General features: G+C 73.1%; 95 protein-coding genes and 3 pseudogenes (2 of these 98 cut by a window edge). 58 read left to right on the top strand and 40 right to left on the bottom strand.

What is annotated here, in order from left to right; all coding sequences use genetic code 11:
• Positions 1-498, top strand: partial view of a hypothetical protein gene (locus tag ACFCLZ_RS26610; RefSeq protein ID WP_380279958.1) — the 3' portion only. The gene continues 429 nt to the left of window position 1, outside the view; only the last 498 of its 927 coding nucleotides appear in the window; its start codon lies beyond the left edge, outside the window; the stop codon is at positions 496-498.
• Positions 499-534: 36 nt separating this feature from the next.
• Positions 535-1,749, top strand: coding sequence for a tetratricopeptide repeat protein (locus tag ACFCLZ_RS26615; RefSeq protein WP_380279959.1), 1,215 nt, complete (start codon positions 535-537; stop codon positions 1,747-1,749).
• Between the two features lie 511 nt (positions 1,750-2,260).
• Here the strand turns inward: ACFCLZ_RS26615 and ACFCLZ_RS26620 are convergent.
• Entirely contained in the window at positions 2,261-3,475 is a 1,215-nt protein-coding gene (locus ACFCLZ_RS26620) for a mechanosensitive ion channel family protein (RefSeq protein WP_380279961.1), read from the bottom strand.
• Between the two features lie 424 nt (positions 3,476-3,899).
• Between ACFCLZ_RS26620 and ACFCLZ_RS26625 the strand changes: the two are divergent.
• A pseudogene (locus tag ACFCLZ_RS26625) lies at positions 3,900-4,403 on the top strand (HNH endonuclease); the annotation flags it as partial.
• A 255-nt stretch (positions 4,404-4,658) separates the two neighbouring features.
• Here ACFCLZ_RS26625 and ACFCLZ_RS26630 read toward each other — a convergent pair.
• Complete coding sequence (locus ACFCLZ_RS26630; protein ID WP_380279963.1) at positions 4,659-8,759, bottom strand: beta-N-acetylglucosaminidase domain-containing protein; 4,101 nt, start codon at positions 8,757-8,759, stop codon at positions 4,659-4,661.
• Between the two features lie 312 nt (positions 8,760-9,071).
• On the opposite strand from ACFCLZ_RS26630, the gene malQ reads away from it, so the two are divergent.
• Both malQ and ACFCLZ_RS26640 read left to right on the top strand, forming a co-directional pair.
• A complete protein-coding gene (malQ, locus tag ACFCLZ_RS26635; protein WP_380286292.1) occupies positions 9,072-11,228 on the top strand; it encodes a 4-alpha-glucanotransferase in 2,157 nt (718 codons plus the stop codon).
• A gap of 9 nt (positions 11,229-11,237) precedes the next feature.
• Positions 11,238-11,471, top strand: a complete 234-nt coding sequence (locus ACFCLZ_RS26640) for a hypothetical protein (protein ID WP_376088270.1) — start codon at positions 11,238-11,240, stop codon at positions 11,469-11,471.
• A gap of 121 nt (positions 11,472-11,592) precedes the next feature.
• Here the strand turns inward: ACFCLZ_RS26640 and pepN are convergent, their stop codons facing one another.
• The gene (gene pepN / locus ACFCLZ_RS26645; protein WP_380279965.1) at positions 11,593-14,172 is read right to left on the bottom strand and encodes an aminopeptidase N; all 2,580 of its coding nucleotides are present in this window, start codon (positions 14,170-14,172) and stop codon (positions 11,593-11,595) included.
• Positions 14,173-14,330: 158 nt separating this feature from the next.
• Positions 14,331-16,181, bottom strand: a complete 1,851-nt coding sequence (locus ACFCLZ_RS26650; RefSeq protein ID WP_380279967.1) for a PQQ-binding-like beta-propeller repeat protein — start codon at positions 16,179-16,181, stop codon at positions 14,331-14,333.
• A gap of 359 nt (positions 16,182-16,540) precedes the next feature.
• Between ACFCLZ_RS26650 and ACFCLZ_RS26655 the strand changes: the two genes are divergently transcribed.
• The 3 genes from ACFCLZ_RS26655 to ACFCLZ_RS26665 all read left to right on the top strand — a co-directional run bounded on the left by ACFCLZ_RS26655 (position 16,541) and on the right by ACFCLZ_RS26665 (position 21,541).
• Positions 16,541-17,725, top strand: a complete 1,185-nt coding sequence (locus ACFCLZ_RS26655) for an ROK family protein (RefSeq protein ID WP_380279969.1) — start codon at positions 16,541-16,543, stop codon at positions 17,723-17,725.
• Between the two features lie 239 nt (positions 17,726-17,964).
• The gene (dxs, locus tag ACFCLZ_RS26660; RefSeq protein ID WP_380279971.1) at positions 17,965-19,866 is read left to right on the top strand and encodes a 1-deoxy-D-xylulose-5-phosphate synthase; all 1,902 of its coding nucleotides are present in this window, start codon (positions 17,965-17,967) and stop codon (positions 19,864-19,866) included.
• A 133-nt stretch (positions 19,867-19,999) separates the two neighbouring features.
• Positions 20,000-21,541 carry an ArnT family glycosyltransferase gene (locus ACFCLZ_RS26665; protein WP_380279972.1) on the top strand — a complete coding sequence of 514 codons (1,542 nt, stop codon included), beginning with the start codon at positions 20,000-20,002 and terminating at the stop codon, positions 21,539-21,541.
• A 70-nt stretch (positions 21,542-21,611) separates the two neighbouring features.
• On the opposite strand, the gene ACFCLZ_RS26670 is transcribed toward ACFCLZ_RS26665, so the two are convergent.
• From ACFCLZ_RS26670 to ACFCLZ_RS26690, 5 genes are all read right to left on the bottom strand, one after another.
• A complete protein-coding gene (locus ACFCLZ_RS26670) occupies positions 21,612-23,756 on the bottom strand; it encodes a 3-hydroxyacyl-CoA dehydrogenase NAD-binding domain-containing protein (protein WP_380279973.1) in 2,145 nt (714 codons plus the stop codon).
• Between the two features lie 2 nt (positions 23,757-23,758).
• Entirely contained in the window at positions 23,759-24,976 is a 1,218-nt protein-coding gene (locus tag ACFCLZ_RS26675; protein ID WP_380279975.1) for a thiolase family protein, read from the bottom strand.
• A 410-nt stretch (positions 24,977-25,386) separates the two neighbouring features.
• Positions 25,387-26,646: an HRDC domain-containing protein gene (locus ACFCLZ_RS26680; protein WP_380279977.1), complete on the bottom strand. Its 1,260-nt coding sequence runs from the start codon at positions 26,644-26,646 to the stop codon at positions 25,387-25,389.
• 165 nt (positions 26,647-26,811) lie between these two features.
• Complete coding sequence (locus ACFCLZ_RS26685; RefSeq protein WP_355369198.1) at positions 26,812-27,528, bottom strand: response regulator transcription factor; 717 nt, start codon at positions 27,526-27,528, stop codon at positions 26,812-26,814.
• A 317-nt stretch (positions 27,529-27,845) separates the two neighbouring features.
• Positions 27,846-28,508 (bottom strand): DUF3000 domain-containing protein, encoded by a 663-nt coding sequence (locus tag ACFCLZ_RS26690; RefSeq protein WP_380279979.1) that lies wholly within the window; start codon positions 28,506-28,508, stop codon positions 27,846-27,848.
• A gap of 247 nt (positions 28,509-28,755) precedes the next feature.
• Here ACFCLZ_RS26690 and hemE point away from each other — a divergent pair, with 247 nt between their 5' ends.
• Positions 28,756-29,769, top strand: coding sequence for a uroporphyrinogen decarboxylase (gene hemE, locus ACFCLZ_RS26695; protein ID WP_380286293.1), 1,014 nt, complete (start codon positions 28,756-28,758; stop codon positions 29,767-29,769).
• Between the two features lie 45 nt (positions 29,770-29,814).
• Here hemE and ACFCLZ_RS26700 read toward each other — a convergent pair whose 3' ends face one another.
• Positions 29,815-30,888, bottom strand: a complete 1,074-nt coding sequence (locus ACFCLZ_RS26700; RefSeq protein WP_380279981.1) for a DUF4349 domain-containing protein — start codon at positions 30,886-30,888, stop codon at positions 29,815-29,817.
• A 137-nt stretch (positions 30,889-31,025) separates the two neighbouring features.
• A complete protein-coding gene (locus ACFCLZ_RS26705; protein ID WP_380279983.1) occupies positions 31,026-31,466 on the bottom strand; it encodes a DUF523 domain-containing protein in 441 nt (146 codons plus the stop codon).
• 54 nt (positions 31,467-31,520) lie between these two features.
• On the opposite strand from ACFCLZ_RS26705, the gene ACFCLZ_RS26710 reads away from it, so the two are divergent.
• From ACFCLZ_RS26710 to hemQ, 3 genes are read left to right on the top strand one after another with little or no spacing between them, the layout of a single operon-like run.
• On the top strand, positions 31,521-32,108 hold the full coding sequence (locus tag ACFCLZ_RS26710; protein WP_380279984.1) for a Uma2 family endonuclease: 588 nt from the start codon (positions 31,521-31,523) through the stop codon (positions 32,106-32,108).
• 34 nt (positions 32,109-32,142) lie between these two features.
• Positions 32,143-33,579, top strand: a complete 1,437-nt coding sequence (hemG, locus tag ACFCLZ_RS26715; protein WP_380279985.1) for a protoporphyrinogen oxidase — start codon at positions 32,143-32,145, stop codon at positions 33,577-33,579.
• Positions 33,576-34,301, top strand: coding sequence for a hydrogen peroxide-dependent heme synthase (gene hemQ, locus ACFCLZ_RS26720; protein ID WP_380279987.1), 726 nt, complete (start codon positions 33,576-33,578; stop codon positions 34,299-34,301). Before hemG ends, hemQ begins: the two co-directional genes overlap by 4 nt.
• 54 nt (positions 34,302-34,355) lie before the next feature.
• On the opposite strand, the gene ACFCLZ_RS26725 is transcribed toward hemQ, so the two are convergent.
• The 3 genes and pseudogenes from ACFCLZ_RS26725 to ACFCLZ_RS26735 form a co-directional block, all read right to left on the bottom strand.
• Positions 34,356-35,132, bottom strand: a complete 777-nt coding sequence (locus ACFCLZ_RS26725) for a TIGR04222 domain-containing membrane protein (protein WP_380279989.1) — start codon at positions 35,130-35,132, stop codon at positions 34,356-34,358.
• A 96-nt stretch (positions 35,133-35,228) separates the two neighbouring features.
• A complete protein-coding gene (locus ACFCLZ_RS26730; RefSeq protein WP_380279991.1) occupies positions 35,229-36,311 on the bottom strand; it encodes a TIGR04222 domain-containing membrane protein in 1,083 nt (360 codons plus the stop codon).
• 63 nt (positions 36,312-36,374) lie between these two features.
• A pseudogene (locus ACFCLZ_RS26735) lies at positions 36,375-37,717 on the bottom strand (DUF692 domain-containing protein).
• 268 nt (positions 37,718-37,985) lie between these two features.
• Here ACFCLZ_RS26735 and ACFCLZ_RS26740 point away from each other — a divergent pair.
• The 8 genes from ACFCLZ_RS26740 (at position 37,986) to ACFCLZ_RS26775 (ending at position 45,580) form a co-directional block, all read left to right on the top strand.
• On the top strand, positions 37,986-38,909 hold the full coding sequence (locus ACFCLZ_RS26740; RefSeq protein WP_380279993.1) for a GNAT family N-acetyltransferase: 924 nt from the start codon (positions 37,986-37,988) through the stop codon (positions 38,907-38,909).
• Positions 38,910-39,082: 173 nt separating this feature from the next.
• Complete coding sequence (locus tag ACFCLZ_RS26745; RefSeq protein WP_380279995.1) at positions 39,083-39,829, top strand: hypothetical protein; 747 nt, start codon at positions 39,083-39,085, stop codon at positions 39,827-39,829.
• A 132-nt stretch (positions 39,830-39,961) separates the two neighbouring features.
• Positions 39,962-40,981 carry an MBL fold metallo-hydrolase gene (locus ACFCLZ_RS26750; protein WP_380279996.1) on the top strand — a complete coding sequence of 340 codons (1,020 nt, stop codon included), beginning with the start codon at positions 39,962-39,964 and terminating at the stop codon, positions 40,979-40,981.
• An 86-nt stretch (positions 40,982-41,067) separates the two neighbouring features.
• Positions 41,068-42,933, top strand: a complete 1,866-nt coding sequence (locus ACFCLZ_RS26755; RefSeq protein WP_380279998.1) for an ATP-binding protein — start codon at positions 41,068-41,070, stop codon at positions 42,931-42,933.
• 11 nt (positions 42,934-42,944) lie between these two features.
• Entirely contained in the window at positions 42,945-43,397 is a 453-nt protein-coding gene (locus ACFCLZ_RS26760; protein ID WP_380280000.1) for a roadblock/LC7 domain-containing protein, read from the top strand.
• Positions 43,394-43,756, top strand: coding sequence for a DUF742 domain-containing protein (locus ACFCLZ_RS26765; RefSeq protein ID WP_380280002.1), 363 nt, complete (start codon positions 43,394-43,396; stop codon positions 43,754-43,756). The genes ACFCLZ_RS26760 and ACFCLZ_RS26765 overlap by 4 nt, the downstream gene beginning before the upstream one ends.
• A gap of 61 nt (positions 43,757-43,817) precedes the next feature.
• The gene (locus ACFCLZ_RS26770) at positions 43,818-44,366 is read left to right on the top strand and encodes an ATP/GTP-binding protein (RefSeq protein ID WP_380286294.1); all 549 of its coding nucleotides are present in this window, start codon (positions 43,818-43,820) and stop codon (positions 44,364-44,366) included.
• Complete coding sequence (locus ACFCLZ_RS26775; RefSeq protein ID WP_380280003.1) at positions 44,363-45,580, top strand: cytochrome P450; 1,218 nt, start codon at positions 44,363-44,365, stop codon at positions 45,578-45,580. Before ACFCLZ_RS26770 ends, ACFCLZ_RS26775 begins: the two co-directional genes overlap by 4 nt.
• 51 nt (positions 45,581-45,631) lie before the next feature.
• Here ACFCLZ_RS26775 and msrB read toward each other — a convergent pair whose 3' ends face one another.
• From msrB to ACFCLZ_RS26795, 4 genes are all read right to left on the bottom strand, one after another.
• A complete protein-coding gene (msrB, locus tag ACFCLZ_RS26780; RefSeq protein WP_380280004.1) occupies positions 45,632-46,036 on the bottom strand; it encodes a peptide-methionine (R)-S-oxide reductase MsrB in 405 nt (134 codons plus the stop codon).
• Positions 46,037-46,078: 42 nt separating this feature from the next.
• Positions 46,079-47,482 carry a UDP-N-acetylmuramate--L-alanine ligase gene (murC, locus tag ACFCLZ_RS26785; protein WP_380286295.1) on the bottom strand — a complete coding sequence of 468 codons (1,404 nt, stop codon included), beginning with the start codon at positions 47,480-47,482 and terminating at the stop codon, positions 46,079-46,081.
• 123 nt (positions 47,483-47,605) lie between these two features.
• The gene (locus ACFCLZ_RS26790) at positions 47,606-48,067 is read right to left on the bottom strand and encodes an indole-3-glycerol phosphate synthase (protein ID WP_380280006.1); all 462 of its coding nucleotides are present in this window, start codon (positions 48,065-48,067) and stop codon (positions 47,606-47,608) included.
• A 141-nt stretch (positions 48,068-48,208) separates the two neighbouring features.
• Positions 48,209-48,976 carry a pyrimidine reductase family protein gene (locus tag ACFCLZ_RS26795; RefSeq protein WP_380280007.1) on the bottom strand — a complete coding sequence of 256 codons (768 nt, stop codon included), beginning with the start codon at positions 48,974-48,976 and terminating at the stop codon, positions 48,209-48,211.
• A gap of 100 nt (positions 48,977-49,076) precedes the next feature.
• Here ACFCLZ_RS26795 and zapE point away from each other — a divergent pair, with 100 nt between their 5' ends.
• The 4 genes from zapE (at position 49,077) to ACFCLZ_RS26815 (ending at position 54,574) form a co-directional block, all read left to right on the top strand.
• Positions 49,077-50,162: a cell division protein ZapE gene (gene zapE, locus ACFCLZ_RS26800; protein ID WP_380280009.1), complete on the top strand. Its 1,086-nt coding sequence runs from the start codon at positions 49,077-49,079 to the stop codon at positions 50,160-50,162.
• Positions 50,163-50,423: 261 nt separating this feature from the next.
• On the top strand, positions 50,424-52,523 hold the full coding sequence (uvrB, locus tag ACFCLZ_RS26805; RefSeq protein WP_380280011.1) for an excinuclease ABC subunit UvrB: 2,100 nt from the start codon (positions 50,424-50,426) through the stop codon (positions 52,521-52,523).
• Positions 52,524-52,784: 261 nt separating this feature from the next.
• Complete coding sequence (locus ACFCLZ_RS26810; RefSeq protein WP_380280013.1) at positions 52,785-53,366, top strand: TerD family protein; 582 nt, start codon at positions 52,785-52,787, stop codon at positions 53,364-53,366.
• A 224-nt stretch (positions 53,367-53,590) separates the two neighbouring features.
• Positions 53,591-54,574 carry a TerC family protein gene (locus ACFCLZ_RS26815; protein WP_380280015.1) on the top strand — a complete coding sequence of 328 codons (984 nt, stop codon included), beginning with the start codon at positions 53,591-53,593 and terminating at the stop codon, positions 54,572-54,574.
• Between the two features lie 74 nt (positions 54,575-54,648).
• Here ACFCLZ_RS26815 and ACFCLZ_RS26820 read toward each other — a convergent pair whose 3' ends face one another.
• On the bottom strand, positions 54,649-55,302 hold the full coding sequence (locus tag ACFCLZ_RS26820; RefSeq protein ID WP_380280017.1) for an MBL fold metallo-hydrolase: 654 nt from the start codon (positions 55,300-55,302) through the stop codon (positions 54,649-54,651).
• 57 nt (positions 55,303-55,359) lie between these two features.
• Positions 55,360-56,136, bottom strand: a complete 777-nt coding sequence (locus ACFCLZ_RS26825) for a maleylpyruvate isomerase family mycothiol-dependent enzyme (protein ID WP_380280019.1) — start codon at positions 56,134-56,136, stop codon at positions 55,360-55,362.
• 279 nt (positions 56,137-56,415) lie between these two features.
• Between ACFCLZ_RS26825 and uvrA the strand changes: the two genes are divergently transcribed.
• The 11 genes from uvrA (at position 56,416) to ACFCLZ_RS26880 (ending at position 69,532) form a co-directional block, all read left to right on the top strand.
• Positions 56,416-59,394 carry an excinuclease ABC subunit UvrA gene (gene uvrA, locus ACFCLZ_RS26830; RefSeq protein ID WP_380280021.1) on the top strand — a complete coding sequence of 993 codons (2,979 nt, stop codon included), beginning with the start codon at positions 56,416-56,418 and terminating at the stop codon, positions 59,392-59,394.
• 116 nt (positions 59,395-59,510) lie between these two features.
• Positions 59,511-59,945: a Rieske (2Fe-2S) protein gene (locus ACFCLZ_RS26835; RefSeq protein WP_380280023.1), complete on the top strand. Its 435-nt coding sequence runs from the start codon at positions 59,511-59,513 to the stop codon at positions 59,943-59,945.
• Between the two features lie 51 nt (positions 59,946-59,996).
• A complete protein-coding gene (gene uvrC, locus ACFCLZ_RS26840; RefSeq protein ID WP_380280025.1) occupies positions 59,997-62,045 on the top strand; it encodes an excinuclease ABC subunit UvrC in 2,049 nt (682 codons plus the stop codon).
• 118 nt (positions 62,046-62,163) lie between these two features.
• Positions 62,164-63,075, top strand: coding sequence for an RNase adapter RapZ (gene rapZ / locus ACFCLZ_RS26845; RefSeq protein ID WP_344324851.1), 912 nt, complete (start codon positions 62,164-62,166; stop codon positions 63,073-63,075).
• 63 nt (positions 63,076-63,138) lie between these two features.
• On the top strand, positions 63,139-64,287 hold the full coding sequence (yvcK, locus tag ACFCLZ_RS26850) for a uridine diphosphate-N-acetylglucosamine-binding protein YvcK (RefSeq protein ID WP_380280027.1): 1,149 nt from the start codon (positions 63,139-63,141) through the stop codon (positions 64,285-64,287).
• On the top strand, positions 64,278-65,258 hold the full coding sequence (gene whiA / locus ACFCLZ_RS26855; RefSeq protein WP_148642545.1) for a DNA-binding protein WhiA: 981 nt from the start codon (positions 64,278-64,280) through the stop codon (positions 65,256-65,258). Before yvcK ends, whiA begins: the two co-directional genes overlap by 10 nt.
• A 305-nt stretch (positions 65,259-65,563) precedes the next feature.
• Positions 65,564-66,568, top strand: coding sequence for a type I glyceraldehyde-3-phosphate dehydrogenase (gene gap / locus ACFCLZ_RS26860; protein ID WP_380280029.1), 1,005 nt, complete (start codon positions 65,564-65,566; stop codon positions 66,566-66,568).
• Positions 66,569-66,719: 151 nt separating this feature from the next.
• Entirely contained in the window at positions 66,720-67,922 is a 1,203-nt protein-coding gene (locus ACFCLZ_RS26865) for a phosphoglycerate kinase (protein WP_380280031.1), read from the top strand.
• A gap of 7 nt (positions 67,923-67,929) precedes the next feature.
• Positions 67,930-68,715 (top strand): triose-phosphate isomerase, encoded by a 786-nt coding sequence (tpiA, locus tag ACFCLZ_RS26870; protein WP_380280033.1) that lies wholly within the window; start codon positions 67,930-67,932, stop codon positions 68,713-68,715.
• An 87-nt stretch (positions 68,716-68,802) separates the two neighbouring features.
• Complete coding sequence (secG, locus tag ACFCLZ_RS26875; protein ID WP_380280035.1) at positions 68,803-69,039, top strand: preprotein translocase subunit SecG; 237 nt, start codon at positions 68,803-68,805, stop codon at positions 69,037-69,039.
• Between the two features lie 157 nt (positions 69,040-69,196).
• On the top strand, positions 69,197-69,532 hold the full coding sequence (locus tag ACFCLZ_RS26880) for an RNA polymerase-binding protein RbpA (protein WP_207811681.1): 336 nt from the start codon (positions 69,197-69,199) through the stop codon (positions 69,530-69,532).
• Positions 69,533-69,593: 61 nt separating this feature from the next.
• Here ACFCLZ_RS26880 and pgl read toward each other — a convergent pair whose 3' ends face one another.
• The 5 genes from pgl to tkt all read right to left on the bottom strand — a co-directional run bounded on the left by pgl (position 69,594) and on the right by tkt (position 76,427).
• The gene (gene pgl / locus ACFCLZ_RS26885) at positions 69,594-70,382 is read right to left on the bottom strand and encodes a 6-phosphogluconolactonase (RefSeq protein WP_380280037.1); all 789 of its coding nucleotides are present in this window, start codon (positions 70,380-70,382) and stop codon (positions 69,594-69,596) included.
• Positions 70,379-71,476, bottom strand: a complete 1,098-nt coding sequence (opcA, locus tag ACFCLZ_RS26890; RefSeq protein WP_380280039.1) for a glucose-6-phosphate dehydrogenase assembly protein OpcA — start codon at positions 71,474-71,476, stop codon at positions 70,379-70,381. Before opcA ends, pgl begins: the two co-directional genes overlap by 4 nt.
• Positions 71,473-73,029: a glucose-6-phosphate dehydrogenase gene (zwf, locus tag ACFCLZ_RS26895; RefSeq protein ID WP_380286296.1), complete on the bottom strand. Its 1,557-nt coding sequence runs from the start codon at positions 73,027-73,029 to the stop codon at positions 71,473-71,475. The genes opcA and zwf overlap by 4 nt, the downstream gene beginning before the upstream one ends.
• Before the next feature lie 58 nt (positions 73,030-73,087).
• Complete coding sequence (tal, locus tag ACFCLZ_RS26900) at positions 73,088-74,242, bottom strand: transaldolase (protein ID WP_380280040.1); 1,155 nt, start codon at positions 74,240-74,242, stop codon at positions 73,088-73,090.
• 88 nt (positions 74,243-74,330) lie between these two features.
• On the bottom strand, positions 74,331-76,427 hold the full coding sequence (tkt, locus tag ACFCLZ_RS26905) for a transketolase (protein WP_380280042.1): 2,097 nt from the start codon (positions 76,425-76,427) through the stop codon (positions 74,331-74,333).
• A gap of 499 nt (positions 76,428-76,926) precedes the next feature.
• Between tkt and ACFCLZ_RS26910 the strand changes: the two genes are divergently transcribed.
• Positions 76,927-77,868: a heme o synthase gene (locus tag ACFCLZ_RS26910; RefSeq protein ID WP_380280044.1), complete on the top strand. Its 942-nt coding sequence runs from the start codon at positions 76,927-76,929 to the stop codon at positions 77,866-77,868.
• A gap of 63 nt (positions 77,869-77,931) precedes the next feature.
• Here ACFCLZ_RS26910 and ACFCLZ_RS26915 read toward each other — a convergent pair whose 3' ends face one another.
• Entirely contained in the window at positions 77,932-78,573 is a 642-nt protein-coding gene (locus tag ACFCLZ_RS26915; protein WP_380280046.1) for a DUF2461 domain-containing protein, read from the bottom strand.
• A gap of 72 nt (positions 78,574-78,645) precedes the next feature.
• On the opposite strand from ACFCLZ_RS26915, the gene ACFCLZ_RS26920 reads away from it, so the two are divergent.
• A complete protein-coding gene (locus tag ACFCLZ_RS26920; protein WP_380280048.1) occupies positions 78,646-78,984 on the top strand; it encodes a hypothetical protein in 339 nt (112 codons plus the stop codon).
• 73 nt (positions 78,985-79,057) lie between these two features.
• Here ACFCLZ_RS26920 and ACFCLZ_RS26925 read toward each other — a convergent pair whose 3' ends face one another.
• Positions 79,058-80,044, bottom strand: coding sequence for a heme A synthase (locus ACFCLZ_RS26925; protein ID WP_380280050.1), 987 nt, complete (start codon positions 80,042-80,044; stop codon positions 79,058-79,060).
• Between the two features lie 245 nt (positions 80,045-80,289).
• Between ACFCLZ_RS26925 and ACFCLZ_RS26930 the strand changes: the two genes are divergently transcribed.
• Both ACFCLZ_RS26930 and ACFCLZ_RS26935 read left to right on the top strand, forming a co-directional pair.
• Entirely contained in the window at positions 80,290-81,660 is a 1,371-nt protein-coding gene (locus ACFCLZ_RS26930) for a choice-of-anchor A family protein (protein ID WP_380280052.1), read from the top strand.
• 322 nt (positions 81,661-81,982) lie between these two features.
• Complete coding sequence (locus tag ACFCLZ_RS26935; RefSeq protein ID WP_380280054.1) at positions 81,983-82,702, top strand: LAETG motif-containing sortase-dependent surface protein; 720 nt, start codon at positions 81,983-81,985, stop codon at positions 82,700-82,702.
• A 79-nt stretch (positions 82,703-82,781) separates the two neighbouring features.
• On the opposite strand, the gene ACFCLZ_RS26940 is transcribed toward ACFCLZ_RS26935, so the two are convergent.
• Together ACFCLZ_RS26940 and ACFCLZ_RS26945 are read right to left on the bottom strand one after the other, a co-directional pair.
• Positions 82,782-83,561, bottom strand: a complete 780-nt coding sequence (locus ACFCLZ_RS26940) for an ABC transporter permease (RefSeq protein WP_380280056.1) — start codon at positions 83,559-83,561, stop codon at positions 82,782-82,784.
• Positions 83,558-84,484, bottom strand: a complete 927-nt coding sequence (locus ACFCLZ_RS26945; RefSeq protein WP_380280058.1) for an ABC transporter ATP-binding protein — start codon at positions 84,482-84,484, stop codon at positions 83,558-83,560. Before ACFCLZ_RS26945 ends, ACFCLZ_RS26940 begins: the two co-directional genes overlap by 4 nt.
• A 164-nt stretch (positions 84,485-84,648) precedes the next feature.
• Between ACFCLZ_RS26945 and ACFCLZ_RS26950 the strand changes: the two genes are divergently transcribed.
• Genes ACFCLZ_RS26950 through ACFCLZ_RS26985 form a run of 8 tightly spaced genes read left to right on the top strand, consistent with a single transcriptional unit; the run spans position 84,649 to position 91,471 of the window.
• Positions 84,649-85,494: a helix-turn-helix transcriptional regulator gene (locus tag ACFCLZ_RS26950; RefSeq protein ID WP_380280060.1), complete on the top strand. Its 846-nt coding sequence runs from the start codon at positions 84,649-84,651 to the stop codon at positions 85,492-85,494.
• A 9-nt stretch (positions 85,495-85,503) separates the two neighbouring features.
• Positions 85,504-86,919 carry a Fe-S cluster assembly protein SufB gene (gene sufB / locus ACFCLZ_RS26955; RefSeq protein WP_380280062.1) on the top strand — a complete coding sequence of 472 codons (1,416 nt, stop codon included), beginning with the start codon at positions 85,504-85,506 and terminating at the stop codon, positions 86,917-86,919.
• Between the two features lie 59 nt (positions 86,920-86,978).
• The gene (gene sufD, locus ACFCLZ_RS26960; protein WP_380280064.1) at positions 86,979-88,235 is read left to right on the top strand and encodes a Fe-S cluster assembly protein SufD; all 1,257 of its coding nucleotides are present in this window, start codon (positions 86,979-86,981) and stop codon (positions 88,233-88,235) included.
• Positions 88,236-88,240: 5 nt separating this feature from the next.
• On the top strand, positions 88,241-88,558 hold the full coding sequence (locus ACFCLZ_RS26965; protein WP_030308000.1) for a non-heme iron oxygenase ferredoxin subunit: 318 nt from the start codon (positions 88,241-88,243) through the stop codon (positions 88,556-88,558).
• 6 nt (positions 88,559-88,564) lie between these two features.
• Positions 88,565-89,329: a Fe-S cluster assembly ATPase SufC gene (sufC, locus tag ACFCLZ_RS26970; protein WP_350567565.1), complete on the top strand. Its 765-nt coding sequence runs from the start codon at positions 88,565-88,567 to the stop codon at positions 89,327-89,329.
• Between the two features lie 23 nt (positions 89,330-89,352).
• On the top strand, positions 89,353-90,600 hold the full coding sequence (locus tag ACFCLZ_RS26975) for a cysteine desulfurase (RefSeq protein WP_380286297.1): 1,248 nt from the start codon (positions 89,353-89,355) through the stop codon (positions 90,598-90,600).
• A gap of 19 nt (positions 90,601-90,619) precedes the next feature.
• Positions 90,620-91,072: a Fe-S cluster assembly sulfur transfer protein SufU gene (sufU, locus tag ACFCLZ_RS26980; protein ID WP_380280066.1), complete on the top strand. Its 453-nt coding sequence runs from the start codon at positions 90,620-90,622 to the stop codon at positions 91,070-91,072.
• 24 nt (positions 91,073-91,096) lie between these two features.
• The gene (locus ACFCLZ_RS26985) at positions 91,097-91,471 is read left to right on the top strand and encodes a metal-sulfur cluster assembly factor (RefSeq protein WP_380280068.1); all 375 of its coding nucleotides are present in this window, start codon (positions 91,097-91,099) and stop codon (positions 91,469-91,471) included.
• Between the two features lie 71 nt (positions 91,472-91,542).
• Here ACFCLZ_RS26985 and ACFCLZ_RS26990 read toward each other — a convergent pair whose 3' ends face one another.
• On the bottom strand, positions 91,543-92,649 hold the full coding sequence (locus ACFCLZ_RS26990) for a serine hydrolase domain-containing protein (protein ID WP_380280070.1): 1,107 nt from the start codon (positions 92,647-92,649) through the stop codon (positions 91,543-91,545).
• A gap of 39 nt (positions 92,650-92,688) precedes the next feature.
• A complete protein-coding gene (locus tag ACFCLZ_RS26995) occupies positions 92,689-93,534 on the bottom strand; it encodes a hypothetical protein (protein WP_380280072.1) in 846 nt (281 codons plus the stop codon).
• Between the two features lie 232 nt (positions 93,535-93,766).
• Here ACFCLZ_RS26995 and ACFCLZ_RS27000 point away from each other — a divergent pair, with 232 nt between their 5' ends.
• Complete coding sequence (locus ACFCLZ_RS27000) at positions 93,767-94,252, top strand: hypothetical protein (protein ID WP_380280073.1); 486 nt, start codon at positions 93,767-93,769, stop codon at positions 94,250-94,252.
• 97 nt (positions 94,253-94,349) lie between these two features.
• Here the strand turns inward: ACFCLZ_RS27000 and ACFCLZ_RS27005 are convergent, their stop codons facing one another.
• The gene (locus tag ACFCLZ_RS27005) at positions 94,350-94,781 is read right to left on the bottom strand and encodes an NUDIX domain-containing protein (RefSeq protein ID WP_380280075.1); all 432 of its coding nucleotides are present in this window, start codon (positions 94,779-94,781) and stop codon (positions 94,350-94,352) included.
• A 225-nt stretch (positions 94,782-95,006) separates the two neighbouring features.
• On the opposite strand from ACFCLZ_RS27005, the gene ACFCLZ_RS27010 reads away from it, so the two are divergent.
• The 3 genes and pseudogenes from ACFCLZ_RS27010 to ACFCLZ_RS27020 all read left to right on the top strand — a co-directional run bounded on the left by ACFCLZ_RS27010 (position 95,007) and on the right by ACFCLZ_RS27020 (position 96,878).
• Positions 95,007-96,314, top strand: a complete 1,308-nt coding sequence (locus ACFCLZ_RS27010) for a DUF1254 domain-containing protein (RefSeq protein ID WP_380280076.1) — start codon at positions 95,007-95,009, stop codon at positions 96,312-96,314.
• Positions 96,315-96,381: 67 nt separating this feature from the next.
• Positions 96,382-96,605, top strand: a pseudogene (locus ACFCLZ_RS27015) (transposase); the annotation flags it as partial.
• A 36-nt stretch (positions 96,606-96,641) separates the two neighbouring features.
• Positions 96,642-96,878: a hypothetical protein gene (locus ACFCLZ_RS27020; RefSeq protein ID WP_380286428.1), complete on the top strand. Its 237-nt coding sequence runs from the start codon at positions 96,642-96,644 to the stop codon at positions 96,876-96,878.
• Between the two features lie 58 nt (positions 96,879-96,936).
• Here ACFCLZ_RS27020 and ACFCLZ_RS27025 read toward each other — a convergent pair whose 3' ends face one another.
• Complete coding sequence (locus ACFCLZ_RS27025; RefSeq protein WP_380280077.1) at positions 96,937-98,268, bottom strand: MFS transporter; 1,332 nt, start codon at positions 98,266-98,268, stop codon at positions 96,937-96,939.
• Between the two features lie 332 nt (positions 98,269-98,600).
• On the opposite strand from ACFCLZ_RS27025, the gene ACFCLZ_RS27030 reads away from it, so the two are divergent.
• Positions 98,601-100,223 (top strand): hypothetical protein, encoded by a 1,623-nt coding sequence (locus ACFCLZ_RS27030; RefSeq protein ID WP_380280079.1) that lies wholly within the window; start codon positions 98,601-98,603, stop codon positions 100,221-100,223.
• 15 nt (positions 100,224-100,238) lie between these two features.
• Here the strand turns inward: ACFCLZ_RS27030 and ACFCLZ_RS27035 are convergent, their stop codons facing one another.
• On the bottom strand, positions 100,239-100,685 hold the full coding sequence (locus tag ACFCLZ_RS27035; protein ID WP_380280081.1) for a VOC family protein: 447 nt from the start codon (positions 100,683-100,685) through the stop codon (positions 100,239-100,241).
• Positions 100,686-100,874: 189 nt separating this feature from the next.
• Between ACFCLZ_RS27035 and ACFCLZ_RS27040 the strand changes: the two genes are divergently transcribed.
• Complete coding sequence (locus ACFCLZ_RS27040) at positions 100,875-102,248, top strand: hypothetical protein (protein ID WP_380280082.1); 1,374 nt, start codon at positions 100,875-100,877, stop codon at positions 102,246-102,248.
• Between the two features lie 254 nt (positions 102,249-102,502).
• Positions 102,503-103,984, top strand: a complete 1,482-nt coding sequence (locus ACFCLZ_RS27045; protein WP_380280084.1) for an alkaline phosphatase PhoX — start codon at positions 102,503-102,505, stop codon at positions 103,982-103,984.
• Between the two features lie 57 nt (positions 103,985-104,041).
• On the opposite strand, the gene ACFCLZ_RS27050 is transcribed toward ACFCLZ_RS27045, so the two are convergent.
• Positions 104,042-105,643: a PucR family transcriptional regulator gene (locus ACFCLZ_RS27050; RefSeq protein WP_380280086.1), complete on the bottom strand. Its 1,602-nt coding sequence runs from the start codon at positions 105,641-105,643 to the stop codon at positions 104,042-104,044.
• Between the two features lie 189 nt (positions 105,644-105,832).
• Here ACFCLZ_RS27050 and pruA point away from each other — a divergent pair, with 189 nt between their 5' ends.
• The gene (pruA, locus tag ACFCLZ_RS27055) at positions 105,833-107,461 is read left to right on the top strand and encodes an L-glutamate gamma-semialdehyde dehydrogenase (protein WP_380280087.1); all 1,629 of its coding nucleotides are present in this window, start codon (positions 105,833-105,835) and stop codon (positions 107,459-107,461) included.
• Positions 107,462-107,591: 130 nt separating this feature from the next.
• Positions 107,592-108,521, top strand: coding sequence for a proline dehydrogenase family protein (locus ACFCLZ_RS27060; protein ID WP_380280089.1), 930 nt, complete (start codon positions 107,592-107,594; stop codon positions 108,519-108,521).
• Between the two features lie 67 nt (positions 108,522-108,588).
• Here the strand turns inward: ACFCLZ_RS27060 and ACFCLZ_RS27065 are convergent, their stop codons facing one another.
• Together ACFCLZ_RS27065 and ACFCLZ_RS27070 are read right to left on the bottom strand one after the other, a co-directional pair.
• Positions 108,589-109,182, bottom strand: a complete 594-nt coding sequence (locus tag ACFCLZ_RS27065) for a Uma2 family endonuclease (RefSeq protein WP_380280091.1) — start codon at positions 109,180-109,182, stop codon at positions 108,589-108,591.
• Positions 109,183-109,455: 273 nt separating this feature from the next.
• Positions 109,456-109,686, bottom strand: coding sequence for a hypothetical protein (locus ACFCLZ_RS27070; RefSeq protein WP_380280093.1), 231 nt, complete (start codon positions 109,684-109,686; stop codon positions 109,456-109,458).
• Positions 109,687-109,870: 184 nt separating this feature from the next.
• On the opposite strand from ACFCLZ_RS27070, the gene ACFCLZ_RS27075 reads away from it, so the two are divergent.
• Positions 109,871-110,566 carry an RraA family protein gene (locus ACFCLZ_RS27075; RefSeq protein ID WP_380280095.1) on the top strand — a complete coding sequence of 232 codons (696 nt, stop codon included), beginning with the start codon at positions 109,871-109,873 and terminating at the stop codon, positions 110,564-110,566.
• A gap of 52 nt (positions 110,567-110,618) precedes the next feature.
• Here ACFCLZ_RS27075 and ACFCLZ_RS27080 read toward each other — a convergent pair whose 3' ends face one another.
• Both ACFCLZ_RS27080 and ACFCLZ_RS27085 read right to left on the bottom strand, forming a co-directional pair.
• Complete coding sequence (locus tag ACFCLZ_RS27080) at positions 110,619-111,875, bottom strand: TerD family protein (protein WP_380286298.1); 1,257 nt, start codon at positions 111,873-111,875, stop codon at positions 110,619-110,621.
• 151 nt (positions 111,876-112,026) lie between these two features.
• On the bottom strand, positions 112,027-113,349 hold the full coding sequence (locus ACFCLZ_RS27085; protein WP_380280097.1) for a hypothetical protein: 1,323 nt from the start codon (positions 113,347-113,349) through the stop codon (positions 112,027-112,029).
• Between the two features lie 621 nt (positions 113,350-113,970).
• Between ACFCLZ_RS27085 and ACFCLZ_RS27090 the strand changes: the two genes are divergently transcribed.
• Positions 113,971-114,369 (top strand): SsgA family sporulation/cell division regulator, encoded by a 399-nt coding sequence (locus ACFCLZ_RS27090; RefSeq protein WP_380280098.1) that lies wholly within the window; start codon positions 113,971-113,973, stop codon positions 114,367-114,369.
• 37 nt (positions 114,370-114,406) lie between these two features.
• On the opposite strand, the gene ACFCLZ_RS27095 is transcribed toward ACFCLZ_RS27090, so the two are convergent.
• On the bottom strand, positions 114,407-115,343 hold the 3' portion of the coding sequence (locus ACFCLZ_RS27095) for a GAF domain-containing protein (RefSeq protein ID WP_380280100.1). It continues 551 nt past the right edge of the window; the window shows 937 of its 1,488 coding nt (coding positions 552-1,488); the start codon falls outside the window, past its right edge — the gene reads right to left on this strand; the stop codon is at positions 114,407-114,409.

Consider the following 115,343-nt stretch of genomic DNA (forward strand, 5'->3'; position numbering starts at 1 on the left):
AGCTCCAGCGACCCGGCGCTCCCGTACGTCATCGTGTTCTCCGAGAAGGCGCGGCACCACATCCCGCCGAACACCGTCAGCGAGCAGCCGTCCTCCCTCTTCCTGGCAGAGAACCTGCTGCACGAGGGGACGCACCAGTCGATCAGCTTCCACATCCTCCAGAACCAGGTCTTCGCCGACGGATACTCGTCCCAGACCTCGCCCAAGATCGAAATCGCGTGGCGCGCCGCGCAGGGAGTGGCCCGCAACCAGTTCTGGGAGATTGACCGGGCCTTCCACGCGACCTGCGTCTACAACCAACTGTTGCGGTTCCGCCAGACCGAACTGAATCGCGACGATCTGACGTCCGACGAGCGCGCGAGCTTCCGATCCGCCTACAACGAGGGTCTGCCGGCCGTCCGCTACCTCATGCGCGAACTCGAACTCCTGCGTCAGCACTTCTCCCCCCACGGGGCGGAGCTGCTGGTGGACCTGCGTCACCAGACCGACCAGCTGTAGTACCGGCTGAGCAGAACTGAACGAGGGAAGGGTCACGTGCTCCAGCACCTCATCACACAGGACGACAACCTGCGGATGGTCCCCACCGATCGGAACGAGCTGACCAGCGCGGTCGGGCACCTCCACGAGGAACTGCGCGCCCTGCCCGAGGAGACCGACCCCGGTCGTACTCGGGTCCTCACCAGGTGGATCGGCATCGGCCAGATGTGCCTGGGCAACCACGAGGACGCCCGCGCGTTCCTCCGGCAGTCGCTCGACCTGGCCGAAGCCGGCGGCAACACCCGGGCGGTCGTCGCCACCGGGCTCAACCTCGGGGACGCGCACCGCTACGCCGGTGACGTACAGACCGCGGACGCGTTCTACCTCAGCGCGTTGAACACCGCGCGAAGCCGGCACCCGGAACTCGTCGACTTCGTACTCCAGCACACCGGCAAGCACCTGATGGAACGTGGTGACCTCGCGGAGGCCCGGGCTCTTCTGCAAGAGGCCCTCAGGCTGCGGACCGCCAAGGGGAGCGCCGAGTTGGTCGAGTCCACACAGGCCGCACTCGACCGGGTCGAACTGCTGTTGAGCGAGGTACCGAGCGAGTGGAGCTGTAGGTGGACCGGATGGTTCCAGGCCTGCACCACGGTCCGTGCGCCGGCCCGGTGGGCAGGGGACTTCCCTGTTCTCCGGGACGCTGTGCGCGAGCTCACCGCACACCAACGTGTAAGCCCGCGCCACCTGCGTGATCAGTCATTTCCCGTCGAGCTGATCGCCGCCATGGCGGAGGAGGCCGAGAAGGCCGTAGCCGCTGACGGATACCTCCACAACGGCAAGTGGAACGCGGCCGTCGGCGACGCCGCGAATCGGTTCGCCGCACAGGTGGATCTCGCCGCAGTCGTAGCACGGTCCACCGGCCTGGAGGTCGAGCAGCCGCACACCGGCGCTTACATCGGCTACGAGGAAGGGCAGTTCCTCGACTTCCACCTCGACGAGTCCGGCTTCGGTGAGGCCAACCTGATTCTCTGCCTCAAGCACGCTCGCGTCACCGGTGCGCCCACGGTGAGCACCACGGTGTTCATCAACGCCAACGGCTATCTCGAATGCGATCTCGGCGAGGGTGACTGTGTCGTGTTCGACGGCGCGCTCACGCCGCACGGCCGGACGCCGCTCAGTGCCGGAGAGAGCGTCACCCTCATCAGCTTCGGCTTCCGCGCACGTGATCGGGCTCTTGGCACGCTCACGAACCTCCCGTCGGTGCCCCGGTAGGGAGGCCGTCCACCTCCTGGAGTCGGCGATCCCGATGATCGCCAAGGCGCCGTCTCGGCGCAACGTGGCCCGTGCCCGGTCAGCCCGCTCCGAACTCCCCCTGACCACGAAGGATCCGAAAGCCCAGCGCCTCGACCAGTTGCTCGCCAGACTGTCCGTATGACCCATCCACCGCGCGCGTCGCCCTCGTCTCCGGCGGAAACCGCGGGCTCGGCCTCGCCATCGCCACATCCTTGTGAACGCCGTCTCCCCGGGCAGGACGAACACCCGCATGGCCTACGGCGAGACCGACCGCACCCCCGAGGAAGCCGCAGACACCACCGGTCTGGCTCGCCACCCTCCCTGACGGCGGCCCCACAGGCGGCCTCTTCTACGAGCGCAAGCCTCTCGATTGGTGAGCTGTGCCCGGCTCGACAGCCAAGCAGGTCCGCCCGGTGGAGTGCGGGCAACAGCGGCTGCGTCACCAACCGGGCGCTCGGCCGGAACCCCCGGCCGAGCGCCCGCACAGGTCTCAGGGCGCCTTGGTGGTGTCGTCGGCCGGGCGGACCGGAGCCGGTATCGGCGTGGCGGCCTTGTAGCCCGCCGAGGAGGGGTCGGACAGGGCGGACGGCGGGGCCGGGTCGGTGCCCGGGGCGGGGATCGCGGCGGCCGTGGTCAGCACCATGGCGGCGGCGGTCCCGGTGGCGGTGCCCGCGACGGGGGCCGGGACCTCCTCCTTGACCTTGATCCCGGCCTCGTCGAGCACCCGCTTGACCCGCTGCCGCAGCGCCCGTGCCACGCTCAGCGACTTGCCGGGGGCGGTGCGCGCCTCGATCCGCAGCACCACCGAGTCCGCCGCCACCGACTCCACGCCGAGGATCTTGAACGGCGCCCAGACCAGCTCGTCGTACGGCGCCTCCTTGGCCATCGCCTCGGCGGTCTCCCCGATCAGCGCCTCGACCCGCTCCAGGTCCTCCTTGTAGCCGACCTGGACGTCCACCGAGGCGGTCGACCAGCCCTGGCTCATGTTGGCGATCCGCTTCACCTCGCCGTTGCGGATGTACCAGATCTCGCCGCCCGCGCCGCGCAGCTTGGTCACCCGCAGGCCGACCTCCAGCACCGTGCCGCTGGCCACCCCGGTGTCGATCTCGTCGCCGACGCCGTACTGGTCCTCCATGATCATGAAGACCCCGGAGAGGAAGTCGGTGACCAGGTTGCGGGCGCCGAAACCGATCGCCACACCGGCCACACCGGCGCTCGCCAGCAGCGGCGCCAGGTTCATCCCGAGCGCCGACAGCACCATCAGCGCCGCCGTGCCCAGGATCGTGAACGACGCGACGCTGCGCAGCACCGAGCCGATCGCCTCCGCGCGCTGCTGGCGCCGCTCGGGGTTGACCACCCCGGTGTTGGCCAGCAGCCCGCCCAGGCGGCTCGGCTCCTCCTCGCTCTCGCCCGGGCGGATCATCCGGGTGATCAGCTGGGTGATCACCTTGCGCACCATCGCCCGCAGCACCAGTGCCAGCACGATGATGAAGACGATCCGTATCCCGCTCGCCAGCCAGTCCTGCCAGTGCGAGTCGAACCAGCCGGCGGCCTGCCGCGTGGTGTCGGAGACCTCCTGCGCGCTCGTCGGGATTCTCAGGTCGGGCAACTCCGGGGCCGTGGGAGTCGGGGACGGGGCGGGCGTCGAGGCCGGCGTCGCGACGGACGCGTCGGCGAGGAGGCCGGCGGCACCGGACCGGAACACGTGCGGGACCTTCCTGCTGGGGTCGTGGCACGGCCCGCCGACGCGAGGCACGCCGCCCCTGGCCTGCGGACCGTCCGCACTACCCTAACCGCCGCCCGCCACGCATCCTGACACGCCGATCGGCCGTCCGGGGGGCGCGCGGATCCGTGTGAACGCCCTGTCCACACCCCCGAGCGCCGTTTCCGCACTGCTCCGACCGGCGCAGCGGTACCCCGCCGGGGCACCGGAGTGCAACCCGCTCCTCCTCCGGGCATACCGGGTATGACAGAAGCCACACCCGGAGTTCACGTCAGGTCCGTTACACAGGAGTGGTGGCGCCGCACGAAGGCGTAAGGCGACACTGGGGGAGATCACGCACCCGTTGCGCGATCCAACCGCTCGTCCCGGCGCGAGCCACGCGCCGCAGGCGTCCAAGGAGGCATCCGTGCCGCATGTCCTGGTCCTCAACGCGTCGTACGAGCCACTCGGCGTCGTATCGATGCGCCGCGCGCTCATCCTCGTCCTCAACCACAAGGCGGTCAGCCTGGAGGATTCGGGTGTCACTCTGCACAGCGCCACCAGCGCCCTTCCGGCGCCGTCCGTCGTCCGTCTGACCCGCTTCGTCCGGGTCCCGTTCTGCGGGCCCGTCCCGCTCACCCGCCGGGCGCTGTTCGCCCGCGACCACGGCCGTTGCGTCTACTGCGGGGCCGCCGCCACCAGCGTCGACCACGTCATCCCGCGCAGCCGGGGAGGCCAGCACCGGTGGGACAACGTGGTGGCGGCCTGCCGCCGCTGCAACCACACCAAGGCCGACCGCCACCTCACCGAACTCGGCTGGCGCATGAAGCGACCACCGGCGCCGCCGTCCGGACTGGCCTGGCGGATCATCGGCACCGGCATCAAGGATCCGCGCTGGCGGCCCTACCTGGAGCCGTACGGCGGCGGTGACCAGCTACGCGCCCCGCAGTGGGGCGAGTACGAGCACCACGACCGTACCGACGCCGCCCACCCGGTGCCGCTCGGCCGGGCGCACTCCGCCCACTCCGCCCACCCCGCCCCCGCCCGCCGCGGCGAGCAGCCAGAGCCGCTCTCCGCCTGACCTCCGTACCACAAGGGCTTGCCCGTCATATCTCCCGGTACGCCTCATGGGCCGCCGCGCACCCCGTAGTCGGGGAGCGCGGCGGCCCGCCGTCCGGGGCTTGCGTCAGGGCTTCTCCTGCGAGCGCACCGGGGTGCCGCCCGGGTTCGGCGTCGGGCCGGTCGGGGTGCCCGAGGGCGTCGGTACGGCCGGAGGCGTGCTCGGCCCCGGGCCGGCGGCCTGGCCGCCCGACTGCTGGCCACCGCCCGGAGTCCCGCCCGGAGTCCCGCCCGGCGTCCCGGCCGGGGTCCCGCCGGGCGTCGTCGCCGGGGGCTGCGCCGGCGGCGCGGCCGTGCCGGCCGCCGGGGCGGCGGCGTACAGCTCGATGCCCCAGAGCGAGTAGCCGTACTTGGTGGCCCGGGCCACGCCCTGCATCCGCAGGAACCGCGCGTTCGGCGCGTCGAACCGCACCATCTCGTTGCCGCCCGCGCCGTTCTCCACCGTCGCGACGGTGGTCCAGGAACGGCCGTCCGCCGAGGCCTGGAGCTTGTACGACGCGGCGTACGCGGCCTGCCAGTGCAGCACCGCCGAGCCCAGCCGGGTGGCCTCCGGCAGCTCCAGCTGCACCCAGGCGTCGTCGGCCGGCGGCGAGGACCAGCGGCTCTTCGGGTCCTGGTCGGCCACCGCCGAGGCCGGGAAGCCCGCCGTCTCGTCGGCCGAGGAGGTGGCCTGCGCGGTGATCGCCAGGTCCGGCCCGGCGGTCGGCGGCACCACGTGCACCTGGAGCACCTGGCGCACGGTGGTCTGCCCGGCCACGAACACCACCGGCACCTGGTACGTCCCGGACGGCGTCTCCGGCCCGGCGGTGACCAGCAGCGGCACCCCGACCTTCCCGCCGCGCGGCACGCTCACCCCGGTCACCGGCGCCACGGTCAGCCCCTTGGCGACCGCCGGCACCTCGGTGCGCAGCTCCCCGGTGACGCCCTCCGGCCGCCCGGCCTCGACGAGCGCCCGGGCCTGCGCCGGCGCGGCCTCCCCGATCACCGCGTCCACCGAGGGGTCGGCCAGGCTCAGCCGGGCCGCCGGGGCGTCCGCGTACCAGGGGATCACCTGGTTGACCACGGGCGGCTCCCCGCCCGGCTTCCAGGCCAGCCGGAACGCGTCGGCGGGCAGGCCGCCGGCCGACAGCTCGTTCCAGCCCGGCTGTACGGTGCCGATCTCCGTCCAGGAGCCGTCCGGGTGCCGTACCGAGGCGGTGGCCGAGGCCCGTACACCCGGATCGGTGAGGACGGTGAGGCGGTCCAGCGGCCGGGCGGCGCCCAGCTCGACGGTGAGCGGCTCGTCCGAGGCGGTCGGCGCGGTGGCGGCCCGGTAGGCGGTGTCCGGGTTGCCGTCCAGCACCGCGGTGGCCGATGAGCCGGGCAGCGCGGCCGGGCCGCCGGAGACGCTGGCCGGCAGCTCGTCCGGCGCGGTCACCGAGAACTCGCGCACCGCGACCGCGGTCTTCTGCGCGGCGGTGGCCCGCAGCCGGACCGCCCGGACGACCGTCCCGGCGGGCAGCGGCGCGGAGACCGACTTCTGGTTCTTCACCGGGGCCAGCTTCTTCCAGCCGCCCTCGCCGGTGGAATACTCCAGCACGCCCTCGCGGATGTAGTCGTCCAGCGCGCTCTGGCCGTCCGGACCGCTGCCCCAGGAGCCCATCAGCACGGTCACGCTGCCGACCGGGCGCCCGCCGCCGAGGTCCAGGCCGACCGAGTCGCCCGCCTGCGGCGGCGCCGAGCTCCAGTAGAAGGTGTCGGCGACGCCGTCCGCCATCAGCGCCGGCAGGTGGTCGTGCGCGGTGCCCATCGTGGTGGTCGGCGTGATGCCGCCGCCCTGCACGCCGGCCCAGGTGTCGGCGGCCCGCAGCGCCCGCTCCAGGAACGGGCCGAGCACGCCCGCGCCGACCGTCGCCGGGCTCTGGCCGAGCTGCTCGCGCAGCTTGTTCAGCTCCACCCGGGCCTTCCAGGCGGCCCCGCCGTCCCCGCCGCGCTGCGCCAGCAGCATGTCCAGGGCGGCCTGCCCGCCGAGTCCGTAGTCGCGCAGCGGTGCCAGCCAGGGTGCCGCCTCGGCGGCCAGCTCGGCGGTCGCCGGAGCGGCGGCCAGGGCCTGCTGGGCGCCCGCCATCGCCGTGAACGCCGCCCGCAGCGGGGCGGCCGCCTCGATCAGCTTCGCCAGGTCGGGCGCGGTGCCCGAGGTCGGCTCGGCGGTCGCCCAGAACCGGTCCAGCAGCGGCAGCAGATAGCCGGACTCCTGCTTGGTCAGCGGCGAGGAGACGCTGTTGCCGGCCAGCGCGGTGACCGCCGGCAGCGTCTCCCCGGTGGGCGTCGCCGTCGCGCCGGTCGGGCCGGCCAGCGAGCGCAGCGCCGCCTGCCAGGAGTCCTCCGGCTTGTAGTCGCGCGGGTTCCAGGCGAAGTCCCCGGCCGTGGCGAGCGCGATCCGGGAGGCGACCGGCTGCTGCATCGCGCCGGTCAGCATGACGGCCGAACGCGTGGCCACCTCGCTGTCGCGGCCGGTGTAGGCGCCCAGGAAGAGCCGGTCCGGGGTGGCGTCGTTGACCGGGTAGTTGTCCATGGTGACCAGCGGGTGCCGGTACAGGTCCGCGGTGTCGCCGAGCTGAGAGCCGGTGATCCGCTCCGGGATCACCCCGACCCCGCTCCAGGCCACCTGCACGGCCGGCGGCAGCGCGGCGGCCAGCGCCGTCCGGTACGGGGTGGCGCCCTGCTGGTGGTACTCGGTGGGGACGACCGACAGCGGCGCCAGGCCCGGGTTCTTCGCGACCAGCCGGTCCTGCACCTTGGCGGCCAGCTCGGCCTGCGCCTTGGCGGCGGCGGCCGGGCCGGTGCCGTACTTGGCCCGGTCGTCGGAGCAGTGCCACTCGTCGTAGGAGACGTCCAGGAACTGCAGCTGGAACGCGGTGAAGCCGAGCCCGCGCAGGCCGTCGAGCTTGGCGACCAGGGCGTCCGCGTCCTTGCCCGAGCTGTAGCAGAAGGACTGGCCGGGGTCGATCGCGTAGCCGAGCGTGACGTGGTTGCGCCCGGCGCGGGCGGCCAGCGCGCGCAGGTCGTCGGCCTTCGCCTGCGGGTAGGCGTCCCGCCAGCGGGCCGTGCGGTACGGGTCGTCGCCCGGGGCGTAGAGGTAGAGGTTCTGCTTGGAGCGGCCGAGGAAGTCCAGCTGGTCCAGCCGCTGCTGCTGGGTCCACGGGGTGCCGTAGAACGCCTCGGCGGTGCCGCGCACCGGGGCGCCGGCCGGCCAGTCGCGCAGGGTGATCCCGGGCAGGCCGAGGCCCGCCGCGCCCGGCGCCTGGCCCTGCTCGGCCGGGACGGCGGCCAGCAGCTGGCGCAGCGACTGCGCCGCGTAGAAGGTGCCGGCCGCGTCGGCGCCGGCCAGCACGACCGCGCCGTAGCTGCCGCCGCCGGCCACCGGCAGCTGACCGGCCGCCAGCACATAGCCGCCGGCCGGCATTCCGGCCGTGCCCGGGGCCGCGGTGTCCTTGCCGCCGGCCGCGACGGCCAGCTCGCGCAGGACCCGGTCGGTCGCGCCGCCCGCGCCCTCGGCGGGGCCGCCGACGTACACCACCAGCGAGCCGGCGACCGGCGCGGGGGGCTCCGACAGCGGGTTCACGGTGGCCGCCCCGGCGACGCCGAGGACCTCGTGCACCGCGGCGACCGCGCCGTGGTCCGCCTTCGGCGCGGTGACCAGGGTGACGGTGCCCGGCACGGTGACCGGCTTGCCGGCCACGGTCCGCTCCTGCGGGCGGGGGAAGACCTGCGGGTCGCTCACACTGCCGAGCGGGGTCTGCGGGGCGCCGTTCGCGGTGCTCACCACGTCCGCCCCGGGGGTGAACCCGGGCGCCTGCGCGTACGCGGCCGGGCCGCTCACCAGCAGCCCGCCGACCACGGCCGCCGCCGACAGGGTGGCCGCCATCCGGAGGGTGCGCCGGCTCGGCGCCCCGGGGCGGTCGGCCAGCGCGCGCTCGGTCCGGACGGAGCGGAGCAGCGGTCGGGTGCCCTTGAGGTCCGCGATCAGCCGGTCCGCCGTCCGCGGCGCCAGTTGACGGCACGTCCGCGCCGTGGCCCGCCGTGCCGCGAGGGCCGCCGGGTGGTACAGCACCTCGCGCAGCGCCGGACTCTGTTCCAGCTGCTGGCGGAGCCGCCGCCCGGCCACCTCGGACACTCGGGCTTGCACAGGAGCCTCCTCGCCAGGCAGGAACCACATCGCGGCACAGCCCACCAGCTACGTTTCCCGGTGTCAACGCCGTCGACGGGTATGCCGATTTTGTCCGATTTGACCAGGACTTAAGACTCCTTCCGTACGCCCGGTCGGCGTGCGTACCACTCCGCTCGCGCACCTCCCACCCCTTCGGCGGTGTGTGTCGCGCCGGGTCACCGGGCCGTCACCCGGGTAGGACTGTGGCTGTCCTGACTGGGCGTTGCCGAGACATCGCAGGAGCCGCGAGTGGCCGCTTATCTCGACCGTGACGGAGCCGACGGACCGGACGTGCCGACGCAGGACGCGCCGCCGCCCCCGCCCGAGCTGGTGGCGCTGGCGCAGGCCCACGGGGTGGACACCCGGTCCGGCCCCGGGGGCGTGCCGGCCGGCGCCCGCACGCTGGTCGCCGTCCTCGCCGCGCTCGGCGTGGACGCGGCCGCCCCCGACGCCGCCCGCGCGGCGCTCGCCCGGCACCGGGCCGAGCAGCGCGCCCGCCTGCTGCCCCCGACCGTCGTGGCCCGGGCCGGCCGCCGCACCGCGCTCGACCTCCCCGCCGACACCCGGCTCGCCGTCGCCCTGGAGCAGGGCGGCCGCTGGGAGCTCCCGCGCGGCCACGCCCACTGGCTGCCCGCCGACCTCCCGCCCGGCCGGCACACCCTGCACGCCGAACTCCCCGGCCGCACCGCCGCCACCGCCCACCTGATCGTCGCCCCCGCGCGCCTGCCCGCCCTCCCCGGCCGCGGCTGGGGCTTCCTCGCCCAGCTCTACTCCGTCCTCTCCGACCGCTCCTGGGGCATGGGCGACCTCGCCGACCTCGCCGACCTCGCCACCTGGGCGGGCTCCCTGGGCGCCGGCTTCCTCCAGATCAACCCGCTGCATGCCGCCCTGCCCGCCGTCCCCTCCGACCCGTCCCCCTACCGCCCCTCCTCCCGCCGCTTCGCCGACCCGGTCCACCTGCGGGTCGAGGAGGTCACCGAGTACGCCTATCTGACCGGCGGGCCGCGCGCCGAGGTGGACGAGCTGCTGGTCCGCGCCGCCCGGCTGCGCTCCGAGGTGCTGGAGCACGACGGACTCATCGACCGCGACGAGGTCTGGGCCCTCAAGCGCCGCGCCCTGGAGCTGCTGCACACCGAGTACCGGCGCCACGCGGCCCGCCACGGCGCCGTCCGCACCGCCGCCTTCGACGCCTACCGGGCCCGCGAGGGCGAGTGGCTGGAGCGGTACGCGGTGTGGAACGCCCTGGCCGAGCGCCACGGCGCCGACCACCACCACTGGCCGAAGGGCCTGCGCCACCCCGGCTCCCCGCACGTGCGGCACGAGGCCGCCGAGCTCGCCGACCGGGTCGACCTGCACCGCTGGCTGGCCTGGCAGACCGACCGCCAGCTCGGCCGCGCCCAGCAGGCCGCCCGCACCGCCGGGATGCCGGTCGGCCTGGTGCACGACCTCGCGGTCGGCGTCCACCCGGACGGCGCCGACGCCTGGGCGCTCCAGGACGCGCTCGCCGCCGGCATCTCGGTCGGCGCGCCCCCGGACGCCTTCAACGCGCACGGCCAGGACTGGGGCCTGCCGCCCTGGCGCCCGGACGCGCTGGCCGCCGCCGGCTACGCGCCCTTCGCCGAGCTGATCCGCTCCGCCGCCCGGCACGCCGGCGCGCTGCGGATCGACCACGTGATGGGCCTGTTCCGGCTCTGGTGGGTGCCGGCCGGACACGCCCCGACCGAGGGCGTGTACGTCCGCTACGACGCCGAGGCGATGCTCGCCGTGCTCGCCCTGGAGGTGCACCGGGCCGGCGCCGCCGTGGTCGGGGAGGACCTCGGCACCGTGGAGCCGGGGGTCCGCGAGGAGCTGGCGGCGCGCGGGGTGCTCGGCACCTCGGTGCTCTGGTTCGAGCGGGACTGGCAGGCCGGGGGCGGGATCCTGGCGCCGGAGCGGTGGCGGGCGGGCAGCCTCGCCACCCTGACCACGCACGACCTGCCGTCCACCGCCGCCCGGCTCTCCGGTGAGCACGTGGAGCTGCGCCACCGGCTGGGCCTGCTGGCCCGCCCGCTGGGCGAGGAGCAGGCGCAGGCCGCCGCCGAGCTGGCCGACTGGCACGCCGAACTGGTCCGGCTGGGCCTGCTGGGCGCCGACGAGCCGCTGTCGGCCGTCGCGCTGCACCGGTTCCTGGCCGCCACCCCGGCCGGGCTGGTCGGCGTCTGGCTGCCGGACGTGGTCGGCGACCCGCGGCCGCAGAACCTCCCCGGCACCTCGGACCAGTACCCGAACTGGCGCCTGCCGGTCGCCGACGGCTCGGGGACGCCGGTCACCCTGGACGCCCTGGCCGCGGCCCCGGACGCCCGCACCCTCGCCGAGCTGCTGCGCTCCGTGACCGCCCGGCCGGGCACCGCCGGCGGCGGTCCTCCAAAGGCCGACCCCGCCGAGCGCGCCGGCGTAAGTGACGGGTAAGTTGGCACCGTGGACAAGAGGAACGCTTTGCGAGCCGGCGCGGTCACCGCAACGGTCACGCTGATGATGCTGCTGTCGTCGCCCGCCATGGCCCTCACCCGGGACGACGGCGACGACCCGGGTAGCGGCCTGAGCGTCGCCGAGACCCTCGGTCTGTACGTGCTGCTCCCGATCGCGCTCTTCGTGATCATCGGCGGCCTGGCCGCGCTGCCGCTCGGCGGCGGCAAGGACAAGAAGAAGTAGCGCTTCTTCCTCCACCCACGAAGCCCAGCTCAGACCCCGAGGGGCGCCGGACCAGGTCCGGCGCCCCTCGGGCGTCCTCCCCTCCGTGCGGAGAACCCGGAGGGGGGAGGAGACGGGAACGTCAGCGCTCCGCGGCGGCCCGGTCGGCGGCCTGCGCCTTCAGCGCCCGCTCCACACCGGCCCGCGCCTCGACGACCTGGCGCCGCAGCGCCGGCGCCGGGTCGGCCGAGGCCAGCCACGCGTCGGTGGCGTCCAGCGTGGACTGCTCGACCAGCAGCGCCGGGTACAGCCCGACGACGATCTGCTGCGAGATCTCGTGGCTGCGGCTCTCCCAGACGCCCTTCACCGCGGCGAAGTACTTCTCCGCGTACGGCGCGAGCAGCGCGCGCTGGTCGGCCTGCTGGAAGCCGCCGATCACCGAGGCCTGCACGTAGTTGGTCAGCTCGTCCGACTCCACCACGGACGCCCAGGCTGCGGCCTTGGCCTCGATGGTCGGCCGGGCCGCCCGGCAGCTGGCCGCGTGCTCCTGGCCGGCCGCGGTGTTGTCGCGGGCCAGCTCGGCCTCGATCCCGGCCTCGTCGGCCCGGCCGGTCGCGGCGAGCCGGTTCAGCAGGGTCCAGCGCAGCTCGGTGTCCACGGCCAGGCCGGGGATCTCGGCGGTGCCGTCCAGCAGCCCGGCGAGCAGGCCGAGCTGACCGTCGGTCCGGGCGACGCCGGCCAGCGTCCGCGCCCAGGCCAGCTGGTGGTCGCTGCCCGGCTCGGAGGCGCGCAGCGCCTCCTCGGCGGCCTCGGCCCAGCGGGCCAGGCCCTGCTCGCGCCAGGCCGGGTCGGCGTAGGCGTCCAGTGCCAGCTTGACCTGGCGCTGCACCGACTGGACCACGCCGATGTCGCTCTCGCGCGGCAGGCCGGAGAGGGCGAGCGTCAGGTAGTCGCGGGCGGCCAGCTCGCCGTCGCGGGTCATGTCCCAGGCCGAGGCCCAGCACAGCGCGCGCGGCAGCGCGTCGGTGAAGCCGCCGAGGTGCTCGGTGACCACGGCCAGCGAGTCCTCGTCCAGCCGGACCTTGGCGTAGGACAGGTCGTCGTCGTTCAGCAGGATCACGGCCGGGCGGTGGCGGCCGACCAGCTGCGGCACCTCGGTGCGCGGGCCCTCGACGTCCAGCTCGATCCGGTCGGTGCGCACCAGCGCGCCGTCGGTCAGCTCGTACAGGCCGACGGCGATCCGGTGCGGGCGCAGCACGGCCTCGCCCTTGGCGCCGGCCGGGAGCGCCGGGGCGTCCTGCAGCACGGCGAAGGACTCGATCTCGCCGTCGGTGTTCAGGGTCAGCGCGGGCCGCAGCACGTTGATGCCGGCGGTCTCCAGCCAGGCGGCGGACCAGGCCTTGAGGTCGCGGCCGCTGGCCTCCTCCAGCGCGCCGAGCAGGTCGCCGAGCCGGGTGTTGCCCCAGGCGTGGCGCTTGAAGTAGGCGCGCACGCCCTCGAAGAAGGCGTCCTGGCCGACGTAGGCCACCAGCTGCTTGAGCACCGAGGCGCCCTTGGCGTAGGTGATGCCGTCGAAGTTGACCTGGACGTCCTCCAGGTCGTTGATGTCGGCCATGATCGGGTGGGTGGACGGCAGCTGGTCCTGCCGGTACGCCCAGGTCTTCATCTGGTTGGCGAAGGTGGTCCAGGAGTTGGGCCACTGCGAGTCGGCCGCCTCGGCCTGGCAGACCGCCTCGGCGTAGGTGGCGAACGACTCGTTCAGCCAGAGGTCGTTCCACCACTCCATGGTGACGAGGTTGCCGAACCACATGTGGGCCAGCTCGTGCAGGATCGTCGCGGCGCGGGCCTCGTACGCGGCGTCGGTCACCTTGGACCGGAACACGTACTGGTCGCGCAGGGTGACGGCGCCCGCGTTCTCCATCGCGCCGGCGTTGAACTCCGGCACGAACAGCTGGTCGTACTTGGGGAACGGGTAGGGGAAGTCGAACTTCTCCTGGAAGTAGTCGAAGCCCTGCTTGGTGACCTTGAAGATCGCCTCGGCGTCCAGGAACTCGCGCAGCGAGGGCCGGCAGTAGATGCCCAGCGGCACCTTCTGCTCGCCGTTCTCGTAGGCGTCGAAGACCCCGACGTAGGGGCCCGCGATGAGCGCGGTGATGTACGAGGAGATCCGGCCGGTCGGGGCGAAGCGCCAGACCCGGGTGTCGCCTTCGCCCTCGGGCTCGGGGGTGGGCGAGTTGGAGACCACGCTCCAGCCGGCCGGCGCGGTCACGGTGAAGGTGAACGCGGCCTTGAGGTCGGGCTGCTCGAAGTTGGCGAAGACCCGGCGGGCGTCCGGCACCTCGAACTGGGTGTAGAGGTAGGTCTCGCCGTCGACCGGGTCGACGAACCGGTGCAGGCCCTCGCCCGTGTTGGTGTAGGCGCAGTCGGCGACGACGCGCAGCTCGTTCTCGGCGGCGAGGCCCGGCAGCGCGATCCGGCTGTCGGCGAAGCCGGCGGTGTCGAGCCGCTCGCCGTTGAGGACGATCTCCTCGACGCTCGGGGCGACCAGGTCGATGAAGCTGGTCGCGCCCGGGGTGGTGGCGGTGAACCGGACCACGGTGGTGGACCGGAACGTGCCCCCCTCTCGGGCCGAGCTCAGGTCGAGCTCGATGTCGTACGCGTCCACGTGCAGGAGGTCGGCCCGGGTGCGGGCCTCCTCGCGGGTCAGGTTGGTGCCGGGCACTCGCTGGACTCCTTCGTCGGGCTGATGTCTGGCATCCTGCCATGCCCGCCCGCCCGGTCCGCCGGAATATGCCCGGATACGGGACGGGCGGGACGGCAGGGGCCCGGGGCGCGTCGGAAACGCCCTCGTCCGCCCGTACCGCCCCGCCCGCGGCGCCGTTACTTCTTGACGTACTTGAACACGGGGGAGTCGAAGCTGCCGCGGGAGAACCCGTACAGCGCCCCGTCCGTGTTCAGCACGAACTCGTTGCCGCTCATCCCGATGCTGAAGGTCGAGTTGACGGTGAGGTTGCCGAGCTCGCCCACCGCGCCGTCGGCCGGGGCGAGCGTGACCAGCTTGGCGTCGTTGCCGTAGCCCATGTCCAGGAGGGCCCGGACCTTGCCGTCCTTGTCGGTGCCGGAGACCAGCCGGATCCCGTCCTTGGCCTTGCCGTCGGTCGACCAGAGGCGCTTGCCGGTGTTCAGGTCGTAGGCGTTGACCGCCGGCTTGGTCGGGTTGGTCTGCACGTAGAGGGTGGTGCCGCTGACCACGCTCTGGGTGAAGGCGTCGGCCAGGCCGCTGAGCCGCAGGCTGTCGTAGCCGGGCTCCTTGACGGGCATCTGGGTGCCCGGCTTGTTGGTCTTGTCGAACGGCAGCACGTAGTCGCCGTTCGCGCCGCTGGACATCGACAGCACGAGCGGCTGGTCGGAGAGCACCTTGTCGACCCGCTCGATGCTGCCGGACAGGGTGATCGGCGCGGGCGAGGCGACCTTGCCGGTCTCCGTCTCGACGATCACCAGCTGCGACTTGACGGTGGTGTTGAGGCCGTAGCAGCGGTCGGTGACCACGATCTGCGCGCCGGCGGCGGTGCCGTAGACGCTGCAGTCCTTCTCGCGCGGCTGGAACGCCCAGACCGCGGAGCCGTCGGCGACGTTCACCGCGGCGGCGGTGTTGGCGCCGATGCCGACGACCTTGTCGGTGATGCTCAGGGTGGGGGCGCTCATCTTGCTCTGCCCGACCTTGACGGTCCACGACAGCTTGCCCGTGGTGAGGTCGACGGCGGCGATGGTGGAGCAGTCGCTGTCACCGGTGTTCAGCGCGACCGCGGCGACGTGCTTGGAGTTGGCGCTGTACGAGGCGGTGCAGAACTCCTTGGCACCGGCCGGCACCGGGATGCTCCAGGCCTCCTTGCCGTCCGAGGTGTTGACGGCGCGGATGCCGGTCGTGTCGGCGCGCACCGCGACCTTCTCGGCGCCCCAGATGGCGAGCAGCCGGGTGGTGCCGCTGACCGAGCTGGCCGGCTTGTCGGCCGCCCAGGCCATGTTGTAGGCGCCGGCCTTGCCGCCGCCGCCCGTGCCGCCCGTGGTTCCGGTGCCGCCGGTGGTGCCGCCGCTGGTCGACGGCGGCGTGCTGGTGCTGCTGCTGACGTCCGGCGAGGTCCCGCCGGTGACCGCGCCGGTGGTGCCGCCGGAGGCGGCCGGCGGGTCGTCCTTCTTCTTGTCGTCGGTGAACAGCACGACCAGCCCGGCGACGATGGCGATCGCCAGCACACCGCCGATGATGCCGCCCCAGACCATCACGGGGTTGCGCTGCTTGGGCGGGACGGGCACCGGGGCGCCGGGGTAGCCGTAGCCGCCCTGCTGCGGGTAGCCGTACCCGGCCCCGCCGTCGGCGGGCGGCGGGGCGGGGTAGCCGTACGGCGGCTGGCCGGCGGCGGGGGCCCCGAACTGCGGCTGGCCGGGTGCCGGGTCGTACGGGCCGACCGGCGCGGCCGGCGCCGGTCCCTGCGCGGGGAAGGCGGGGGCGGTGGGCGGGTAGGCGTACCCGCCCGCCGCGGCGGCCGGCGGGGCCGGCGGTGCGGCGGGCGGTGCGGCCGGGGCCGGCGGCGCGGCCTGACCGGGGACCGCCGCCCCGTCGAGCTGTGTCTGCTGGTCCGCCACGGCCGCCGGGTCGACGCCGCCCGGCTTGCGTCCGAGCGAGACGCCCCGGTTGTCCGGACCGTCGCCGGGAGCTTCGCCAGCTCCCGCCATCGGGTGATCCCCTGCCATCTGATGCCCCGTCATGTCTGGAAGCGTCCCGGGCTCGGTGCACATCGGTGACCGGCGGGACGGGTGAGATTGGGCACCATCGTACGGGGGGGCGATTTTCGGACGGGCGGCGGAACCCCGGACCCCGGCCGTCCCCGGGTCGACCTGGGCCGATGTCAACCTCCGGACAGCCCCTCCGACCTGGCCCGCGACCCGCCGCGCCCCCTCCACGGAGCCCGGCCCCGTCCACCGTCCCTCCCCCGTCCCTCCGCCGCGCCCGCACCTCCCGCCAGGCCCTAGGCTTCAGGACTTGAAAGGGGACGCCCGGCGGAGGGGTCCCCGCGCCCTTGGGAGGGTGGATCATGTCGACGGACACTCCGGGCTCGCAGTCCTCGCTGCACCGGGCCAACCTGGAGCGGGTGCTCCGGGCGGTGCGGATGGCCGGCTCGCTGACCCAGGCCGAGATCGCCCGCGGTACCGGCCTCTCGGCGGCCACCGTGTCCAACATCGTCCGGGAACTGAAGGAGAGCGGCACCGTCGTGGTGGCCGACACCTCCGCCGGTGGCCGGCGCGCCCGCAGTGTCTCGCTCAGCGGGGACGCGGGCATCGTGGTCGGGATCGATTTCGGCCACACCCATCTGAGGGTCGCCGTCGGCAACCTCGCGCACCGGGTGCTCGCCGAGGAGAGCGCCCCGATGGACGTCGACGTCTCCGCCGCGCAGGGCTTCGAGCGGGCCGAGGCCCTGGTCGAGCGGCTGCTCGCGAAGGCCGGCTTCCGGTCCGACAAGGTGATCGGCGTGGGTCTGGGCGTCCCCGGCCCGATCGACGTGGAGACCGGCGCGCTGGGCTCCACCGCGATCCTGCCGGGCTGGACCGGCATCGCCCCCGGCCGCGAGCTGGCCGAGCGGCTCGGCATGCCGGTCCACGTCGACAACGACGCCAACCTCGGCGCGCTCGGTGAGCTGGTGTGGGGCGCCGGCCGGGGCCTGAACGACCTCGCCTACATCAAGGTGGCCAGCGGCGTCGGCGCCGGCCTGGTGGTCAACGGGCAGATCTACCGGGGGCCGGGCGGCACCGCGGGCGAGATCGGCCACATCACCCTGGACGAGGCCGGCCCGGTCTGCCGCTGCGGCAACCGGGGCTGCCTGGAGACCTTCGTCGGCTCCCGCTACCTCCTGAACCTGCTCACCCCCACCCTCGGCACCGGGCTCACCCTGCCCCGGGTGGTGGAGCTGGCCCAGGAGGGCGACCTCGGCTGCCGCCGGGTGATCGCGGACGCCGGCCGGCAGATCGGCACCGGCGTGGCCACCCTGTGCAACCTGCTCAACCCGCGCCGGGTGATCCTCGGCGGGGACCTCGCCGACGCCGGCGAGCTGGTGCTCGCGCCGATCCGCGACTCGGTGGCCCGCTACGCGATCCCCAGCGCCGCCCGCCAGCTGTCGGTGGTCCCGGGCACCCTGGGCGGCCGCGCCGAGGTCCTGGGCGCGCTCGCGCTGGTGATGAGCGAGGCGGGCGACTCCAGCGCGCTCGCGGTCGCCCGGCCCTGACCGCCGCCACCCGCCCCCGGCCGGGGCCCGTCCGAGCCCCGCGGCCGGGCCCACCGACACGCCGGTTTTCCTCGTTCACTCGAAAGAGTGACCGTCGAGGTGACTGGCGCGTACCGGCCGTCGGTACCGGACGCCCCGCCCGGTGTTCGGTAGGCGGACATTAGACTCGACCGGTCGATACCGGGCAGCGACGCCCGTCGGGCCCCCGCGGTCCGCGAACACTGAACGAGGAGGAACGGGTGGCCCTGCTGACCCGCATTCGGGGACCGCGCGATCTCGACCGGCTCACGCCCGGACAGCTGGCCGCCCTGGCCCAGGAGATCCGGACCTTCCTGGTGACCGAGGTCTCCAAGACGGGCGGCCACCTCGGCCCGAACCTCGGCGTGGTGGAACTCACCATGGCGCTGCACCGGGTCTTCGACTCCCCGCGCGACCGCATCCTCTTCGACACCGGCCACCAGAGCTACGTCCACAAGCTGCTCACCGGCCGCCAGGACTTCTCCGGGCTGCGCACCAAGGGCGGCCTGTCCGGCTACCCGTCGCGCGCCGAGTCCGAGCACGACGTGATCGAGAACTCGCACGCCTCCACCGTGCTGTCCTACGCCGACGGCCTGGCCAAGGCCAACCAGCTGCTCGGGAAGAACGACCCCGTGGTGGCCGTGATCGGCGACGGCGCGCTGACCGGCGGCATGGCCTGGGAGGCGCTCAACAACATCGCCGACGCCAAGGACCGCCCGGTCGTCATCGTCGTCAACGACAACGAGCGCTCCTACTCGCCCACCATCGGCGGCATGGCCAACCACCTCGCCACCCTGCGCACCACCCAGGGCTACGAGCGCTTCCTGTCCTGGGGCAAGGACGCGCTGCAGCGCACCCCGGTCGTCGGCCAGCAGCTCTTCGAGACCCTGCACGGCGCCAAGAAGGGCCTGAAGGACTTCATCGCCCCGCAGGGCATGTTCGAGGACCTCGGCCTCAAGTACATCGGCCCGATCGACGGCCACGACCTCACCGCCCTGGAGTCCGCGCTCACCAAGGCGCGCGGCTTCGGCGGCCCGGTGATCGTGCACTGCCTCACCGAGAAGGGCCGCGGCTACCACGCCGCCGAGAACAACGACGAGGACCGCTTCCACGCGGTCGGCGTGATCCACCCGGAGACCGGCCTGCCGATCAAGAGCTCCGGCAAGGACTGGACCTCGGTCTTCGCCGAGGAGATGGTCGCGCTCGGCCACGAGCGCGAGGACATCGTCGGCATCACCGCCGCGATGCTCCACCCGGTGGGCCTGGCCCCGTTCGCGGAGGCCTTCCCGGACCGCATCTTCGACGTCGGCATCGCCGAGCAGCACGCCGTCACCAGCGCGGCCGGCCTGGCCACCGGCGGGCTGCACCCGGTCTTCGCGGTCTACGCGACCTTCCTCAACCGCGCCTTCGACCAGGTGCTGATGGACGTCGCCCTGCACAAGCTGGGCGTCACCTTCGTACTGGACCGCTCCGGCGTCACCGGCAGCGACGGCGCCTCGCACAACGGCATGTGGGACATGTCGATCCTCCAGGTCGTCCCCGGCCTGCGGCTCGCCGCCCCGCGTGACGCCGACCAGCTGCGCGCCCAGCTGCGCGAGGCCGTCGAGGTCGAGGACGCCCCGACCGTGGTCCGCTACTCCAAGGGCTCGGTCGGCCCGGCCGTCCCCGCGGTCGGCAAGGTCGGCGGCATGGACCTGCTGCGCACCGACCCGGAGGCCGAGGAGGGCCGCCGGACCGATGTGCTGATCGTCTCGGTCGGCGCGCTCGCCCCGATGTGCCTGGAGGTGGCCGACCTGCTGGCCGCCCAGGGCATCGGCTCGACGGTGGTGGACCCGCGCTGGGTCAAGCCGGTCGACCGGGCGCTGCCGGGCCTGGCCGCCGAGCACCGGGTGGTCGTCACGGTCGAGGACAACGGCCGGGTCGGCGGCGTCGGCGCGGCGGTCGCCCAGGCGCTGCGCGACGCGGACGTGGACCTGCCGCTGCGTGACTTCGGCATCCCGCAGGAGTTCCTGGACCACGCCTCGCGGCCCGAGATCCTCGCCGAGATCGGCCTCACCGCCCCGGACATCGCCCGTCAGGTGACCGCCCTGCTCTCCCGTCTCGACGTGGCCGTGGAGGCCTGAGGGCCTCCGCCCGCCGCCTCGCCCGGGCCGTTGTGTGACAGCCCTGTACCAGTCGCACCGGTCCGGGGCCGATAATCGCACCAAAGGCGGGACCGGCGCTGCCCGCGCCGATCCCGCCCGGTAGGTTGTCATCGTGCCGACCCCCATCCGATCCCGCCTGACCGCGCTCGCCGAGCGCCTGCCCTTGGGGGTACCCCCGGCCGACGGCTGGGAGCGGCTGAGGACCGGCTACTGGACGCGGCTGGTGCCGCTGCTGGCCCTGGTCGCCCTGCTCACCCACCTGCCGTCGTTCCTCCGCCCGGTCTGGAGCCCCGACGAGGGCTTCCTGGCCACCCAGGCCCGGATGCTCGCCGACGGCGGCGTGCTCTACGACACCGTGGTGGACCGCAAGCCGCCGTTGCTGCCCTGGCTCTACCAGGCCTGCTTCGCCGTCTTCGGTTCCGCCTCGCTCTGGCCGCTGCGCACCCTGGCGGTGGCCGCCCACCTGGTCACCGCGATCCTGCTGGCCTCGATCGCCCGCGGCCGCTGGGGCGACCGGGCCGGGGTCGGCGCGGGGCTGCTCTACCTGCTGGTCTCCATCGGGCTCTCCCCGGAGGACACCCAGGCGGCGACCTTCGAGGTCTTCATGCTGCCCGCCATGGTGGCCGCCTTCCGCTACGCCGAGCGCCGCCGCTGGCTGGCCGCCGGCATCGCGGTGGCGCTCTGCTCACTGACCAAGCAGACCGGTGGAGCCGTGCTGCTGCCGGTGCTCTGGATGCTCTACCAGGACGCCCGTCGGCGCGGGGTGCGCTGGATCCCCGCCCTGCTCAAGATCGGCTTCGGCTTCACCCTGCCGATAGCCCTGGTCGCGGTGATCCTCACCAAGCCCAAGGGCTTCCTGTTCTGGGTGGTCACCGGCAGCGGCGACTACGCCACGGTCGGCGGCGCCTGGCTGCAGATGCTCGGCCGGGCGCTCGGCAACTCGGCGATCCTGATCGGCGCCGGCCTCGGCTTCCTGCTGCCGGTGGGCCGCCGGCTCTGGCTGAAGCACCGGCACCGCCCGCTGCCGGTCGCCGGCGAGGAGCACGGCTCCACCACCGACCTGTGGATGTGGCTGCTCTCCTCGGTCGTCGCGGTCAGCATGGGCTTCCACTTCTTCGGCCACTACTACCTCCAGCTGATGCCGCCGCTGGTGCTGCTGGGCACCGGGGCGATCGCCACCTCGGCCGTCCGCTGGAAGCCGGTGCTGGCGTACACCACGGCCGCCGCCACCTTCTTCTGGGGCCTGGCGCTGGCCTGGCCGGGGGAGCGGCTGGACCGCACCACCGAGGTCGCCACCGCGGTCGCCGCGCAGACCACCCCCAAGGACACCGTGCTGGTCTGGGGCATGCACCCGGAGCTGTACTGGCTCGCCGACCGCAAGCCGGCCACCCGCTACCTCACCGCGGGCTTCCTGACCAACTACAGCGGCGGCAAGGACGGCAGCCTCAATGTCGGCGAGCAGTTCTCGATGGCCAACGCCTGGCAGACCTTCGACCAGGAGATCGCCAAGAGCCTGCCCGAGGTCGTCGTCGACGACTCCGGCCTCGCGCCCTACCAGCCCGGCATGATCCCGAAGATCGAGAACCTGCTGGAGACCCACTACGAGATGGTCGGCGTCTTCGACGACACCGTCGTCTACCGCCTCAAGCGCTGAGACGGCCCCGTGCGCGAACGGGAAGGGCCCCGGTGACCGATCCGGTCACCGGGGCCCTTCCGCGTTCCTGCTAGGCGGGCACCGAGGCCACACCCGGGGCGAGGAAGCGCTTGCCGTTCACCCGCTCCGAGATGCCCTCGCGGTCCAGGTACGGGGTGATCCCGCCCAGGTGGAAGGGCCAGCCGGCGCCGGTGATCATGCAGAGGTCGATGTCCTGCGCCTCGGCGACGACACCCTCCTCCAGCATCAGGCCGACCTCCTGGGCGACGGCCTCCAGGGCGCGGCCCAGGACCTGCTCCTCGGTCAGCACGGTGTCGCCGAAGGAGAGCAGCTCCAGCACCTCGGGGTCGAGGACCTGCTTGCCGTCCACCCAGGTGTAGAAGCCGCGCTTGCCGGCCTTGACCACCTTGCCGAGGTTCTCGGAGACGGTGAACCGCTCCGGGAACGCGCCGTGCAGGGTCTCCGAGACGTGCAGCGCGATGGCCGGGCCGACCAGCTCCAGCAGCACGATCGGGGACATCGGCAGGCCGAGCGGCTCGACGCCCTTCTCGACGGTGGCGATCGGGGTGCCCTCGTCGATGATGTCCTGGATCTCGCCCATGAAGCGGGTCAGGATCCGGTTGACCACGAACGCCGGGGCGTCCTTGACCAGCACCGAGGTCTTCCTCAGCTTCTTCGAGACGCCGAAGGCGGTGGCCAGCGAGGCGTCGTCGGTCTTCTCGCCGCGGACGATCTCCAGGAGCGGCAGGATCGCGACCGGGTTGAAGAAGTGGAAGCCGACGACCCGCTCCGGGTGCTTCAGCTTCGAGGCCATCTCGGTGACCGACAGCGAGGAGGTGTTGGTCGCCAGCACGCAGGTCGGCGAGACCACGTTCTCCAGGTCCGCGAAGACGGTCTGCTTGACGCCCATCTCCTCGAACACGGCCTCGATCACGAAGTCCGCGTCGCCGAAGGCCGCGGCCTTGTCGAGCGAGCCGGAGACGAGGCCCTTGAGGCGGTTGGACTTGTCCTTGCCGATCCGGCCCTTCTCCAGCAGCTTGTCGATCTCGGCGTGGACGTAGCCGACGCCCTTGTCGACGCGCTCCTGGTCGATGTCGGTGAGGACCACCGGCACCTCCAGACGGCGGGCGAACAGCAGCGCCAGCTGCGAGGCCATCAGACCGGCGCCGACGACGCCGACCTTGGTGACCGGGCGGGCCAGCGACTTGTCCGGGGCGCCGACCGGGCGCTTGGCCCGGCGCTGCACCAGGTTGAAGGCGTAGATGCCGCTGCGCAGCTCGCCGCCCATGATGAGGTCGGCCAGGGCCGCGTCCTCGGCGTCGAAGCCGGCCTGGAGGTCCGCGCTGTCGAGCGTCGCAGTCTTGACCCGGGCGATGATGTCCAGCGCCCGGTACGCGGCCGGGGCCGCCCCGTGCACCTTGGCGTCGGCGACCAGCCGGCCCCAGGCGACGGCGTCGTCCCAGGCCTTGCCGCGGTCGATCTCCTCGCGCACGACGGCCACGTCGCCCTTGAGGACCTCGGCCGCCCAGAGCAGGGACTGCTCCAGGAAGTCGGCCGGCTCGAAGATCGCGTCGGCGATCCCCAGCTCGAACACGTCCTTGCCCTTGAGCTGCTTGTTCTGCGCCATCGAGTTCTCGATGATCACCTTGACGGCCTTGGTCGGGCCGATCAGGTTCGGCAGGATGCTGCAGCCGCCCCAGCCGGGGACCAGGCCCAGGAAGACCTCCGGCAGCGAGAACGCCGGGACGCCCGCCGACACCGTGCGGTAGTCGCAGTGCAGGCCGACCTCGACGCCGCCGCCCATCGCCGCGCCGTTGTAGAACGCGAAGGTCGGGACGGGCAGCGCGGCGATCCGCTTGAAGACCTCGTGGCCGCCCTTGCCGATGGCCAGCGCGTCCGCGTGCTCCTTGAGCAGCTCGACGCCCTTGAGGTCGGCGCCGACCGCGAAGACGAACGGCTTGCCGGTGATCGCGGCACCGACGATGGCGCCCTCGGCGGCCTCCGCCTCGACCTGGTCCAGCGCCTCGTTCAGCTTGAGCAGCGAGCCCGGGCCGAAGGTGGTCGGCTTGGTGTGGTCGAAGCCGTTGTCCAGGGTGATCAGGGCCAGCCGGCCGGCCTGCAGCGGCAGGTCCAGGTGGCGCACGTGCGCGGTGGTGACGACCTCGCCGGGGAAGAGCTCGGCGCCGCGGGTCAGCAGCTCAGTCGTGGTGCTCATGCTCACTTACCACCCTCGAAGTGCGGGTTCTCCCAGATGACCGTGCCGCCCATGCCGAAGCCGATGCACATCGTGGTGAGGCCGTAGCGGACGTCCGGGCGCTGCTCGAAGCGGCGGGCCAGCTGGTTCATCAGACGCACGCCGGAGGAGGCGAGCGGGTGGCCGAACGCGATCGCGCCGCCGTACGGGTTGACCCGCTCGTCGTCGTCCGCGATGCCGTAGTGGTCCAGGAACGCCAGCACCTGGACGGCGAAGGCCTCGTTGACCTCGAACGCGCCGATGTCGTCGATGGTCAGACCGGCCTTGGCCAGCGCCTTCTCGGTGGCCGGCACCGGGCCGATGCCCATCACCTCGGGCTCGACGCCCGCGAAGGCGTAGGAGACCAGGCGCATCCTGACCGGCAGGCCCAGCTCCTCGGCCACGTCCTCGGCGGCCAGCAGCGAGGCGGTGGCGCCGTCGTTGAGACCGGCCGAGTTGCCCGCGGTGATGTTGCCGTGCGGGCGGAACGGGGTCTTGAGCCCCGCCAGGCTCTCCATCGTGGTGCCCGGGCGCATCGGCTCGTCCACGGTGGCCAGGCCCCAGCCGGTCTCGCCGACCTCGGGGTTGGTGTTGCGGATCGAGATCGGCACCAGGTCGGGCTGGATGTCGCCGTTGGCGTACGCCTTGGCGGCCTTCTCCTGCGAGCGCACGGCGTAGGCGTCGCAGCGCTCCTTGGTCAGGTGCGGGAACCGGTCGTGCAGGTTCTCCGCGGTCATGCCCATGAACAGGGCGGACTCGTCGACCAGCTTCTCGGAGACGAAGCGCGGGTTCGGGTCGACGCCCTCGCCCATCGGGTGGCGGCCCATGTGCTCGACGCCACCGGCCACGACCACGTCGTACGCGCCGAAGGCGATGCCGCCGGCGGTGGTGGTCACGGCGGTCAGCGCGCCGGCGCACATGCGGTCGATCGCGTAACCGGGGACGGACTTCGGCAGGCCGGACAGCAGTGCGGCGGTGCGGCCGATGGTCAGACCCTGGTCACCGATCTGCGTGGTGGCCGCGATGGCGACCTCGTCGATGCGCTCGACGGGCAGGTTCGGGTTGCGGCGCACGAGCTCCCGGATGCACTTGACGATCAGGTCGTCGGCGCGCGTCTCGTGGTAGATGCCCTTCGGGCCGGCCTTGCCGAACGGGGTGCGGACGCCATCGACGAAGACGACGTCCCTCACGGTACGAGGCACGGGGGCTCTCCTCCCAGGGACCAACGGTTGGGGTGGGCAGGCTGCCGCTCACCCTCGCACGAAGGGAGGTGGGCGGCGCCGCCTGTCGGCCATGCTACCCGTCGGTAACCTTCCTGCCCAGGCCCGGAGGCCGCATCGCCCGGTGTGTCCCCCGCCACTGTGTTGGTCGCCCGCTCGCCTCCGGGGCGCTTTTGTCCGGCGCCGACGGTCGTCGCTCCCTCGCTCCTTCGTCGCTCCCTCCCTCCTCCCTTTCGGCACCGGCGCGCCCCTTCGGCTCGGGGCGGGGGGCCTTCGGCCCGGGCCGGGGCGGGGCCGCCCGCCGGCCTCCCGCATGGGGCCCCGGGCGAGGGGCATGACGAAGGGGATGCCGCCCTCCCCGGGCGACATCCCCTTCTCCGCTCACTCGCCGCTCAGCCCTGCTGCGCCGCCGCCGTCGTCGTGGCCGCCTTGGCGAAGGCGGCGGCCAGCGCCGGAGCGACATGGTCGACCTGCCACTGGCGGGCGCCGAGCCGCCGCAGCGCCGCGGCCACGTTCGCCGCCGAGGCGTCGGCCGGCGGCTCCCAGGACACCCGGCGGACCAGGTCCGGGGTGATCAGGTTCTCGGCGGGCAGGTGGTGGCGCTCGGCCAGCTCGCTGACCGCGGCGCGCGCCCCGCTCAGCCTGGCGGCCGCGACCGGGTCCTTCTCGGCCCAGGCGCGCGGCGGCGGCGGCCCGTCGTGCGGCGCGGCGGCCGGCGGCAGCTGGTTCTCCGGCACCTCCCGCCCGCGCTGGACGGCGGCCAGCCACTGCTCCAGCTGGCGCCGGTGCACCCGCGGCCCGAAGCCCTGGACGGACTGCAGCGCGGCGATGTTCAGCGGCATGGCCAGCGCGGCGTTGACGATCGCGGCGTCCGACAGCACCCGGCCGGGCGAGACGTCCCGCTCCTGCGCCATCCGGTCGCGGGCCAGCCACAGTTCGCGCACCACGGCCAGCTGGCGGCGCCGGCGCACCTTGTGCAGCTGCGAGGTGCGGCGCCAGGGGTCGGTCCGCGGGGCCGGGCGGGGGGCGGCGGCGATCGCCGCGAACTCCTCCAGGGCCCAGTCGAGCTTGCCCTGGGCGTCCAGCTCCCGTTCGAGTGCGTCGCGCAGCTCGACCAGCACCTCGACGTCCAGAGCGGCGTAGCGCAGCCACGGCTCCGGCAGCGGGCGGGTGGACCAGTCGACCGCGGAGTGCTCCTTGGCCAGGCTCAGCCCGAGCACGCTCTCGGTCATCGGTCCGAGTCCGACCCGGGCGAAGCCGGCGATCCGCCCGGCCAGCTCGGTGTCGAACAGTCGCTGGGGTCTCATGCCCACCTCGGCCAGGCAGGGCAGGTCCTGGGTGGCGGCGTGCACCACCCATTCGGTGTCCGCGAGGGCCGCGCCCAGTGCGCCGAGGTCGGGGCAGGCGATCGGGTCGATCAGCGCGGTACCGGCGCCCGCGCGGCGCAGCTGGATGAGGTACGCCCGCTGGCCGTAGCGGTAGCCGGAGGCCCGCTCGGCATCGACGGCGACCGGTCCGGTTCCCGCCGCGAAGGCGGCGATGGTGGCGGCCAGCGCCTGCTCGTCCGCCACGACCGGAGGGATCCCCTCCTTCGGTTCGAGGAGTGGGACCGGGGCTGCTTCTTCTGGGATGGCTGCTACGGCGTCGGTCACTCCCCAAGGGTACGACGGTCCCCGCGACCGGGAGTGTTGTCGGACTGGTCAGACCGATGCGGGAGGTGCCGCGCCACCGCCCGGCGGCGGTGACCCGGTTCTCCCCAGCGCGCTGCGGCGGCCCCGGAGGAAACGTTCCTCCAGAGCCGCCGCAGCGGCGGGGGTTCAGTGGATGATGCCGGTGCGCAGCGCGACCGCGACCATCCCGGCGCGGTCGCCGGTGCCGAGCTTGCGGGCGATCCGGGCGAGGTGGCTCTTCACGGTGAGCGCCGAGAGGCCCATCGCCACGCCGATCGCCTTGTTCGACTGGCCCTCGGCCACCAGCCGCAGCACCTCCACCTCGCGCCCGGAGAGCTCGCGGTAGGCGGCCTGCTGCGCGCCCGGCGCACCGTGCGCCCCGGGAGCGCCCGGGGCTCCGTGCGCGCCCGGCATGCCCGGCATCCCGGGCCGGCGCATCCGCCCGGCCAGTCCGGCGGCGCCGAGCGGCAGGCCGGGGCGGCCCGGCATGGCCACGTTGGTGCGGGTGCCGGTGACGACGTAGCCCTTGACCCCGCCGGCCAGCGCGCTGCGCACGGCGCCGATGTCGTCGGCGGCGGAGAGCGCCAGCCCGTTGGGCCAGCCGGCGGCGCGGGTCTCGGCGAGGATGGTGAGTCCGGAGCCGTCGGGGAGGTGGACGTCGGCGACGCAGATGTCGCGCGGGGTGGAGACCCGGGGGCGGGCCTCGGCGATCGAGGACACCTCGATCACGTCCCGGACGCCGAGCGCCCAGAGGTGACGGGTGACGGTGTTTCGGACGCGGGGATCGGCGATGACCACCATGGCGGTGGGCTTGGTCGGGCGGTAGGCGACCACGTTTGCGGGGTGCTCAAGAAGGACCGACACCAGGCCTCCTGCGGGAGTGGCGGACGGAACCCCGAGGGGGCGGTCGGAGTGTTCCGCGTTCGGAAAGGGTCACAGTCTGCTTCGGCAGCATCCGTGCCCGGCTTTAGCGAAAGATCACGATCTAGTGAGTCACAATACGGACAAATCGCGCAGATGACTGATGCGACATGCGTGGAATTCGCACAAAATCGATCAGATCCAGCGCAAACCGGTCAGTTCCGAGCGCTTTGTTGACGGAGAGCCGCACTGAAGTCACACTCTGTCAGCCTTGGGGGTGGCGGGGCGTCCACCGGTGACGTCCCGGCGCGCGCCACTCCTCAGTGCGAACGGGGGCGTCGCCGCGCGGGCATCGGGACCACTCCACCGAGTGACGTGACGTCCGCGGGGCCGTGCGGGGCCGGGGAGGCCGGCGGCAGGCCCGCGCTGATGCAGAGCAGGTCCCCCCAGGCCGCCAGGTGCCGCTCGAAGCGGCCGTCGGCCGGCGTCCAGGACGCCCGGATCTCGATCTCGGTGCTCGACGCCCGGTCCGCCAGCCCGCCGAAGTACTGCGAGGCGGACAGCGACACCGTGCCGGAGGGCTCCGCGTACCCGGCGCCGTGCGCCTGCAGCGCGTCCAGCAGCCAGGCCCAGCCGACCTCGGAGATCATCGGGTCGCCGGCCATCTCCGGCTCCAGCTCGGCCCGGGTCATGGTGACCACCCGGAAGTCCCCGTTCCAGGCCTCCTGCCCGGCCGGGTCGTGCAGCAGCACCAGCCGGCCGTCGGCCAGCTCCTCGCCGTCCACCTCGACGGCGGCGGTCAGCGCGAAGGCGTGCGGCGCCAGCCGGCGGGGCGCCGGGGCGGGGGAGAGGACGAGCTCGGGGCGCAGCCGGGCCTCGGAGAGCGCCTCCACGGCGGCCCGGAACTCGCTCGGCGCCGCCTCCCGACCCGTTCCGCCACCTGCTCCGCCACCCTGTGCGGGGTGCCCTCCGACCGCTGCCATGACCCGAAGACTAGGTCGAAAAGCCGGGTAATCGCCGCAACTTCTTCCCGCGCGGCGCGCCGGGGCGGCAATCCGGCCAGATCTTGGAGGAACCCACGAGACCACCGGGACGGCCAGGCCCGGGCCGCGTGCGAAGATTTGGAGCGTGAGCGAGACGACGGCAGACACCCCGGCAGTCCCCCCGACCGGTGCGACCCCCGGTCAGCAGCCCGACGCGCGCCGCGGGGCCGCGCACGACTCGGCGTTCCTGCGCGCCTGCCGGCACGAGCCGGTGCCGCACACCCCGGTGTGGTTCATGCGTCAGGCCGGACGCTCGCTGCCCGAGTACCTGAAGGTCCGTGAGGGCATCCCCATGCTGGAGTCCTGCATGCGGCCCGAGCTGGTCAAGGAGATCACCCTCCAGCCGGTGCGCCGGCACAAGGTGGACGCGGCGATCTTCTTCAGCGACATCGTGGTGCCGCTCAAGGCGATCGGCATCGACGTCGACATCAAGCCCGGCATCGGCCCGGTCATCGCCGACCCGATCCGCACCGCCGAGGACCTCAAGCGGCTGCGCCCGCTGGAGCCGCACGACGTCCCCTACATCACCGAGGCCGTCGGCCTGCTCGTCGACGAGCTCGGCCCCACCCCGCTGATCGGCTTCGCCGGCGCCCCCTACACGCTGGCCAGCTACCTGGTCGAGGGCGGCCCGTCCAAGAACCACGAGAACACCAAGGCCATGATGTACGGCGAGCCCGAGCTGTGGGCCGCCCTGGTCGACCGGCTGGCCGACATCACCTCCGCCTTCCTCAAGGTCCAGATCGAGGCCGGCGCCTCCGCCGTCCAGCTGTTCGACTCCTGGGTCGGCTCGCTCGCCCCGGACGACTACCGCCGCTCGGTCATGCCGGCCAGCACCAAGGTGTTCGACTCGGTCGCCGGCTACGGCGTGCCGCGGATCCACTTCGGCGTCGGCACCGGCGAGCTGCTCGGCCTCATGGGCCAGGCCGGCGCCGACGTGGTCGGCGTCGACTGGCGGGTGCCGCTGAACGTCGCCGCCGAGCGGGTCGGCCCCGGCAAGGGACTGCAGGGCAACCTCGACCCGGCGGTGCTGTTCGCGCCGACCAGGGCCGTCGAGACCAAGGCCCGTGAGGTGCTGCACGCCGCCCAGGCGCTTGGCACCAGCGGCCACATCTTCAACCTCGGCCACGGCGTGCTGCCCAGCATGGACCCGGACGCGCTCTCCCGCCTGGTCGCCTTCGTGCACGAGGCCAGCGCCCGCTGACGCCCCGCGACGGCGGCGGATCCCCGCCGCCGTCGCGCCCGGCGGTCAGGGCGTCCGTCGCTCCTCGGCCTGCTCCGGGCGGTGCTCGGCCGGCGGCGGTGCGAAACCCGGGATCGGCTCCCGGTCCCGCCCGGCGTCCCGCGCCGCACGCGGCCACCGGCGGCGCACCGCCCACACCGCCGCCGCCACCGGAACCACCACCAGCAGGAACGGCAGCAGCGCGGCCACCGTCATGAAGAGCCCGCGCACGATCACGAACAGCACGTGCCAGCCGCCGCCCAGCGCCGAGCCGACCGACGCCCAGAAGCCGTCGTCCTTCTTCTTCGGCGCCGGGGCGTCGGGCTGGGCGGTGTCCTGCTTCGGGCGCACGTCCAGGGTGATGGTGGACAGCGAGGTCCGCGCCGACAGCTCCTTGACCTGCTTCTGCAGCGACTCCAGGTCCGCCTCCCGGCGGCTCAGCTCGCTCTCCAGGCTGACGACCTCGGCCAGCGTCTTCGCCTGCGCCATCAGCGCCCGCACCCGGTCCACGCTCGCCTGCTGGCTCTGCATCCGGCTGTTGACGTCGGCGACCTGCTGCGTCAGGTCCTCCGCCTGGCTGCGCCGGGAGACCACCTCGCCGAGCCCGGCCAGCTGGTCCAGCGTCGACTGGAAGGCCGCCGACGGCACCTTCACCGTGATCTGCCCGCTGGCCGGGGCGACGTCGGCCGACCCGGTCCCGCCGGTGCCGGTGCCGGGGCCAGCCCCGCCGGTGCCGCTCGCCGTCTCGCTCGCCACGTAGCCGTCCGCGGCGAGCGCCAGCGCGCGGGCGCGTGCCAGCGCCTCGTCCACCTTCGCCGTCCGCACCGTCAGCTGCGCCGAGTGGGCGATCTGCCGGGCGTCCACCACCGGGGCCGCCGCGGCCGCCCCGGTCGCCGCGGCCTTGGGCGCCGCCGCCGAGGCGGCCGAGCCCGGCACGCCCGGCGCGGCGTCCCCCTTGGCCGCCTCCCCGGCGGCGGCCTGCGCGGGGGCCGCCGCCGCGTTGTCCCTGACACCGCCACCGCTCGACGAGCACCCCGCCGCCAGCGCGGCGGTCACGGCCACCGCCGCCAGCGCCCCCGCTCTTCGCCGTCCTCTTCCCACGTTCGGGCCCTCCCCGCGTCGACTGTCCGACGTCCCTGCTCCGGGACGCTCGGACCATTCGACGGGGAACGACCCGGATCGGATCCGCCCGGTACGTCGCAGCTTGATCACGGCTCGGCTGCGGACCGGACAAGGCGTCAGACCGCCTCCACCGCGATCCCCGCCCGTCGCAGCAGCGCCGCCGTCACCCCGTCCCCGGGCCGCAGCGTCCCGCCGAAGGTGCCGTCGTACACCTGCCCGCACCCGCAGGACGGGCTGCGCGCCATCAGCAGCGCCCGCCGCGCCCCCGCCGCCTCGGCCGCGGCCAGCGCCGCCCGCGCCCCGGCCACGAACTCCTCCGTGCAGTCCGCCCCGGTCGCGTCCACCACCCGCGCCCGCCCGTCCAGCACGTCCGCCCCGTCCCCGCCCACGATCTCCGCCGCCGGCCGCGGCGTCGGCAGCCCGCCCGCCCCCTCCGGGCACACCACGACCCCGCGCCCCTGCGCCACCAGCTCGTCAACCACCCGCGCCGTCTTCGCCCGCCCGTCGTACCGACACGGAACCCCGGCCAGACACGCACTCACCAGCACCTTCTCCATGTGTGTGAGCCTACGGGGCTCTGCGCCGACCACGGAGTCGCTACCGTGCTGCCCGTGGACGAACTTCCCGAGTGGATGTACCCGCCCCGGCTGGAGGGCTGGTTCGCCGAGGATCTCGACCTCCTGTCACAGGCCCCGCCGCGCACGGAGCTGTGGCACGGCTGCCCGGTGTTCTTCCTGTGGCCCTTGCCGGCCTGGCACGGCCGGGTGGTGAGCGCACTCGCCGCCACCTTGGGCCGCCGGTTGCCGGGCGGGGCGGCCGCCACGTGCGGGGCCGCCGTCACGCTGGACCGGAGGAACCTCGTCAGGCCGGACATCGTGGTCACGAGCACGGCCGGCCGCAGGCGGCTCGCGGCGGACGAAGCCCTGCTTGTCGTCGAGGTCGTCTCCCCGGACTCGGCGGTCGGTGACCAGTGCGTCAAGTTGCGGAAGTACGCCGAGGCCGGGATTCCGCACTACTGGGTGATCGAGGAGGAGGACGGCCTGCCGGTGGTGCACGCCTACGAACTCGACCGGCCGACCTCCGCCTACGTCGCGGCCGGGATCTTCCGGAAGCGGCTGGAGCGGCCGGTGCCGTTCCCGCTCGACATCGACCTCGACGCGCTCGTCCCCGCCCCGAGGGCGAAGCGTGCAGGGGATTGAGGCAAACGTGTAAGGACCTGCGAGACTGCGGAGCATGGCGCAAGCACATGTCGTGGTGATCGGCGGCGGTATCGCGGGACTCACCGCCGCCGCCGTGCTCGGTGGAGCGGCGGGGGAGCCCGCGCGGGCGCGGGTGACGTTGCTGGAGGCGTCGGAGCGGCTGGGCGGGAAGCTGTGGGGCGGCGAGGTCGGCGGGGTCCGGGTGGACCTCGGGGCCGAGTCGATGCTGGCCCGGCGGCCGGAGGCGGTCGAGCTGGCGCGGGCGGTCGGGCTCGCGGAGCAGCTGGAGCCGCCGACCACCGCCAAGGCCGCGATCTGGACCCGGGGCGCGCTGCGTCCGCTGCCCGGCGGGCAGGTCATGGGCGTCCCCGGGGACCTCGCGGCGCTCGCGGACTGCGGGGTGCTGAGCCCCGAGGGGCTGGAGCGGGCCCGGCACGAGGTGGCCGGCGAGCCGGTCGCGGACGACATCGCGATCGGCCGGTACGTCGCCGAGCGGCTCGGCCGCGAGGTGGTGGACCGGCTGGTGGAGCCGCTGCTGGGCGGCGTCTACGCCGGGCACGCCGACGAGATCTCGCTGCGCGCCGCGGTGCCCGCGCTGCTGCCGCTCGCCCGCAGCGGCGGATCGCTGCTCGACGGGGTGCACGAGCTGGCCAACCGGCCGAAGACCGCCGGCACCCCCGTCTTCCAGGGCCTGCGCGGCGGCCTCGGCACCCTGCCGGCGGCGGTCGCCGCGGCCTGCGCCGAGGCCGGCGTCGAGCTGCGCACCCGCACCGGGGTGACCGAGCTGCGCCGCACCGCCGACGGCTGGCGGGTGACCACCGCCGACGGCGACACCCTGGACGCGGCCGCCGTCGTGCTGGCCGTGCCCGCGCCCGCCGCCGCCCGGCTGCTGCGCGCCGACGCGCCGGCCGCGGCCACCGAGCTGGACGGCGTCGAGTACGCCGGGATGGCGCTGGTCACCCTGGCGTTCCGCCGCGCCGACCTGCCCGAGCCCCCGGCCGGCAGCGGATTCCTCGTCCCGCCGGTGGACGGCCGCCGGATCAAGGCGTCGACGTTCTCCTCCAACAAGTGGGGCTGGCTGGAGCGCTCCGCCCCGGACGCCTTCGTGCTGCGCACCTCGCTGGGGCGGCTGCACGAGGAGGAGCCGTTGGAGCTGGACGACGAGGAGCTGGTCGCCCGCTCGCTGGCCGACCTGGGCGAGGCGATCGGTCTGAGCGCCCGCCCCTACGACACCGCCGTCACCCGCTGGCGGGCCGGACTGCCGCAGTACCCGGTCGGCCACCTGGACCGGGTGGCCCGGATCCGGGCGGCCGCCGACCGGGTGGGCGCGCTGGCGCTGTGCGGGGCGGCGTACGACGGCGTCGGCATCCCGGCGTGCATCGCGAGCGCCCGGGCGGCCGTCGCCGGGCTCGACAGAGTGTTGACCCCGCTGACCGGGGCGAACGTCACGGAGAGGACAATGGGCGCATGACTGAGACCGTTGAGCAGCAGGCCGCCGAGCAGCCCGCGAAGAAGAAGGCGCGGGACCTGAACCAGGTCATCCGCTACACCATGTGGTCGGTGTTCAAGCTCAAGGGCGCCCTGCCGGAGGACCGCACCGGTCTGTCCGCCGAGGTCGACGAGCTGTTCGCCCAGCTCGCCGCCAAGGACGTCACGGTGCGCGGCACCTACGACGTGTCCGGTCTGCGCGCCGACGCCGACATCCTGGTCTGGTGGCACGCCGAGGACTCCGACGACCTCCAGGAGGCGTACAACCGCTTCCGCCGCACCGGCCTGGGTCGGCTGCTGGAGCCGGTCTGGTCGAACATGGCGCTGCACCGCCCGGCGGAGTTCAACAAGTCGCACATCCCGGCCTTCCTCGCCGACGAGCGCCCGCGCGACTACGTCTGCGTCTACCCGTTCGTCCGCTCCTACGAGTGGTACCTGCTGCCGGACGCCGAGCGGCGCGCGATGCTCGCCGAGCACGGCCAGATGGCGCGCGGCTACCCGGACGTGCGGGCCAACACGGTCGCCTCGTTCGCGCTGGGCGACTACGAGTGGCTGCTCGCCTTCGAGGCGGACGAGCTGCACCGGATCGTGGACCTGATGCGCGACCTGCGCCCGTCCCGGGCCCGGCTGCACGTCCGCGAGGAGGTGCCGTTCTTCACCGGCCGCCGCAAGCCGGTCGCCGAGCTGCTCAACGGCCTGGTCTGAGCGCGCGACGCACCAGGGAAGGGGCCCCGTCCGAGGACGGGGCCCCTTCCCGTGTCACGGGCGGCGCAGGGCGGCGCGCAGCCGGGCGTCCGGGAGGGCGGCGGGGCCGTTCATGGCGACGGCGGTGAGCAGTTCGCGCTCGTCGTCGTCGGTGAGCCCGTGCTGGCGCGGCGGGCGGACCTCGCGGAGCACCTCCTGGCCGACCGGCGAGGCCCAGTGGGTGTAGGGGTAGACGTCGATCCGGGCCATCAGCAGGGTGCCCGAGGTGAGCACCAGCGGCAGCGAGAACCAGGCCAGCGGGGTCAGCGCGTCACCGTCCACCAGGCCGCCGACGACCAGGGCGACGGCCAGCATCACCAGCGACAGCAGCAGCGCCTGCCGGACCTGCCGGACCACCAGTACGGTGTGCCGCTGGACGGCGGCCGGGGTGGCCAGCCCGGCCAGGGAGAGCCGGCTGCCGATCTCCAGCACGGTCGGGTGGGCGGCCATCGCCGCCCGCAGGTCCTCGGTGCGGCACTGGCCCTCGGGGCCGACGGTGGCGACCACCGCGCGTTCCAGCCGGCTGCGCCCGCGCGGGTCGACGATGGTGGTCCAGCCGGTGTGGGCGAGGTGCAGCCGGCCCCGGGAGGCCATCAGGACGAGGGCGAGCTCGACGACCCGGTCCGGACCGCCGGCCAGGTAGGCCGTCTCGTACAGCCCGATGCCGACCGCCTCGGGCGGCCGCTGGCCTTCCTGACCGGAGAGCGCGTCGGCGGCGGCGGTCATCCGGACCAGCCGGATGCAGGAGAGCACCGCGGCGACGCAGGCCGGGAGCAGGAAGAGCAACCACATGGGGTTGTTGTAGTCCCGGCCGCGCCGCACGCGGAACGTCTTCCCGGAGCGCGATACCGAACTGTGACGTCCGGCGGGTCCATCGGTCCCGGGTGATCAGGAACCGCAGCCTCCGCCGCCGCAGCTGGATCCGCAGCTGGAGGACGAGGAGGACCCGCAGCCGGAGGAGCCCGAGGAGCAGCTGGAGCCGGAGGACGAGGAGCCGCCGCAGCCGCTGCTCCCGCCGCAGCTCGAACCGGAGGAACCGGAGTCGGAGGAACCGGAGTCGGAGGACGAGCCGCACCAGACCGCCGGGCTGCTGCCGCAGCCGCTGCCGGAGCCGCCGGTGGAGCCGGTCGAGCCGGTGGCGGACGAGGAGGCGGAGTAGCCGGTCGCCCTGGCCGCCTGGTCGGCGGCCGCCGTGGCGAGCAGGGCCTGCTGCAGCTCCGCGTCGGCGAACTCGGCGGCGCCGACGGCGGCCAGGCCGCCGAGCGCGATCGCGCCGAGCACGGCGGCGTCGGCCCTCCGGGCCCCGTTGCGGGGCGTCCACGGCTTGCCGTCGTCCACCAGCCCGAGCTGGCGGCGCCCGGCCGGGGTCATCCGCCCCCGGGGCGGGCGGATCGCCAGCAGGGAGAGCAGGCCGAAGACGAGCAGTACCGGCGGGATCCACAGGGCGGGGTGCTCCCCGCCGGGCTCGTCGGAGTCGAGCAGGTGGGCGGCGGCGGTGACGACCGCCGTGAGCAGCAGCGCGAACCAGATGGCCCGGCGCGCCGTGCGCGCCCGGCGCAACCGGGCGGGGTTGCGCATCAGGCCCCGGTCGGCGAGCGTGTCGCCGATCGCCTGGACGCTCGGCGAGCGCATCACGGCGATCCGCAGCGGGCCGAGGTCCCGGCTGCGGGACGGGCCGATCGCGTCGACGATCTCGCGCTCGACCTTGTCGTACGGCTTGTCGGTGGTCAGGGTGACCAGACCGGCCCGGCTGACCACGACGTGGCCGGCCCGGTGCATCCGGACCAGGGCGGTGTCGAAGACCCGGCCGGGGCCGCCGGCCAGGAAGGCGGCGTCGAGCAGCGGGATGCCGCGGCCGGGCAGCCCCTTGGGGTTGGGGACGCGCAGCGCGGCCAGCCGGGCCTGCGAGGCCCGGACCACGGCGGCGGCCAGCAGGGCGGCGGGGATCAGGTAGTAGGCGTTGTGCCACATGGGCGGTTCCCCCGGGTGGTGAGACGTGGTCGGGCGGTGCTCAGGGTGTGTGCCGGACGCCGCTCAGGCGTCGCGGCGGCCGGGCCGCAGGGCGCGCCGCAGGCGGGCGAGCGGGCCCGGCGCGTGTTCCGGGGCCGGATCGAGCCACTGCCCCAGCGACCGGCGGGCGGCGGCGTCCAGCCCTTCGCCCTCGGCGAGCGCCCAGACGGCGAAGGCCCGGGCGTCGGCGCGGTAGCCGCCGCTCTGCGGGTGGCTGCGGGCGTAGGCGAGGAACAGCGGGCCGTACCGGGTGCCGAGCAGGCGGGGCAGGTCCGGGGCGACCTTGGCGGCGGTGTCGCGACGCTTGGCGGCCAGGCCGGCGGCCTGCGCGCGCACCTGCGCGGGGTCGAAGCCGGGCGGCACCGGGCCGCCGGCCACCAGGGCGGTGAGCAGGGCGCTCTGCCGGGCGGCGAGCCGGGCGCGGGCGGCGTCGGTGTGGGCGTCGGGGCCGGTGTCGGTGTCGGGGGCGGAACCGGTGAGGGCGTCGGTCATCGCGCACCGCCGCCGTCCAGCACCCGCCGGATGGCGTCGAGCTCGGCGGCCAGCTCGGCCGGCGGCGGGAACGCGGCGTCGCGCTCCAGCAGCACCCCGGGCGGGGCGATCCGGGCGCACAGCTCGGCCAGCACCTCCAGCACCGGCTCGGTGACCGGGTGGGCGTGGGTGTCGTGCCAGACGCCGTCGACCATGGTGCCGCCCGCGACGTGCACGTAGGCGAGCGCCTCCAGTGGCAGGCGGTCCAGCTCGGCGGCCGGGTCGACGCCGAGGTTGACCCGGTTGGTGTGCAGGTTGGCGACGTCGACCAGCAGCCGCACGCCGGTCCGCTCGACCAGCTCGGCGAGGAACTGGCCCTCGGTCAGCTCGTCGTCCGGCCAGGCCAGCTGGGCGGCGATGTTCTCCAGGGCGAGCGGCACCGGCAGCTGGTCCTGGGCGATCCGGACGTTCTCGGCGATCACCCGCAGGGCGTCGCGCGAGCGCGGCACCGGCAGCAGGTGGCCGGCCTCCAGGCCGCCGGCCCGGACGAACGCCAGGTGCTCGGTGACCAGCGGGGAGCCGAGCGCCCCGGCGGTCTCGGCGAGCCGGGCGAGGCGGGCCGGGTCGGGCCGGTCGGCGCCGCCGAGGCCGAGCCCGACGCCGTGCGGGACCACGGTGAGGCCGCGGTCGCGCAGGATCCGCAGGGACTCCGGGAGGTGGCCGGCGCAGACGTTCTCGGCGACCACCTCGACCCAGTCCAGGCCGGGCTGCCGTTCGACCACGGTGTCGATCTCGCTGCGCCAGCCGAGGCCGACGCCGAGCCGGCGCGCGGTGCCGGTGGTGCCGGTGCTGCCGGTGGTGGCGGTGATGCCCAGGTGCAGGGCGGGAGAGGTCATCGGTGCGCCCCCTTCGGAGGGCCGGGTGGGAAGGCCGTCGGTCGGCGCGGGCGTCGTCGCCAGGGCCGCCGGGCGGTGTTGCTGAGCATGTCCCCGGGCGGTGAGGCTGCCAAGCCTCGCCCGGTCATCTCAGAGCATTACTTGAGCTTGGCGTTGCGTCAATGAGCGGCCGGTGATCCGGGGCCGTGGCATCACCGCAGGTGGGGCCGGTCCCGACCGGAAAAACCGGGGGCGGGCGGGCCCCCTGTGGAGCTACCGTGACATCCCTATGACACCTCTGACGATTCGTGACTTCCGCCCCGAGGACGCCGACGCCGTCGCGGCGGCCCACCGGGCCGGGCGCGAGCACCTGGTCCAGACCCCCGAGATGTTCGTCTGGCTGAACGCCCGCCGGGCGAAGGGCGCCCACTACCGCACCTTCGTCGCCGAGCTGGACGGCCGGGTGGTCGGCACCGTGCGCTGCGGAGTGGTGACGGGCACCACCACGGTCGGCATCGGCCACGCCAACGGCAGCGTGCTGCCCGCGTACCGCGGGCGCGGGGTCTTCACCGCCCTGCTGGCCGCCGCCGAGCGGCACCTGGCCGGACACGGCGTCGTCGAACTGCACAGCTGGGTGGACGACGAACCCGGCTCGTGCGCCTTCGCCGAGGCCCGCGGCTTCACCGCCGGCCGGACCGCCCACTTCGCCGCCCGGGACCTCACCGCGCCGCTGCCGCCGGCCCCGCCGCTGCCGGCCGGCGTCCGACTGCGCCCGGCGAGCGACTTCGCGGCCGACCCGTACCCGGTCTTCGAGATCGAGGCGGACGCGGCGCTGGACGAGCCGGGCGAGATCGTGATGGACGCCGCCGAGTACGAGCAGTGGCTGGCGGCGGAGTGGAACCGCCCGGATCTGGACCGGGAGCTGACCGTGGTCGCCGTGGCCGACGGTGTGCCGGCCGCGTTCAGCGCCGTCAGCACGGACGGTGCGCAGCGCTACTGGTCGGCTTTCACCGCCTGCCGCCGGGCGCACCGCGGGTGCGGGCTGGCCAAGCTCGCCAAGTGGGAGTCGCTGCGCCGCGCCCGGGCCGCCGGACTGCGGTACGCCTACACCTCCAACGACGCCACCAACGCGCCGATGCTCGCGATCAACGATTGGCTGGGCTACCGGCGCTGCGCGAGCGAACGGAAGTTCATCAAGCGTCTGGACGCCTGAGCCCCCGGCCGAATCCGGTGACGGAACGTGACAGCCGTTCCGCCGGACGGGTGATTTCGGGGCGTTTCCCGGCGTGGCAGCCGGGAGGGAGGCGGGGGAGGGAGTTCCCGGCGCCTCACGGGGCATCACCTCCGCGCAGACTGTTCGTGCCCGAGTGTTCGCGCGGGGGTGCCATGGAGATCCTGCTCCAGATCCTGGTCGGGTTCGTCCCGGCCGTGATCGGCTTTCTCGCCGCCCGCTCGATCGCCCGCACCCGGCTCTTCCTGCGCTACGGCTTCCTGAGAGTGCTGCTCGGGCCGTACGGCCGGGTGCAGATCGTCACCCCGAGCATCGAGGTCGCCGAGTTCGCCTACGCCAAGGACGGCTGCCGGCTCACCAGCCGGGGGCCGCGGAACGTGCTCTTCATGCCGATGGCCGAGGCGCGCGCGATCGCCCAGCTCATCGACCTGCTGCGGAAGATCAACCGCAAGGCCACCATCGAGCTGGTCACCGCCGGTGCGCAGGACCCGCGGATGCCGACCTTCTCGATCGGCGGGCCGAGCGTCAACGCCTACTCGGCGGGCGTCCTGGCGGCCGGCTTCCCGGACTTCCGGCTGGAGCACCCGCAGGCGGCCCGGGCCCGCTGGGGCGGGATGACCTTCGAGGCGCAGTACAACGCGGCCGACGAACTCGTCCGCGACCACGGCTTCGTGTTCGTCACCCGCACCTCCCGGCAGGCGCCCTGCGTGGTGCTCTGCGGGGTGTTCGCGTTCGGCTCGGCGATGGCGGTGGAGGCGCTGGCGGCCGCCGGGCGGCAGTCCCCGCTGGCCGCGCTGTTCCGCTCGGGGGAGAAGGGGTTCGTCGCCGTCGAGGGCCGGGTGATCGGGCTGGACACGGTGGACGTGACCGTCGAGGTCTGCCGCGTCCTGCCCGCAGGGTGAGCGCACGGGGGCAGGATCCGGCCGCCGAGGACGGGGGCAAACAGGACAGTCCGGGAGTCTCCGGGGCAGGAAGTGGCCGGATTCATCAGGCTTTTGCTCCACTACCGTCACATCATCGGCATAATCGCGGCCATGACGATCAACCGTGCGAACGTGAGCGCGATTGCCGAGGACCTGTACGTCTGGCTCCCGCCGAAGCGCGGCTGGGGCCTGGCCAACTGCGGACTGCTCGCCGGGCCGCGCACGGCGCTGTGGATCGACACGCCCTACGACCCCTCGCTCGCCGCCGAGTTCCTCGCCGAGAGCCGCAAGCGGCTGGCCGACGGCGTCACCGTCGACCGGATCGTCGTCACCCACGCCAACGGCGACCACCTCTGGGGCGCGGGCGTCCTGCCCGACGCCGAGGTGATCGCCACCCGCGAGGCGCTGGAGCACATCCACTGGGAGCCGACGCCCCAGCAGACCCAGGGCCTGGTCACCGGCAGCGACCCGCACTCGCCGCTCGGCGGCTACCTCCGCCGCCACTTCGGGCAGTTCGACTGGTCGCGGACCGAGCCGGTCCACCCGGACACCGTCTTCCACGGCGAGCTGGAGCTGCGGGTGGGGGAGTACCCGGTGCAGATCACCGGCCTGCCCTCGGCCCACACCGGCGGCGACCTCATCGTCCACCTCCCGCACCAGCGCGCGGTGTTCACCGGTGACGTGATCTTCGGCTCGACCGCCGCGCAGCCCGGCGACCACCCCTCGCACTGGGCCGGCCCGCTGGAGAACATCGTCGCCGCCTGCGAGCGGATCCTGGCCACCGGCGCCGAGATCATCGTCCCCGGCCACGGCCCGGTGCTCGACCGGCCCGGGGTCCGGGAGCACATCGCCTACCTCGGCTACGTCCGCGAGCGCGCGCACGCCCTGCACCGGGCCGGCCTGCCCGCCCTGGACGCCGCCCGCCGGATCATCGCCGAGCGGCGCTACCCCGAACTCGGCCTGCCCGAGCGGCTGGTGCTCACCGTCGCCGCCGAGTACCGGCACCTGGACGGCACCGGGGTGCCGAACATCCTGGAGGCGATGAGCCAGGTGGCCCTGGTCGCCCGGGAGCTGGACGAGGACGCCGAACGGCGCGCGCCCCGCTCCCGCGCGGCCGGCGACGTGGCCTGAGCCGGCTGCCCGCCCCGTCCTCTCGCACCGCCTCGCACCGCCCGCCCCAAGTCCGTTCTTCGTACAAGGAAACTCCGAGGACGTCGATGACGCAGCTGCTGGTCCCGGCCCTGGCGCTGATCGCGCTCGCCGCGCTCGTCGTGGCCGGCCGGCTGGCCCGCGGCCGCTCCCGCGCGCTCGCCGGGGCCGCCGCCGCCGAGGCCTCCACCCGCCTGGCCGAGGAACGCGCCGAGGTCGCCGAGGGCCGGGCCGGCCGGGCCGAGCAGCAGGCACACGAGGCCCGGGACGAGGCGCACCGCTCGGCGGAGCAGGCCCGCGCCGCGGCCGATCGCGCGCTGGCCGCCGAGGACCGCGCCCGGCGGGCGGAGCAGCGGGCGGCCGAGGACGGGCAGCGCGCCGACGGTGCCGAGCAGGCCGCCGCGGCGGCCGAAGGGCGCACCGCCGCCCTGCTGGCCGAGATCGGCCACCTCGCCACCGAACGCGTGGCCGCCGCCGCCCTGCGCCTGAGCCACCCCAACGCCCCGATCGCCGGACCGCTCGACGCCGCCGCCGTCGGCCCGGACGCCGTGCAGGCCCTGCAGGCCGTCCTGGACGCCGCCGCGGCCGCCGTCACCGACGAGCGCGAGCGGGTCGACGCCGCCGCCCGCTCCGCGATGCGCGGCGCCACGTCCAAGATCCAGACCCTGCTCTACCAGATCCAGAGCCTGGTCCAGCAGCTCCAGCACGACAACGACGACCCCCGGCTGCTGGAGGTGGACTTCCGCAACGAGGTCGCGCTGCGCCGGATCCAGACCGTCGCCGTGCTCTGCGAGGCCTGGCCGGGCCTGGCCCGCACCGACTCCCCGCTCGCCGAGGTCGTGGTCGGCGCGCTCTCCCGGGTGCCCGGCTACGCCCGCATCAAGGTGGCCAACCACCTGCGCGAGGGCCGGCTCGCCGTGGTCGCCCGGGCCGCCGAGCCGGTGGCCATCGCCATCGCCGAGCTGCTCGCCAACGCCACCGCCTACTCGCACCCGGAGACGGACGTCCCGGTCACCGTCCAGCAGGGCGGCCGGGGCGCGCTGGTGATCGTCGACGACAGCGGCATCGGCATGGAGGAGGACCAGCTGCGCCGGGCCCGCCGGCTGCTGGCCGGACCGCCCGAGGTGCTCCTCACCGAGCTGGGCAACCCGCCGAAGACCGGGTTCGCGGTGGTCGGCAAGCTGGCCCGGCAGTACGGCTTCACCTGCCACGTCGAGCCCTCCCCGTACGGGGGCATGCGCGCGCTGGTCCGGATCCCGGCCGGGCTGCTGACCATGGTGGACGAGGAGCAGCCGCTCTCGGTGCTCACCCCGCTGCCGCTGCGCGCCGGACCGGCGCCCGCCGCGCCGCCCGCCCCCGGCCCGGCGGGCGGTCGCGGCCGCGAGGGCGTCCCGGCCATCCGCGTCGTGCCGCCGGTGCCGGACACGCCCGACGTGCCGGAGGCGCCCGAGCCGTCGGACGCGCCGCCGGTGCACGCCCTCCCGCCGGTGCGCGCGGTACCGGACGGCCCCGACCCGGCGGACGACGGCACCGGCCTGCCCAGCCGCCGCCGGCGCCGGCCGCTGGCGCCGACCCCGCAGGCCGCCCCCGCCGGAACCCCGGAGCAGGCCGCCGCCCGGCCGGTGCGGACGCCCGAGCAGGCCGCCGCCCGCTGGCAGGCGCTCCAGCAGGGCACCGGCTCCGGCCGCGCCGCCGTCGCCGATGCCGATGCCGAAACCGAAACCGAGGCCGTCGGCACCCGTACCGACCCCGCCCCGGAGGCCGACACCCCGGCCGACACCCCGGCCGGCCCCGTCCCCAGCCCCCACCCCCCGTCCCCCGCGGCGACCGGCCCCACCGGCGCCGACCGGGCGGCCCCGCCCCGCCCCGACGCCGCCCGCACCGGCGTCGGCCCCACGGACGCGTCCGGCCGCCGCACCACCCAGACCCCCTGAGGAGCCGCGCTGTGAGCAGCACGCCCAGCCCCACCAGCACCACGCCCAGCCCGTCCGACACCGACGGCATCGCCTGGGTGCTGACCCCGCTCCTGGACCTGCCGGGCGTCGTGCACGCGGTGATCGCCACCGGTGACGGCCTGGTCGAGGCCGCCTCGGACGGCCTCGCCCGCGCCTGCGCCGAGCGGGTCGCCGCGATGACCGCCACCGTGCACGCCGCCGCCCGGGCGTTCACCACCGCTTTCACCGACACCGAGCAGCCCCGGCTGGCGCAGACCGTGGTCGAGTCCGACCTGGGCTTCGCCGTCGTCGTCCCGGCCGGCGAGAACACCTCGCTCGCGGTGTTCACCACGCCCGACGCCCAGCTCGGCAACGTCGCCTACCAGATGCAGGTCCAGGTCGCCGCCCTGGGCCGGGCACTGGCGAGCCCGGCCAGGCGGCAGGACGCCCCCGCGCGGTCATGACCCCCACCTCCCGCAGGCGGATGGTGCCCGCCTACCTGGCCACCGGCGGACGGACCCGCCCGGGCGGCGACGGCTTCGAACGGCTCACCGTGCTGTTCGCGACCGGCGCCGAGCGGCCGTCGGCGCTCGCGGAGCTGGAGGCGGAGCACCGACGGCTCTGGGACCTCTTACGACCCGGCGCGCTCACCGTGGTGGAGGCCGCCGCGCACCTGCGGCTGCCGGTCAGCGCCACGGTCTTCCTCGCGGCCGACCTGGTCGAGGCGGGCTGCCTGCACGCCCGCGCGCCGATCCCCCGCGCCCAGCAGACCGACCGCTCCCTCGTCGAGAGGCTCCTCGTTGGACTCCGCACTCTCCGGTAATCCGCCCGGTCCGCGGCGGCCGGACCGGGTGGGCTACCTGCCCGACCCCGAACAGACGCTGATGAAGCTGGTGGTCGCCGGCCCGTTCGGCGTCGGCAAGACCACCTTCATCCGCACCCTCTCGGAGATCCCGACCCTGCACACCGAGGAGGCGATGACCGAGACCGGGGCCCCCGTCGACGACGTCGCCGGCCTGCCCGGCAAGACCACCACCACGGTGGCGGTCGACTTCGGCCGGCTCACCCTGCCCGGCGAGCTGGTGCTCTACATGTTCGGCACCCCCGGCCAGCGGCGGTTCTTCCCGCTCTGGCAGGACATCGCGCGCGGCGCCATCGGCGCCCTCGTCCTCGCGGACACCCGCCGGCTCGCCGACTCCTTCGAGATCATGGACATGGTCGAGGAGCAGGGGCTGCCCTACGCGGTCGCCGTCAACCGCTTCCCCGACTCGCCGATCCACCCGGCCGCGGTGCTGCGCAGCCACCTCGACCTGCACCCGAGCACCCCGCTGGTGCTCTGCGACGCCCGGGAGCGCGGCTCCAGCCTGGACGCCCTGATCGCGCTCACCGAGCACGTCCTGCACGGCCTCCCCGCCGCCCCGGAGCAACCATGACCACCACCTCCGCGCACCCCCCGACCGCGCCGGTCGCGCTGCACGGCCCGGCCTTCGCCGCCGACCCGCAGGCCGTCTACCGGCAGCTGCGCCGCCAGGGCCCGGTCGCCGAGGTCGAGATCGCGCCCGGCGTCGGGGCCCTGCTGGTCACCGACTACCAGGCCGCCCTCGACCTGCTGCGCGACACCGACACCTTCTCCAAGGACTCCCGCGCCTGGCAGCGGACCGTCCCGCCGGACTCCCCGCTGCTGCCGGTGCTCGGCTACCGGCCGACCGCGCTGTTCAGCGACGGCGCGACGCACGCCCGCTACCGGCAGGTGATCACCGACGGCCTGGCGCTGCTGGAGCCGCACCAGTTGCAGCGCCGGGTCGCCGAGGTCGCCCACCGGCTGATCGACGCCTTCGGGGAGAGCGGCTCCGCCGACCTGATCGCCGACTACGCCCGCCGGCTGCCCGTCGACGTCCTCACCACCGGTTTCGGCGTGCCCGAGGAGCACCGCGAGCGGCTGGTGGCCGGCATCGTCGGCTCGATCGAGTCCACCCGGCACGCGGTGGCCGCGTACACGGACCTCGTCGAGGTGGTCACCGGGATGGTCGCCGAGCGCCGCGAGCGCCCCCGGCACGACCTGACCTCGTGGTTCCTCACCCACCCGGCGGGACTGGACAACGACGAGGTGGTCCGGCAGATCACCCTCACCATGATCGCGGGCAACGAGCCGACCACCAACCTCATCGGCAACGCCCTGCTGCGCCTGCTCACCGACGCCCGCTACGCCGGTTCGCTGTTCGGCGGGGCGATGACGGCGCACCAGGCGATCGACGAGGTGCTGTGGCACGAGCCGCCGCTGGCCAACCTCTCCGCCCACTACCCGCGCGTCGACGTCACCCTCCACGGCCGCGCGATCCCGGCGGGCTCGCTGGTCCTGGTCTCCTACGCGGCCGCCAACTCCCAGGCCGCCCCGCCCGCCGCCACCGCGGACACCGCCGAGCTGCGCAGCGGCGAGTCCGCCCACCTGGCCTGGGCGGCAGGACCGCACGCCTGCCCGGCCCGCGACCCGGCCCTGCTGATCGCGATCACCGCGATCGAGCAGCTGACCAGCCGGATCGGCGACCTCGAACTCGCCGAGCCCGCCGACGCCCTGCGCTGGCGCCCCGGCCCCTTCCACCGCGCCCTGGTCCGCCTCCCGGTCCGCTTCACCCCGGTCGCCGGATGACACGAGCAGGCCCGGACACCCTCGGGTGCCCGGGCCTGCTCGTACTCCGCGCTACTTTGCCGGCTTCAGCGTGAGCGAGACCGAGTTGATGCAGTACCTCTGGTCGGTCGGCGTGCCGTAGCCCTCGCCCTCGAAGACGTGGCCCAGGTGGCCGCCGCAGCGGGCGCAGCGGACCTCGACCCGGCGCATGCCGAGCGAGGTGTCCTCGATGTACTGGACGCGGTCCCCGGCCAGCGGCGCGTAGTAGGACGGCCAGCCGCAGTGGCTGTCGAACTTGGTCTCCGAGCTGAACAGCTCGGCGCCGCAGGCGCGGCAGCCGTAGACGCCGACCGTCTTGGTGTCGGTGTACTCGCCGGTGAACGGGCGCTCGGTGCCGGCCTCCCGCAGGACGTGGTACTCCTCGGGGGAGAGCTCGGCGCGCCACTCGGCGTCGGTCTTCTCGATCTCGTAGCTCATGACAGCTCCAGGTCGCGACGGGTCCGGGACTCGTCCGGGGACTCAGACGTTGGTGGCAACGCTGGTGAGGCGCTCCAGGCCCCTCTCCAAGTGTTCCAGGATGGCCGCACCCAGGTTGGTGACGTCGCCCGCGCCCATGGTGAGCAGCAGGTCGCCCGGGCGGGCCAGGCCGGCCAGCACCGCGGGGGCGGCGGCGAAGTCGTGCTCGGCGGTCACCTCGGCGCCGGCCCGCAGGGCGGCGTCGATGATCAGCTCGCTGGTGATGCCGGGGATCGGGTCCTCGCGGGCCGGGTAGATGTCGAGCACCACCGAGGCGTCGGCGAGCGCCAGCGCGGCGCCCATCTCCTCGGCGAGCTGCTGGGTGCGGCTGAACAGGTGCGGCTGGAAGACCACCAGGACGCGGCCGGTGGTGGCCTCCCGGATCGCCTCCAGGTCGGCGGTCATCTCGGTCGGGTGGTGGGCGTAGGAGTCGATCACCTGGACGCCGCCCGCCTCGCCCTTGAGCTGGAGCCGGCGGCGCACCCCGGTGTAGGCGCCGAGCGCCTTGGCGAGGTCGGCGGCCGGGACGCCCAGCGCGACGCCGGCGGCCAGCGCGGCGACCGCGTTGTGGGCGTAGTGCCGGCCGGGCACCGAGACGGTGAAGGCCAGCTCGGCACCGTCCAGCAGCACGGTGACCTCGCTGGTCATGCCGTGCGGGACGACCGACAGGACGCGCAGGTCGGCGTCCTCGGCGGCGCCGACGGTGACCACGTTCAGGTCGGTGCGGCCGGCCACCCGGGCGGTCAGCTCGCGGGCGCCCTCGTGGTCGGCGGAGACGACCAGGGTGCCGCCGGGCACGATCCGGCCGACGAAGGTCTCGAAGGACTCGTGGATCTCGTCGATCGAGGCGTAGTTGGCGTGGTGGTCCAGCTCCACGTTGAGCACGATCGCCACCTCGGGCGCGTACTTGTGGAAGCTGCGGTCGCTCTCGTCGGCCTCGGCGACGAAGATCTCGCCGGTGCCGTGGTGGGCGTTGGAGCCGGGCGCGTCGAGGTCGCCGCCGATCGCGTAGGACGGGTCCAGGCCCAGCTCGCCGAGGGCGACGGCGAGCATGCTGGTGGTGGTGGTCTTGCCGTGGGTGCCGGCCACGGCCAGCGCCCGGCGCCCGCCCATCAGCGCGGCCAGCGCATCGGAGCGGTGGACGACCGGGATGCCGCGCTCGCGGGCCGCGGCCAGCTCCGGGTTGTCGGCGCGGATGGCGCTGGAGACGACGATGCTGCTCGCGCCCTGCGGCACGTGCTCGGCGGCGTGCCCGATGTGCACGCCGGCACCGAGGGCGCGCAGCGCGCGGACGGTCTCGGACTCCTTGGCGTCGCTGCCGGAGACGCTGGCCCCGCGCACCGCGAGGATCTTCGCCAGGCCGGACATCCCGGCGCCGCCGATGCCGATGAAGTGCGGGGCGTGCAGGTCGTGCGCGGCGTCGTTCAAGGCGGGGCTCCGTACGGGCGGGGATCAGGGAGGGGCGGACGACGTGCGAATCGTCCTCGCGGCCGGACCGCAAGGACGATTCTGCACCACGTCGGGGTTTCGTCAGGAGTCGCTGGCGAACAGTCGCAGCACCGGGACGCCCACCTTGTGACGGGCCTGGGAGGCCCAGTCGCGGTGGAAGAACTCCTCCACGAAGTGCGGGGAGGTGAGCACCACCACCTCGTCGGCCTGGTGCTCCTCGACCACGGCGCGCAGCCGCTCCAGCGGCGAGTCCTCGACCAGCTCGCCGACCGCCTCGGCGCCGGCCCGCCGCAGGTGGCGCAGGCTGTGCTCCAGCGACTCGGTGGCGACCGTCGGCCCGCTCTCGGACTCGTCGTGCTCGCGCACCACCTTGTCGAGGTGGCCGAGGGCGACGTCGTCCAGCGCCCGCAGCAGCTCGTCCTGCTTGCCGCGCGGCTGCATCAGGACGACGAAGGACACCTTCTCCTCGCTGTGCAGCGTGGTGACCAGCTCCACGTCCGCGTCGGAGAGTGCCTTTTCGATCATCAGTACCGTCTTGAACACGTGAGTCCCTTCCAGTCGCCGGCCCCCGGGCTCCGGCTTCGCATCCCATACTGCCCGGCGGAAGCTTTCCGCACGCTCCCCACCCGGCACACGGGCCACGCGCAGGAGGCCCCAGATGCGAGCGGGATCACGCTCCGGAGGTCACGGGGTGGGCGGACGCAGGTAGCGGGTGAAGAGGAATCCTTTCTGCTCTATCAATGAGACCAGCCGCATCCGCTGCACGTCAGGCATTTGCGCATCATGGAGGATGCGCGGCGCGTCGCCGCCCGTGAGCAGCGGTGCCAGCGACAGGCACAGCTCGTCCAGCAGGTCCTCGGCGGCCAGCTGCCCCAGCAGCCGGGGCCCGCCCTCGGTCAGCAACCGCGTCCAGCCCCGCTCGGCCAGCGCCGCGACCGCGGCCCGCAGGTCCACCGCGCCCCGGCCGACCGCGATCACGTCGGCCACCTCGGCCACCGCCGCCAGGGCGCGCACCGGCGCGTCCTCGGTGGTGATCACCACGGTGCGCACCAGCGGCTCGGTGAACAGCGGCGCCGCGAGGTCCAGCCCGAGCGAGCGGCTGACGATCGCGATCGCGGGCGCCGGCGCCTGCCCGGCCGCCCGGCGCGCCTCGGCGAAGTCGGCCCGCGCCCGGGCCGGCCGGTACCCCTCGGCCCGCACCGTCTCGGCACCCACCAGCACCACGTCCGACAGCGCCCGCAGCACACCGAAGATCCGCTTGTCGGCGTCGCCGGAGAGCCCCTCGGAGAGCCCGGCCAGCCGGGCCCCGCCGTCCAGCCCCGCCACCATGTTGGCGCGCAGCCAGGGGCGCCCCTGGTTCACCTGCTCGGGGTACGCGTAGACGGCGGCCAGCGCCTCCAGCGAGCCGGGATCGTCGAAGGTCTCCGCCACCGGGCTGATCAGCTGTTGCATGCCCCCAGTGTTGCAGTGACCCGCCCGCTCGCCTCAAGGGCGGGAGTTCCACCGGGTGCACGTCCCGGGGCCCGCCGGACCAGGCGTACCCTTAATCACCGTGCCCGCAGCTTCCCGCCCCGCCACCGCGACCGAGCCGATAGCCGCCGCGAGCGCCCCCGGCTCACCGATCGCCCTCACCTCCCGGCGCCCCGTCGTCCCCGCCGAGCGCCTGGTCGCCGAGATGGTGCCGCCGCCGCGCTTCTCCGACGTGAGCTTCGGGACGTACATCCCGGACCAGGCCCAGCCCAGCCAGTACGAGGCCGTGCAGGTCCTGGAGGAGTTCGCCGGCACGCTCAACAGCGGAAACGGTTCCGCGCCCAGGCGCAGCTGGTTCCGCCGCGGCGCCCCGGCCCCGGTCGGCCCGGCCGGCATCTACCTGGACGGCGGCTACGGCGTCGGCAAGACCCACCTGCTCGCCTCGCTCTGGCACGCCGCCCCCGGCCCCAAGGCCTTCGGCACCTTCGTCGAGCTGACCAACCTGGTCGGCGCGCTCGGCTTCCAGCAGGCCGTGCAGACCCTGTCCGGGCACAAGCTGCTCTGCATCGACGAGTTCGAGCTCGACGACCCGGGCGACACCGTCCTGGTCTCCACCCTGCTCGGCCGCCTGGTGGAGAACGGCGTCAAGCTCTGCGCCACCTCCAACACCCTGCCCGAGAAGCTCGGCGAGGGCCGCTTCGCCGCCGCCGACTTCCTCCGCGAGATCCAGGGCCTGTCCGCGCACTTCCGCCCGATGCGGATCGACGGCCAGGACTACCGCCACCGCGGCCTGCCGGACGCCCCGCCGCCCTACCCGGCCGCCGAGGTCGACGCCGTCGCCGCCCGTACCCCGGGCGCCTCCCTCGACGACTTCGACGCCCTGCTCGCCCACCTCGCCGCCGTCCACCCCAGCCGCTACGGCGCCCTGCTGGACGACGTCACCGCCGTCTGCCTGCGCGGCGTGCACCGGGTCGACGACCAGTCCACCGCCCTGCGCCTGGTCGTCCTCGCCGACCGGATGTACGACCGCGAACTCCCCGTCACCGCCTCCGGCCTCCCCTTCGACCAGGTCTTCCCCGAGGAGATGCTCCGCGGCGGCTACCGCAAGAAGTACCTCCGCGCCGTCTCCCGCCTCGTCGCCCTCGCCCGGGACAGCGCCAGGAGCTGAGGGCGTGACCCGCGCCCCGGTCGGGCGTTGCTCCCTGCGGCAGGGGTCGCGAGAGGGGAGAACATGACCGGGGAACGGGCTTTCGGCCACGAGGAGCGATGAGCAGCGGCCACCACACCCGCTGGGTCGTGCCGCCGGAGCACCGGGAGACCGAGGAGTACCGGGCGGCGGGCCGGCGGGGGAGCCCGCCATCAGGTTCGAGGCTCACGCGGCCTGAGCGATCGGTCCTCGGTTGTCGGTGGTGGGTCGTACGGTGGAGGCGTGCGACCCATCACGAGTATTGAGCGGTCAGAGACGCCCTTCGAGGTCGTCAGTCCCTACCAGCCCAACGGTGACCAGCCGGCGGCGATCGCGGAGCTGGAGCGGCGGATCCGGGGCGGGGAGAAGGACGTCGTCCTGCTCGGCGCCACCGGTACCGGCAAGTCGGCCACCACGGCCTGGATGATCGAGAAGCTGCAGCGGCCCACCCTGGTGATGGCGCCGAACAAGACGCTGGCCGCGCAGCTGGCCAACGAGTTCCGCGAACTGCTGCCGAACAACGCGGTCGAGTACTTCGTCTCGTACTACGACTACTACCAGCCCGAGGCGTACGTCCCGCAGACGGACACCTACATCGAGAAGGACTCCTCGATCAACGAGGAGGTCGAGCGGCTGCGCCACTCGGCGACCAACTCGCTGCTCACCCGCCGGGACGTGGTCGTGGTCGCGTCCGTCTCCTGCATCTACGGCCTCGGCACGCCGCAGGAGTACGTGGACCGGATGGTGCAGCTGAAGGTCGGCGAGGAGATCGACCGGGACGTCCTGCTCCGGCGCTTCGTCGACATCCAGTACACCCGCAACGACCTCGCCTTCACCCGCGGCACCTTCCGGGTGCGCGGCGACACCATCGAGATCTTCCCGGTCTACGAGGAACTGGCCGTCCGGATCGAGATGTTCGGCGACGAGATCGAGGCGCTGTACACGCTGCACCCGCTCACCGGCGAGATCATCAGCCAGGACGAGGCCATCCACGTCTTCCCGGCCACGCACTACGTGGCGGGCCCGGAGCGGATGGAGCGCGCGGTCAACGACATCGAGAAGGAGCTGGAGGAGACCCTCGCCCGGATGGAGAAGCAGGGCAAGCTGCTGGAGGCCCAGCGGCTGCGCATGCGCACCACCTACGACCTCGAGATGCTCCGCCAGATCGGCACCTGCTCCGGCGTGGAGAACTACTCGATGCACTTCGACGGCCGCGAGCCCGGCTCCCCGCCGAACACCCTGCTCGACTACTTCCCGGAGGACTTCCTCCTGGTGATCGACGAGTCGCACGTCACCGTCCCGCAGATCGGCGCGATGTACGAGGGCGACGCCTCGCGCAAGCGCACCCTGGTGGAGCACGGCTTCCGGCTGCCGTCGGCGATGGACAACCGCCCGCTGAAGTGGGAGGAGTTCCTGGGGCGGATCGGCCAGACCGTCTACCTGTCGGCGACCCCGGGCGCGTACGAGCTGTCGCGGGGCGACGGCCAGGTCGAGCAGATCATCCGCCCGACCGGCCTGATCGACCCCGAGGTGATCGTCAAGCCGACCGAGGGCCAGATCGACGACCTGGTGCACGAGGTCCGCAAGCGGGTGGAGAAGGACGAACGCGTCCTGGTCACCACGCTCACCAAGAAGATGGCCGAGGACCTCACCGACTACATGCTCGGCCTGGACATCCGGGTCCGGTACCTGCACAGCGACATCGACACGCTGCGCCGCGTCGAGCTGCTGCGCGAGCTGCGGGCCGGCGAGTACGACGTGCTGGTCGGCATCAACCTGCTCCGCGAGGGCCTGGACCTCCCGGAGGTCTCCCTGGTGGCGATCCTGGACGCGGACAAGGAGGGCTTCCTGCGCTCCGGCACCTCGCTGATCCAGACCATCGGCCGCGCCGCCCGCAACGTCTCGGGCCAGGTCCACATGTACGCGGACCGGATCACCCCGGCGATGGAGAAGGCGATCGAGGAGACCAACCGCCGCCGGGAGGTGCAGCGGGCGTACAACAAGAAGCACGGGATCGACCCGCAGCCGCTGCGCAAGAAGATCGGCGACATCCTGGACACCCTCGCCCGCGAGGACGTGGACACCGGCGAGCTGCTGTCCACGGGTTACCGCGGCGGGGGCGGCGCGAAGGGCGGCAAGGCCCCGGTGCCGGCGCTCGGCGCCGAGCGCAAGCCGGCGAAGTCGCTGCCGGCGGCCGAGCTGGCCGAGCTGATCCAGTCGATGACCGAGCGGATGCACGCCGCCGCGGTCGACCTCCAGTTCGAGGTGGCGGCCCGGCTGCGCGACGAGGTCAAGGAGCTGAAGAAGGAGCTGCGGCAGATGCGCGAGGCCGGTATCGCGTAGCGGGCCCCGGCGCCTCCGAGGCAGCCTCCCCGCCGGGCGTGGCCGGTTCGGTTTCCGGTCAAGCCCGGCGGTGTCTCAGCCCTGCCACAAAGGGGTAGAGGGCGGGCAGCGCGTTCGACCGCAGGGCCTAGGCTGGCTTGCGGCGTGCCGCCCGGGAGCGGGCGGCCGGAAGAGGGGGCCTCAGCCGGGGGACGGCAACGGGGTGTCCACCGTGGAGCCGGCGCGGGGTTCCCGCGCGGCCGGGCAGAGAGGACATGCGCCGTGTCGGTGAACCTTGCCAAGGGCCAGCGGGTCAGCCTGCAGAAGGGGCCGGGGGAGACCCTCACCGTGGTCCGGATGGGCCTGGGCTGGAAGGCGGCGCCCCGGCGGGGCCTGTTCGGCAGCCGGACCCGGCAGATCGACCTGGACGCCTCGGCGCTGCTGTACGCCGGGCGGACCCCGTCGGACGTGGTGTTCTTCCAGCACCTGGAGAGCTCCGACGGCTCCGTGCGGCACACCGGGGACAACCTGGTGGGCGGGTCCGGCGCGGGGGAGGACGACGAGTCGATCCTGGTGGACCTGGTGCACGTGCCGCCGCAGATCACCCAGGTGGTGTTCACGGTCAGCTCGTACACCGGGCAGACCTTCGCCGAGGTGCGGAACGCGCACTGCCGGCTGGTGGACGAGTCGACCGGGCTGGAGCTGGCCCGCTACGAGCTGACCGGCGGCGGCCCGCACACCGGCCAGATCATGGCGAAGGTGTTCCGGGACGGCAACGGCGGCTGGGAGATGCAGGCGATCGGCGCCCCGGCCAAGGGGCGGACCTTCCAGGACCTGCTGCCGGCCATCGAGCCGCACCTGTAGCGGAGTCCTGACGGGTCTTTACCTTCTTTACCTTTCCTTGGTGATGCTGTTACCCTTCTTGGCAGCGGAGGGGAGTATTCCCACGCAGCCGTCCCCGTCATCACGGGCACCCGTCGCGGTGCCCCGGGGCGCTGGTCCGCGGGTGCGCCGGTGCGCGCCCGACGGGCGGAAGAGACCTCCGGCAGTGACGATGACTGTCTCGCCTACCTGCCGGAGGAGCAGTAGTGGACGTTTCCGTAAGCCTTTGGGTCGGCACCATCGTGGTGCTGGTGGCCCTGGTCGTGGCCGATTTCTTCATCGGCGGCCGCAAGCCGCACGAGGTGTCGATCAAGGAAGCCGGCATCTGGACCACGGTCTGGGTCGTGCTCGCGGCGATCTTCGGCGGTTTCCTCTGGTGGCACTCCGGCGCGACGCCGGCCGGTGAGTTCTTCGCCGGCTACATCACCGAGAAGTCGCTCAGCGTCGACAACCTCTTCGTGTTCATCCTGATCATGGGCAAGTTCGCGGTGCCGAGGATCTACCAGCAGCGCGTGCTGATGTTCGGTGTGATCATCGCCCTGGTGCTGCGCGCGGTCTTCATCGCCGGCGGCGCCGCGCTGGTCGCCCAGTTCTCCTGGGTGTTCTTCATCTTCGGCGGCTTCCTGATCTGGACGGCGTGGAAGCTGATCAAGGAGGCGCGGGCCGACGAGGAGGACGAGGAGTTCGAGGAGAACCGCCTCCTCAAGTCGATCGAGAAGCGCTTCCCGTCGACCGACAAGTACCACGGCACCAAGCTCTTCATCCGGGAGAACGGCCGCCGGCTGATGACCCCGATGCTGATCGTCATGCTGGCGATCGGCACCACCGACGTCCTGTTCGCGCTGGACTCGATCCCGGCGATCTTCGGCCTGACCCAGGACCCGTACATCGTCTTCACCGCCAACGCCTTCGCCCTCATGGGCCTGCGCCAGCTGTACTTCCTGATCGGCGGCCTGCTGAAGAAGCTGGTCCACCTCTCGTACGGCCTGTCGGTGATCCTCGGCTTCATCGGCGTGAAGCTGGTGCTGCACGCGCTGCACGAGCAGGGCGTCCACGTGCCGGAGATCGGCATCCCGTTCTCGCTGGGCTTCATCGTGGTCGTCCTCGCCGTCACCACCGTGACCAGCCTGATGGCCTCCAAGCGGGCGGCCCTGGCCGAGCGGGACGAGCCGCAGAAGCTGGACGCCTGACGCACCACCCCTCCCGAACCGGGCGGGCCCGCGACCGAGCAGTGGTCGCGGGCCGCCCCGTTCGCGTCCGGCCGCTACCAGCCGCGCTCGCGCCACTCGGCCAGCTGCGGGCGCTCGGCGCCGAGGGTGGTGTCGTTGCCGTGGCCGGGGTAGACCCAGGCCTCGTCCGGCAGGACGTCGAAGATCTTCTCGTTGACGTCCCGGAAGAGGCTCGCGAAGGCCTCCCTGTCGCCCCAGGTGTTGCCGACCCCGCCGGGGAACAGGCAGTCGCCGGTGAACACGTGCGGGTGGCCCTGCGGGTCGTCGTAGACCAGCACGATCGCCCCGGGCGTGTGGCCGACCAGGTGCCGGACGGTCAGCGCGCAGCGGCCCACCGCGAGGGTGTCGCCGTCCGCGAGCGGCAGCGCGGTGGGGACGTCGATGCCCTCCGCGTCGTGCTCGCCGGCCGCGGTGCGCGCGCCGGTGGCGGCGACCACCTCGGCCAGCGCGCCCCAGTGGTCGCGGTGCCGGTGCGTGGTGACGACGGTGGCCAGGTTCTCGCCGACCGACTCCAGCAGCACCGGCGCGTCCGCCGCCGCGTCGATCAGCAGCTGCTCGTCGGTGTCGCGGCAGCGCAGCAGGTAGGCGTTGTTGTCGTAGGGGCCGACCGCCACCTTGGTGATGATCAGGTGCGCCAGCTCGCGCACGTCCGGCGGCCCGCCGACCTTGACCGCTCCGTGGTACGTCATCCGTCCGCTCCTTGTCGGGCTACAGGTTCACGGTCATCCTCGCGCCTGGCGGGCCGCTCAGCCCAGCGGGGGGAGGGTGGGCAGGGGGGTGTCGGGGGTGCGGCGCAGGCCGTCGCCGTCGGCGCGGCCGGAGAGCCAGGCCAGCAGGGCGCGGACGGGGCCCTCGACGGCCAGGGCGGGGGCGCCGGTGCCGATCACGGCGCGCTCGGCGGTGTCGTCGGCGAACAGTTCGACGGCGGGCAGGTCGGCGCCGGACAGCTTGCCGGCGAGGCGGCGGAACTCGGCGGAGGCGAACTCCGCGGGCCAGTGCGCCGGGGTGTAGCCGGCGTCCAGGTCGACGTGGTGGTACTCGACCTCCATCAGCCGCCTCCAGGGGATCTCGCGGGCCGGGAAGCGGTAGCCGCTGCGGTGGCGGACCTCGGCGGCCCAGGCCGCGGCGGGCAGCAGGGCGGCGGCCGCGGCGAAGCGACCGCCACTGGCGCGCAGGTCGGCGAGCTGGACCTCCGCCGGGCGGGGCGCGCCCTCCTCGATGCCCCGGTCGCGGGCCTCCTCGCTCGGGTACTGCGGGATGTCGGTGCCGGTGCGGGCGCCGTCCAGCAGGTTGACCAGGGAGTCGGCGTTGCGGGCGAGGTGGGCCAGGACGTGGCCGCGGGTCCAGCCGGGCAGGGCGGAGGGCTCGGCGACGGCCTCGGGCGCGAGCTCGGCGACGGTGTGCAGCAGGTGCCGGGTGCCCTCCTCGACCAGCGCGAGGTAGCGCGCGGCGGTGGCGGAGGCGGCGGTGGAGGCGGCGCTGGACTGCGGCTCGGTGATCGGCTCGGTGATCGGATCGGTCATCGGATCGGCCTTCCGTGGGGGACGGTGCGTTGCCCGCACGGGGCTCCGCTCGTTGAAGGAGTGACGTCCGGACGACGCTACCGCCGTTTCCCGGCGCTGAGCAGGGGCTTTTGCGGGCCGTACGTCAAGGCTTCGCAGGCCTTCCTCACTCGTTCGGGTGGACCCGGCTGGACGTGGTCGTTAATCGAACGCCTGAGCTAGTAGGCTGACTGCCGCATCCTGGAAGAAGCACAGTTTCGTTCCCCAGCCCTCTCGCCCCGGAGAAAGGCGCCAGAAGCAGTGGCCGACCGCCTCATCGTCCGCGGTGCTCGCGAGCACAACCTCAAGAACGTCTCGCTCGACCTGCCCCGCGACTCCCTCATCGTCTTCACGGGCCTCTCCGGCTCCGGCAAGTCCTCGCTCGCCTTCGACACCATCTTCGCCGAGGGCCAGCGCCGCTACGTCGAGTCGCTGTCGTCCTACGCCCGCCAGTTCCTCGGCCAGATGGACAAGCCCGACGTGGACTTCATCGAGGGCCTCTCCCCGGCCGTCTCGATCGACCAGAAGTCCACCAACCGCAACCCGCGGTCGACCGTCGGCACCATCACCGAGGTCTACGACTACCTCCGCCTGCTGTTCGCCCGGATCGGCAAGCCGCACTGCCCGCACTGCGGCCGCCCGATCGCCAAGCAGTCCCCGCAGGCCATCGTCGACAAGGTGCTCGAACTCGCCGAGGGCACCCGCTTCCAGGTGCTCAGCCCGGTGGTGCGCGAGCGCAAGGGCGAGTTCGTCGACCTCTTCGCCGACCTCCAGTCCAAGGGCTACGCCCGCGCCCGGGTGGACGGCGAGACGATCCAGCTCGCCGAGCCGCCCAAGCTGAAGAAGCAGGAGAAGCACACCGTCGAGGTGGTGATCGACCGCCTCACCGTCAAGGAGGGCGCCAAGCGCCGCCTGACCGACTCGGTGGAGACCGCCCTGCGGCTCAGCGGCGGCATGGTCGTGCTCGACTTCGTCGACCTTCCCGAGGACGACCCCGAGCGCGAGCGGATGTACTCCGAGCACCTCTACTGCCCCTACGACGACGTGTCGTTCGAGGAGCTGGAGCCGCGCTCGTTCTCCTTCAACTCGCCGTTCGGCGCCTGCCCGGACTGCTCCGGCCTCGGCAACCGGATGGAGGTGGACCCGGAGCTGGTGGTGCCCGACGAGGAGCGCTCGCTGGACGAGGGCGCCATCCACCCGTGGTCCGGCGGCCACACCAAGGAGTACTTCCAGCGGCTGATCGACGCCCTCGCCGGCGAGCTGGGCTTCCGCACCGACATCCCCTGGGCGGGGCTGCCGGCCCGCGCCAAGAAGGCGCTGCTGTACGGGCACAAGCACCAGGTGCAGGTCCGCTACCGCAACCGCTACGGGCGCGACCGCTCCTACAGCACCGGCTTCGAGGGCGCGGTGCCGTTCATCCAGCGCCGCCACCAGGAGGCCGAGAGCGACTCCAGCCGCGAGCGCTTCGAGGGCTACATGCGCGAGGTGCCCTGCCCGACCTGCCGGGGCACCCGGCTCAAGCCGGTGGTGCTCGCGGTCACCGTCGAGGGCCGGTCGATCGCCGACGTCTCCTCGATGTCGATCAGCGACTGCTCGGACTTCCTCGGCGCGATGAAGCTGAACGCCCGGGACAAGCAGATCGCCGAGCGCGTCCTCAAGGAGGTCAACGAGCGGCTGCGCTTCCTGGTCGACGTCGGCCTGGACTACCTCTCGCTCGACCGCGCGGCCGGCACCCTCTCCGGCGGCGAGGCCCAGCGCATCCGGCTCGCCACCCAGATCGGCTCCGGCCTGGTCGGCGTGCTCTACGTGCTGGACGAGCCGTCCATCGGCCTGCACCAGCGCGACAACCACCGGCTGATCGAGACCCTCGTCCGGCTGCGCGACATCGGCAACACGCTGATCGTCGTCGAGCACGACGAGGACACCATCAAGATGGCCGACTGGGTGGTCGACATCGGCCCCGGCGCCGGCGAGCACGGCGGCAGGGTGGTGCACTCCGGCTCGCTGAAGCAGCTGCTCGCCAACAAGGAGTCGCTGACCGGCCAGTACCTCTCCGGCAAGCGCGCCATCCCGATCCCGGACGCCCGCCGCGCACGGGACCGCAAGCGCCAGCTCACCGTGCACGGCGCCCGCGAGCACAACCTCAAGGACGTCACGGTCGGCTTCCCGCTCGGGACCTTCACCGCGATCACCGGCGTCTCCGGCTCGGGCAAGTCCACCCTGGTCAACGACATCCTCTACACCCACCTCGCCCGGGAGCTGAACGGCGCCCGCACGGTGCCCGGCCGGCACACCCGGATCACCGGGACCGAGCTGGTGGACAAGGTGGTGCACGTCGACCAGTCGCCGATCGGCCGCACCCCGCGCTCCAACCCGGCCACCTACACCGGCGTGTTCGACCACGTCCGGCGGCTGTTCGCGGAGACCCAGGAGGCCAAGGTCCGCGGCTACCTGCCCGGCCGGTTCTCCTTCAACGTCAAGGGCGGCCGCTGCGAGAACTGCTCCGGCGACGGCACCATCAAGATCGAGATGAACTTCCTGCCGGACGTCTACGTGCCGTGCGAGGTCTGCCACGGCGCCCGGTACAACCGGGAGACGCTGGAGGTCCACTTCAAGGGCAAGTCCATCGCCGAGGTGCTGGACATGCCGATCGAGGAGGCGCTCGGCTTCTTCGAGGCCGTCCCGGCGATCGCCCGCCACCTGCGGACGCTCAACGACGTCGGCCTCGGCTACGTCCGGCTCGGCCAGTCCGCGCCGACCCTCTCCGGCGGCGAGGCCCAGCGCGTCAAGCTCGCCTCCGAGCTGCAGAAGCGCTCCACCGGCCGGACCGTCTACGTGCTGGACGAGCCCACCACCGGTCTGCACTTCGAGGACATCAGCAAGCTGATCAAGGTGCTCACCGGCCTGGTGGACAAGGGCAACACGGTCATCGTCATCGAGCACAACCTCGACGTCATCAAGACCGCCGACTGGATCGTCGACATGGGCCCCGAGGGCGGCTCCGGCGGCGGCACCGTGGTCGCCGAGGGCACCCCCGAGGAGATCGCCGCCGTCCCGGAGAGCCACACCGGCAAGTTCCTGCGCGACATCCTGCCCGGCGACTTCGCCGACGCGCCGGTCACCCCGGCCAAGGCGAAGGCCCCGGCCAAGCGCGCCGCGAAGACCGCCACGGCGAAGACCGCCACGGCGAAGACCGCCGCCAAGGCCCCGGCCAAGCGCGCCACGGCGGCGCGCAAGTAGCGCCGGCGCCCTCACACCGCCCGCCCCCGGCACACCCGGGGGCGGGCGGTGTGAGCACGCATAGACTTCCGGGCGGCCCGCAGCCCGCGGCCACCGTGCGACCAGGAGTGAACGACATGTCCGAGGCCCCCGAAGGCGCCGCCCCCACCCGCCGCACCCTGCTCTGCGGAGCCGCGGCCGTCCTCGCCGCCGGCGGCACCCTCGCCGTCTCCGGCTGCTCCTCGTCCTCCTCCGACTCCGGCTCCGCCGCCAAGACCCCGGTCGACGTCGGCCCCGCCTCCGCCGTCCCGGTCGGCGGCGGCACCGTCTACCGCGAGAAGAAGATCGTCGTCACCCAGCCCACCGAGGGCCAGTACAAGGCGTTCAGCGCCAAGTGCACCCACGCCGGCTGCATCGTCGACCAGGTCAAGAACCAGAAGATCCAATGCCCCTGTCACGGCAGCCTGTTCGGCATCACCGACGGCGCCGTGCTGGACGGCCCGGCCCCGACCCCGCTGCCCGAGTACACCGTGGCGGTCGAGGGCGGCAACCTCAAGGTGACCCCGCGCTGAAGCAGTTGATCTCCCGCACGCGCCCCCGGCCGGAGTCGGTACGGTGGACCCATGGCTGACCCGTCCACCTACCGCCCGGCGCCGGGTGCGATCCCCACCTCGCCCGGTGTCTACAAGTTCCGCGACGCCCACGGGCGGGTCATCTACGTCGGCAAGGCCAAGAGCCTGCGGCCGCGGCTCTCCTCCTACTTCCAGGACCTCGCCGGGCTGCACCCGCGCACCGCGACCATGGTCACCACCGCCGCCTCGGTGGAGTGGACCGTCGTCGCCACCGAGGTCGAGGCGCTCCAGCTGGAGTACTCCTGGATCAAGGAGTTCGACCCCCGGTTCAACGTCAAGTACCGCGACGACAAGAGCTATCCGGAACTCGCCGTCACCCTGAACGAGGAGTACCCGCGGGTCCAGGTGATGCGCGGGGCGCACAAGAAGGGCGTGCGCTACTTCGGCCCCTACGGCCACGCCTGGGCGATCCGCGAGACCGTCGACCTGCTGCTGCGCGTCTTCCCCGTCCGCACCTGCTCCAACGGCGTCTTCAAGCGCGCCCGCCAGGTCGGCCGCCCCTGCCTGCTCGGCTACATCGGCAAGTGCGCCGCACCCTGCGTCGGCCGGGTCTCGCCCGAGGAGCACCGCGCCCTCGCCGAGGACTTCTGCGACTTCATGGCCGGCCGCACCGGCAACTACCTGCGCCGGCTGGAGGCCGAGATGCAGGAGGCCGCCGCCGACCTGGAGTACGAGAAGGCGGCCCGGCTGCGCGACGACATCGGCGCGCTCAAGCGGGCCATGGAGAAGAACGCCATCGTCCTCGCCGACGCCACCGACGCCGATCTGCTGGCCGTCGCCGAGGACGAACTGGAGGCCGCCGTCCAGATCTTCCACGTCCGCGGCGGCCGGGTGCGCGGCCAGCGCGGCTGGGTCACCGACAAGGTCGAGGACGTCGACACCGCCGGCCTGGTCGAGCACGCCCTCCAGCAGCTCTACGGCGGCGGCAGCGAGTCCGTCCCCCGCGAGGTGCTCGTCCCCGCCCTCCCGGAACCCGTCGAGCCGGTCCGCGACTGGCTGAGCGGCCTGCGCGGCGCCCAGGTCGACCTGCGCATCCCGCAGCGCGGCGACAAGAAGGACCTGATGGCCACCGTGCAGCGCAACGCCCAGCAGGCGCTCTCGCTGCACAAGACCAAGCGCGCCTCCGACCTCACCACCCGCAGCCGGGCCCTCCAGGAGATCGCCGACGCGCTGGAGCTGGACAGCGTCCCGCTGCGCATCGAGTGCTTCGACATCTCCCACCTCCAAGGCGAGGACGTGGTCGCCTCCATGGTCGTCTTCGAGGACGGCCTGGCCCGCAAGAGCGAGTACCGCCGCTTCCAGATCAAGGGCTTCGAGGGCCAGGACGACGTCCGCTCGATGCACGAGGTGGTCGGCCGCCGCTTCCGCCGCTACCTCCAGGAGCGCGAGCAGACCGGCGAGTGGGCCGTCCCGGAGGAGGCCGAGGGCCCGGAGGAGGACGGCCGGCGCCCCGAGGACGGCCCGCGCACCGAGGAGGGCCGCCCCAGGCGCTTCGCCTACCCGCCCCAACTGCTCGTCGTCGACGGCGGTCAGCCCCAGGTCGCCGCCGCCCGGCGGGCCCTGGACGAGCTCGGCATCGACGACGTCGCGCTCTGCGGCCTGGCCAAGCGCCTGGAGGAGGTCTGGCTGCCCGGCGAGGACGACCCGGTCGTGCTCCCGCGCAGCAGCGAGGGCCTCTACCTGCTCCAGCGGGTCCGCGACGAGGCCCACCGCTTCGCCATCACCTACCAGCGCGGCAAGCGTTCCAAGCGACTCACCGCCGGAGAACTGGACTCCGTCCCCGGCCTCGGCGAGACTCGCCGTCAGGCGCTGCTCAAGCACTTCGGCTCGCTGAAGAAGCTCCGGGCGGCCACCGTCGACGAACTCTGCGCGGTCCCCGGCATCGGCCGGCGGACGGCGGAGACCGTTGCGGCGGCGTTGTCGTCCCGTACACCTGCCGCACCAGCCGTGAACACCGCCACGGGCGAGATCATCGAGGACGGCGCCGACGAGCCGGCGCCCGCGGCGCCCGAGACCGCACCCATCCAGGAGACGCCATGACGGCCGACGCCGCCCGTCAGCCGGCGCGCCCCGAACCCACTCGTCCGAGTGAGCCGGGGAAGCACGCCCGCGCGACGCGCGTTCTCCACAGCAGAACCACCGAGAGCGGGGAACCGAAGTGACCGTGTCCGATTACGGGGGGACCGCCCGGCCCGAGGCCGGCGGCGAGAACACCCCGGAGCTGGTGATCATCTCCGGCATGTCCGGAGCGGGCCGCTCCACCGCCGCCAAGTGCCTGGAGGACCTGGGCTGGTTCGTGGTGGACAACCTGCCCCCGGCCCTCATCCCGACCATGGTCGACCTCGGCGCCCGCTCCCAGGGCAACGTCGCCCGGATCGGCGCCGTGGTGGACGTCCGCGGCCGGCAGTTCTTCGACGACCTGCTGACCTCGCTGGACGAGCTGGAGAAGCGCGGCGTGCGGCTGCGCGTCGTCTTCCTGGACTCCTCCGACGAGGCCCTCGTCCGCCGCTTCGAGAGCGTGCGCCGCCCGCACCCGCTGCAGGCCGACGGCCGGATCGTCGACGGCATCGCCCAGGAGCGCGACCTGCTGCGCGAGCTGCGCGGCGAGGCCGACCTGGTGATCGACACCTCCAACCTCAACGTCCACCAGCTGCGCGCCAAGCTCGACGCCCAGTTCGCCGACCACGACGAGCCCGAGCTGCGCGCCACCGTGATGTCCTTCGGCTTCAAGTACGGCCTGCCGGTCGACGCCGACCTCGTGGTGGACTGCCGCTTCCTGCCCAACCCGCACTGGGTGCCCGAACTGCGGGCCCGCACCGGGACCGACGCGGACGTCGCCGACTACGTCTTCCAGCAGCCCGGGGCCAACGAGTTCCTCAACGGCTACGCCGAGCTGCTGCGCATTGTCACCGAGGGCTATCGACGCGAGGGGAAGCGTTACATGACCCTTGCCGTAGGCTGCACCGGTGGCAAGCACCGCAGCGTCGCGATGTCCGAGCGCCTGACGAAGCGTCTCATCGCCGACGGTGTGGAAACGGTGCTGGTCCACCGTGACATGGGACGGGAGTAGCCGCCGCACCCTGCCGGGCCGCCGGCGGAGGCCGGCGGCGGGCAAGAGGAACGCGAGGTAGGTGTGACGGGATACGTGCCCGGGCGGCAGTTCCAGAACAAGACCGCCGACCGGAGTGGGGCCCCGGCCCGGTCCACCGCGACCGGCCGGCCCCGCTCCGGGGCGGCCCGCACCGGTCCGTCCCGTCCCCACCCGGCCCCCCGGGCCAGTCATGCCGCCCGGACCAACCAGGCCCCGCGGATCACCGCGCTCGGCGGCGGCCAGGGCCTGTCCGCCTCGCTCTCCGCGCTGCGCCGGCTCACCACCGACCTCACCGCGGTGGTCACCGTCGCCGACGACGGCGGCTCCAGCGGCCGGCTGCGCGAGGAGCTCGGGGTGCTGCCCCCCGGCGACCTGCGCAAGGCGCTCGCCGCGCTCTGCGGCGACGACGACTGGGGCCGCACCTGGTCCGAGGTGATCCAGCAGCGCTTCACCGGCTCCGGCGAGCTGGGCGGCCACGCCGTCGGCAACCTGCTGATCGTCGCGCTCTGGGAGAAGCTCGGCGACCCGGTCGCCGCCCTGGACTGGGTCGGCCGGCTGCTCAACGTGCAGGGCCGGGTGCTGCCGATGTCGGCGGTGCCGCTGGACATCGAGGCGGTCGTCCGCGGCCACGACCCGGCCTTCCCGGCCGAGCTGGCCGCCGTCCGCGGCCAGGCCAATGTCGCGGTCACCCCCGGAACCGTGCAGTCCGTCCGGCTCCTGCCGGACGAGCCGCCCGCCGTGCCGGAGGCGGTCACCGCCGTCCGGGAGGCGGACTGGGTGGTGCTCGGCCCCGGCTCCTGGTTCACCAGCGTGCTGCCGCACCTGCTGGTGCCCGAGCTGGCCAAGGCGCTGGTGGAGACCCGCGCCCGCCGCCTGCTCACCCTGAACCTGGCCCCGCAGCCCGGCGAGACCGAGGGCTTCACCCCGCAGCGCCACCTGGACGTCATCGCCGACCACGCCCCCGCCCTCGCGGTGGATGCGATCCTGGTGGACGAGCGCGCCGTCACCGGCGGCGCCTTCGGCCAGGCGGACCTGGCCGGACTGGAAAAGGCCGCCGAGCGGATGGGAGCGGCCCTGGTGCTCGGCCGGGTCGCCCGTACCGACGGCACGCCGCGACACGACCCGGAGCTCTTGGCGGCAGCGTACGACCGGATTTTCCGGACACATGGAAGGATCGGGACATGGCGATGACTCCAGCGGTGAAGGACGAAATCAGCCGGCTCCCGGTCACCCGGGCCTGCTGCCGCAAGGCGGAGGTGTCGGCGATCCTGCGATTCGCGGGCGGGCTGCACATCGTGAGCGGCCGGATCGTGATCGAGGCGGAGCTCGACACCGGAGCCGCCGCGCGGCGTCTGCGCAAGGACCTGCTGGAGATCTTCGGACACTCCTCGGACCTGGTCGTGATGGCCCCCGGCGGGCTGCGGCGCGGCAGCCGGTACGTGGTCCGGGTGGTCAAGGACGGCGAGCTGCTCGCGCGCCAGACCGGCCTCGTGGACGGCCGCGGTCGCCCGATCCGCGGCCTGCCCCCGGCCGTGGTCTCCGGGGCCACCTGCGACGCCGAGGCGGCCTGGCGCGGGGCCTTCCTGGCGCACGGCTCGCTCACCGAGCCCGGCCGCTCCTCCTCGCTGGAGATCACCTGCCCCGGTTCGGAGGCCGCCCTCGCCCTGGTCGGCGCCGCCCGCCGGCTCGGCATCCCGGCCAAGGCCCGCGAGGTGCGCGGGGTCGACCGGGTGGTGATCCGCGACGGCGACGCGATCGGCGCGCTGCTCACCCGGCTCGGCGCGCACGAGTCGGTGCTGGCCTGGGAGGAGCGCCGGATGCGCCGCGAGGTGCGGGCCACCGCCAACCGGCTGGCCAACTTCGACGACGCCAACCTGCGCCGCTCGGCCCGGGCCGCGGTGGCGGCCGGCGCCCGGGTGCAGCGCGCGCTGGAGATCCTCGGCGAGGAGGTGCCCGAGCACCTGGCCGCCGCCGGCCAGCTGCGGATGCAGCACAAGCAGGCCTCGCTGGAGGAGCTGGGGGCGCTCGCCGACCCGCCGCTGACCAAGGACGCGGTGGCCGGCCGGATCCGCCGGCTGCTGGCGATGGCCGACAAGCGCGCCTCCGAGCTCGGCCTGCCGAGCACCGAGGCCAACCTCACCGACGAGATGGCGCTCAACTGACGCCGACGGTCACTCCCGGTGCCGATCCCTCCGCCGGTGTCCGCCTCCGCGGGCACCGGCGGAGGTGTGTCCGGAGGGTGGGACGGGGTGCTGACGGGGCCCCGCGCGGGGCCGGGACCAACTGCCCGGGAGGGCAAGGCCGGACGGCCCGGAATTGTTGTGAACACGCGCCACGCCAGGGGTTGCGCGGGCGTCTGATGTGCTCTACCCGGCCTCGGAGGGGTAGGGTCATAGGCGGTCGGGGACATCCCAAAATTCCACCCCGTCGGCATAGCGTCCGGCGTACCTAACGAGGAGATCGGTTCGTGACGATCCGGGTAGGCATCAACGGATTCGGCCGCATCGGCCGCAACTTCTTCCGTGCGGTTCAGGCCCAGGGCGCGGACATCGAGATCGTCGGTGTCAACGACCTGACCGACACCAAGACCCTGGCGCACCTGCTCAAGTACGACTCGATCCTGGGCACCTTCCCGGGCGAGGTGTCGCACACCGCCGACAGCATCACCGTCGACGGCAAGACCTTCAAGGTCATCGCCGAGCGTGACCCGGCCAACCTCCCCTGGGGCGAGCTGGGCGCGGACATCGTCATCGAGTCGACCGGCATCTTCACCAAGGCCGAGGCGGCCAAGAAGCATGTCGCGGCCGGCGCCAAGAAGGTCATCATCTCGGCGCCCGCCACCGACGAGGACATCACCATCGTCATGGGTGTCAACGACGAGAAGTACGACGCCGCGAAGCACACCGTCATCTCCAACGCCTCCTGCACCACCAACTGTGTGGCGCCGCTGGCCAAGGTGCTGAACGAGAGCTTCGGCATCGTCAAGGGTCTGATGACCACGGTGCACGCGTACACCAACGACCAGGTCACCCTGGACTTCCCGCACAAGGACCTGCGTCGCGCCCGCGCCGCGGCCCTCAACATCATTCCGACCTCGACCGGTGCCGCCAAGGCGACCGCGCTGGTCCTGCCGGAGCTCAAGGGCAAGCTGGACGGCACCTCGCTGCGCGTTCCGGTCCCGACCGGTTCGATCACCGACCTGGTCGTCACCCTGGAGCGCGACGTCACCGTCGCCGAGGTCAACGAGGCCTTCAAGAAGGCCTCCGAGACCACCCTCAAGGGCATCCTGCAGTACACCGAGGACCCGATCGTCTCCTCCGACATCGTGAACTCGCCGTTCTCCACGATCTTCGACTCGCTGCTGACCATGGCCCAGGGCAACCAGGTCAAGATCTTCGGCTGGTACGACAACGAGTGGGGCTACTCGAACCGCCTCGTCAACCTGACCACCCTCGTCGGTGCCGGGCTCTGACGCAGCGGGAGCTGACGTGAAGTAGGGGGGAGGGCCCGGAAGGCATGTGCGAAGCCGACCGGGCCCTCCGTCTGCGCACCCTCAACTCCCCATTGACGGCACAACGTTGTGTCGTCGCCTGCTCCACCATCTCGCCAGGAGACCGAAGACCGTGAAGACCATCGAAGATCTGGACGTCGCCGGTAGGCGCGTGTTCGTGCGCGCGGACCTGAACGTTCCGCTTTCCGACGGCACGATCACCGACGACGGCCGGATCCGCGCCGTCGCCCCGACCATCGCCAAGCTCGTCGAGCGTGGCGCGAAGGTCGTCGTCGCCTCCCACCTCGGCCGCCCCAAGGGCGCGCCGGATCCGCAGTTCTCCCTCGCGCCGGTGGCCGCCCGCCTCGGCGAGCTCCTCGGCAAGCCGGTCGCCTTCGCGACCGACACCGTGGGCGAGAGCGCGAAGGCCACCGTCGCCGCCCTGGCCGACGGCGAGGTCACGCTGCTCGAGAACCTGCGCTTCAACGCGGGTGAGACCAGCAAGGACGACGCCGAGCGCACCGCGTTCGCCGGGCAGTTGGCCGAGCTGGCCGACCTCTACGTGGGCGACGGCTTCGGCGCGGTGCACCGCAAGCACGCCTCGGTGTTCGACCTGCCGGCCCTGCTGCCGCACGCGGTCGGCGACCTGATCGCCACCGAGGTGGGCGTGCTCAAGCGCCTCACCGAGGACGTCGCGCGCCCGTACGTGGTGGTGCTCGGCGGTGCCAAGGTCTCCGACAAGGTCGGCGTGATCGAGAACCTGCTGCAGAAGGCCGACCGGATCCTGATCGGCGGCGGCATGGTGTACACCTTCCTCAAGGCCCAGGGCCACGAGGTCGGCGTCTCGCTGCTGCAGGAGGACCAGATCCCGACCGTCCAGGGCTACCTGGCGGAGGCGAAGGAGCGGGGCGTCGAGTTCGTCCTGCCGACCGACGTCCTGGTCTCCACCGGCTTCCCGGACCTCAAGACCAAGGCCCCGGCCACCTTCTCGGTCGTCGGCGTGGACGCGATCCCGGCCGACCAGCTGGGCCTGGACATCGGCCCGGAGAGCTGCGAGCTGTTCGCGGCGAAGCTGGCCGACGCCAAGACGGTGTTCTGGAACGGCCCGATGGGCGTCTTCGAGCACCCGGACTACGCCGCCGGCACCAAGGCCGTCGCGCAGGGCCTGCTCGACAGCGACGCGTTCTCCGTGGTCGGCGGCGGGGACTCCGCCGCGGCCGTTCGCATCCTGGGCTTCGACGAGACGAAGTTCGGGCACATCTCGACCGGCGGTGGCGCGAGCCTGGAGTACCTGGAGGGCAAGCAGCTCCCCGGTCTCACCGCCCTGGAAGGCTGAATCACGCATGACTGAGCGTCTCCCGCTGATGGCGGGCAACTGGAAGATGAACCTCAACCACCTCGAGGCCATCCAGCACACCCAGAAGCTGGCCTTCGCGCTGGCCGACAAGGACTACGCGGCGGTCGAGGTGGCCGTCCTGGTGCCGTTCACCGACCTCCGCTCGGTGCAGACCCTGGTCGACGGCGACAAGCTGAAGATCAAGTACGGCTCGCAGGACATCTCGCAGCACGACGGCGGTGCCTACACCGGCGAGGTCTCCGGCCCGATGCTGGCCAAGCTGAAGTGCGCCTACGCGGTGATCGGCCACTCGGAGCGCCGCCAGTACCACGGCGAGGACGAGGCGATCGTCAACGCCAAGGTGAAGGCCGCCTACCGCAGCGGGATCACCCCGATCCTGTGCATCGGCGAGCCGCTGGAGATCCGCAAGGCCGGCACCCACGTCGAGCACACCCTGGCCCAGCTCGACGGTGCCCTCGACGGCGTCCCGGCCGCGCAGGCCGAGTCGATCGTGGTCGCCTACGAGCCGGTCTGGGCGATCGGCACCGGCGAGGTGGCGACCCCCGAGGACGCCCAGGAGGTCTGCGCCGCCATCCGCGCGCGGATCGCCGAGCTGTACGACGCCGAGCTGGCCGGCAAGGTCCGGGTGCTCTACGGCGGTTCGGTCAAGTCGTCGAGCGCGGCCGGCCTGATGGCCAAGCCCGACATCGACGGCGGCCTGATCGGCGGAGCCTCGCTGGACGCCGATGAGTTCGTCAAGATCGTGCGGTACCGTGAGCAGGCAGTAGGCTAACGCCGCCGCAGCAACGTAGGCTTTGGGGCCGGACCACCCGCCGTGGTCCGGCCCCTTCGCCGAAGATACGAGAGAGTTGGTCGCGTCGTGGTTCTCGGGTTCTCGATTGCCCTGATCGTCTTCAGCCTGCTGATGATCCTCCTGGTGCTGCTGCACAAGGGGAAGGGCGGCGGCCTGTCGGACATGTTCGGTGGCGGCGCGATGTCCACCGGCGGCGGCTCGGCGGTGGCCGAGCGCAACCTGGACCGCATCACGATCGTGGTCGGTCTCGGCTGGTTCGCCTGCCTCCTGGTGCTCGGCCTGGTCCTGAAGTACAAGGGCTGACATACCTCTGACGCCCCGTCGCCCCACGGCTTATCCTGGAAAGGTCCGGGGCGGAGCCGGTGGTGGCGCATGCTTAACTCCTGCTTACACTAGGACGACTTTCGCCACCGACGCGCGTCGCGCGCGTCGGCGCACCAGCACGCAGGGGAGTCAGACCGTGGCAAGTGGCAACGCCATCCGTGGCAGCAGGGTCGGAGCCGGCCCGATGGGTGAGGCGGAGCGCGGCGAATCCGCCCCCCGCAACCGGATCTCCTTCTGGTGCGCGAACAAGCACGAGACCCGGCCGAGCTTCGCGGCCGAAGCGGTGATCCCGGAGACCTGGGACTGTCCGCGCTGCGGCTTCCCGGCCGGCCAGGACGAGCACAACCCGCCCGCGCCCTCCCGCAACGAGCCGTACAAGACCCACCTCGCCTACGTCCGCGAGCGGCGCACCGACGCCGACGGCGAGGCGATCCTCGCCGAGGCGCTGGCCAAGCTCCGGGGCGAGATCTGACCGCAGGCGAACGACGAAGGGCGCCACCCGACCGGGTGGCGCCCTTCGTCGTTCCCCGGCCTCAGGCCGAGGCCGGTGGGTACAGCTGGGGCGGCAGCTGGGACGCCGCGGCGCGGTCCAGCAGCCACAGGGTGCGACCGGTGCCGTGCGCGCCGGAGGCGGGCGCCTGGAGCTCGCCGGGGCCGGACAGGGCCACCGCCACCGCGCCCGCCTTGTCCTCGCCGGCCGCCAGCAGCCAGACCTCGCGGGCGTTGCGGATGGCCGGCAGGGTGAGCGAGATCCGGGTGGGCGGCGGCTTCGGCGCGCCGCGCACGCCGATCACCGTCAGCTCGGTCTCCCGCACGCCCGGGTGCTCCGGGAAGAGCGAGGCGACATGGGTGTCCGGGCCGACACCGAGCAGCAGCACGTCGAAGGCCGGGACGCCGGCCCGGTCGCCCGGCCCGGCCGCCTTCGCCAGCTCCTGCGCGTAGCGGGCGGCCGCGGCGTCGACGTCCGAGCCGTCGACGCCGTCCGAGGCGGGCATCTCGTGCACCCGCGCCGGGTCGAGCGCAACGGCGTCCAGCAGTTCGGCGCGGGCCTGCACGGCGTTGCGCTCCGGGTCGCCGGAGAGCAGGAACCGCTCGTCGCCCCACCAGAGGTCCAGCCGCGCCCAGTCGACCGCGTCGCGCGCCGGGGAGGCGGCGATCGCGGCCAGCAGGGCGTTGCCGTTGCGTCCGCCGGTGAGCACCACCGAGGCGGTGCCGCGGGCGGCCTGGGCGTCCACGATCCGGGTGATCAGCCGGGCCGCGGCCGCCTGGGCCATCAGCTCCTTGTCCCGGTGGACGACCAGTTGCGGGGTGGCCGCCGTCATGCCTCCGCCTTCTTGGCGGTGCGCTTGCCGGCCGTCTTCTTCGCGGTGCCGGGGGCCGCGTCGGCGGTCACCCGGGCCGGGTTGGCGACCTGCTCGCCCTCCTGCGCGGACGTCTCGGCGGCGGCCTCGGCGGCCACCGCGGTCGCCACCGCCTGCTCGGCGTCGTCCGGCTCCTTGAGCCGGTCGACGGGCGTGCGCACGGCCGCCGCGTAGATGTCGTCCGGGTCGAGCCGGCGCAGCTCCTCGGCGATCAGCTCCGAGGTCTCGCGCCGCTTGAGCGCCACTTGGCGGTCCGGCGAGCCGGGCATCGAGAGCGTGCCCATCAGGCCGTCCGGGCGGTCCAGGGTGATGTCCCCGTCCTTGGTGCGCAGGTGCACCGCGGTGATGCCCGGGCCGTTGGTGACGACCCGCTCGACCGGCGCGTGCAGGCGGTTGTGCAGCCACAGGCCGAGCAGCTCGACGCTGGGGTTGTACGACTCGCCCTCGACCACCGCGGAGGTGATCTCCGACGGCCGCTGGTCCAGCGCGGCGGCCAGCATCGAGCGCCAGCCGGTGATCCGGGTCCAGGCCAGGTCGGTGTCGCCCGGGGTGTAGCTCTGGGCCCGCTGGGCGAGCTGGCCGACCGGGGACTCGGCGGTGACCGCGTCGGTGATCCGGCGCTGGGCGAGCGCGCCCAGCGGGTCCTGCGCCGGGTGCAGCGGCGCGTTGTCCGGCCACCAGACCACCACCGGGGCGTCCGGCAGCAGCAGCGGCAGGACGACCGACTGGGCGTGCGCGGCGAGTTCGCCGTGCATCCGCAGGACGACGGTCTCCCCGGAGCCGGCGTCGGAGCCGACCAGGACCTCGGCGTCCAGACGGGTCTCGGCGCGGGCCCGGGGCGAGCGCCCGGCGCGCTTGATGACCGCCAGGGTGCGCGAGGGGTGCTCGCGGGAGGCGTCGTTGGCGGCCTTGAGGGCGTCGTACGCGCTGCCCTCGTCGGTCACGATCACCAGGGTGAGCACCATGCCGGCGGCGGTGGAGCCGCTGGCGCGGCGCGCCGCCATGAGTGCTGCGTTGATCTTGCCGGACGTGGTGTCCGTGAGGTCGATCTTCATGGCCGGCGCCAGCTCCTGCCGTCTCGTGCGAGCATCTCGTCCGCCTCGGCCGGGCCCCAGGTGCCGGCCGCGTACTCGGCGGGCTTGCCGTGGGCGTCCCAGTACTTCTCGATCGGGTCGAGGATCTGCCAGGAGAGCTCGACCTCCTGGTGGCGCGGGAAGAGGTTGGCGTCACCGAGCAGCACGTCGAGGATGAGCCGCTCGTAGGCCTCCGGGGAGGACTCGGTGAAGGACTCGCCGTAGGCGAAGTCCATCGTGACGTCCCGGACCTCGAAGGAGGTGCCCGGCACCTTGGAGCCGAACCGCACGGTGACGCCCTCGTCCGGCTGCACCCGGATGACCAGGGCGTTCTGCCCCAGCTCCTCGGTGGCGTAGGAGTCGAACGGCAGGTACGGGGCGCGCTGGAAGACCACCGCGATCTCGGTGACCCGGCGGCCCAGCCGCTTGCCGGTGCGCAGGTAGAACGGCACGCCGGCCCAGCGGCGGTTGTTGATCTCCAGCTTGATGGCCGCGTAGGTGTCGGTCTTGGACTCCGGGTCGATGCCGTCCTCGTCGAGGTAGCCGCCGACCTCCTCGCCGCCCTGCCAGCCGGCCGTGTACTGGCCGCGCACGGTGTGCAGGCCGAGGTCGGCCGGGAGCTTGACCGCGCTCAGCACCTTGAGCTTCTCGGCCACCAGCGCCTTCGGGTGGAAGGACGCCGGCTCCTCGATGGCGGTGAGCGCCATCAGCTGCAGCAGGTGGTTCTGGATGACGTCACGGGCCGAGCCGATGCCGTCGTAGTATCCGGCCCGGCCGCCGATGCCGATGTCCTCGGCCATGGTGATCTGCACGTGGTCGACGTACGACCGGTTCCAGATCGGCTCGAACATCTGGTTGGCGAAACGGAGCGCCAGGATGTTCTGGACGGTCTCCTTGCCCAGGTAGTGGTCGATCCGGAAGACCTCGTCCCGGGGGAAGACCTCGTGGACGATCCGGTTCAGTTCCTGGGCGGACTCCAGGTCGTGGCCGAACGGCTTCTCGATGACGGCGCGGCGCCAGGAACCCTGCGGGGGGTCGGTCAGACCGTGCTTCTTGAGCTGCTGGACGACGGTCGGGAAGAACTTCGGCGGGACGGACAGGTAGAAGGCGAAGTTGCCGCTGGTCCCCTGCGCCTTGTCCAGCTCCTCGATGGTCGCGCGGAGCTTGTCGAAGGCCTCGTCGTCGTCGAAGGTGCCGTGGACGAAGCGCATGCCCTTGGCGAGCTGCTGCCAGACCTCCTCGCGGAAGGGGGTGCGGGCGTGCTCCTTGACGGCGTCGTGCACCTCCTGGGCGAAGTCCTCGTCGTCCCACTCGCGGCGCGCGAAGCCGACGAGCGAGAAGCCCGGCGGCAGCAGGCCGCGGTTGGCCAGGTCGTAGACGGCCGGCATCAGCTTCTTGCGGGACAGGTCACCGGTGACCCCGAAGATGACCAGGCCGGACGGCCCCGCGATGCGCGGGAGCCGCCGGTCGGAGGGGTCGCGAAGCGGGTTGACAGGCGCCGGCGGGAGATTGTCCGCGTCCGAATCCGGCGCCAACTCGGGGAAGTCAGTGCTCACTTGATGGGCTCCGCTTTCGTGCGCTGTGAGCAGGGGGTCACTTCTCGCCGGCGCCGTGCTTGTCCGACAGCGCGGCGAGCGAGGCGGTGACGGTGTCGAGCAGCTCCTTCCAGGACTGCTCGAACTTCTCGACGCCCTCGTCCTCCAGCACCTGGACCACGTCGTCGTAGTCCACGCCGGCGGCGGCGATGGCGTCCATCACGGCCTTGGCGTCGGCGTAGTTCGCGACGATGGTGCCGCCGGTGACCACGCCGTGGTCGTCGGTGGCGTCCAGGGTGGCCTCGGGCATCGTGTTGACGGTGCCGGGGGCGACCAGCTCGGTGACGTACAGGGTGTCCGGCAGGGCCGGGTCCTTGACGCCGGTGGACGCCCAGAGCGGGCGCTGCGGCTTGGCGCCGGCGGCCTCCAGGGAGCGCCAGCGGGCGGTGCCGGCGGTCTTGCCGTCGACGCTGCCGAAGACCTCCTCGTAGGCCTGGTAGGCGAGGCGGGCGTTGGCCAGGGCGGCCTTGGAGCGGAGGTTCTTGGCCTCGCCGCCGATCTTGTCCAGGCGCTTGTCGATCTCGCTGTCGACGCGGGAGACGAAGAAGGAGGCGACCGACTCGATCTGGGAGAGGTCCAGGCCCTTGGCCTTGGCGGCCTCCAGGCCGGTCAGGTAGGCGTCGATGACGGCCTTGTAGCGCTCCAGCGAGAAGATCAGCGTGACGTTGACGCTGATGCCCTTGCCGATGACCTCGCCGATCGCGGGCAGGCCGGCCTTGGTGGCGGGGATCTTGATGAAGACGTTCGGGCGGTCGACCAGCCACCACAGCTGCTTGGCCTCGGCCACGGTGGCGGCGGTCTCGTGGGCCAGCCGCGGGTCCACCTCGATGGAGACCCGGCCGTCACGGCCGTTGGACGCGTCGTAGACCGGGCGCAGCACGTCGGCGGCGTCGCGCACGTCCGAGGTGGTGATCATGCGGACGGCCTCGTCGGTGGTGACCTTGCGGACGGCGAGGTCGCGCAGCTGGCCGTCGTAGGAGCTGTCGCCGCCGCCGATGGCCTTCTGGAAGATGGTCGGGTTGGTGGTGACGCCCACCACGTGCTTGTGCTGCACCAGCTCGGCGAGGTTCCCGGTGTTCAGCCGCTTGCGGCTGAGGTCGTCCAGCCAGATCGCCACGCCTTCGTCGCTGAGGCGCTTCAATGCGTCAGTCATGGTGCTTCAGTCCCTTGGATTCTGTGCGTGTGGGGGTGGTCGAAGGGCCGCGTACCCGCTGTGCGGGCGGGTACGCGGCCCGGTGCCGCTAGCGGTTGACGGCCTCGAGCGAACGCAGCGCGTTGTGGGCCTCGGCGACGACGCGCTCGGCGGTGATGCCGAACTCCTCGAAGAGCACCTTGTAGTCGGCGGAGGCGCCGAAGTGGTCCAGCGAGACGATCCGGCCGTGGTCGCCGACCAGCTCGCGCCAGCCCTGGGCGATGCCGGCCTCGACCGAGACGCGGGCCTTGACCGACGGCGGCAGCACGCTGTCGCGGTAGGCCTGGTCCTGCTCCTGGAACCACTCGAAGGACGGCAGCGAGACGACGCGGGTGGCGATGCCCTCGGCCTCCAGGACCTCGCGGGCCTTGACGGCCAGCTGGACCTCGGAGCCGGTGCCGAGCAGGATCACCTGCGGGGTGCCGCTGGAGGCCTCGGCCAGGACGTAGCCGCCCTTCGCGGTGTCCTCGGCGTTGCCGTAGGACGCGCGGTCGAAGGTCGGGACGTTCTGGCGGGTGAGCGCAAGGCCGACCGGGCCCGGGTGGGTGGTCTGGCGCTCGATGACGGTGCGCCAGGCGACGGCCGTCTCGTTGGCGTCGGCCGGGCGGACCACGGTCAGGCCCGGGATGGCGCGCAGCGAGGCCAGGTGCTCGACCGGCTGGTGGGTCGGGCCGTCCTCGCCGAGGCCGATGGAGTCGTGCGTCCACACGTAGGTGACCGGCAGCTTCATCAGGGCGGCCAGGCGGACGGCCGGGCGCATGTAGTCGGCGAAGACCAGGAAGGTGCCGCCGTAGACGCGGGTCTTCCCGTGCAGCGCGATGCCGTTCATGGTGGAGCCCATGGCGTGCTCGCGGATGCCGAAGTGGATGGTGCGGCCGTACGGGCCGGCCGTCTTCAGCGGGTTGCCCTCGGGGAGGAAGGAGCTGTCCTCGTCGATGGTGGTGAGGTTGGACTCGGCGAGGTCGGCCGAGCCGCCCCACAGCTCCGGGATCACCGCGCCGAGGGCCTTGAGGGTCTCGCCGCTGGCCTTGCGGGTGGCGACGTCCTTGCCGGCCTCGAAGACCGGAATGGCCTTCTTCCAGCCGTCGGGCAGCTCGCCGGCCTCGATCCGGTCGAACTCGGCGGCGCGCTGCGGGTTGGCGGCGCGCCAGGCGTCGAGGGACTGCTGCCACTCGGCGCGGGCGGCCTTGCCGCGCTTGACGACCAGCCGGGCGTGCTCGATGACGTGGTCGCTGACCTCGAAGGTCTTCTCCGGGTCGAAGCCCAGGACCTTCTTGGTGGCGGCGATCTCGGCGGCGCCGAGCGCGGAGCCGTGGGCCTTGGCGGTGTTCTGGGCGTCCGGGGCCGGCCAGGCGATGATCGTGCGCATCGCGATCATCGACGGGCGGGAGGTCTCGGCCTTCGCGGCGGCCAGCGCCTCGGCGAGCGCGGCGACGTCGATGTCGCCGTTGGCCTTCGGCGTGACGCGCTGGACGTGCCAGCCGTACGCCTCGTAGCGCTTGAGGACGTCCTCGGAGAAGGCCGTCTCGGTGTCGCCCTCGATCGAGATGTGGTTGTCGTCGTACAGGGCGACCAGGTTGCCGAGCTTCTGGTGGCCGGCCAGCGAGGAGGCCTCGGCGGAGATGCCCTCCTCCAGGTCGCCGTCGGAGACGACGGCCCAGACGGTGTGGTCGAACGGCGACTCGCCGGCCGGGGCGTCCGGGTCGAACAGGCCGCGCTCGAAGCGGGCGGCCATGGCCATGCCCACCGCGTTGCCGATGCCCTGGCCGAGCGGGCCGGTGGTGGTCTCGACGCCGGCGGTGTGGCCGTGCTCGGGGTGGCCGGGGGTGCGGCTGCCCGCGACCCGGAAGGCCTTGAGGTCGTCCAGCTCCAGGCCGTAGCCGGAGAAGTAGAGCTGGGTGTACAGCGTCAGGCTGGTGTGACCGGGGGAGAGGACGAACCGGTCACGGCCGACCCAGGACGGGTCGGTGGGGTCGTGGCGCAGGAAGCGCTGGAAGATCAGGTAGGCGGCCGGGGCCAGCGACATGGCCGTCCCGGGGTGTCCGTTGCCGACCTTCTGGACCGCGTCCATCGCCAGGACCCGGGCCGTGTCGACGGTCCGCTCGTCGAGGTCCGACCACTCGAATGCATTCGGCGTCGTGCTCACCCTGTCTCAGGGCTCCTTCCATGGTGAAGAGTGACCCCGTGAGGGACCGGGTCGGCCACGTCGCTGGGGCCGGACGCTGAGGTGGTGCCGGTCACGGAGGGTAGATCCCGCTTCTGTGGGCGAGCCTACCGTCCGGGCCGGGGCTCACCCTCCGTGGTGGGACAACTCAGGCATGTTGGCCGTCATTCCCCGGTCGGTCCGTGGACGACCGTGCGTCGGCACGGCCGGCCCCTTTGTCCACCCTCGCCCGGATCCGTCCGGTTCGCCTCTCCGGGGTGCGGGACGGGGGACGGCGCCCCGGAGCGGGCCGCTGCGGCAACGTTCCAGGTGGGGCCGGTGGGGGTTCACCCGGGGGTGTGCGTTCCGCCTCGCCGGGGCACCCCGGGGCCGGTGGGGAGATATGGAGCGTCTAAGGTGGCGTGGTACGCGCAGAGCGGACGATTCGGGAGACAACGTTCCGGTGGCCGCCTGTGAGGATTCATCTTCAGTTGGGGTGTTAGTGACCGCCGTCGAATCCCGTCCCGCCGGGGTCACCGGGGCGACGCCTGCGCACCGGCCGTTCGGGGCCCGTGTCGGCGCCTTCGTCGCACTGACCAAACCGCGGATCATCGAGCTGCTGCTGATCACCACGGTGCCGGTGATGTTCCTGGCGGAACGCGGTGTGCCGGACCTGCTGCTGGTGCTGAAGGTGGTCCTCGGCGGGTACCTCTCGGCGGGCGGCGCCAACGCCCTCAACATGTACATCGACCGCGACATCGACGCGGTGATGTCCCGCACCGAGCGACGGCCGATCGTCACCGGCATGGTCTCGCCGCGCGAGGCGCTGGTGTTCGGCATCGCGCTCGGCGTCCTGTCGACGGTCTGGCTGGGCGTCCTGGTCAACTGGCTGTCCTCGGCGCTGGCGCTCGGCGCCCTGCTCTTCTATGTGTTCGTCTACACGCTGGGGCTCAAGCGGCGCACCGCGCAGAACATCGTCTGGGGCGGGATCGCCGGCTGCATGCCGGTCTTCGTCGGCTGGGCGGCCGTCACCAACTCGGTCTCCTGGTCGGCGCTGGTGCTGTTCCTGGTGATCTTCTTCTGGACGCCGCCGCACTACTGGCCGCTGTCGATGAAGGTCCGCGAGGACTACGCCCGGGCCGGCGTGCCGATGCTGCCGGTGGTCAAGGGCAACCTGGCGGTCGCCAAGCAGATCGTCGCCTACTCCTGGGTGATGGTGGCGGTCTCGCTGCTGCTGTGGCCGCTGGCCGACACCAGCTGGCTCTACCCGGTGGCGGCGGTGCTGCTCGGCGCGGCCTGGCTCAAGGAGGCGCACGCGCTGTACGGGCGGGCCAAGGCCGGCGTGGTGGGCGCCAAGCTCAAGGAGATGCGGCTGTTCCACTGGTCGATCACCTACCTGACGCTGCTGTTCGTGGTGATCGCGGTGGACCCGTTCGTGAAGTGAGGCGATGACTGCCGAGAAGGCCCCGGTCGATGCGACCGGGGCCTTCCCGTTTGTGCGGCCCGGCTACCGGGTGGGGAGCCCGGACGGGCCGACGTGGCCGTCCAGCCAGTCCTTGAGCGGCTGCGAGGCGTGCAGGAAGCCGGTGATCCGCCGGTAGGCGGTCCGGGTGCCCAGCCAGGGCTCGGGCGCCCACTCCTGCCAGGCGATCAGTCCCTTGTGGCGGAGCAGCGCGATCCGCGGGTGGTCCTTGGCGTAGCCGCGCGGCGCGGACTTCAGCGAGTCCCGGCCGACCACCTCGGGGCCCGCCGCGCGGACCCGGGTCACCACCCGCTCCAGCTCCGCGCCGGAGACGTCCTCGGCGACCGCGGCGCGGTAGCGCTCCAGCTGGTCGGCGGCGAGCTGGTACAGCCCGTTGCCGCAGGCCAGGCCGTCGGCGGAGAGCTGGATGTAGCCGCCGGCCGTCAGATGGGCGCCGATGTGGGTCTTGTACGGGGACTTGTCGGCGCTGAACCGGACGTCGCGGTGCGGGCGGAAGATCTTGCCCGGCCCGAACTCGGGTTCCAGCTCGGCCAGCAGGCGCTCCATGGGCTCCCGTACGGCGTGCTCGTACTGGCCCTTGTGGGACTGCCAGAAGGTCTTGGAGTTGTCGGCCTCGAGGTGCTCGTAGAAGTCGAGCGCCTCGGCGGGCCAGCCGTCGAAGGTCACCCCTTCAGTATGTGGCCCGGTGCACACGGCGCTCCCGTCGCCAGTACCCCTACCGCTGGGTAGCATGCGGGCATGAGCAGCGCAGAGACCGCCACCCCCGCCGCCCCGGACGCCCGCGCCGAGCGCCGCGCCAAGCGCATCGCCAAGAACCTGACCGCCTTCGCCGCCCAGCACGGCGGCAGTGCCGACGGCGTCGTCCAGTACGTCGGCGCGGTCGGCACCCGGATCGTGGTGGTCGGCGCCGACGGCACCTGGGGCGACCAGGTCGCGCCCAGCTACGCGGTCGGCCAGCGCGCCGCCGAACTGGCCGGCATCACGCTGCACGCCGACTTCGAGGGCGAGCTGGGCCTGAAGGTCAGGACCGGCGCCTACGAGTGGAAGCGCATGGCCGGCATCCAGCTCGGCGGCTGACCCCGGCGCGCACGGCGAAGGGCCCCGGTCGCGAGAGACGACCGGGGCCCTTCGAGGTGTCTGGCCGGGGCCGTCAGGCGGCCGCGGGTTCGGGGGCGCGGGCCGGGGCCGGGGTGTCGGCGGGGGCGCCCTCGCGGGTGCGGAGGGCGAGGGGGATGCGCAGGGCGGCGATCCAGATCAGGGTGGCGCCGAGCATGTGCAGGCCGACCAGGATCTCGGGGACGTCGGTGAAGTACTGGGCGAAGCCGATCACGGCCTGGAGCAGCAGGCCGATCAGCAGTTCGCGGGCCCGGGCCTTGGCGGCCGGCGGGGCCTTGACGGCGGCGAACACGAAGATCACCGCGATCGAGAGGCCGATCGAGACGAAGGCCAGGTCGGCGTGGGCCTGGGCGAGGCGGTCGTAGTCCAGCGGGATGCGCGGGACCATCTTGTTGTCCTTGGGCGTGCCGGGGTGGTGGCCCGCGCCGGTGACCAGGGTGCCGGCGGCCACCAGCAGGCCGATCGCGACGACCAGGGCGTAGCTGAGCCGCTTGATGGGCTCGGCCACCAGCGGGCGGGCCGGGCCGTCGCCCTCCTTGCTCCGCTCCCACGTCAGCGTCGCGACCCAGACCAGGCCCATCGCGGCGATCAGGTGCAGGGCCACGGTGTAGGGGTTGAGGCCGGTCAGCACGGTGATGCCGCCGAGCACGGCGTTGCTCATCACCAGCCAGAACTGGGCCCAGCCGAGCTTGGTCAGGCCGCGCCGCCAGGGCCGGGAGCAGCGCGCGGCGAGGATCGCCCAGCCGACGGCGGCGCTCAGCACGTAGGTGAGCATCCGGTTGGTGAACTCGACGACGCCGTGGAAGCCCATCTCGGCGGTCGGGGTGAGGCTCTCGTCGGTGCAGCGCGGCCAGGTGGTGCAGCCGAGGCCGGAGGCGGTGAGCCGGACGGCGCCGCCGGTCACGACGATCACCACGCTCATCACCAGCGCGGCGAACGCGGCGCGCTTGACCATGGCGGCGGAGGGCTGCCAGCGCTCGGCGAGCAGGGAGAAGGGGGTGGTGTTAGGCACGGCGTCCATGGTATGCGGCCTTACAGCCGATCTTGGGGCGGGGCGGGAGGTGCCGACACACCCGAACGGCGGAGCTTTCCCGTGTCGACATAGCGGCAAACCCGTCGACCGTAAAGACGGAGCAAAAAGGACTGTTCGGGCAACGCGGGCATTGGTCTTGACCAATCACCCGTTTGGCCGAAAGAGTGCGGTTTGGTCCATACCTTTTTCAGGTGGACCCCTCCCACCCCCGCACGTAAGCGGAGAACCTGCACATGCGCATATCCGTTCCCGCCGCAGCGCTCGCGCTCGGTGGATCTCTCGTTCTGGCCGGGCTCGTCGCCCCGGCCGCCGCCCACGCCGCCGACCCGAACCAGTGCCTGGGCCTCGGGGTCGCCAACCTCTACGGTGAGTTCGTCGAGGGCGACGACACCCACACGCCGGACGCCGAGGGTGCGGTGGCGGTCGGCGGCAATGCCGACTTCACCGGCGGCTTCTCGGTCGGCCAGGAACTGACCGCGGACCAGGTCAAGGCGCTGCCCGGCGGCAACGCCCTGGTCGTCGCCGGCAAGCTGACCGGCGGCAACACCCAGGTGATGAAGGGCAACGGCGTCTACGGCTCGAAGCCCGACGCCGCCGTGATCCAGGCCCACCAGGGGGCCGTCGGCCAGGGCAGGTCGCCGATCGACTTCGCCGCCGAGTTCGCCCGGGCGCGCGCCGTCGCCACCTCGCTGGCGGGGCTGCCGCAGACCGCCGGCGCCAAGGTCGAGCCGCAGGGCTCGAAGCTCTACCTCACCAGCGGCGACGCGAAGTTCAACAGCTTCACGGTCTCCGCCGCCACCCTCCAGGGCGCCACCGACATCTTCGTGAAGGTGCCGGCCGGCGCGGTCACCGTGGTCACCGTGACCGGCGACTCGTACGACCAGGCCGCCGCGAAGACCACCGGCTTCCACCTGTGGGACGAGGGCAAGCAGGCCTACCTCCTGGACGACAAGCTGCAGAGCGCGCACGGCGGCGCCGTCCGCTCCAAGCTGCTCTGGAACTTCCCGACCGCCACCAAGGTGGTCAAGAGCAGCTCGGCCGCCTGGTCCGGCACCGTGCTGGCGCCGAACGCCGCCTTCGACCTCGGCTCGGCCGCCCCGGTGAACGGCTCGGTCATCGTCAAGTCGCTGACCGGCAAGGGCGGTGCGGAGACGCACCACTACCCGTTCACCGGCTGCCTGCCGGTCGTCGTGCCGCCGACCACGCCGCCGACCAACCCGGCCACCACGCCGCCGGTGGTGCCGACCGGTACGCCGTCCGCCACCACCACCCCGAGCACGCCGGGCGCCACCGGCACGCCGAGCACGCCGGCCACCCCGGGCACCCCCGGTCCGTCCGTGACGCCGGACGGTTCGGGCAGCCCGTCCGCGTCGGGCACCGCCAAGCCGTCCGCGGGCGCCTCGGCGAGCCCGTCGGCCTCCGGGGCGGCGGCCGCGCCGGGCGCCTCGGCGAGCCCGTCGGCCGGGGCCGACGCCGGGGGCGGTCTCGCCCACACCGGCTCCGGCCCGGTCGTGCCGCTGGCGATCGGCGGCGCGGTGGTCATCGCCGCCGGTGGCGCGCTGGTCGTGGCCGCGCGTCGGCGCAAGGCGGCCGGCCAGGCCTGAGTCCGCCGCGGGCCGGTTCCGGAGTGATCCGGATTGCCCGATCGAGCGCCCCCGGTGATCGTCAACGATCGCCGGGGGCCGCTCTTTTCGGCCACTGTGACAGAGTTCATTCCACGTTGGCCGAAGCGGTGTCGTCCGAGGCAGCGGGTGTGATGGGCTGCCGATGCACACGCGGATGCGGACGGGAAGAGGAAATCCGGCCGCGCAGCGGGGTGTGGAGGGGTGCGGGAGTGCCGGTAGAGTCCCCCGGACAGTCGTAGCGGGCCACCGCTGTTCCACTCAACACGCCTGCTGCACCAGACCGTTCGGAGGGGACAACGAGATGGCTCGACAGCGGCGGCAGACAGTGATCACAAGCGGCGCGGCGATCGTGGGGACGGCGGCGGCCGCCGCCCTGCTGCCCGTGGTGCTGGCGACCAGCGCCTCGGCGCACGTGCCGACCTGGCAGGTCACCTGCGACAACATCGTGGTCGACCTCACCAACTACAGCACCGAGACGGGCATCAAGAACGCCGTCAGCCTGAGCATCGACGGCGTGAAGGTGCTCGACCAGAAGGAGTTCGGCAAGGAGTTCCACCAGACCTTCCCGGTGGCGGCGCACAGCGCGCCGGTCGGCGCCACCCTCGTGGTGACCACCACCGAGGACCCGAAGAACAGCGACTGGAACAAGACCGAGACCAAGACGATCCCGGTCTGCGCGACCCCGACGCCGACTCCCACGCCGACGCCGACGCCGACCCCCACGCCGACTCCCACCCCCACGCCGACGCCGACGCCCACCCCGACGCCCACCCGCACGGTGACGCCGACGCCGACGCCCACCCCGACGCCCACGCCGACCCGGACGGTGACGCCCACCCCCAGCCGGACGGTGACGCCGACCCCGACCGCGACGTCCACCCCGGTCGCCCCGGCGCTGGCGCAGACCGGTAGCAGCGACGCCACCCCGGTCATCGCGGCCGTCGGCGGCGGCGTGGTGCTGCTCGGCGGCGCGCTCCTGCTGCTCGCCCGCCGCCGCCGCGGCGACGGCACCGAGGGCTGACCCGGAGCACCGGACAGCGACGACGGCCCCCGGCTCACTGGATGAGCCGGGGGCCGTCGTGCCGGGTGCGGTCCGGCCGCTACTCCCAGCGGAAGAACCGCGCGGCGGCCGCGAGCCCCGCGACCGCCCAGAGGGCCAGGACAGCGAGGTCGGCCCAGGGCGTCCCGGAGCCGTTCTGCAGCACGGCGCGCAGGCCGTCCGAGAGGGCGGCGATCGGCAGCAGTTCCAGCGCCGACTGCACGGCGGAGGGGAACCTGCTCAGCGGCACGACCACCCCGCCGGCCAGCAGCAGCAGGACGAACACCAGGTTGGCGGCGGCCAGCGTCGCCTCCGCGCGCAGCGTGCCGGCCATCAGCAGCCCGAGCCCGGAGAACGCGGCCGTGCCGAGCACCAGCAGCGCGACGACGGCCAGCGGGTTGCCCTGCGGGGACCAGCCGAGGGCCAGCGCGATCACCGACAGCAGTGCCACCTGGAGCGCCTCGGTGACCAGCACGCACCCGGTCTTCGCGGTCAGCAGCGCCCAGCGGGGGAGCGGGCTGGCGCCCAGCCGCTTCAGCACGCCGTAGCGGCGCTCGAACCCGGTGGCGATGGCCTGGCCGGTGAACGCGGTGGACATCACCGCGAGCGCGAGCAGCCCCGGGGCGAGGAAGTCCACCCGCTTGCCGGGCCCCTCGACGGCGACGATGTCCACGGCGGAGAAGAGCACCAGCAGCACCGTCGGGATGACCACGGTGAGCAGCAGCTGCTCCCCGTTGCGCAGCAGCATCCGGGTCTCGAACGCGGTCTGGGCGAGCAGCATCCGGCCGACCGGCGCGGCACCGGGCTTCGGCGCGTAGTCGGCGTAGTCGGTGGTGGTCATGAACGCAGGTCCCGTCCGGTCAGGTCGAGGAAGACGTCTTCGAGGCTGCGGCGCTGCACCGCGAGCCGTTCGGGCAGGACCCCGCCGGCCGCGCACCAGGCGGTGACGGTGGCCAGCAGCTGCGGGTCGACCGGCGCCTCCACCCGGTAGCTGCCGGGGGTGGTCTCGGCGGCGGTGGCGCCCTCGGGCAGTTCCTTGAGCAGGGTGGCGAGGTCCAGCCCGGGCGGGCCGTCGAAGCGCACGGTGGACTCGGCGCCGTCGCGGCAGAGCCCGTCAGGGGTGCCCTCGGCGATCACCTTGCCGCGGTCGACGACGGCGACCCGGTCGGCGAGCTGCTCGGCCTCCTCCATGTGGTGGGTGGTGATCACCACGGTGACGCCGTCCCGGCGCAGGTCGCGGACCAGCTCCCAGGTGGCGCGGCGGGCCTGCGGGTCGAGGCCGGCGGTGGGCTCGTCCAGGAAGACCAGCTCGGGGCGGCCGACCACGGCCATCGCGAGGGCGAGCCGCTGCTGCTGGCCGCCGGAGAGCCGGCGGTAGGTGGTGCGGCCGCAGGAGCCGAGGCCGAGTCGCTCGACCAGCGCGTCGACGTCCAGCGGGTGGGCGTGCAGCCTGGCGGTGTGCCGGAGCATCTCGACGGCGCGGGCGCCCGCGTAGACGCCGCCGGACTGCAGCATCACGCCGATCCGGGGGCGCAGCTCGGCGCCCTGGGCGACCGGGTCGAGGCCGAGGACGCGCACGGTGCCGGCGTCGGGGCGGCGGTAGCCCTCGCAGGTCTCGATGGTGGTGGTCTTGCCGGCGCCGTTGGGGCCGAGAACGGCGGTGACGGCGCCGCGCGCGATGCAGAGGTCGAGACCGTCCACCGCGGGCCTGTCCCCGTAGCGCTTGACCAGCCCGGTGATCTGGACCGCGGGTTCGGATTGCATACGGGTGAGTCTAAGAGGCCCCAACAGGCCGTTTGCACACTGGGCTTGATCACTTCATCCGCTGGTCAGGTAAGGCTTACCTGCGTGACAGATGCCACGAGTGAGGCCTGCATCACGGCTTGTCCTGTCGGAAGTAATTACGCAACACTGGTGTTGTGAAAAACATGCGCGAGCACTCCGTGGAGCAGGAGGCCGAGTCGGCCCCCGGCTGCGCCGTGCCCGCGACCGCGGCCGAGGTGCTGCTGGACGGCCACCACGCCACCCGCGACCGGGTCGCCCGCTCCATCCTGGACCACGGTCCGTCCTCCGCCGCCGACCTGGCGAGCCGCCTCGGCCTCACCGCCGCGGCCGTGCGCCGTCACCTGGACGGGCTAGCCGCCGCCGGCCTGGTCGAGTCCCGCGAGCAGCGGGTCTACGGCAGCCGCGGCCGGGGCCGTCCGGCCAAGGTCTTCGCCCTCACCGACGGCGGCCGCGACGCCTTCTACCAGGAGTACGACCAGCTCGCGGCCGACGCCCTGCGCTGGATCTCCGCGTCGGTGGGCGGCGGCAAGGCCGGGGAGGAGGCGGTCGCCGCCTTCGCCCGGGCCCGGTTCGGCCGCCAGGCCGAGCGGTACCTGGAGGCGCTGCGCTCCGCCGGGGCGGGGGAGCGCACCGAGGCACTCGCCCAGGCGCTGAGTGCCGACGGGTACGCTGCCACGGTGCGGAGGGTCCCGTCGGCCGCGGCGAAGGCCCCGGCGGGCGCCCAGCTCTGCCAGCACCACTGCCCGGTCGCGCACATCGCCGAGCAGTTCCCGCAGCTGTGCGAGGCGGAGACCGAGGTCTTCTCCCAGCTGCTGGGCACCCATGTGCAACGGCTGGCCACCATCGCCCACGGCGACGGGGTCTGCACCACCTATGTGCCGGCACCCGGTGCCGCATCGTCGCCCGCCCTGCGCACCGCCGCGGGCCGGGACACCGGTGCCGCGCCGACTGCCGGCACGTCCACCGAAGATTCAGCGTCCTCGCGATAGGAAGCCCGCATGACTGACACCGTTTCGCACCCCGAGCTCGAAGGCCTGGGCACTTACGAGTACGGCTGGGCCGACTCGGACGTGGCCGGCGCCGCCGCCAAGCGCGGACTGAACGAGGACGTCGTCCGCGACATCTCGGCCAAGAAGAACGAGTCCGAGTGGATGCTGAACCTGCGTCTCAAGGGCCTCAAGCTGTTCGGGAAGAAGCCCATGCCGACCTGGGGCTCCGACCTGTCCGGCATCGACTTCGACAACATCAAGTACTTCGTCCGCTCCACCGAGAAGCAGGCCGAGTCCTGGGAGGACCTGCCGGCGGACATCAAGGCGACGTACGACAAGCTCGGCATCCCGGAGGCGGAGAAGCAGCGCCTGGTCGCCGGTGTCGCCGCCCAGTACGAGTCCGAGGTCGTCTACCACCAGATCCGCGAGGACCTGGAGGAGCAGGGCGTCATCTTCCTGGACACCGACACCGCGCTGCGCGAGCACCCGGAGCTGTTCAAGGAGTACTTCGGCACCGTCATCCCGGCCGGCGACAACAAGTTCGCCGCGCTGAACACGGCGGTCTGGTCCGGCGGCTCCTTCATCTACGTGCCGAAGGGCGTGCGCGTCGACATCCCGCTGCAGGCCTACTTCCGGATCAACACCGAGAACATGGGCCAGTTCGAGCGGACGCTGATCATCGTCGACGAGGACGCCTACGTCCACTACGTCGAGGGCTGCACCGCGCCGATCTACTCCTCCGACTCGCTGCACTCGGCGGTCGTGGAGATCATCGTCAAGAAGGGCGGCCGCTGCCGCTACACGACGATCCAGAACTGGTCGAACAACGTCTACAACCTGGTCACCAAGCGCGCCGTGGCGTACGAGGGCGCGACCATGGAGTGGATCGACGGCAACATCGGCTCCAAGGTCACCATGAAGTACCCGGCCGTCTACCTGATGGGCGAGCACGCCAAGGGCGAGACCCTGTCCATCGCCTTCGCCGGTGAGGGCCAGCACCAGGACGCCGGCGCCAAGATGGTCCACATGGCGCCGAACACCTCCTCCAACATCGTCTCCAAGTCGGTGGCCCGGGGCGGCGGCCGCACCTCCTACCGCGGTCTGATCGAGATCGGCGAGGGCTCCAAGGGCGCCAAGTCCAACGTGCTCTGCGACGCGCTGCTGGTCGACACGATCTCGCGCTCGGACACCTACCCGTACGTGGACGTCCGCGAGGACGACGTGTCCATGGGCCACGAGGCCACCGTCTCCAAGGTCAGCGAGGACCAGCTCTTCTACCTGATGAGCCGCGGCATGACCGAGTTCGAGGCCATGGCGATGATCGTCCGCGGCTTCGTGGAGCCGATCGCGCGCGAGCTGCCGATGGAGTACGCGCTGGAGCTGAACCGGCTGATCGAGCTGCAGATGGAGGGCTCCGTCGGCTGACCCGCCGGCCGCCCGCCGTCCATCGACATTTTTTGAGGAAGAGAGCACAACGAACAGCCATGGCTGACACGCCTTTGAACGCCGCTGCGAACACCACCGGCTCCACCACCGCCGGTTCGATCGAGGTCGGCACCGCCGGCGCCGGCGCCCAGCTGGCCGGCCCCGGCACCGGCCGGGACAGCGTCCGGCAGCCGATCGACGCCCGCGTCACGGTCGAGCCGTCCTACGACGTCGCGGACTTCCCGGTGCCCACCGGCCGCGAGGAGGACTGGCGCTTCACCCCGCTGCACCGCCTCGGCGGCCTGCACGACGGCACCGCCGCCGCGGCCGCGAAGGCCGCCGAGGGCACCGACAAGGTCGAGCTGAACCTGCCCGAGGGCGTGACCGCCGAGACCGTCGGCCGTGACGACACCCGCCTCGGCAAGGCCGGCAAGCCGGTCGACCGGGTCGCCGCGCAGGCGTTCAGCGCCTTCGAGCAGGCGCTCGTGGTCACCGTCCCCAAGGAGACGGTGCTCACCGAGCCGGTGCGGATCGACGTGCACGGCGAGGGCGGCACCCGCTTCGCCCACGTGGTCATCGACGTCAAGCCGTTCGCCGAGGCCGTCGTGGTGCTGGGCCACACCGGCACCGGGACCCGGGCCGCCAACGTCGAGCTGCTGCTCGGCGACGGCGCCAAGCTCACCTTCGTCTCCGTCCAGGACTGGGACCGCGACGCGGTGCACGTGGCCCAGCAGACCGCGCTGATCGGCCGCGACGCCTCGCTGAAGTCCGTCGTCGTCACCTTCGGCGGCGACCTGGTCCGCCTCCACCCGCGGGTGGGCTACGCGGCCCCCGGCGGCGAGGCCGAGCTGTTCGGCCTCTACTTCGCCGACGCCGGCCAGCACCTGGAGCACCGGCTGGTCATCGACCACGACACCCCGCACTGCCGCTCCAACGTCGTCTACAAGGGCGCGCTGCAGGGCCAGGACGCGCACGCCGTGTGGGTCGGCGACGTGCTGATCCGCGCCGCCGCCGAGGGCACCGACACCTACGAGCACAACCGCAACCTGGTGCTCACCGACGGCGCCCGGGTCGACTCCATCCCCAACCTGGAGATCGAGACCGGCGAGATCGTCGGCGCCGGCCACGCCTCCGCCACCGGCCGCTTCGACGACGAGCAGCTCTTCTACCTGCAGGCCCGCGGCATCCCGGCCGACGAGGCCCGCCGCCTGGTGGTGCGCGGCTTCTTCGCCGAGCTCGTCCAGCAGATCGGCGTCGCCGAGATCCAGGACCACCTCATGGCGAAGATCGAGGCCGAGCTGGAAGCGGCGGTCTGACGCCGATGAGCTTCCTTCGCGCCTGCGCGCTGAGCGAACTGGCCGAGGACGTGCCCAAGCGCGTCGACCTCAACGGCGTCCCGGTGGCCGTCGTGCGCACCGACGAGGGGGTGTTCGCGATCAACGACATCTGCTCGCACGCGAACGTCTCGCTCTCCGAGGGCGAGGTCGAGGACTGCATGATCGAGTGCTGGCTGCACGGCTCCAGCTTCGACCTGCGCTCCGGCAAGCCCTCCGGTCTGCCCGCCACCAGGCCGGTCGCTGTCTACCCCGTAAAGATCGAAGGGGACGATGTGCTCGTCTCCGTCAACCAGGAGTCCTGAGTACACATGGCTACCCTTGAAATCCGCGACCTGCACGTCTCCGTCGAGGCCGAGAACGGCCCCCGGGAGATCCTGAAGGGCGTCGACCTGACCGTGAAGCAGGGCGAGACCCACGCCATCATGGGCCCGAACGGCTCCGGCAAGTCCACCCTGGCCTACTCGCTGGCCGGCCACCCCAAGTACACCGTCACCGGCGGCTCCGTCCTGCTGGACGGCGAGGACGTCCTGGAGATGTCCGTCGACGAGCGCGCCCGGGCCGGCGTCTTCCTGGCCATGCAGTACCCGGTCGAGGTCCCCGGCGTCTCGGTCTCCAACTTCCTGCGCACCGCCGCCACCGCCGTCCGCGGCGAGGCCCCCAAGCTGCGGACCTGGGTGAAGGAGGTCAAGGAGGCGATGGCCGCCCTCCAGATGGACCCGGCCTTCGCCGAGCGCAACGTCAACGAGGGCTTCTCCGGCGGCGAGAAGAAGCGCCACGAGATCCTCCAGCTGGAGCTGCTCAAGCCGCGGATCGCGATCCTCGACGAGACCGACTCCGGCCTGGACGTCGACGCGCTGCGGGTCGTCTCCGAGGGCATCAACCGGGTCCGTTCGACCGGTGAGGTGGGGACCCTGCTGGTCACCCACTACACCCGCATCCTGCGGTACATCAAGCCCGACCAGGTCCACGTCTTCGCGGGCGGCCGCATCGTCGAGTCCGGCGGTGCCGAGCTGGCCGACAAGCTGGAGGAGGAGGGCTACGAGGCCTACGTGAAGGGTGGCGCGTCCGAGTGACCCGTACGCACGAGTCGGCGGTCCTGTCGGGACTGCTCGACACCGACGCGATCCGCAAGGACTTCCCGGTCCTGCAGCGGCTGCTGCACGACGACAAGCAGCTCGTCTACCTGGACAACGCGGCCACCTCGCAGAAGCCCCGCCAGGTGCTCGACGCGCTGAACGCCTACTACGAGCGGCACAACGCCAACGTCCACCGCGGCGTGCACGTGCTCGCCGAGGAGGCCACGGCGCTGTACGAGGGCGCCCGCGACAAGGTCGCGGCGTTCATCAACGCGCCGAGCCGCGACGAGGTGGTCTTCACCAAGAACGCCTCCGAGTCGCTCAACCTGGTCGCCAACATGCTGACCTGGGCGGACGAGCCCTACCGGGTGGACGCCGAGTCCGAGATCGTCATCACGGAGATGGAGCACCACTCCAACATCGTGCCGTGGCAGCTGCTCTCGCAGCGCACCGGCGCGAAGCTGAAGTGGTTCGGGCTGACCGACGAGGGCCGGCTCGACCTCTCCAACATCGACGAGCTGATCACCGAGAAGACCAAGGTGGTCTCCTTCACCCTGGTCTCCAACCTGCTCGGCACGGTCAACCCGGTCGAGGCCATCGTGCGCAAGGCGCAGGACGTCGGCGCGCTGGTCGTGATCGACGCCTCGCAGGCCGCGCCGCACATGGTGCTGGACGTGCAGGCGCTGGAGGCCGACTTCGTCGCCTTCACCGGCCACAAGATGCTGGCCCCGACCGGCATCGGCGTGCTCTGGGGCCGCCAGGAGCTGCTGGAGGACCTCCCGCCGTTCCTCGGCGGCGGCGAGATGATCGAGACCGTCACCATGGGCTCGTCCACCTACGCCCCGGCGCCGCACAAGTTCGAGGCCGGCACCCCGCCGATCGCCCAGGCGGTCGGGCTGGGCGCGGCCATCGACTACCTGTCCGGCATCGGCATGGAGCGGATCGCCGCCCACGAGCACGCCATCACCGCGTACGCGGTGGAGCGGCTGCTGGAGGTCCCGGACCTGCGGATCATCGGCCCGCGCAATGCCGTCGACCGCGGCGCGGCGATCTCGTTCACGCTGGGCGACATCCACCCGCACGACGTGGGCCAGGTGCTCGACGAGCAGGGCATCGCGGTGCGCGTCGGCCACCACTGCGCGCGGCCGGTCTGCCTGCGGTACGGAATTCCGGCGACCACGCGGGCGTCGTTCTACCTGTACTCGACGCCGGGCGAGGTCGACGCGCTGATCGACGGCCTGCACCACGTCCGGAACTTCTTCGGCTGACGGGACAGGGCACGCGACCATGAAGCTCGACTCGATGTACCAGGACATCATCCTGGACCACTACCGCAACCCGCACGGCAAGGGGCTGCGCGACGGTGACGCCGAGGTGCACCACGTCAACCCGACCTGCGGCGACGAGATCACCCTGCGGGTGAAGCTCGACGGCGGCACCGTCGCCGACGTCTCGTACGAGTCCCAGGGCTGTTCGATCAGCCAGGCCAGCGCCTCGGTGCTGAACGACCTGGTGGTCGGCAAGACCGTGGGCGAGGCGCAGGCGGTCCAGGAGGCCTTCCTGGAGCTGATGCAGAGCAAGGGCCAGGGCGAGGGCGACGAGGAGGTGCTGGAGGACGCCGTCGCGTTCGCCGGCGTCTCCAAGTACCCGGCCCGGGTCAAGTGCGCCCTGCTCAGCTGGATGGCCTGGAAGGACGCCACCGCCAAGGCCCTCGCCGAGCACCCCGCCGTCACCGACTGACACCGCAGAGGAGGACAACCCACCATGAGCGACGAAACCACCTCCCCTGCGGAGGAGACCGCGACCGGCCCGGTCGGCACCAGCGCCGGCACCGTCTCCGTCGAGGACCTGACCGAGGCCCTGATGGACGTCGTCGACCCCGAACTGGGCATCGACGTCGTCAACCTCGGCCTGATCTACGGCGTCCACATCGACGAGTCCGACGTGGCCACCATCGACATGACCCTCACCTCGGCGGCCTGCCCGCTGACCGACGTGATCGAGGACCAGGCGAAGACCGTCACCGACGGCCTCGTCCAGGACCTGCGCATCAACTGGGTCTGGATGCCGCCGTGGGGCCCCGACAAGATCACCGACGACGGCCGCGAGCAGCTCCGCGCCCTCGGCTTCAACGTCTGAGGCCTGTCGATCGTCGACCCGCTGCCGCGCGGCCCCTTCCTTCCGGGTTTCCGGGGAAGGGGCCGCGCGTTTCAGTGGGCGGCGGCGGCCTTCGCGACCAGCGCACCGATCCGGTCGACCGCGGTGGAGGGACCGGGGAAGAACCGGTTCTTGGTCAGCGCGAAGGAGATCCCGGTCGCGGTGTCGGCGTACGCCGCGCTGCCGCCCATGCCGGGCATGCCGAAGGTGCTCCGGGTCGCCCGCAGGTCGGCCCCGGGCCGGCCGAGGTTCCAGCCCAGTGCGCGCGGCACCGGGAAGCCGATCATTTGGTCGACGTCGGCCGTGGCCAGTGTCGTGATCTCGCGCAGCCGCTCCTCCGGTACCAGCCGGACGCCGTCCACCTCACCGAGCAGCGCGGCGTACATCCTGGCCACCGCGCGGGCGGACATCGTGCCACCCGAGGGAATGTCCGAGGTGAGCACCACGGGGTCGTTGCCGTACGCGGCGCCGGGGGTCACGGCGGGCGGCGTGGCCCTGAACAACGGCAGGTCGGCGGGCATCGCCGCCATGATCGCGGCGGTACCGGGCGCCTCCTCGAGCCGGGCGAGCCGCCCGAGCTCGGACTCCGGGACACCGAAGAACAGCTCGTCGGCGATGCCCAGCGGCACCGCCACCTCCTGCCTGAGCACCTGTGAGATCGGCTTGCCGGTGGCCCGGCGCACGATCTCGCCCATGACGAAGCCCCAGGTCATCGCGTGGTAGCCGGTCCTGGTCCCGGGCTCCCACCAGGGCTCGGAGTCGGCGATCAGCGCACACATCCCGTCCCAGTCGGCGAGGTCCCGCACCGTGAGGTCGGCCGGCACCGCCGGGACGCCGACCGAGTGGGTCAGCGCGTGGCGGACGGTCGCCTTGTGCTTGCCGTGCGCCCCGAACTCGGGCCAGAGCTCCACGATCGCCTGGTCGTAGTCGAGGACCCCGCGCTCCGCGAGCACGTGCACCACCGTCGCGGTCACCCCCTTGCCGGTGGAGGCGCTGTAGAACGGGACGTCCGAGGCGACCGGACGCCCGCTGTCCGGATCGGCGACCCCCGCCACGGCGTCCACCACCAGCTCCCCGTGCCGGTACACCGCGACCTGGATACCCAACTCCTCGCCCGACTCCACCATTTCGTCGACGGCCCGCTGCACAAGCTCCTGCACGGCTGCTCCCTCCTCAGCTGCGGCGCCCCTGTGCACCGCTCACCCGTAGGTCGCCACCGAGGGAACGATCTCGACATACGGCGCCCTCGCTCCCAGCAGGGCGGCACGTGCGCGTGCGACACCTCTGGCCGTCACGGAAGCGCCGCCCCCGACCGCCTCGGGCTGCCCGCCGAGGCCCGCGCAGGCCCGGCAGATCCCCGGTGCGGGCACCGGATCGTGGCACTTGGCGCACTCGGAGTAGCTGGTCTTCGGGGTCCCTTCCGCCGGCCGGGAGGGAGGCATCTTGCGCTCCAGCCGGTAGCGGAGCACGGCCGCCGCCGAGTGGATCGGAGCCGGCAGACCCGGCAACAGGGCGTGCGCGAGGTCGGCCGCAGTGCAGCCGCGCGCCAACCACCGCCCCACCAGCGGCGCCAGTTCCCGCGCCTCGGCCTCACCCAGCCGCAACCGGGGCTCGGCCCGGATCGCGCGGAACAGGGTGTCCACCGCCTCCCGCTCGTCTTCGTCGGCCGACTCCGGGGGGAGGGTGGGTTCTTGGCCCCGGTCCTTTACAACAGGACTGCCAGCGCTTCCGGTCGGCGGCCCACCGGACGCCGGACGGATGACACCCGGCCGCGCGAGCTGCGGGGTGTCGTAGACGTGCGCCTCACTGCGGAGGGTCCCGTCGGGCAGCCGGACCTTCTCGACCCGGTAGTAGCCGGCGTCGGTGAGCTCCTTCAAAGCCTTGCGAACGGCCCCACGCCCCTGCGGACTGGTGTCGGCCATGTGCCGCCCGTCCTCCCGCCACCCATCGGGCCGGGAGAGCAGATCCGCGAGCAGGCCGCGGGCGGTGTAGCTCAACTGCCGTTTCTGCAACACGGAGTTGGGAAGGACGGTGAAGTTGCGCACGTGGGCGCTACGATGGATACGCATTGGAGTGTCAGCTCCTGTTGCCGGACCCCGGGGTGTTGGTAGCACCGCCGGGGTCGCAATTTTCTCTTTGAGCACGGAACGTACCACGCCATTTGACGCAGCGTGAGCCGTTCGTGACTACCTGATAGGGTCCAAGGCTCTCCCCGGCTCGGCGACTCCCGCTACCGTCCCGCGAGCTACTGGCGAACTGACTCAAAGGGGGAGCGGCATGACCGTGATCGCGGTGACCGGGCACATGGACCTCACCGAAGAGAGTGTCATCCTGGTCCGCGAAGCGCTGGATCAGCTACTCGCCGACCATGCCGAGCACGGCCTCACCGGTGTCTCGTGCATCGCCAAGGGTGCGGGCTCGATCTTCGCTGACGCGGTGCTCTCGCTCGGAGGCCGACTGATCGCCGTAGTCCCGTCGGCCGATTACCGTGAGACCAAGGTCAAGCCGGCGTACGCAGCCGAGTTCGACCGTCTTCACCAGGCCGCCGCCGAGGTTGTCGTCATGCCGTTCACCGAGGCCAACCGCGAGGCGTACGAAGCCGCCAACAACGAGTTGCTGCGCCGTGCTGACCACTTGTTCGCCGTGTGGGACGGCAGGCCCGGCAGTGGGCGTGGGGGAACCGCTGACACTGTCGCCGCGGCCCGTGCCGCCCAGCTACCTGTGACGGTCGTGTGGCCCGAGGGTGCCATCCGTAGAAGCTGACGATGCCATCAGCTGGCCGCCGCTCCGAAACGGAGGTTTCGGGGCGGCGGTGTTTGTGCTGGTCGGGGGGACGTAGGCGTAGCGGAGGTGTCCGTGACTACCTGGCAGTGGCGAGGTCCCCGCGTGCGACGGCCTCGCAGAGGACCGTGGCGATCTCCTGCGGCAGGAGGTTGAGCGCGTCGAGCGCCTCGGTGGTCAGGGGGATCTCCTCCAGGAGGTACTCGCCCCGGCCTTCCTGGCTGAACTCGGGACCGCTGCGGTTCTCGAAGTCCCACTTCTCGATGGTGGCGAGGTAGAAGTCCTGGCGCTCGTCGTCGGTCTCGATGCTGTGGAGGAGGCCGACGATCCGGGCTTCGCCGGCGACCTCCTCGCGGACCTCGCGCGACAGGGCGTCCTCGGGGCTGGCGTCGGTCGGCTCGACCTTTCCGCCGACGATCACCCAGTACGGTGCGATGCCGGGGCGGATGCGCTTGATCAGCAGCATGGTGTCGTTCGGAGTGACGAGGACGGCGCGGACACGGTGCTGCATGGTGCCCACCATAGCCGTCGGTTTCCATGTCTGACGGACAGGCCGAACGTCAGCCGGCTGCTGCGCAAACCGCTCCTTGCTGACCGTTTCAGAATGACTTCCGCAGGCACTCCGACGGTTCAGCAGCAGCTGGCTTGCGAGGCGCTCTGGCGCCGCGGATCGTCCAACGACAGACTGTTCGTGGCTCTCAGCTAGGGGGTCGTCACGCTTTGGAGGCGTTGAGGCATGAGCATGCTGTCGGCTGATCCACGGACCTTGGCCCGCGAGGCGTACACCTACCTCTACCCGCTGGTGATGATGGACGTCACCCGCCGACAGGGCACCTCTCCCCTGGCGACGGAGAAGCCGGGCTACGGCGCGCCGAACGAGTTCCAACACCTGCGCGAGTTCCCTTCGGCGGAGTTCCGGGCCGTGGTGCGGCCGAACTTCGACACGCTGTACTCCAACGCCTGGCTGGACCTGACCGCCGGCACGGTGGAACTGCACGTGAGTGACACCGCAGACCGGTACTTCATGCTCCCGCTGATGGACATGTGGACCGACGTGTTCGCCACCATCGGCAAGCGCACCACCGGGACCGGCGACCAGGACTACCTCATCGTCGGCCCCGACTATGACGGCACTCCGCGGGCCGGGGTGACGGTGCTGCGGGCACCGACCCCCTACGTGTGGATCATCGGCCGCACGCAGACCAACGGCCCGGCCGACTACACCGCCGTCCACAAGGTCCAGGACGGCTACACGCTGAACGCGGTTCCGCCGCGCGAGTACGAGCTCGACGATCAGATCGACGTGGAGGCCGACACACTCGCCCTGGTCAACAACCTCAGCGCGGTCGATTTCTTCACGTGGGCCGCCCAGACGCTGGCGGCCAACCCGCCGCACGCTGCGGACTTCTCCGTCCTGGCCCGGATCGCGAACCTGGGCATCGTGGCGGGCCAGGAGTTCGACCCCGGCCGCTTCACCGAGGCCGAGCTCGCCGAGATCGACGCCGGCGCGCAGGAAGCCCTCGCCCAGATCCTCGGGTCGATGGCCAGCTTCGGAACCGCGGCCAACGGCTGGCGGACTTCTCTCGACACCATGGGCGCCTACGGCAACAGCTACTTCAAGCGCGCAGTGGTCGCCGCCGGCGGCCTCGGTGCCAACCCTCCCGAGGACGCCGTCTACCCTGTCCTGGCCACCGACGCCGACAGCGAGCCCGTCAACGGCGACAACGACTACCTCCTGCGGTTCGAGGCCGACGCGATGCCGCCCGCCGGCGCCTTCTGGTCGGTCACCGTGTACGACGGCGAGGGCTACCAGGTCGCGAACGAACTCGACCGCTTCGCCCTCGGCGACCGTGACACCCTGGACTACGACACGCAGGACGGATCGCTCACCATCTACATCTCCCAGCACAACCCCGGCCCGGACCGGCTGAACAACTGGCTGCCCGCCCCCTCCGGCCCGCTCGGCATCACGATGCGCCTCTACGCACCGAAGCCCGAAGCCCTCGACGGGACCTGGAACCCGCCCGCGGTCACCAAGGCATAACCGATCGCCTCGCAACGGATCGAGACCGGCTCCTGCGCCCGGTGATCTTGTTCGGCAGGGTGCCCCGGTGCGCACCGATCTTGTTCCGGACGACTTGTGGGAGCGGTTGGCCCCGCTGCTGCCGCCCGCTCCCGAGCGCTGTCGCCGATACCCTGGGCGGCTTCGGGTTTCCGACCGGATGGCGTTCGCCGGCATCATCTTCGTCCTGCGGACCGGTGTCGCCTGGCGCGACGTCCCCGCCGAGCCATGGGCTGCTCCGGGGTTACGGCCTGGCGCAGACTACGGGCGTGGGCCGACGTATCCACCGCCTGCCATGATCGTCGCCCCATGTTCGGGCGGCAGGTCAAGCCCACCAGGTGGAGTGGATACGCGCGGAGCGGAGTGCCGTACTACCTGTTGGTGGACCGGGACCCGCGGCAGTCGGGCGTCACCTTGTTCGGCGAGCCGAACAAGGCTGAGGCTACGTACCAAGCCCTGGGTGAGTGGAAGTTCGGGGAGGGCGTTCGGTTGCCGGAGCCGTTCGATGTCGAGATCAGGACGGATGCCTGGAAGCCCTGGGGATGAGACGCCGCCGCCCCGGAACGAGGTTCGTTCCGGGGCGGCGGCGTCTGTGCGTGGGGGGTCAGGCGGTTCGGGGGCGCTTGGCGACGGCGAGGGCCAGGGTGGCGCAGAGGAGGGCGGCCAGGAGGGTGAAGCCGCTGGTGGCGGGGAGGAGGCCATATACCTGGACGAGGGCGCCTACGGCGACGATGGGGAGGGAGGAGCCGAGGTAGATGATGATCCACAGGGAGCTCAGCTCGGAGCCCCTCCGTTCGGGGTTCATCGCCGCGACGGCGGTGGTGAACAGGGAGCGGAAGGCGATGCCCTGGCAGGCGCCGCCGAGGACGCTGCCGATGAAGAGCAGCGCCGGGGTGCCGGTGTACTGGGCGCCGACCACCAGGCCCAGGCCGGTGGCCAGGCCGGCCATGCCGAGGGCGATGACCACGCGGTCGGCGGTGGGCGGGACGAGCAGCTGGGCGACGGCCGAGGAGCCGAGGAGCAGGGCGGCCACGACGGCGCCGATCAGCTTGGAGTCGGTGTGCAGCAGCTTGGCGGCGAAGGCCGGGGCCAGGCTGAGGTAGACGCCGAACACCGCGTAGGAGATGAATCCGGCCGCGGCGGCGAGCAGGAACTCACGACGGCCGGTGCGCGGCAGCCGCAGGCGCTGGGGGCGCAGGTGGGCCGGGGTGGTGATCCGGGGCGGGGTGGCCGGTGGGCGGTTGCGGCCGGGCATCCGGGGGTGGAGGAGAGCCAGTGGCATGCAGAGTGCCACCAGGGCGATCGCGTGCAGCAGGAAGGGCGTGAGCAGCGGGTCGGAACCGTCGGCCAGCAGGGCGCCGACCACCGGGCCGAGCGCGACGCCGCCGGCGGAACAGGCCAGGGTGATCTTGGCGGCGAGCGTCGGGCGGTCGGGCAGCAGGTCGCCGAGGGCGGCCCCGGCGGCGCCGGTGGACAGGCCGACGGCGATGCCCTGGACGGCCCGCCCGGCGGCGAGCTGCCAGAAGCTGCCGGAGGTCGCGAACACGACGTCGCCGACGGCGGACAGCGCGACGGCGGGCAGGATCAGGGCGCGTCGGCCGAGGTGGTCGGACCAGTGGCCGACCACGGCCAGCACCGGGACCAGCGCGAACACGTAGATCGCGAACAGGATCGTGGTGTCCAGCGCGGTGAGGTGCAGCCGCTGCTGGAGGAGCGAGTAGATCGGCGTGGCCAGGTTGGCGCCGATCAGCATGAGGAGCAGGGCGGCGGCGACGAGGCCGACGCGTACTCCGCGCAGCGCGTTCCAGCGGCTGATCGCGGAGAGCTGGAGCTGGGCGCGTGGCGCGAGCTCCAGGGGAAGCAGGGCCTCCGACAGTCGGCGTCCGTCGAACTGCGCGGTGCGCAGGCCGGAGCCGGCGGGGGAGAGGTCCGCCATGGCAGGGGTCTCCTGTGGCCGGGCACCACCCGGGTCGGCGGGGTGTGCCGGCGCGCCCGTCCTGGCGGCGCTGTGGTGGTGGCCTCGGTGCGGGCTCCCTGGTGGGGCAGGTGAGCTGAAGGGGGGCTACGTTGCCCGTCGGCGCGCGCGGGGTTGTGCGCGGTACCGACTTCGAAGGATAAGGGGTGGGCGCACGGTTGCGGCGCGCGCCCCTGGAGGCCGGGCATCGGGCGTGCCCGGCCTATACGCTGAGGTGGTGGACCGGTGACGCGGAGGTGATCTCCGCGGGCCCCGGCCCGGCTGACCGCTCGGCGTAGGGAGAACGCGCAACGATGGCCGCACGACGTCGTAGGAACGCCGACACCCCGGCGGCGGGTGCGCCGGGCGAGGGCGCGGTGCTGCCCGCCGACCTGGAGCTGCAGGATCTGTACGGGGCGTTCGCCGCGCACGGGCTGGACGACGACGACCTGGACGACGCGGCGGTGCTGGTCCCGCCGGTCACGCTGCCGTCCGAGCCGGAGCTGGCCGAGCTGGCGAAGGCCGTCCCGATGTTCGGGTGGGCGCTGGAGCTGGCCCGCTGGGCGGCGCCGCACCGCGCGGTGGACGAGTTCGGCGACCTCACCGGCCCGGACCGGGCCCCGGCCGCCCGGCAGCTCGGCCTGGCCCCCGAGGAGGGGGACGCGCCGGAGGAGGCGGTGGTCGAGGCGATGCGCGCCTGGTCGCTGGCCTGTGACCTGGACCTGGTCGAGATCGGCACCACGGTGGCCGGCGAGCACGTCGCGGTCCCCGGCCCGGACCTGGAGCCGGCCGAGGCGGGCGACGCCGACACCGTCCTGGAACTGTGGCTGACGGCCGCCGGGATCGTCCGCGAGCTGGCGGTGGAGGCGGACTCCCAGGAGCTGGAGACGGAGGACGGGGAGCAGGCGGAGGAAGAGGACGAGGACGGCCTGAACGAGGTCGAGGAGGCCCGCGACGAGGCCGCCGAGCTGCTCGACGAGGCCCTCCAGGTGCTGTACGAGACCACCGCCTTCGCCGAGCCGGGCCGTGAGACGGTGCCGCTGGGCGTGCTGGCGGCGCTGCTGGTGGTCCCGGAGGGCGAGGAGCCGAGCGACGAGCTGCTCGGCGACATCACCGATGTGATGGTCGCCCTGGACCCGATGCTCGCCGACCTCGCCGAGCTGGGCCTGCTGGAGTACCGGCCGATCGACCCGGAGCTCTTCGACGAGGAGGAGGAAGGGGCGGTCGAGCCTGCGGCCCAGGCGGAGTCGGCGGAGCTGGACGAGGCGGAGTCCGCGCGGTTCGGGCTGGTCCGGCTCACCCCGCTGGGCCAGTACGGGATCCGGCAGTGGCTGCTGGAGGACGGCTACGACGCGCCGCTGGTCGGGGACCTGGCCCGGGGCGACGCCGCCGAGCTGCTCCGCGGGGTCAGCGAGGCCGCGAACGTGCTGCCCGAGGAGGAGCTGAAGGTCTGGGTGGCCGGCCGGGAGCCGGTGGCGGCGGCGCGCGAGCTGCTCGCGGCGGCGCGCGGCATCGACGCGTACGCCCCGATGCGGCGGCTGCTCTGCCACTCGGCGCTGACCCTGCTCGGCGCGCCCGCCGAGCCGGCCGTCCGGGAGGTGCTGGACGATCCGGAGCTGGGCGGCGGCGCGCGGGCCTGGCTGGTCTCGCTCGGCGTGGCGGACGTGCCGGCGCCGGACCGGGCGATGGCGCTGTGGACGGTCGTGGACGCCTTCGCGGCCCAGCTGCTGGACACTGGCGGCGATCCGGACCAGCTGCGCGACCTGGTCGCCGAGCTGCCGGTGACCGACGAGCCGGGCGGCTACTTCGGCGACCTGTGGCGGGTCGAGCACCCGTACACGGCGGATGTGCTGGAGGCGGTCGGCGAGCTGCACCCGGACCGGGCGGTGGCCAAGGAGGCCCGCAAGGCCGCGTTCAAGGCGCGCTCCAAGGGGTGAGCGGCGGCGCCCCGGTCAGCGGGGCAGGTCGAGCGAGCCGTCCTCGGTGAAGGCGAAGAAGGGGTTGTGGGCCAGCTCCCAGAGGTGGCCGTCCGGGTCCTCGAAGTACCCGGAGTAACCGCCCCAGCCGGTCGCCGTCGGCGGCTTGACCACGACGGCGCCGGCCGCCACCGCCGTCTCCAGGGTGGTGTCCACCAGGGCCGGGGACTCCAGGTTCACGGCGAGGGTGACGCCCCGGAACGCCGGTTCGCCGACGGACGGTACGCCCGCCTCGGCGGCCAGCTCCTCGTGGGGGTAGAGGCCGAGCACCGAGTCCGCGGTGCGGAACCAGACGATGTCCGGGCTGGAGGCGGCGGAGCGGTGCCAGCCGAGCGCCTCGTAGAAGCGGGCGCTGCGGTCGAGGTCGCTCACACCGAGCGTGACGACGCTGAGCCGGGCCGGGACGGGCGTGGTTGCTGTCATGCCCGCCAGCGTAGGGACGGGGACCGACAGCGGCTCCCCGGACGCGGCCGTCCGGTGGGACGGCCGATCCGCCCGGCGGACAAAGGGCCTGATGACCCGGCAGGTCGGGCCACGTATCGTTGCCCGGGTGTCGACGGCACGGTGCCGACGGCCCGGTGAGGGCGGCGAGGACAGGGGGTGCGGCGCGGGATGACGCGGGCGAGCGGAGGGGGCCGGGACGGCCGGTACGGGGACGGTGCGGGGACGGTGGACCCGTGCGACCGCCCGGGCGGAGGCCCGGACGAGTGCCCGAACCACCGCCCGGGGGAGCCCCTGGACGGCCACCCGGACGGCCACCCGGACGGGTCCCCGGGCAGGTACCCGGACGGGTGCCCGGTCGGCGACCTGGAGGAGTTCCTCGCCGTGCAGGAGGAGTTCGCCCGCCGCACCCTCGTCGCGGCCGACTTCCCGGTGTACGGCGTCGCGTCCGTGCCGGGGCCGGCCGGCGGCGCGCTGGTCGCCTACGGGACGGACGGCGCCGCCGCGGGGGCTCCCGGGGTGCCGGGCGGCGCGGGACCGGAGGCGGAGCGGGCCGGGCGCACCGGGCCGTGGACCGCGCCCGGCTGGATCGAGGTCGGCTTCGGCGACTGGACCTCGCCGGACGGCCCGTACGTCACCGTGCGCACCCACCGGCCGGGCGCCGACCGCGACGAGCCGCTGCCCGAGCTGGAGGACGTCGTCGAGGACGAGCGCGACCGGGTCTACGAGCAGCTCGGCGTGGACGAGGGGGACACCCCCGGCCGGGTCCGGGCCCTGCGCGAGTGGATCACCGTCGACGGCGAGTCGCGGGCCGTCGAGGTGCACGAGGACCGGCGCGGCCTGTGGTCCGGCGCGGCGCTGCCGGGCTGTTGCCCGATGGGCGGGGTGGAACCGGTCTGGGCGGGCCGGTTCCGGGTGGACGGGCTGACCGTCACGGTCTGCGGGCGGGGCGTGCCGCCGGGCGGCATCGAGCTGGCGCGGATCGGGGACCACGAGCGCTACCTGAGCGGCCGCACCGCGCTGCTGCGCGAGCTGGCCGTCCGCCGCGGCCGGAACCTGCCGGTGGAGCAGCGCGAGCTCTCCCCGGTCAGCGGGCTGGAGGCGCACCGGGCGGTGATCGCGCACGGCATCAGCGAGGCCGCCGCCCTGGAGGCGCGGCTGCGCTCCGGGCGCCCGCCCCGGCTGCTCCGGGGGGCGCGCGCGGAGGCCGGCGCGCTGCGCTGGGAGGCCGCGGTGCGCCAGCAGATGCGGCTGGCCTCGGAGACCCGGGCGGAGGCGGCCGAGGCGGTGGCCACGATGGTCGAACAGCTCGGCCGGCTCTCCCAGGTGACGCACTGGGTGGTGGGCACGCCGGAGGGCGAGGCCGCGGTGGAGGAGTCGATCCGGTACGCGGTGTTCGCCAGCGAGGTGGCGAGCGTGCCGGCGCAGCGCGCCTGGCGGCAGGTCAGGTGGGGGGAGCGCGGCGAGCGGGGCGAGCACCGGATGGGCGAGCAACTGTGGCTGGCGGCCTGGGAGCAGTGGCGGGCGGCGCGGGTCGGACGGTGAGCCGACGGGCCGTCAAAGGCCGAACGGCGGGTGACGCCCGCCCGACTCACGGTGTGACCTGTGGTGACAGGGCAAACGTTGAGTCATGGGTTCGCATAAGGTCGGCAAATGACCACTCCGGCGAGGCGTGCGCTTCACCGGGCGTTCACCGGGCGGGCCGAGTCTGCTGGGCGTCGGCGACCAGCCTCGACACCTCGCACGCCACGCACCGGGGACCTCCCCGGTCGGCGGCCCACCCCTCAGGAGTGACTGCCATGTCGCTGTCCCGCCGGGACTTCGTCAACCGTTCCACCATCGTCGGGGCCGGCGTTCTGATCGCCGGCAGCGCCGAGGCCCTGGCCAGCGCGCCGGGCGCGATCGCCGCCCCGGCCGGTGGCGAGGTGCCGGTCGCCGCGGCCGCCGAGGCCGAGCGCGTCGCCGTCGGCTACGGCCCGCTGGTCGCCGACCCGGAGGGCCTGCTGGCCCTGCCCAAGGGCTTCAAGTACAAGGTCGTGAACCGCGCCGGCGTCACCAAGCTGCGCACCGGCGAGTTCACCCCGAGCAACCACGACGGCACCTCGGCGTTCGAGGACGAGCGCGGCGGCAACCTGCTGGTCGTCAACCACGAGCTGGGCGGCGCCCGCGCCAACTGGCCGAACCCGGTCCCGCTGACCGAGGGCCACGTCTACGACCCGGGCGCGGCCGGCGGCTGCACCATCGTGCACGCCAAGGCCAACGGCAAGGTCGAGCAGTGGGTCGGCATCGCCGGCACCGCCACCAACTGCGCGGGCGGCGTCACCCCGTGGGGCACCTGGCTGTCCGGCGAGGAGACCGAGGACAAGGCCGGCAAGAACGGCTTCACCAAGGACCACGGCTACATCTTCGAGGTCGACCCGTTCGACGACGACTACAACCGCGACCCGCAGCCGGTGAAGGCGTTCGGCCGCTTCGCCCACGAGGCCGTCGTCGTCGACCCGAAGCGCGGCCACGTCTACCTGACCGAGGACGCCTCCAACCCGAACGGCCTGCTGTTCCGCTGGACCCCGGAGGCCGGCTTCAAGCACGGCCGCTACAAGCTGCGCAAGCTGGCCGCCGACGCCGGTGTGCTGGAGGCCTTCAAGGTCTTCGACGCCCAGGGCAAGTTCATCGACGACCTGTCGCGCGCCACCACGGTCGGCACCACCTACGGCGTGGACTGGGTCAAGGTCCAGGACCGCGACGCGCGGACCGTCTCCGTCCGCAAGCAGTTCAAGGACGGCGAGGTCACCCGCGCCCGCAAGCTGGAGGGCATGTGGTGGGGTGACGGCGGCTTCTACTTCGTCTCCAGCTTCGCCCGCTCGGAGAGCCCGCTGCAGCACGACGGCCAGGTCTGGTTCTACAACCCGACCCGCCGCACCATCACCCTGAAGGTCCTGCTGGGCGTCAACACCGACGTCTGGGGCGACCACGACAACTACGACGGCCCGGACAACATCACCGTCTCGCCCTACGGCGGCATCGTGATCGCCGAGGACGGCGAGGGCGTCTCGCACCTGTTCGGCGCCACCGAGGACGGCCTGACCTACGCGATCGCCCGCAACGAGCTGAACATCGGCACCGCCGAGAAGCCCGAGTTCAGCGAGTTCACCGGCGTCACCTTCTCGGACGACGGCAAGACCCTGTTCGCCAACATCCAGACCCCGGGCATCCAGCTGGCCATCACCGGCCCGTGGCACCGCCTGAACGAGCACAAGCGCGGCCAGGGCTACGGCCAGTGAGCTGAGCGCAGGTGAGTGACAGGGGCCCGCTCCTCGCAGCGGGCCCCTGTCGCGTCCTCAGGAGTCGGCCGGCAGCCGCAGCTGGAGCATGGCGAGCAGCCGCTGCTGGGGCTGGGCCAGGTCGATGCCGGTCAGCTGCTCGGCCCGGCGGACCCGGTAGCGCAGGGTGTTCGGGTGGATGTGCAGGGCGTCCGCCGCGACCCGGACCTCGCCGAGCGCGTCCAGCCAGGCCAGCACCGACTCGGCGAGCCGGGTGCCGTGCCGGCGGTCGTACTCGGCGAGCGCGGTGAGCCGCGGGTCGCGCAGGCCGCCGCGCTCCTGGAGCAGCGCCAGCATCTCGCTGACCAGCACCTCCGCCTGGACGTCGATCAGCGCCGCGACCTCCAGGTCCACCCCGCCGCGTCCCATCGCGTCCAGGATCCGGTCCGCCTGGGCGCGCGACTCGGGGACCCGGGCGAGGCCGTCCACCGTCGAGCCGATCGCCGCGCGCAGCGGGACGCCCAGGTGGTCGCGGGCCGCCTCGACCACCTCCTGCGCCCAGCCGCGCACGGTGGCCATCGGCAGGTTGGCGGGCAGCTCGGGCAGCAGCACGTAGACCCGGGACTCGATCGGCGCGAGCAGCGCGGCGCGGTGCCGGGCCGCGGTGTGCACCGAGATGAGGCCGGTCACCTCGGCCCGGTTCAGCTGCTCGGTGGTGCCCGCGCTGTACGCCAGCACGGTGGCTGGGCGGCGCAGGTCCAGGCCGAGGTGGGTGGCGAGCGACTGCGGGCCGGTGGAGCCCTCCAGCAGGCCGGTGAGCAGGGTCTGGGTCAGCCGCACGTCCGCGGACAGCTCCCGGCGCCGGCGCACCAGCTGCGCCGCGGCGACCCGGGCCGCGCCGACCAGCGCCTGCTCGGCGAGCGGCGCGAGCGGCTGGGAGCCCTCCTGCACCCAGATGGTGCCGAGCGGCTGCGCGCCGGTCCGGATGCCGATCGCCAGCCGGCGGCGCAGGCCCAGCTCCGGGTGCGGGTCGACCGCGATGGCGGTGTCGGAGCTGCGCAGGTGCTGGAAGACGCCCCACTCGCGGAGCTTGGACAGGTAGGGCTCGGGGCCCTGCCAGCCGAGGATGGAGAGCCGGCGCAGGTCGTCGACCTCGTCGGAGTCGGAGGAGCGGGAGTAGGCGAGCACCCGGCTGGAGGTGTCCTCGATCGACACGATGCCGTTGGTGAGGACGGCGACGGTCTGGGCGAGCGAGAACAGGTCGCCGGCGTTGTGCTCGGCGGCGCCGGGGGTGTCCGGCGCGTCCGGCCCGGCGATGATCGCGCGGGCGAGCGAGTCGAGGTGCTCCCAGCGGGTCTCGCGGCGCACCGAGAGCAGCGCCACGCCCGCCTCGGTGGCCGCCTCGCGCAGCGCGTCGGCCTGCCCGGGCGCGTCCAGCTTGACGGCCACCGCGGCGGCCCCGGCCCGGCCGGCGGCGCGCAGCGCCGGGAGCGCGGCCCGGCCGCGGGCGCCGATGGCGAGCACGAGTTCGCCGGGGGCGGCGGTGGGCGGGTCCTCGGGGTCGAGGATGGCGACGTCGCGGACCGGGACGTCCAGCCCGTTCGGCGCGGCCTGGAGCTCGACGAGCGGCTCGCCCAGGGACATCAGCAGCTGCCGGAGCGGGAGGCCGGGGGTGGTCATACGGGCCTCCTCGGGGGCGTCCGGAGGGCTGGTCCGCGAATTCTTCATCCGGGCGGACAACGCCGTCCGGATGATTTTAGCCGTCCGGCCAATCAAGCGGGCCCCGGTACAGGAATAGCGTTCGTCATGTGGCCGGCGTGCGACCCGCGCCGGCATCCCCCCGCACACAACGAAGGAGAGCGTGCGCTCATGGACGCTGTGACCCAGGTCCCCGCGCCGGTGAACGAGCCGGTCCGCAGCTACGCCCCGGGCAGCCCGGAACGGGCCCGTCTGGAGGCCAAGCTGAAGGAGCTGGGCGGCCAGGAGCCGGTCCAGCTGACCATGACGATCAACGGTGAGCGCCGGATGGGCGGCGGCACCGAGTTCCACGTCGTCCAGCCGCACAACCACGCGGCGAGGCTCGGCACCCTGCGCAACGCCACCCAGGCGGACGCGCAGGAGGCCATCGACACTGCCCTGGCCGCGGCCCCGGCCTGGCAGGCGCTCTCCTTCGACTCCCGCGCCGCGATCTTCCTGCGCGCCGCCGACCTGCTGGCCGGCCCCTGGCGCGAGACCCTGGCCGCCGCCACCATGCTCGGCCAGTCCAAGACCGCGCAGCAGGCCGAGATCGACACCCCCTGCGAGCTGGTCGACTTCCTGCGCTTCAACGTGCACTTCGCCCGCCAGATCATGGCCGAGCAGCCGATCTCCTCGGACGGCGTGTGGAACCGCAGCGACCACCGCCCGCTGGAGGGCTTCGTCTACGCGATCACCCCGTTCAACTTCACCGCCATCGCCGGCAACCTGCCGACCGCCCCGGCGCTGATGGGCAACGTGGTGCTGTGGAAGCCCTCGCCGACCCAGCAGTTCTCCGCGCACCTGCTGATGCAGCTGCTGGAGGCGGCCGGCCTGCCCAAGGGCGTCATCAACATGGTGACCGGTGACGGCCTGGACGTCTCCGCCGTCGCGCTGAAGCACCCGGCGCTGGCCGGCATCCACTTCACCGGCTCCACCGCCACCTTCCAGCACCTGTGGCGCGAGGTCGGCAGCAACATCTCCGGCTACCGCACCTACCCGCGGATCGTCGGCGAGACCGGCGGCAAGGACTTCCTGGTCGCCCACCCGTCCGCCGACAAGGCCGTGCTGAAGACCGCCATGACCCGCGGCGCCTTCGAGTTCCAGGGCCAGAAGTGTTCCGCCCTGTCCCGCGCCTACGTCCCGGCCTCGATCTGGGCCGAGCTGAAGGACGAGTTCCGCGACGAGGTCGAGGGCCTCACCATGGGCGACGTCACCGACCTGTCGAACTTCATGTCGGCCGTCATCGACGACCGCGCCTTCGCCAAGAACAAGGCCGCCATCGACCGCGCCCAGGCCGACCCGCGGGTCGAGGTCCTGGCCGGCGGCAGCTACGACGACTCGGTCGGCTACTTCGTCCGCCCGACCGTCCTGGTCTGCGAGGACCCGGCGAGCGAGTACTTCCGCGACGAGTACTTCGGTCCGGTCCTGGCCGTGCACGTCTACGAGGACGAGAAGTACGACGAGATGCTGACGCAGATGGAGTCGGTGTCGGCCTACGGCCTGACCGGCGCGATCATCTCCCAGGACCGCGAGGCCGTCCAGCACGCGATGCTCAAGCTGCGCAACGCGGCCGGCAACTTCTACATCAACGACAAGCCGACCGGCGCGGTCGTCGGCCAGCAGCCGTTCGGCGGCGCCCGCGCCTCGGGCACCAACGACAAGGCCGGGGCCAAGCAGAACCTGGCGCGGTGGACCTCGACCCGCTCGGTCAAGGAGACCTTCGTCCCGCCGACGGACTACCGCTACCCGCACATGGGCTGAGTGCCCCGGACGACGTAGTCCCCCGACGCCCCGGTCCCGCAGCCGGCGCGTCCCACGGGCGGCGGGCTGACCACCCGCCCGCCGCCCGTCACTTCTGCCACCCTTGGAAACACCAGCTCCAGGAGTCACGATGCTCCGTTCCGCCCTCCTCGCGGCCTCCCGGTCCTCCCAGGTCCGCACCGTCGTCGAGAAGTTCCCGCCGACCCACGCGATAGTCGAGCGGTTCGTCGCCGGCGAGGCCCTCGACGACGCCGTCACCGCCTGCGACGACCTGGTCGCCACCGGCCGCAAGGTCACCCTGGACCACCTCGGCGAGGACACCCAGGACGCCGCCCAGGCCGCCGGCACCGCCGAGGCCTACGAGTACCTGCTCAAGGCGCTCAAGGAGACCGGCCTGGCCGCCGGCGCCGAGGTCTCGGTCAAGCTCTCGGCCGTCGGCCAGTTCCTCCCGGTGGACGGCGAGAAGATCGCGCTGGAGAACGCCCGCCGCATCTGCGCGGCCGCCGCCGACGCCGGCACCACGGTGACCCTCGACATGGAGGACCACACCACCACCGACTCCACCCTCGCCATCGCCCGCGAGCTGCGCGAGGACTTCCCCTGGCTGGGCGTCGTCCTCCAGGCCTACCTGCGCCGCACCGAGGCCGACTGCCGTGAGTTCTCCGGCGCCGGCTCGCGCGTGCGCCTGTGCAAGGGCGCCTACAAGGAGCCCGAGTCGGTCGCCTTCCAGGGCAAGCACGAGGTCGACCTCGCGTACGTCCGCGCGCTCAAGGTCCTGATGGCCGGCGAGGGCTACCCGATGATCGCCTCGCACGACCCCAACATGATCAAGATCGCCGGCCAGCTGGCCCAGTGGAACAACCGCGACCGCGACTCCTTCGAGTACCAGATGCTCTACGGCATCCGCCCCGAGGAGCAGCTGCGCCTCGCCGGCGAGGGCAACACCATGCGGGTGTACCTCCCGTACGGCCAGGAGTGGTACGGCTACTTCATGCGCCGCCTCGCCGAGCGCCCGGCCAACCTCACCTTCTTCCTGCGCGCGATGGCCACCCGCGGCTGACGCGTACGCGCACCCGACGGCCCGCGCCCTCCACCCGGAGGGCGCGGGCCGTCGTGCGTTTCGAGTTCTAGAGGAACTCCTTGGTGTCCAGCTCGAAATCGAAGGGCGCAGGAAGGGGCAGTGGCTCACCGAACGCCGCGATGTGCACCTCGGTGTATTCCTCACGGTGGGGGTTGCTGAAGAGGCTGACCTGCGATCGGTCGCGATCGATGAGCAGGTAGAGGGGGATCTTGGCGCGCGCGTAGCAGTGGCGTTTGGTGATGCGGTCCTGGTCGGGCTTGCTGGAGGTCACCTCCGCCACCATCGCCACACCGTCCGGCTCCATCCACGACGGGGCGCCGCGGAAGAGACGCAACTCCTTCGGAGCGAACGTGGCGTCCGGGATGACATGGTTCTTCGGGCAGAGGCCACCGCTCACGAGTCGGAGGCCCTTGCCGCCCGACACTTGCATGTGGACCTTGGACATCGCCTTCACCTGGTCGATCAGCAGGTCGATGTAGTCCTCGTGATCGCCGTCCGGCGGTGGTGCCACGATGATCTCTCCCTCGATGAGCTCGGCCCGGAAGCCTTCGGGGGAGTGCAGGCTCAGGAAACCCTCCAGCAGGATGTCCTCCTGCGACGGGGAGTCCGTGATCGGTTTCTCATGCGCCACAGCACTCATGATGCCCCTCCTTCAGGTGGGCGTCACGCTAGTGCCGGGTCGATCGGGGTTATGCCGTGCGCGGGGGCTTTTCACCCGATGGTGTGAGGCGGTGGGCGCCGTGGGGCCGGCATCGTCCGCGCGCGCAGGCGGAGCGGATCCACGCGGGCAACACGTTGCGCCGGGTCGGGCCGATTGCTGTGGCGCCCCCTCCGCGTCGGCGGAGGGGGCGCCTTGGACTGCTGGGCTGCGGGAACGGCGGATCGAGCGGCAACGCGGGGCCGGCGGGTGTGTTCAGGAGGCGTCTCCGCGGATCAGGCGCAGGGTGGGCCTGGCGCGTTCCGCCGGCGGGTCGGCCGACAGGTCGAGGTCCGGGAAGGCCCGGCGGGCCATGGCGCGCAGCTGCGCCTTGCGGTCGTCGTCGGCTTCGTCGTCGTCCGGGTAGAAGGCGAGGCACTGGGCGCCGGTGGCCTCGTCCTCCCAGGTGTAGCTGCGGTAGTTCGGCGGCGGCTGTTCTTCCGGCATGGGGGGACCTCCGGTCGTCGGGGGACCCCACCGTAGGCGACCGGTCGGTGCCGGTGGAGGGGCCGCTAAGTCGCAGGGGTGGTGGGACCTTGCCGCATGTGCGGGTTTTCACCCGATGGGGTGAAGGGGGTCCGGAGTAGGGTCGGGGAGGTGGTGAACTCGGGGGTGGCCGGGAGGAGTTGGCATGGTGGTGCGGCGGTTCGCGGAGTTGTCGACGCCCTTGGTGGCGGACGCGTGCGTGCGGGTGGGGGCGGAGGTGCGGGCGGCGCCGGCCGGGGTGGCGGCGGTGGTGCCGGGGGGCCGGGTCGCCGGGCGGGTGCTGCCGGTGCGGCACTACGGGAGCGTGGATGTCTTCCTGGAGGCGTACGGGGCGGCCGAGCCGGGGGACGTGGTGGTGATCGACAACGGCGGGCGGACCGACGAGGCGTGCGTCGGGGACCTCGCCGTGCTGGAGGCGCGGGCCGCCGGGGCCGCCGGGGTGGTGGTGTGGGGGCTGCACCGGGACACCCCGGAGCTGGTGGAGATCGGGCTGCCGGTGTTCAGCTACGGCAGTCTGCCGCTCGGGCCGCTGCGGCTGGACGTGCGGGAGCCGGAGGCGCTGGTCAGCGCCCGGTTCGGGCCGCACCTGGTGGGCGTCGAGGACGTGGTGTTCGCGGACGCCGACGGCGTGCTGTTCGTGCCCGGGGCCCGGCTGGACGAGGTGCTGGAGACGGCGGCCGGCCTCGCCCGCACCGAGCGCGCGCAGGCGGAGCGGATCCGCTCGGGCGACACGCTGCGCCGGCAGACCGCGTTCGACGCGTACCTGGAGCGCCGCGCCGCCGACCCGGGGTACAGCTTCCGCCAGCACCTGCGGCGGGCCGGCGGTGCGATCGAGGAGTGAGGAGAAGGGCGGCGCCCCTGGCAAAGTGCCAGGGGCGCCGAAGGGGCTGGGGTCAGAGCATCGCGGCGGCGGGCTTGACCATGGCGCGGGCGGTCTTGGCGTCGACGTACTCGCCGATCGCGGTCATCACCCATTCGCCGGAGTACTGGCGGATCAGCTTGCACATCACCACGCCGGTGTGCGGCTCGGAGTGGGTGAGGTCGAAGCGGACCAGCTCCTGGTTGGTGGCGGGGTCCACCAGGCGGCAGTAGGCGTTCTTGACCTCGGTGAACTTCTGGCCGGAGAAGGAGTTCACCACGAAGACCAGCCCGCAGACCTCCGCCGGCAGGCCGTCGAGGTGGACGGTGATCGACTCGTCGTCGCCGCCGCCCTCGCCGGTCAGGTTGTCGCCGGAGTGGGCGATCGCGCCGTTGAAGATGCCCAGCTTCATGAACCAGGCGGTGTCCAGCTTCTCGCGCTTGGCGTCGAAGGCGAGGCAGGAGGCGTCGAGGTCGATGTTGCGGCCGCGGCCGGCGGGCTCCCAGCCGAGGCCCATCCGGACGGCGGACAGGAACGGCTTGCCGTTCTTCTCCAGGGAGACCGAGCCGCCCTTGGTGAGGCTGACCCGGCCCTTGTCCAGGGTGACCTTGGTGAAGGACGGGGCGGCGGCGGCCGGCGGGGCCGGGGGAGCGGGGGGCATCGGGGGCGCGGCCTGCGGCATCGGCGGGGCGGCGGCCATGGCGAGCCGGGGGTCGACCGGGGCCGGGGGCGCCGGGGCCGCCGGGGGTGCCGGCGGTGCGACGGGTGCGGCGGCGGGGGCCGGGGCGGCGGCCGGCTGGTCGTCGACGCTGACGCCGAAGTCGGTGGCGATGCCGGCCAGGCCGTTCGCGTAGCCCTGGCCGACCGCGCGGACCTTCCAGGCGCCGTTGCGCTGGTAGACCTCGACCACGATCAGCGCGGTCTCCCGGCTGAGCGGCGGCGGGGTGAAGGTGACCAGCACCTCGCCGGTGGCGGCGTCCCGGACGGTCGCGGTCGGCTCGATGCCCGCGAAGGTGGCGCCGGCCTCGTCGGGGCTCGCGGTCACCACGATCTTGGTGATCCCGGCCGGGACGGCGGCGGTGTCGACGATGATCGCGTCCGGCGTCCCGGCGGCGGCCGGGCGGTGGGTCACGCCGGGGCCGTTCGGGGCGTTGTAGAAGACGAAGTCGTCGTCCGAGCGGACCTTTCCGGCGTCCGTCAGCAGCAGGCCCGAAACGTCCAGCGCCTTGGGTGCGGTGACCTCGACGGTCACCCGCGCGGCGGTCAGCGGGGCGTTGCCGCCTTGGGTCAGGACCGTGGACACGAACTCCTCCTGGGATGCGGTGGTGCGGCGCCGGCCCCGGCGGTGGGGCGGCTGTGCCGGCTGGCGACCACAGTAACGAACGAGCCCGGCCGGATGAGCCCGAACGGGGCGCTGACCTGTCGGGTTGTCGGACCGGCGGTCAGCCGGCCGGGGCGGCGGCGCGCGGTGCCGGCGTGGCGAAGCCGCCGAGGGTGGAGACGGCGCGCGGCCGGGCGATGCCGAAGGCGCCGGCGCTCCAGGACTCGGGCGTCCCCCGCCGGACCGCGGCCCGGGGCGGGGCGGCGGCCGCCGGGCGGGTGGCGTGCCCGGCGGGACGGGTGCCGCGCACGGTGAAGGTGTAGCGGCCGGGGCGGACGTCCGTTCCGGGCGGGGTGCTGAAGCGGTAGACCGCCGCGCCGCGCTCCTGATGGGTGGTGACCACGGCGCCGGCGAGGTCCGTCCAGGCGGTACCGGAGCCGGGGACCGCCGCGCCGGGGGCGAGGCGGAACTCGGCCTGCAGCGCGGTGAGCGGTTCGGTGACGGTCAGCGCGAGGACGTGCCGGGTGCCGTCGCGGCCGAGCGACTGGACCAGGGCCGTGCCGCCGAGCGCCTGGTCGTCGGCCTCGTCCGCGGTGGCACCCGGGCGGTTCGAACCGGTGTCGTCCGCGCCGTCGTCGTCGGTCGTGCCGAGGGTGCCGCCGGTCCAGTCGCGCGGGGACGGAACGGGGACGCCCGGGGTGTCGGGGGCGGGCACGAACGGGCGGGGCGTGGTCGGCGAGGGCGCGGGCACGGAGGGGGACGGCGAGGGGGAGGCACCGGACGGTGACGGGTCCTCGGCGGGCCGGCGGGCGGTCTGCGCGCCGGTGCCGGCGGGGGCGAACTGCTCGTCGGCGGACTGCGGGTGCTCCGGGCGGCCGCCGGCCAGGGTCTCCGGGGCGCCGGTGGCGCCGGACTGCTCCGTGGCGGGGCCGCCGGTGACGCCGTGTCGGGAGGCCGGGCCCTCGGCGAGCGGCGCGGTGGACGGCGCGCCGCCGGTGCGGGGGACGGGCGGGGAGGAGGTGCGCTGAGCCGGCACGGCGTCGGGGGCGCGGGTGCCGGACGAGGCGGGGCCGGCCGGGCGACGGCCCGCCTTGGTGTCCGGGCCTGAGGTGTCCGGGCCGGCCGCGGTCCCGGTGCCGGAGGTCGTGCCGGTGCCGGTGGCGGAGCCGGCGTCGGGGGAGGTGGCCGGGGTGGGCGGCCCGCTGGAGCCGACCCGGGCGGTCCCGGCCCGGCGACCCACGCCCTGCTGCTCGTTGAGCAGGAAGGTGGTGGCGATGCTGATGCCCACGACGGTCGACATCGCCATCGCGGCGCCGGAGAACCGCAGGGTGGGCAGCCGCAGGCGGCCGCCGAACGGCCCGGGACGGCCGTGTCGCCCGTTTCGCGTGCGGTACCGGTCGTGCGCGTACGGTGCGTCCTGACCGGTGTCGTCGGACAGAGTCATCTGACCCTCCCTCCCCTGAAGTCGCCGTTGCGGTCGTGGCATTCTCCCACGTGCCGGCGGCGGTGCCGGTGCCGTCGGACCGGGCGGACGGCCGCCGGTCGCCCGGTGCGGTCGGCGTGTTCGGTCCGGTCCCGTCGAATCCGGTCCGATCGGGTCCGAAGCGGTACCGGCTGGTCCGGTCCGGTCGGAAACGTCGTCCGGGGGTCGTTCGGGCGCGGTCCGGCCTGGTGGTTGCGGGGGCGCGCGTGCGGAGTCCGACCGGACGCGCGCGCGGGCGTGCGCCGGCAGGGGGACGAGCGTAGCAGCGGGCACCCGGGCGGTGGCCAGTGGTCGGACGGAATTGATCCAATCCGTGGACAACCCTTTGACCAGCGGAAGTTGACGGTCCGTCTGACAAGGCCGGTAAGGGATCCTCGGTCGGTGCGGGGATTATTGCAACCTCTTTGCAACCCTTGCCCGCCCCTCGCGCGGTGAAGCACGCTGGTGGACATCCCACGCCGTCCCGGAGAGACCGTCATGCCGCCCGACCCGCTGCCAGCACCTTCCAGTGCCCCCCTCGCCGCTACCCCCACGGGCGGCGATGAGGCAGGCTCCACCGCCGCTCCGGCGGCGGTGGAGGAGGTGCTGACCCTGCGGATCTCGCTGGGCGAGGAGGTGGTCGGGGAGGTCCGTACGCGGTTCCGGTTCGACGCCGCGCGCCCGTACGAGGTGCTGCTGACGTTCCACCTGGGGCGGCCGGACGAGGCCGACTGGGTGTTCTCGCGTGAACTGCTGCGCGACGGCCTCCGCTCGTTGAGCGGCCAGGGCGACGTCAAGCTGTGGCCGGCGTACTGCCCGTGCCACGGCTCGACGTTGCACCTGGCGCTCGAGTCCCCGCACGGCAGCGCCCTGCTGGAGGCCTCCAAGCCCAAGGTCCAGGACTGGCTGGAGCGGACGTACGCGCTCGTCTCGGAGACGGCCGAGCGCTCCCACGGGCCGACCGACGACGAGTTGTCGAAGCTGCTGGCCGGCGGGCGCTGAATCCGGGGACGGTGGCCCGGTGCCGCGCGCCCGGGAGCTACGGGGGCGGCAGGGGGAGGCGGCCGGGCCGGGGGCGCGGGCCCGGTAACGGCGGGGTGCCGGGCAGCCGGACCGTTCCGCCGACCAGCCCCGCGCGGAGCCTGCGCACGGCCGGCGCCGAGGAGGTCGGCAGCAGGTCGTACGGGTCCTCCGGGCCGGCCACGGTGACCAGCACCGATTCGGCGAAACGATACGGCCGGTGGGCCAGCAGGCCGCCCAGGTAGCGGCGCAGCCGGGACAGTTCGGCCCGCACCGTCACCGTCCGGGCCGGGTCCCCGAACAGGGCGTCGGCCAGCTGCGCCGCGCTGAGGCCGTTGCGCTCGGTGGCGAGCAGGAGCAGCAGTTCGGCGTGGCGCGGGCTGAGCGCGTGCGACCAGCTGCCGGCCGCGCCGCGCACCGACAGCTCGGGGCTGCCCGCGCGGTGCAGGTCGAGCCGCAGCCGGGCGCCCTCGGCCTGTTCGGCGAGCAGGCCGGCGCCGGGGCCGGCGGTGTCGGCGCCCGGGCCGTCGGAACCGCCGGGGACGGCCGGGACGGCGTCCTGCGGCCGGACCGGCCGGACCAGCCAGCCGTCGGCGAGCGGCTCGATCGCGCACTCGCCCAGACTGGGCAGCCAGTGCACGGCGGTCGAGCCCCAGCCCTCGGCGGGCAGCCGCAGCCGGGCCGGGGGCGGCAGCCCTGCCGCGGCCGCCGTCCAGCCGGCCGCGTCCACGACCAGGGCGGGCCCGTTCACCCGGGCCAGCATCGGGGCGGCCAGGGTGCGCAGGTGGTGCAGGGATTCGAGGCGGCGGGCGCGCAGTTCGGTCTCGGCGAGCTTGGCGGCGGTGGCGGTCAGCTGGAGCAGGTACGGGCGGACGGAGTGGGCCGGGCCGCTGAGGTTGATCGCGCCGATCAGCCGGCCGGTGCCGGGGTCGTGCACGGGGGCGGCGACGCAGGTC

The sequence above is a fragment of the Kitasatospora purpeofusca genome (assembly GCF_042691725.1).
Taxonomy (GTDB): domain Bacteria; phylum Actinomycetota; class Actinomycetes; order Streptomycetales; family Streptomycetaceae; genus Kitasatospora; species Kitasatospora purpeofusca_B.

Excerpts from the sequence above, each read along its gene's own strand:
- pruA (WP_380280087.1), top strand. The coding sequence starts at position 105,833 with ATGGACGCTGTGACCCAGGTCCCCGCGCCGGTGAACGAGCCGGTCCGC.
- msrB (WP_380280004.1), bottom strand. The coding sequence starts at position 46,036 with ATGAGCTACGAGATCGAGAAGACCGACGCCGAGTGGCGCGCCGAGCTC.
- hemG (WP_380279985.1), top strand. The coding sequence starts at position 32,143 with ATGGCGCAAGCACATGTCGTGGTGATCGGCGGCGGTATCGCGGGACTC.
- ACFCLZ_RS26705 (WP_380279983.1), bottom strand. The coding sequence starts at position 31,466 with ATGGAGAAGGTGCTGGTGAGTGCGTGTCTGGCCGGGGTTCCGTGTCGG.
- ACFCLZ_RS27050 (WP_380280086.1), bottom strand. The coding sequence starts at position 105,643 with ATGACCACCCCCGGCCTCCCGCTCCGGCAGCTGCTGATGTCCCTGGGC.
- ACFCLZ_RS26925 (WP_380280050.1), bottom strand. The coding sequence starts at position 80,044 with ATGGACGCCGTGCCTAACACCACCCCCTTCTCCCTGCTCGCCGAGCGC.
- ACFCLZ_RS26730 (WP_380279991.1), bottom strand. The coding sequence starts at position 36,311 with ATGTGGCACAACGCCTACTACCTGATCCCCGCCGCCCTGCTGGCCGCC.
- ACFCLZ_RS26950 (WP_380280060.1), top strand. The coding sequence starts at position 84,649 with ATGCGCGAGCACTCCGTGGAGCAGGAGGCCGAGTCGGCCCCCGGCTGC.
- ACFCLZ_RS26755 (WP_380279998.1), top strand. The coding sequence starts at position 41,068 with ATGACGCAGCTGCTGGTCCCGGCCCTGGCGCTGATCGCGCTCGCCGCG.
- ACFCLZ_RS26795 (WP_380280007.1), bottom strand. The coding sequence starts at position 48,976 with ATGCAACAGCTGATCAGCCCGGTGGCGGAGACCTTCGACGATCCCGGC.
- sufC (WP_350567565.1), top strand. The coding sequence starts at position 88,565 with ATGGCTACCCTTGAAATCCGCGACCTGCACGTCTCCGTCGAGGCCGAG.
- pgl (WP_380280037.1), bottom strand. The coding sequence starts at position 70,382 with ATGACGGCGGCCACCCCGCAACTGGTCGTCCACCGGGACAAGGAGCTG.
- ACFCLZ_RS27010 (WP_380280076.1), top strand. The coding sequence starts at position 95,007 with ATGAGCATGCTGTCGGCTGATCCACGGACCTTGGCCCGCGAGGCGTAC.
- ACFCLZ_RS27030 (WP_380280079.1), top strand. The coding sequence starts at position 98,601 with ATGGCCGCACGACGTCGTAGGAACGCCGACACCCCGGCGGCGGGTGCG.
- ACFCLZ_RS26965 (WP_030308000.1), top strand. The coding sequence starts at position 88,241 with ATGAGCTTCCTTCGCGCCTGCGCGCTGAGCGAACTGGCCGAGGACGTG.
- hemQ (WP_380279987.1), top strand. The coding sequence starts at position 33,576 with ATGACTGAGACCGTTGAGCAGCAGGCCGCCGAGCAGCCCGCGAAGAAG.
- ACFCLZ_RS27075 (WP_380280095.1), top strand. The coding sequence starts at position 109,871 with ATGGTGGTGCGGCGGTTCGCGGAGTTGTCGACGCCCTTGGTGGCGGAC.
- ACFCLZ_RS26670 (WP_380279973.1), bottom strand. The coding sequence starts at position 23,756 with ATGAGCACCACGACTGAGCTGCTGACCCGCGGCGCCGAGCTCTTCCCC.
- ACFCLZ_RS26745 (WP_380279995.1), top strand. The coding sequence starts at position 39,083 with ATGGAGATCCTGCTCCAGATCCTGGTCGGGTTCGTCCCGGCCGTGATC.
- sufB (WP_380280062.1), top strand. The coding sequence starts at position 85,504 with ATGACTGACACCGTTTCGCACCCCGAGCTCGAAGGCCTGGGCACTTAC.
- ACFCLZ_RS26920 (WP_380280048.1), top strand. The coding sequence starts at position 78,646 with ATGAGCAGCGCAGAGACCGCCACCCCCGCCGCCCCGGACGCCCGCGCC.
- ACFCLZ_RS27045 (WP_380280084.1), top strand. The coding sequence starts at position 102,503 with ATGTCGCTGTCCCGCCGGGACTTCGTCAACCGTTCCACCATCGTCGGG.
- ACFCLZ_RS26935 (WP_380280054.1), top strand. The coding sequence starts at position 81,983 with ATGGCTCGACAGCGGCGGCAGACAGTGATCACAAGCGGCGCGGCGATC.
- ACFCLZ_RS27000 (WP_380280073.1), top strand. The coding sequence starts at position 93,767 with ATGACCGTGATCGCGGTGACCGGGCACATGGACCTCACCGAAGAGAGT.
- ACFCLZ_RS27085 (WP_380280097.1), bottom strand. The coding sequence starts at position 113,349 with ATGACTCTGTCCGACGACACCGGTCAGGACGCACCGTACGCGCACGAC.
- opcA (WP_380280039.1), bottom strand. The coding sequence starts at position 71,476 with ATGAAGATCGACCTCACGGACACCACGTCCGGCAAGATCAACGCAGCA.
- sufD (WP_380280064.1), top strand. The coding sequence starts at position 86,979 with ATGGCTGACACGCCTTTGAACGCCGCTGCGAACACCACCGGCTCCACC.
- ACFCLZ_RS27035 (WP_380280081.1), bottom strand. The coding sequence starts at position 100,685 with ATGACAGCAACCACGCCCGTCCCGGCCCGGCTCAGCGTCGTCACGCTC.
- ACFCLZ_RS27060 (WP_380280089.1), top strand. The coding sequence starts at position 107,592 with ATGCTCCGTTCCGCCCTCCTCGCGGCCTCCCGGTCCTCCCAGGTCCGC.
- ACFCLZ_RS26930 (WP_380280052.1), top strand. The coding sequence starts at position 80,290 with ATGCGCATATCCGTTCCCGCCGCAGCGCTCGCGCTCGGTGGATCTCTC.
- tpiA (WP_380280033.1), top strand. The coding sequence starts at position 67,930 with ATGACTGAGCGTCTCCCGCTGATGGCGGGCAACTGGAAGATGAACCTC.
- ACFCLZ_RS26740 (WP_380279993.1), top strand. The coding sequence starts at position 37,986 with ATGACACCTCTGACGATTCGTGACTTCCGCCCCGAGGACGCCGACGCC.
- ACFCLZ_RS26725 (WP_380279989.1), bottom strand. The coding sequence starts at position 35,132 with ATGTGGTTGCTCTTCCTGCTCCCGGCCTGCGTCGCCGCGGTGCTCTCC.
- ACFCLZ_RS26835 (WP_380280023.1), top strand. The coding sequence starts at position 59,511 with ATGTCCGAGGCCCCCGAAGGCGCCGCCCCCACCCGCCGCACCCTGCTC.
- tal (WP_380280040.1), bottom strand. The coding sequence starts at position 74,242 with ATGACTGACGCATTGAAGCGCCTCAGCGACGAAGGCGTGGCGATCTGG.
- ACFCLZ_RS27020 (WP_380286428.1), top strand. The coding sequence starts at position 96,642 with ATGTTCGGGCGGCAGGTCAAGCCCACCAGGTGGAGTGGATACGCGCGG.
- ACFCLZ_RS26945 (WP_380280058.1), bottom strand. The coding sequence starts at position 84,484 with ATGCAATCCGAACCCGCGGTCCAGATCACCGGGCTGGTCAAGCGCTAC.
- sufU (WP_380280066.1), top strand. The coding sequence starts at position 90,620 with ATGAAGCTCGACTCGATGTACCAGGACATCATCCTGGACCACTACCGC.
- ACFCLZ_RS26690 (WP_380279979.1), bottom strand. The coding sequence starts at position 28,508 with ATGGCAGCGGTCGGAGGGCACCCCGCACAGGGTGGCGGAGCAGGTGGC.
- whiA (WP_148642545.1), top strand. The coding sequence starts at position 64,278 with ATGGCGATGACTCCAGCGGTGAAGGACGAAATCAGCCGGCTCCCGGTC.
- ACFCLZ_RS26770 (WP_380286294.1), top strand. The coding sequence starts at position 43,818 with ATGAAGCTGGTGGTCGCCGGCCCGTTCGGCGTCGGCAAGACCACCTTC.
- ACFCLZ_RS27065 (WP_380280091.1), bottom strand. The coding sequence starts at position 109,182 with ATGAGTGCTGTGGCGCATGAGAAACCGATCACGGACTCCCCGTCGCAG.
- ACFCLZ_RS27070 (WP_380280093.1), bottom strand. The coding sequence starts at position 109,686 with ATGCCGGAAGAACAGCCGCCGCCGAACTACCGCAGCTACACCTGGGAG.
- ACFCLZ_RS27040 (WP_380280082.1), top strand. The coding sequence starts at position 100,875 with ATGACGCGGGCGAGCGGAGGGGGCCGGGACGGCCGGTACGGGGACGGT.
- ACFCLZ_RS26985 (WP_380280068.1), top strand. The coding sequence starts at position 91,097 with ATGAGCGACGAAACCACCTCCCCTGCGGAGGAGACCGCGACCGGCCCG.
- ACFCLZ_RS26655 (WP_380279969.1), top strand. The coding sequence starts at position 16,541 with ATGTCGACGGACACTCCGGGCTCGCAGTCCTCGCTGCACCGGGCCAAC.
- ACFCLZ_RS26940 (WP_380280056.1), bottom strand. The coding sequence starts at position 83,561 with ATGACCACCACCGACTACGCCGACTACGCGCCGAAGCCCGGTGCCGCG.
- ACFCLZ_RS27005 (WP_380280075.1), bottom strand. The coding sequence starts at position 94,781 with ATGCAGCACCGTGTCCGCGCCGTCCTCGTCACTCCGAACGACACCATG.
- ACFCLZ_RS26775 (WP_380280003.1), top strand. The coding sequence starts at position 44,363 with ATGACCACCACCTCCGCGCACCCCCCGACCGCGCCGGTCGCGCTGCAC.
- ACFCLZ_RS26820 (WP_380280017.1), bottom strand. The coding sequence starts at position 55,302 with ATGACGTACCACGGAGCGGTCAAGGTCGGCGGGCCGCCGGACGTGCGC.
- uvrC (WP_380280025.1), top strand. The coding sequence starts at position 59,997 with ATGGCTGACCCGTCCACCTACCGCCCGGCGCCGGGTGCGATCCCCACC.
- ACFCLZ_RS26750 (WP_380279996.1), top strand. The coding sequence starts at position 39,962 with ATGACGATCAACCGTGCGAACGTGAGCGCGATTGCCGAGGACCTGTAC.
- ACFCLZ_RS26650 (WP_380279967.1), bottom strand. The coding sequence starts at position 16,181 with ATGGCGGGAGCTGGCGAAGCTCCCGGCGACGGTCCGGACAACCGGGGC.
- ACFCLZ_RS26825 (WP_380280019.1), bottom strand. The coding sequence starts at position 56,136 with ATGACCGATCCGATCACCGAGCCGATCACCGAGCCGCAGTCCAGCGCC.
- ACFCLZ_RS27025 (WP_380280077.1), bottom strand. The coding sequence starts at position 98,268 with ATGGCGGACCTCTCCCCCGCCGGCTCCGGCCTGCGCACCGCGCAGTTC.
- ACFCLZ_RS26765 (WP_380280002.1), top strand. The coding sequence starts at position 43,394 with ATGACCCCCACCTCCCGCAGGCGGATGGTGCCCGCCTACCTGGCCACC.